Below are 115,343 nucleotides of genomic sequence, written 5' to 3'. Positions count from 1 at the left end.
GTCCTGCAAATACTTCAGATAATCATCACTGCAGAAATAGTTGCCTTCACCGTGAGCTATAGGCATTCTAAGAACTTCACCTTCAAGGCCTTTAGTAAACCTGCATCTGCTCTTTTCAACCTTCAAATACACATCTTTATGTATAAAACGAAGGTTTTTATTCTTCAAAAGAGCACCTTTGAGCAATCCCACTTCAATTAAAATCTGAAAACCGTTGCAGATGCCAATAACCTTACCGCCCTTTTTGGAAAAATCGGCAACTGCCTTCATGACAGGTGAGAACTTTGCTAATGCCCCACTCCTTAAATAATCTCCGTATGAGAAACCACCGGGCAAGATAATAACATCAAACCCTTCAACATCAGCTTGACTATACCAGATAAACTCACTTTCAAATCCTAAACAGTCGCATGCGTATTTACAGTCATAATCGCAGTTTGTCCCAAGAAACTGAACTATGCCAACTCTCATACCTTCTTCACCAGATAGTCTTCTATCACTTCATTTGATAGGATATTCTTTGCAAGCTTCTCAACAAGCTCATCATCTTCTCTGTCAAGCTCTATCTCAAAGTATTTTCCAACCCTTATATCTTTAATAGACTTATTCAGATAATCTTCAGCAACCTGCTTTATCGCCTTTCCCTGCGGGTCAAGTATCGCTTTCTTAGGCATAACAATTACCACATACTTCATTTTTAGACCCTTGATATCTTCATCAAAATCTTCTCATACCCTTCTATCAAATCGCCTAAATCTCTCCTAAATCTATCCTTATCCAAAACTTCGCCTGTCTCTTTGTCCCATAGCCTTGAGCCATCCGGTGTAAACTCATCGCCCAGCACAAGGTTGCCTTCGTTGTCGAAGCCAAACTCAAGTTTAAAGTCAACAAGTATAATACCAGCCTTATCAAACTTCTCCCTCAAACACTCATTAACCTTAAAAGCTATCTCTCTAATCTTTTTTAGAGTCTCTTCATCAGCCCAACCGAAAGCTGTAATGTGGTCTTCGTTAATCCACGGGTCATCTAACTCATCGCTTTTGTAATAATATTCAAGAATTGGTCTTGGCAATTTCTCACCCTGCTTAAGTCCAAGCCTTTTTGCAATGGAGCCCGCAGCAATATTTCTAACCACAACTTCAACAGGTATCATCTTAAGTCTTTTAACAACTATCTCTCTTCCAGAATTCTCTTCAACAAAATGTGTCTTTATTCCACACTCTTCAAGCCACTGAAATACCTTAGTTGTAATAGCCTTATTTAAAGCGCCCTTTTCGTCTATAATTTCGTGTTTTTTACCGTTAAAAGCTGTTGCATCATCTTTGAAATAGATAATAAGCAGATTTGGGTCATTTGTTTCATAAACCTTTTTAGCCTTACCTTCATACAAAAGCTTTGTCTCTTCAACCATATCTTCTCTCCTCTTCCTTTTATTATCTCTGTTTTGAGTTTAACCCTAAACCCAAAACAGAAAGGGGGACAACCCCCCTACTCTTTTTAGAAGCTTGTCAGAACTATCAAAATAGCGATTATGTTTATAATCTTAATCATCGGGTTAATAGCAGGACCAGCCGTATCCTTCAGTGGGTCTCCAACCGTATCACCTGTTACTGCAGCCTTATGAGCTTCGCTACCTTTACCACCGAAATTACCATCTTCTATGTATTTTTTGGCATTATCCCATGCACCACCGCCGCTTGTCATTGCAACTGCAAGGAAGAATCCCGTTATAATCGAACCCATAGAGAGTGCGCCAAGTGCAATCTTACCAAACAGAGCATAAACAATAATCGGGCCTAAAACAGGTATCAGACCCGGTGCTATCATCTTTTTCAAGGACTCCCTTGTAACAATATCAACGCAAGCCGCATAATCTGGCTTTGCCTTTCCTTCCAATATGCCTTTTATCTCTCTAAACTGTCTTCTAACTTCTTCAACCATCATTCCGCCTGCAACACCGACAGCTTCCATACTCATAGCGCCAAAATAGAATGGCAAAAGGCCACCAAGAAGCAGTCCAACGAGAACAAGCGGATTGCTTAAGTCAAAGGAGTGAGAACCTGCACCGATGGAGCGAGTATATTCAGCAAACAGAACTAAAGCAGCCAAAGCAGCAGAACCTATAGCAAATCCCTTTGTAACGGCTTTTGTTGTATTTCCAACAGCATCTAATGGGTCGGTAACAGCCCTTACAGTCTCATCGAGCTCTGCCATTTCTGCAATTCCACCAGCGTTATCTGTAATAGGACCGTATGAGTCGATAGAGATTACCATTCCTGTCAATGATAACATAGCTGCTGCAGCAATTGCTATACCGTAAAGACCGGCAAGTTTGTATGAGAAGAACATGCCCAGAGCAATAACAATTGCTGGCAAAGCAGGAGCTTTGAGCATTACAGCCATACCCTGAATAATGTTTGTTGCATGACCTGTAACAGAAGCTTTAGCTATGGATTTAACAGGTGGATACTCATAAGAAGTGTAAAACTCTGTTATAAACATCAACAGACCCGTTATAGCCATACCTATTAAAGATGAGAAGAATACGCCATTTGCCGTTACTTCGCCCCAGGAATACTTAATCGGTGTGCCAAAGAACTTTTGAGATGCAAAGTATATGATAACAAGAGCAATTATAGCTGTAACAAACATACCTTTATAGAAAGCACCCATAATATTGTTTGACCTGCCAAGCCTTACAAAAAACGCTCCAACAATTGCAGAGACAGAAGCGATAGCGCCAATCAGAAGCGGGAACATTGCAGCTATCCCAATTGAACCAGGTTTGTCAAACAGTGTATGGCCCAAAACCATTGCTGCAACAGTCGTAACAGTGAATGTTTCAAAAACATCAGCAGCCATTCCAGCACAGTCACCAACATTATCACCCACATTGTCAGCTATAACCGCTGGGTTTCTCGGGTCGTCTTCAGGAATTCCAGCTTCAACCTTACCCACAAGGTCAGCACCGACATCTGCGGCTTTAGTGTAAATTCCACCACCAAGACGAGCAAAAACACTGATTAAGCTTGTACCGAATGCAAGACCTATCAAAGCTTTAATCGTATGCTCAACAGGCTGTTTAAAGATGTACACAGAAACATAATAGAAACCAGAAATAGCAAGAAGACCAAAGCCCGTCACAAGGAATCCCGTAACAGAACCACCTTTGAATGCCAAATCTAAAGCTCTTGCAAGACCGTTTTTAGCCATCTGGGCTGTCTTAACATTCGTTCTAACGGCAACAAACATACCGATATAACCTGCAAGACCAGAAAGAATTGCACCCGTCAAATATCCCAAAGCCGTCAAAAGTCCAAAATGCTCACTCTTTGCACCCAAAGCCCACAAAATGGCGAATATAACGATGGCAACTATTGCTATACTCTTATACTCTCTCGCCAAGAAAGCCCCTGCACCTTCTTGAATGGCTTTGGCAATCTCCTTCATTCTTTCGTTGCCATCTTCCTTTGAAAGGACATAATACGCTGCAAATAATGCATAACCAATCGACAAAAACGACGCAATGAATGTAAGATACAAAGCTGTTGTTGCGTTTACCATAGAATACCTCCTACCCCTTTAAGAATTTATTACTCTTTTAAGCTCTTCTGAAAGGTCTGACGAGTTCATCTCCCATACAGAACATATCCACTCAAGGCTCTCCATATCTTCATCAACCACATTTTCTGTCAGAAACTTAGTATTTACTATTATACCAGCAGCAAGCAATAGAGACGATGTCTTTGATGGTTTTATACGATTTTTCTTAAACTCATCAACTATTATTGATGCTGTTGCCCCCCACGGCTCTATTCTGTATCTTGTTCTAAAACCAGTCTGGATATCACCTAATCTATGATGGTCTATAATCTCAAGAATATTGCACTCAAATATTCCATCTGGTGCATCTATACTTGAAGAGTGGTCTATTAAGATTACATTTCTTCTGTCGTATTTTATAATATCTGTTCTTGTTATGATGCCTTTAACCCTTTTCTTTGTATCAACAACGACAACAGCTCTATTATTTGAAGTATAAACTACTTCCTTTATATCTTTAATCAAATCCAAAGGGTTAACCATAGTTTCACTCTTCTCACAAACACTCTCGACAGGAATACCCCATTCTATCAAACCAACCGTCGCAAACGCGTCATATTCTGACGATATAACAGCAACACCGTTTTCTTCTGCTAATTTCTTCAACTCATCACTTATGTCGTATCCGTGAGAGATAACTATACACCTAACACCAACTTCGATTGCAGCTCTTTGTAAATCTTCTCTATTTCCTACAACCATTATAACGCTTTCCGGCTCAATCCTTTCAATTATGTTCATCAAACCTTCTCTATCGACAACACCCATAATAATCGTTGCTATAAATTCATCATCTTCTCTTTCTGTTTCAACTATCGTCTCGCCATCAACAGCCCTTTTTATTATAGAGATACTTGTCTTTATCTTCCTGAATATATCCGGCATAACCGACGAAATACTCTTTTTTGCTATATCTATCATACCAAAATAGCCAACAAACTCACCATTCTCCTTAACGACGGGCACAACCCTTAAGTCGTTTTTCAACATTAGCCTAAATATCTCAGTAACCGGCTCGTCCCTTCTAACCGTTATTGTGTTCTGTGTCATAACATCTTCAACACGAAGACTCAAATCAGCTATATACTTAGGGAAAGGGATGTTGTAATAACCAAAAACTTTCTGCGTTGTCTCGTCTATCCCGCCGCAAACAGTCGCCACATAGTTTGTTTCTGCATCTAAGGTATTCTTAAGCTCTGCATAAGCAACGGCACTGGCAACGCTGTCTAAATCAGGATTTTTCCTTCCAACCACATAAATGTTTTTTATCCCTCTCATTTTTCTCCTCCAAAAGTGAGCAACTTATACAATATTACGCTTACTTTTTCAACACACTTGACAAACAAAACCTTTTCACTAAAATCCTTAAACGGTGCCAGCGTAGCTCAGGTGGTAGAGCAGCTGATTCGTAATCAGCAGGTCGTAGGTTCGAGTCCTATCGCTGGCTCCATTTTATTTTTGTATTATAAACCCTGCCGCAAGCTAAAGCAACCTGTAAAACGAGAAAAAGGAGAGAGAAGATGGCTTTATTGGTTCTTTTAAGACACGGCAAGTCGATGTGGAACAAGCTCAATCTCTTTACAGGCTGGGTGGATGTCCCACTCGCAAAAGAAGGCATCGATGAAGCACTAAAAGCAGGAGAAAAGCTCAAAGACATATGCTTTGACGAAGTCTATACATCTGCACTGATAAGGTCAATCCAGACGGCAATGATAGCACTATCTGTAAACAACTGTGGCAAAGTTCCAATAATTCAGCATTCAGAAGGCAGAATGAAAGAGTGGGCAAATATGCCTGATACTATAAATGTCTTACCCGTCTATGAGACGGAAGCGCTAAACGAAAGATATTATGGCGACCTGCAAGGATTAAACAAACAAGAAACAGCAGAAAAATACGGAGCAGATACAGTCCACAAGTGGAGAAGAAGCTATGACATAAATCCACCGGGTGGTGAGTCTTTGAAAGACAATTATCACAGAACAATACCATTCTTCGAAAGCACAATAATACCAAAACTAAAAGAAGGCAAAAATATCCTAATCAGTGCGCATGGAAACAGCCTAAGGGCAATTGTCAAATACCTTGAAAATATATCAGATGAAGATATACCAAAATTTGAGATACCAACGGGAAAACCACTGTTTTATGAATATAAAGAAACAAAATTCATAAAGAAGTTAGAAGATGAAGAGTAGTAATTTAGAAGAGTTCATAGAAAAGGCTCATCTAAACGGTATAGAAGTTGTGGGCTTTAAAGAGATAGAAAGCATACTAAAAGACAATGGATACAAAGATGAAGATTATTTCAAAAACAACGAAATAGGCGTTATAAAGGCTATTTCTGCAAACTCAAAGGAAGCAAATGCATTAATAGATGTATCAGACAAAGATAAACTAACTGCGGCTTTAGATATAGAAATCCTTTACATCATTATTGAAGAGAAAAACATAAAAGACAGCATGTTCGAAGCATATAAACTTGCAACACCACAGAGCGATTATCTCATCTTTATAGGCGCAGAGAGTAAAACAGCAGACATAGAAAAGCAGCTTGTAAGCGGCGTTCAGGGAGCAAAAAAAATTATCTTCGTTATAAAATGATAGCAGACGGCTTTGCGTTTAGGGTTGAAAATAGGACGATAAAGCCAATAATCAACTTCTCAACGGCAAGATTAGAAAATCTAATAGGCATAGACGCACAGATTAAGCAGCTCAAAATCAACACAGAAGCATTTTTATCCAACAAACCATTCTTAGATGTCCTTCTATGGGGTGAAAGGGGCTGTGGCAAGTCATCAGTCGTAAAGGCACTAATCAACCATTACAGAGAAAAAGGATTAAAGATTATCCAGATACCAACAGACGAAGCAACATTTATCTATGACATATACGAGCTCATCTCGGCATACAAAACATCTAAGTTTATACTGTTCTTTGATGATATCTCTTTCGATGAACAAAACGACGAATATAGAAAATTCAAGTCTTCAATAGAAGGTGGTTTAGAAGAGAAACCAACAAATGCGATGATTATAGCCACATCAAACAAAAGACATCTAATAAAAGATGAAGTTCTAAAGACAGATTCCATATACAGCGCTGATGAGATAAGTGAGCAGATGTCTCTTTATGCCAGGTTTGGACTCACAATCTCATTTAGAATGCCAGACAAAGATACATATTTAAAAATCGTTGAATATTACCTAAAGCAATACAGCTTAAACAAGTTTCCCAACTGGAACAAAGAAGCCCTATCATTTGCCATATCAAAAGGTGCAAGAAGCGGAAGGGTTGCAAAGCAGTTTGTTATATCAAAACTTCTAAGACTTTAAGAGACTAAAAAAATCTGCCGCTATACTGTAAAAATTCCTGAATAATTCAATTGAAAATAGAAAAAAGATAATTGAAGAGATGGTGTTTATGGCAGCCGATACCTTAGGATTGAGCAGATTTTTCCTGAAAAATTCAGTCAAAAATGTAGCCGTTAAAAATGCAAGTAGAATACCTAAAAACAGACTCAATAGATTTAAAGCAAGGGAACCTTTGTCTAAGAATGGCGCAAGAATGGCACTAAAAAAGATAATAGCCTTCGGGTTTGACAGATTCACGGTTAAACCCTTAAAGTAAAATGTTTTCGCCTTAGTCTGTGCAGCCCTAACTTGCTCTTTTCTGTGCCTAAAAATCTCAAAAGCAACATATAGCAGGTAAAAGCCACCAAATAGGGATATAAACATTTGAAACGGTGCACTCTTGCCAACAGACGACAAACCAACAAGAAGTATCAAAATCATCACGATATTGCCCGTAAGTATGCCACTTACAACCTTCAAACCTTCTTTAAATGAGTGGTTCAGGGTTGTCTGTATCGTAAGCAGAATGTCAGGGCCTGGCGTTAGGGCTGCAATAAAACCTATAAGAAACAGCTCTATGTTCATAGTTTCGCCGCTTTAGAAGAGAACAGTAAAGCCTTCTCAACTCCCTTTATATTAACTCTTTTTCGCATAATATTCACATACTCGCCAAAGTCGTAAACATCGCCAACAAACACAAAACCATCAAGCATGCCGTCTTTGAACAGAATTCTTCTCAAACCGTCGCTATAATCTTCTAAAATGCCATCATACTCTTCAAGCTTGGAGACACCTGCCGTAAATATATTCATACCAAAAACAGGCAACACATTTCTTGTTATCTGCGGCTCTTCGGTCATATCAAATCCTAAAACATTCCTTGCCGCTATTTCTGCTTCTTCTATCGCAACAGGCCAGATGGCATGTGAAATCTTCTTGTTAACCACAGCATCATAGCTCTTTGCCACATCTCCAACAGCATAGACATCTCTAAACCCTGTTTTTAAAAACTCATCAACTTCCACGCCATCACTAAAATCTCCACTCAAAAATGAGACATTCGGACTAACGCCACGACCAACAACAACAAAATCACACTCTATCTCTTTTGAGCTTTTCAACTTAACAATAAGTCCATCGTTATAACTATTTATTGTCTCAATACCATCCTGTTTATAAAACTCAACCCTGTGGTTATCCGTTATGATTTTCTCAACAAAATCGGCAGAAGATTTATTGAGTATCTGAGATAAGATTCTGTTTGAACCAACGACAAAACGCACATCAAAGCCAGCCATGGACAAAGCATGTCCCATCTCCATACTAACAAGACCTGCACCAACTATAACCACTCGCCTAAAAGAAGCCTGCCTTATCAAGTCCCGAATCTTATAGATGTCATTTAAATACCTTATGGTTATAATTTTATCGGCATCGTAATCACCTTCAAACGAAGGTTTTTTGGCATCAGCACCCGTTGCGATTATGAGCTTGTCGTAATAATATTTCCAATTACTCTTATCCTTTATGTATTTCTCATCTGCATCAAGCTCAACAATCTCCTTCTCCAAAAACAAGTCGTCTCCTATTGGGTAAAACATATTGGCTTCAACATTGCTTGTAAGTATATAAGGAAGAAGCATTTTTGAGTAAGGTATCACACTCTCTTTTGAAAACACCTTTACATCGGCATCGGGTTGATACTTTTTTATCGTTCTATAAGCAACAAAGGCGGCTATAGAGCCGCCGACTATTGCTATCATAGTAAGTCCTCTATGCCTAATTCTTGGAGTTTCTCTTTTGTTGGGACGCCGTTTTTATCCCAGCCTCTCAGTTCGTAATACTCATCAAGCACACCACTCAAATCTGCCACCATACCCTTTGAAGGTCCACTTTTTATTGGCTCTTTCTCCATTCTCTCTGGTAGTCTATCATCATCCCTTCCAAAACCGGCTTTGATGTTGAATATTCTCTCTATATTCCAAATTCTTTCGCCTTTCTTCAAAAACTCGCTCTCATCACACTCAAATCCCGTGGCAGCAGCAAACAGCTCTGAAATCTCTTTGCCCGCAATCGCAAAAGTAGTAAATAGGCAGATTCCTGTTGAGTCTAACGCAGCTGTCAAATCCTGAAGCGTCTTTGTAAGCTTTGCTTTGCCTTCGTAAGTATTTTTATCCATCTTGCCTAAGACTTCAGCTGCTATTGTATAACCCCTTACATGGCAGGCTCCTCTGTTGCTGGTTGCATACTCAAGGCCTATGCCCTTAATAGCTCGTGGGTCGTATGCTGGGAATTCCTGCTTCTTAACGCTCATGGAGAACTCTGGATGTCCATAATACTCAGCAAGCCTATAAGAGCCTTTTGCAAGAAGCTTACCAAACTCTGTTTCCTGCTTACCCATAAGCTCTATAGCCTTAACGAGTGCGTCAGCATCTCCAAATCTGAGTTCAAATCCTACATCATCCTTTGGTATATACCCAGCTTCGTATAGGTCCATAGCACATGCAACCGTTGCACCAGCAGAGATAGTATCCAATCCATAATCATCACACAGATAACCTGCCATAACAACAGCGTCTAAATCGTCAACGCCGCATGCAGCACCAAGCGCCCAAATAGACTCATACTCAGGTCCAACACCCTTTTTACCCTTATACTTACCTTTTCTTATTTCTGTAACCCTTCCACATGCTATAGGACAGCTATCACAACCTTCAGCCCTTACAAGATTATCCTTTGCAAGTGTCTCTCCGCTAATTTTCTCGGCTCTTTCAAAATAGGCATCGTGGCCATTGTAAGATGGTAAACCACCAACGCCATTTATCACATTAACCAAAACAGCCGTTCCATACTTTGCAGCTCCTTTGCCGGTGAATGCATCCTTTGAAAGCATATCCCTTGCGTTATATACAGCCTTAGCAAATCTCTCTCTATCCGCAACAGCAATGCTTAAGTTTCCTTTCGCCGCTATAGCCTTTAGATTCTTACTTCCAAAAACAGCGCCAACACCCGTTCTTCCTGCCATTCTATGTCCATCAAATGTCGCATTGGCTATTAGAGAGAGCTTTTCTCCTGCTGGACCTATCTGGAATGTCCCAGCTTCTGGATGCGTTAATCTCTTCAAAATCTTATCCGTCTCTTTGGTATTCTTACCAACAAGCATAGATGCATCTCTTATTTCAACCTTGCCCTTATAAATCCATAAATAAACGGGTTTTTCGGCTTTTCCTTCAATTACTAAGAAATCATACCCTGCCCTTTTGAGCTCAGGCCCAAAATGACCGCCAGAGTTAGAACAGGCTATAGCTCCATTCAATGCACCTTTTGTTATAACCATAACCCTTCCGGATGATGGTGCATAGGTTGAACCCAAAGGACCAGTCGCTATGATAATTTTATTTTCTTCACTTAAAGGGTCTATTTTTGGGTCTATCTCATCAAGCAGCATTCTTGTTGCATACCCTCTGCCGCCGATAAAATCTTCAGCCCACTTTTCGTTTATATCTTCAACACTTATCTTGTTCTCGCTCAAATTAACCCTTAATATCCTGCCAACATAACCACCCTTTAACATATCACACCCCCTGCTGGGCTATATCTTTATAATAAATGGCACTCCTATGCTGTTTATCTAAAACAGCATCTTCCACTTCAACAAACTGCAAAGCAGAAGCATGACAAACCTTCACGCATTCTGGGCCTCCGCCACAGTAATCACATTTGATTATTCTTTTTGCTTCAACATCAAGCTTTATATTGCCCCACGGACAGGCAATGGTGCACTGTTTACAGCCTATGCACTTGTTATAATCAAGCTCAACAACGCCCGTCTCTTCGTTTTTACTTAAAGCACCCGTAGGACAAACCTTTACACAGTAAGCATCTTCACACTGGGTGCACATCGCAGGAACAAAGACAAAATCGTCCAAAAACTCGCTAATGTGAATCCTTGAGTTCAAGGGATTAAACAAACCATCATGAGCAAAAGAGCAAGCGTATTCACAAGCCCTACATCCTGTGCACTTTGACACATCTACATATAGGATTTTCATTGAAAGCCTCCTGCCTTCTAAACTAAAAAATGTTAAACATAAAACCTATCTTTAGAATTTTAACTAACTTTTCTCACACTTTCAACCCTATAAATGATTTCATTCAATGTTCTACCATCAAAAGGATATCTGGCAAATGTAACTTCAAAGTCAAGGTAGTCTTCTATTCCTTCAATTCTAAAATTAATTCTACTATCTTCAAAAAGATATGAGAATACTTCCTCCATTAGATAGCTCTTTATCGTCGAAGATTCCTCTTCAAAAGAAGGCATAAGCTCGTTCTTTTTTATCCTTCTTGCCATAAAAAAGACATCTGCATACGCTCTACAGATTAAATCTTGAGAAAACATCTCTTCTGCTTTCTTAAATTTCTTTAAAGCTTCTGCGGTTTTCACTATAACTTCATCACCAATATCTTCACCAAATCTGTAATTTATCCTGCTTATGTTTTTTATATTTACCCTATACACAACGAATGGAGCATCAACATTTATAAAATCTTGAAGCGTCTTCCTAAATGATAACCAAACCTTTAATCCTGTCATAAAATCATAATTAAACAACTCATTTCTTATCCTATCCAACTGCTCAGACATAAACTCAACTTCAACATCGCCAACCTCTTTTATGGCATCGATAAGAACGCCTTTAGCTACAGAAAAAATCTCTTTATCAATCTTCTCATTACTTAGTATCTCCACGGCTTTCTCAACACTAAAAGCTTTTCTGTATGGTCTTGTTGTTGTTAGAGCGTCAAATATATCTGCAATTTCTATTATCCTTGCTTCTTCTGTAATGGCACTACATTTCAAACCATCAGGATAACCACTGCCATCGCACTTTTCGTGGTGCTGCCTTGCCCATAGAGCAAGATGTTTAAATCTCTGCGAACGGGCGAGAATCTCATACGATATTATTGGATGCTGCTGCATTATTCTGTATTCGTTATCTGTCAGTTTGCCGGGCTTAAGCAAAACAGCATCTGGTATCCCAACCTTGCCTATATCGTGCAGAAGACCAGCTCTATAAATCTCATCTTGATGCTTCTCGTCATAACCCAACTTCTTTGCTATCATCTTCGAATAAAAGGCAACACGCTGCGAATGTCCCTTCGTATATACATCTCGAGCTTCCAATATACTAACGAAAGCTTTTAAAAAATCATTTTCATATGTATTTATCCTGTCGAGTGCTTCAGAGAAGTAATTGATAATTATCTCAAACTCTTTAAAAACGGGCTCATCAAATTTTAACGGCTCGCCCTTGCTCAATGACTCATTTAAAAGTTTAAGTATCCCGTATGTTTTTCTTCTTGAAAATTCAACAAAAGCAAAAGATACGGCGATTATAACTATACCAACGCCAAACAAAAATACCGTTAAATCCTCAATATTAGAGCCCATACCAAAAATTATCTTCTCTTTTTGCCTTCCAACGGCTAAAGATACACTTCTAAGCGTTATACCCGAACCAACAATCCAATTCCAACTCTTCACATACCTGAAAAAAACGAGCCTATCCCTATTATTTTTACCATCCATAATGAACATAGAACCTTCGCTAAGAAGTTTTTTAACACTCAAACCATTAAAAAGTCTCTCCAAATCCACACATCTATCACTTGCAGTCAAGGAGCTTGCAATCATCTTAAATCTACATCGGCTATTTTTACCTATGGATATAGCAAACATATATCCTTCGTTGTTCCTCCCAAATCTATAACTCTTAATCAAATCTATAAAATTAAACTGAATAGCCCTTTTTATCTCTCCTGTTTTCAAGACAGTAATAAACAGCCACTTAAAATAGGGAAATTTTCTTACATAAACTTCGCTCTCCTCGCCGTCTATCCATCTTAGCTTAACAAACTTACCGCTCTCATCATAAGAAACATCAGACATCTTTTTAAACAATCCTTTAGGAATCTGTTTACCCGTAATTAAATCTTCACCACTACTATTAAGAATAAAATATGAGATAAAAGGACTCTTGTCTGATATAGACCTTAGCTTTTTCACAATATTTTGTTTAGCTAAATTTCTATTTTTCATCTCAGCAAACTCACTTGCAGCTATTCTATAGAGCAAGTCCTCGCTTTTTATATGTTTCTCAAACTCAGACACAACACTTTTTTGCTGACTAAGTATAGAATTCACAAGACTATCGGTAGTTGACTGAAGAAAATATTTCGTTTCTGTCGTATATATGTTTTTTATCTGATTTATGTTTGAATTAACTATCCTTACAAGGTCAACTTTCCAATAGTCGAAAACAAAGAGTAAAACAGCAAGAACAAGTGTTGCTATAAAAAGACCAATAAAATAGAAAAACGAAGGCCTGCGTTTCATGCTGCAAATTTTAACACTTAATGTGAACTGTATCAATAACCTTGAAAAAACAAACAAAAAACCGTAAAGTCTTAATAACAATGAAAAAAGCAAAACTGATTATTGACACTGTTATTATAGGCTTGATAGGTGCTGCAAGTGCCCAAATATTTGTCTTTTTACTTAAACTTATAAGCGATAATTCCCTAAAAGCCTTGGCAAAATATACTCCGCCCGATGTATTATACATACTAAAAAATTCAGCAATTCCATCATACTCTCATCCGTGGATAGCACTGTTTGTCCTAATTACTGGCGGGCTTATATCAGGCATACTGGTGTATTCAACAGCTCCAGAAGCAGAAGGACACGGCACAGACACAGCCGTAAGGAGCTTTCATAGAACGGGTGGATACATAAGACCGATTGTAACACCAATAAAAATATTAGCATCGGCTATAACCATAGGAACAGGTGGTTCAGCAGGAAGAGAAGGCCCAACAGCTCTGTTCAGCTCAGGTGTCGGCTCAATATATGCAACCATTAAAAAAGCAACAAGTCAAGAGAGAAGGTTGTTCGTTTTAATAGGAATGGCAAGTGGACTCTCTGCTATATTCAGAGCCCCTATCGGAACATCTATATTTGCCATAGAAGTGCTATATAGCGACATGGAATTCGAAGCGGAAGCATTAGTTTATACCCTTCTTGGTTCTTTAATAGCATACATGACAACAGGATTTCTTATGGGATGGCAACCAATATTCACAGTTCCGCAAAACCTTCAAATAGATACCATAAACACATACTTCTACTTAGCCCTGCTTGGACTAATAAGCGGAATAACAGGCGTTATACTGCCTAACGTTTTTTATTATGTAAGGGATGGATTTAGACTCATAAAAATACCACCACATTTTAAGCCTGCTATAGGTGCTGCAATCGTTGGTTTAATAGCCTTCAAGTTTCCACAGGTGCTTGGTGGCGGATACGGCTGGATTCAAGAAGCCATATACGGAAAAATAGCCGTATCAATTGCGCTCTTTTTAATAGTAGCAAAGATGCTTGCGTTTACATTTACCGTATCAAGCGGCGGTTCTGGTGGCGTATTTGCACCAACACTCTTTATTGGTGCAATGCTCGGTTGTGCATTTGCTCATCTTTTACATCAAAATCCATCAATATTTGCCGTAATAGGCATGGCTGCTGTATTTGGTTCTGCCGCACGAGCTCCACTTGCAACAACGATAATGGTAACAGAAATGACTGGTGGATACAATCTCCTTGCTGCTGCTGCCCTAAGTGTTTTGCTTGCCTATCTCGTTCAGGTCGAGATATCAAGAAGAGTTAAAGCTAAGTATTTCAGTCTATATGAAGCCCAAGTCCCAGATAAAAACTACTCACCCGTTCATCAACTTAGCATACTTAAAAACATTATCATGTGTAATTTACCTTCATTCTCCATCTCTCCGAAAGAGATAGAAGACAAAAAGATACTAAATCTATTAGAAACAGGCATGCCAATAAGACTACCAAACGATAAGGTGCTGTTTTTTGGGACACTGCTAAAGAGTCTTGCACCGGAAAGGGAAAATGAGTTCTTAAAATACAAAAATGTAAAAATAATCTATATCTTCAGAGACGGCAAATGGCTCCATCCGGCTGAGATAGACGAGTTAACAAAGGGTGATGAAATCCTTATCTGTGGAAAACCTGGAGATGTGCTTCAAATAAAGGATGTATTTAAGAAAGTACCTGAATCTTTTTCTAAACTAAAAAAACAACAAATTAACCTTCAAAGACATACAAAGAAAAAGGTGCCAGTATAGTGGCACCTTATAGCTCGAAACCCTTTTCTGTATGGATTGCAACATCTAACCCTTTAACCTCGTCTTCTTCGTCAACTCTTATATTCCCCATAACCACAGATATCGCCTTTGCTATAAGGTATGTCATAATGGCGGTATATACTATCACTACAATAATACTCTCAACTTGAACTAGAAACTGATGGAAATTTCCGTAAAATAGTCCTTTAGCTCCATTTATAGAAGGGTCAGCAAATAAACCTGTAGCCAAAGCACCCCATATACCGTTTAAACCGTGCACACCAAAAGCATCAAGCGAATCATCGTAGTCAAAAACAAATTTTAGATACGAAGCACCTAAGAAACCCAAAACGCCAGAAACAGCACCTATAATCAAAGCACCCAAGCTATTAACAAAACCAGCAGCGGGAGTAATAGCGACAAGACCTGCAACAGCACCACTTGCAGCACCAAGCACAGTTGGGTGCTTATGGACAATCCATTCAACACCCATCCAACTTATAGCTCCTATTGCAGCAGCGATATTCGTAACAAAAAACGCACTTGCAGCAGACCCATCAGCAGCCAAAGCACTTCCAGCATTAAATCCAAACCAACCAAACCAGAGCATAGCAGCACCCAAAGCTGTTAAAGTTATAGAAGAAGGCGGCATGGCTGTTCTTCTAAAACCTTTTCTTTTACCAACAAACAGTGCAAGAACAAGACCGCCAACGCCAGCATTTATATGAACGACTGTTCCACCTGCAAAATCCAAGACCCCAAGCTTTGATAAAAATCCACCTCCCCACACCCAATGTGCAATGGGAGAATAAACAAAACTCACCCATAGCACGCTAAAAACAAGCCAAAAAGAGAACTTCAATCTCTCTACCACACTACCACTAATTAATGCCACTGTAATAGCTGCAAATGTCATTTGAAAAGCAGCAAATAGAAAGGCGGGAATAGTCCCTTCAACTGAAGAAGGAGTTATACCATTCATAAGAAAATATTTAAAATCCCCTATAATTCCACCAATATCTGGCCCAAAAGAGAGAGTGTATCCCCACAAAACCCATACAACACTCACTATGCAATAACTCAAAAAAGACATAGCTATCGTGTTTAAAATATTTTTCGACCTTACCATACCACCGTAAAACAGAGCAAGACCAGCAGGAGTCATAAACATAACAAAAGCTGTTGATGTAAGCATCCATGCTGTATCCCCGCTGTTCACCTTACCAACAGAAGCAAAAGACAAAGACCCAAAAGAAAAAAACAGCAAAAAAACCATAAAAACCAATTTCACACCCATCAACTTCTTCATAAAGAACACCCCCATTCTCTTAATCAAGCTAAGCTTTGTTTAGCAAGATATATTCCTTTTTTATTATAACAAGCAATATATTTGTTGCTGACCCCAAATTGCAATTTAAAAATGAATATTTTTGTATTTTAATTTACATTTTTGTCATTATATTATTTCCATTTTATTAAAATTATCATCAGAAAAATATTATATTTGACTGAAAAAGAAATATAAATTATAATCAAAAAAAATTCTTTAAAGAAGGAGTGGAAAGATGAAAAAAGCGCTAAAAATAGGTATAGCCTTAACAGTAAGTGTTGGAATGATGTCAAACTTAGCAATTGCATACGGTGGTCCAAGATACAACAAAGGCAACAGACAGACAATAACAATCAATCAAAAAATCACCGAAGCCGACAGAGTTGGGCTGATACACATGGTTGAAGAAGAAAAACTCGCTCACGATGTTTACACATACCTTTACAAGAAATGGAACATGCCTGTATTTGAAAGGATTGCAAGAAGCGAAAGTAATCACATAAGGGCAATAAGAAGACTCCTGTCTGTTTATGGAATCACCGACCCAACAACAGGCAAAGAGAACGGTAAATTCAAATCTCAAAAGATGCAAAAATTATACGAACAATTAACAAAAGATGGGTCAAAAAGCAGAATAGATGCACTCAAAATTGGAGCGACGATAGAAGATTTAGACATCTACGACTTAGAAAAATACATAAAAAACACAGATAATAGTGCAATAAAGCGAGTGTATTCCAATTTAACGAGAGGCTCAAGAAATCACCTGCGCATATTTATATCGGAACTCAAAAATCTTGGTGCAACATACACACCACAATACATAAGCAAAGAAGAATTCGACAAAATTTTATCTTCACCTATAGAAAAAGGAAACCATCAAACAAGGGGTAAATTAGGCTTTCAATAAATCAAACAAAAACACTTGACTTTTTAAAATAAATGATTATAAATAAAGGCGTCGCTTGACGCGGGGTGGAGCAGTCTGGTAGCTCGTCGGGCTCATAACCCGAAGGTCGGAGGTTCAAATCCTCCCCCCGCTACCAATTATTAGAGAGAAAGTTATCAAGCCAATCTGGGTGGCATGCTCAGATTGGCTTTTTTTGTTATCCCTCATCTTTATAAACCTATATAAACCTAAAATATTTAGTTAAGCTTCACATGCTTTTAAGAAAATCCCTAAACCAACAATTTCCCCTTGACATCACCCCCCGAGTTAGAATGCCAAAAAATAATTAAGGGAGAAGGAGAGAAAGATGAAAAAGGAAAGGAGAAGTTCTTTTTCATTTGCAGGGAAGAAGTTGTTGTTTTCTGTCTCTGTTGTTGCAGTGTTAGGAATTGGTGTATCAAAGGCTAATGCAGGAGACATTTATGCAGTTTTTCCTAATGGAAAAAAGGTAGATGTTTCTAAAATTGTTAAAAATTACACAGCAGAAGTAGATATGCCAACTTTTGTTTACATGTCAAATTATGACGGTAAAGATATTAGGGAGTTTAATGAAAAATTTGGAGATTTAGGAAATCCATTTATTTTTGGTATAGATTCATACTTTGGTGGTGTAACTTACAACCAAAATGCAATTAATAAGATTGTATTCTGTGGTGGTGCAAATTGTTACTTTGTAAAAGATGGAAAAGTTATAAATAAAAATTACCCAAGAATGTTTGAGAATTCTGTTTTAGGTTACATTATAGACAATGGTAATAAAGACATGAACTTAAAACCATTAACAGATGTATTATTTAGATTTGTTCAAAACCACCAATACGGCGGTGGAGGAGTAGGTACTAATAAGTTCCTCTTCTTCCGCAAGTTCCTCCTCTGGTTCTGCTGGCGGAAGTAGTGGTGGTGGAGTATCTGGTGGTGCTATTTGAATAATTTATTTATTAATTATTTTATTCTGTATTATGCCACTTTTCCAATATGGGAGAGAGGGTGATAAACAGTCAATAATTCTTAGTTATTTTCCCTTCTCTTGCAAAAGCATAAATGGTAGAATTGGAAAAATCTTATGAAGGTGGTGATGTATGAACTCTATTATAGAAAAAGCTTTTAATGAAATAAAGAAATTGCCAGAAGAACAGCAAAAGGCATACGCAGAGTGGATATTGGAAGAGATAAAAGCAGAAAAAGAATGGGATAAGCTTTTTGAGAAATCTCAAGATATACTGAGTAAAATGGCAGAAAAAGCATTAAAAGAACATTCTGAAGGAAAAACTTCAGACCTAAATCTCGACAAATTATGATTTCAAAAACCACATCAGAGTTTTGGAAACTTTACGAAAAATTACCAGACGAGTTGAAAAAAGAAGCTAAAAAGGCTTTCACTTTATTTCAAGAAAATCCTTTTTATCCAAGTTTAAGATTCAAAAAGATTTACTCAAAAGAGCCTATATATTCTATCAGAATCACAAAAGATTATAGAGCTGTCGGTGTTAAAAAGAGTGAAGAAATCATCTGGTTTTGGATTGGCAAACACTCAGATTACGAAAAGCTTATAAGCTCATAAGGCAAAGTTCTCTAATATGGATAGTGCATACTTACTTGATTAGCAAACTTCCTATGGATAGGTGATATTAGTTAGATTTCTCAAAATGAGTATAACTCTTTAAGGTTTCCTCGCTTTAACCTTCTAAAAACTTTATGCTTCTGTAGAGAAACTCATTGAAAGGCGTATCTATGCCCTTATCCTTGGCAAGTTTTACGACAACGCCGTTTAGGGATTCTATTTCTGTTTTTCTGCCGTTTTCTATATCTTGAAGCATCGAAGAGCGGTGTTCGGCTGTTATAGGAACAAGTTTTGAATAAAAAATCTTTTTGTAGCTCTCTTTGGTTTCCCAAAATGTCGAATAACCATAAGACTCCATCACATCGTAAATCTCATCTATAACTCTATCCATTATGTTCCTTGAGTGTTCGGATTCCGCAAGTTTGCCATACTCAACACCAAAAATAGCACCAAGAGGATTTAAGGCGCAGTTATAGAGCATCTTAGCCCAGAGATGCTTATCCACTTCGCATGAAACTTTTGCTTCAAACCCACCGTTATTCAACGCTTCAACTAAATCTTCAACATCAAAAGAAAGCATCTTATCAAAGATATTACCTATAACCATCTGATCAGCATGGACGGTTATCTTTACAAGATTGGGTTTTTCCCTTTCAAAACCTGTGATTATCCTTGCCGTGTATATCTTTTCTTTGCCAAAAAACTCTTTGAAAATCTCGCTATTTCCCCATCCGTTTTGAATGACAACAATCTTTGAATTCTCTATCTTATCCCTTGTCCTATCCAAAGACTCTGCTATTTCTCTATTTGCATAGCTTTTTGCCGTAATCAGGATATAGTCACATCCTTCGCAAGAAGCATAATCTTCAGATACGCAGTACTCAGAAGCCAAAAATTCAAAATCACCGAACAGACCATAAACCCTAAAGCCCCTCTTCAAATCCTCGGTCTTTCCTTTTTTCGTAATAAAACAAACACTCCAGCCAGCATTTAAAAGAAAAGCGGCAAGGCCAAGACCAACACTGCCTGCGCCGATTATACACACTCTCATATCTCTATCTCCAGAAGCGGAATATAGTAATTTGCACCAAGGCAGTCAGTATCATCGACAGAACCAGCAGCGGCATCCCTTAAAAACGACACCTTTAAGGTGTTTATATTGTCGCATTCAAAGTATCTAACTTCCCTTTTGTAAATCTTTTCAAAAATCTCCTTGTTTAACTTCCCTTTCGCACTTTTATACAGGCTTTCATCTTTAAACACGATATCTATGGTTATATGCCAAACTCCAGCGTTTTTGCTCCTTAAAATCTTGACAGCTTCTTTTAGCTTCAAAGCTCAAACTCCTTTAGCTTAAATTTCTCCTCTAACCTCTCATCTTCAACAATGTGATACACACTAAACTCATACACTTCACCCACATCAATCTCAGCAGGCGAATAAGGGAATGCAAGGTTGGCTCCTGTTGCTATTCTGCCTTTGTAATCGTAATGCTGCAAAAACGCCTTAACCACCGAGCAGACTCTATGTGCAAACTTCTGAGACTCTGCAACAACATCAACAATCAAACCTATCTCATGCAAGTTTTTATCAAACTCCATACTGCCCAAAACGGCATCTCTTCCATACAGCCTAAAATTCAACCTAAAGCCATCTTTAAACTGCCTATAGGCTTCTTCTTTTGCAACATTGAGAATATCGTCAATCTGGGCTATCATGTCAGGGTTTCTTATGCCTGCAACAGCTATCGTTCTATAACCTGAGAATTTAGCACCTTCAATCTTGAATGTCTTTTTCTCTCTTTCAATCCATTTTGCGCCTTTAACCTTTACCGTTCTTTCGTCATGTTGAAGATAAACAGCATCGTGAAGCAGAAGCGTGCCGTCTGGTTCTTCAATAACATACGGGTCGGTATTCTCATACAAAGCATGAGCCATAGCAGAATCGGGCGTGCATCTTCTTGAAGGGTTAGGCGGTTTTAGATAAAAAAACTCATCATCAACAAAGCCAAGCAGTGCATCAGACGGACTTGCAGGCTTTGCGCACAACGCACCACACTCTATAATCTTTGACATGTGCCATACCAAAGCAGGCTCATAGCCTTTAAGCAACGGATAGGCAGCATATATTGATGCATCTGTAATCCTGCCTGCAATAACAAGGTCTGCACCATTTTTCAAGACTTCGACAACCTTAGATACGCCCATCTGTGCAACGATGTGATTTGACGATAATATATCACTCTCTTTAAGCTCGGGATTGCCTTCATAACTCTTTACTTTGCCCTGTTTTAAAAGCCCAATGAGATACTCTTTTTCAATCTCAGAATATATAACGGCAACTTTAAAATGGATATTGTTATCCCTTGCTATATCTTCAACAATCTCAAGAAACCTATCAACATGAATGTTGCCGCCTGCATAACCAGCTGAGCCAACAATAAATGGAATATTTCTCTTTACAGCTTCAACCAACGGCAACTCAAGGTCGTTTCGCGTTGCATCGTAATTAGCCTTCATATTGCCAGAGCCCAAAAAGTATGGGCCTGAATCAATCGAACCCGCATCAACGCCGATATAGTCAACACCATCTTCCATCGCTCTCAAAAAAGAGTCCTTGTTATAACCATAACCCAGCTGTCCCATCAAGGAGAGTGCCTTTATCATTTACATCCCTTTATGCTCTTCAACGATTTTATTGTTATCGTCAACAATAACCACCCTTGGTTTATAACCTTCAAGTTCCTTCTCATCAATCATGCCAAATGCAGCGATTATCACCTTATCACCCACTGCAACCTTCCTTGCTGCAGCACCATTTAGACAGATTACACCACTGCCTCTTTTTCCTTTGATTGTATAGGTTTGAAAACGCTCGCCATTGTCAATGTTCCAGACATGGACAAGCTCAAACTCCTTCATTCCCGCTGCTTCCATCAACTCTTCATCAATCGTTATGCTGCCAACATAGTGAAGGTCGGCTTCCGTAACCGTTGCCCTGTGAATCTTGCCAATCAAGACTTCCCTTAACATTTTTCTCTATAACCTCCAAACTTTTCAATTATTTTCAAAACCACATATTGTCTATAAGCCTTGTCTGGCCTATTCTAACGGCTAAAGAGACAAGCGTATTGCCCTTTTCGATAGTCTTTAACTCTTCTAAATCGCTCAATCTATTTATGCTAATATAATCAATCTCAGCCAAAGGATATGATTTTATCACTTTTTTCATCTCATCAATTATCTCTTTTGCATCTGTCTCGCCGCTATTTATCAGCTCTTCTGCCTTTTTAAGAGACTTATACAAACATACTGCTTGTTTTCTCTCTTCTTCGTTCAAATATTTGTTTCTTGAACTCATGGCAAGCCCGTCTTCTTCTCTGACAATGGGCATACCGACAACATCTATATCAAGGTTTAAATCCTTAACCATCCTTCTTATGACAAGAAGCTGCTGTGCATCCTTTTTGCCAAAATACGCCCTGTGCGGCTTTGTAATATTGAACAGTTTAAGCACAACCGTTGTTACGCCTTTAAAGTGCGTTGGCCTGCTTTTCCCTTCAAGCACTTTTGTGAGCTTTTCAACTTCAACATAGGTTTGAAATCCATCTGGATACATCTTTTCAACTGCAGGATAGAACAAAAAATCAACACCTTCCTCCTTCAAAAGCTCTTCATCCCTTCTTAAATCTCTTGGATATTTATCTAAATCTTCGTTGGGTGCAAACTGAAGTGGGTTTACAAAAATACTCACAAACACGACATCATTATCTTCTTTAGCTTTTCTTACTAAAGACAAATGTCCCTCGTGCAAATAACCCATAGTGGGTACAAAGCCTATTTTCTTGCCCAACTCTCTGTATTTATTTGCTATCTGCTGCATCTCATCAGCTGAATAGATTATTCTCATTTATGCCTCCCTTAATCGTAAGAGTGCTCATCTGTTGGGAATTTGCCTTCTTTAACTTCACTGATATAATTTTTTATACCTTCAATAGCATCTTTTTTAAGATGAGCATATCTTTTTACAAACTTCGGTTTGAAGTCGTCAAACAGACCAAGCATATCGTGATAAACCAAAACCTGACCATCAGTATGCATACCAGCGCCAATGCCTATGGTTGGAATAGAGATGGATTCGGTTATCTCTTTTGCAAGCTGCTTTGGAACAGACTCAAGCACTAAAGCAAACACACCCACTTCTGCCAAAAACTTCGCATCTTCTTTTATCTTTTTTGCTTCTTCTGGCTCTTTACCACGAGCTTTATAAGAACCAAAGATATTTATAGACTGTGGCGTCAAACCAAGATGACCCATTACAGGAATTCCAGCGGCAATAATGTTGTTTATCGTTGGAACAAACTCACGCCCACCTTCAAGCTTAACGGCATCACAGCCAGTCTCTTTCAATATTCTTCCAGCGTTTCTCACGGCTTCAACATAATCAGCCTGATAACTCATAAACGGCATATCAACAACAATTAGAGCATTCTTTACACCCTGTCTAACCATTTTTGCATGATAAATAACTTCATCAACAGTAACGGGAATTGTTGAGCTTTTGCCCTGCATAACCATAGCCAAAGAATCACCAACAAGTATTATGTCAATTCCAGCTTCATCAGCTATACGAGCAGAAGTGTAATCATAAGCCGTAATCATGCTGATCTTCTCTTTACCCTTCATTGCCTTGATTTTTGGGACAGTAATAGCCATTTCTCAAACCTCCTTAAAATAAAAAAGCCTGAATACACCCACGCTGGGCATATTCAGGCTCGATTTTGGTTTATATAGACGGTTCAAAGCCCTTTCAACGGGTCTTTTACCTATTTTTAAAATCAAACTAACTCCTTTTTGCAGGTCTTTAGAGCCTTAACGCCCTTCAAGCCTGCTTTTGTGCTCTTCTAAAGTAAAACCTTCAAACTTTAGCTTCGCATCAAGCTCCATCAAAGGTTCAATCACAAACAGTCTTTGATGAGCGTGCCTATGCGGAAGCCATAACCTTTTCCTTTTAAGGATTATATTTTTAAAGGCAACTATGTCAACATCGACGGTTCTGGGACCCCACTTAAATTTCTTAACTCTTCTAAGTTTTCTTTCTATGTTTTTACAAAACTTAAGCAATTCAAAAGGTTTTAATTTACAGTCAACCTTTAACGCACAGTTTAAAAATTTTTTCTGTTTCTTATAGCCCCACGCTTCGGTTTCTATGATGCTTGACTTTGAGATCACATTAACTCTCTTTGAAAGATACACAACAGCCCAGTTTATATTCCTTCTCCTATTCCCAACATTACTGCCAAGAGATAAATAAACCCACCTGTTATACAACGGCGCTTTTTATCCTTTCCACAGCTTCTTCAATTCTTGGGTTTGTTATACTAATTCTAAAATAACCTTCACCTGTATCGCCAAAGCCATTGCCCGGTGTTACAACAATACCCTTCTCTTTCAAAAGTTTTTTCGTAAATTCGGCAGATGTATAACCTTCTGGCACTTTAACCCAAAAATAGAATGTTGCTTTGGGCAAATTAAACTCAAACCCTGCTTTCTTCAGAGCTTCGGCCATTTTATCTCTTCTCTCTTGAAACACCTTTATAATTTTTCCGTTTAGCTCTTCTGCGTTGTTTAAAGCGTATGTTCCAGCTTCCTGAACAGCCTGAAAGATGCCAGAATCTATATTTGTCTTAACCTTACCCAAAGCAGCTATAACATCTCTATTGCCGACAGCAAAGCCGATTCTCCATCCTGTCATGTTAAATGTTTTGGATAAAGAGTGAAACTCTATACCCACATCCTTTGCACCTTCAACTTCAAGAAAGCTTATAGGCTTATACCCATCATAGCAGATTTCTGAGTATGCATTATCACTTGCAACGATAAAATCATACTCCTTAGCCAAAGCAACGACCTTCTCGTAAAACTCCTTCTCAGCAATAGCAGATGTTGGATTGTTCGGGTATCCGATAAACATAAGCTTTGCCTTTTCGAGTATATCCTTATCAATCGAGTCCAAATCTGGCAAAAAACCATTCTCTTCTTTTAGCGGCATTTTTACAGCTTCACCACCTGCAAACATAACGGCAACAGGATAAACAGGATAACCAGGGTCTGGAACAAGTGCATAATCGCCTTTGTCTATATAAGCAAGTGGCAGATGGGCTATACCTTCCTTCGAACCGATAAGACTAACAACTTCTGTCTCTGGGTCAAGCTCAACATTAAACCTTCTCTTATACCAATCGGCAACTGCCTTTCTAAAAGAGAGCATTCCAACATAACTCGGATATCTGTGATTCTCTTGATTTTCTAAAGCCTTTTTTGCAACTTCGACAATCTCCTTAGGCGTTGGAATATCCGGGTCTCCAACACCAAGATCAATCACATCAACACCTTCTTTAATCACCTCTTCCTTTAGTCTGTCAATCTCAGCAAACAGATAAGGCGGTAATTTTTTTATCCTTTCTGCCAATTCAATCATCGATAACCTCCCTGATTTTTTCTATATTAAATCCTTCTCTCAAAACTTTAACGCTTTTTTTATTTATCTCAATAACCGTCGAAGGCAGACCAATGACGCTATCGACTATTATACCATCAACCACGCTGGAAAACATTTTAATCATCTTTGGAACAGAATTTATCTCTTTTGACCCAGATATGTTTATACTTGTTGAAGTAATTGGTGATATCTCAACAAACTCATTCAAAATATCCGTATTTGCAACCCTAAAGGCTGTCTTACCATTAGACGAAGCATAAGACGGCATCTCAATCTTTGTTTTTACAACAACGGTTATAGCATTATCAAGAAGAAAATCAACAATGTCTAAATCAGCATCTGCAATGCATTTTTTTATATAATCCTTAGACGCAATCACTATAAACGGCTTTTTGGTTTCTCTTCTTTTTATTCGATATATTTTTAGATTGGCCTTTATATCAAAAAGAAAGGCAGAAAAACCATAAATTGTGAAAGCTGGGCAGATGATAACACCAGAGTTTTTTAATTTTGCCTTAGCTAAATTTATAGCCTTTCTGCCCTTTCCTATAAACATAAGATTATTCCTTAAAAAATGGGGTGAGTAGTGGGACTTGAACCCACGACCCCCAGGGCCACAACCTGGTGCTCTGCCAACTGAGCTATACTCACCACAAGATAACAGATTACGGGAGATACTCCCATAATCAGACGAGCACTTTATAGCATTAGCAATATATTTTGTCAAGTATTCAACCTAAGATAAAATTTGCATTAAATCCTAAATCATCCTATAATAATCTAACTTTGAAAATTCAGGAGAGAAAGATGAAAAAATTAATCATTGGTGTATTTTCGTTTATTATTCTCATATTCATTTTAGCATACGGCGTTCTATTTACACAACCAGGCAATAATTTACTCAAACCTACTGTCGAATCCAAAATAAACAAAGCCCTAAAGACAAATATGAAGCTTGAAGAGTTCAGCATGCGTCCATCGTATGTATTTTTAAAACTCAAAACAGTAAAAGGTTCTATATTTACAGTCAAAGGAAAATTCAGCCTATTTTCAAAAAATTTAAACTTAGAGTATAATCTTGATGTAAACAAAGATGAAGACAAGCTGAAATTTGATAATTTTATCATAAAAGGTCCATTTTGGGCTAAAGGTTTAATAAAAGGCTCAGCTAATTCAACGCTTATCTTAGGCAAAAGCAACTTCGCAGACTCAAACATAGAGTATGAGATAAAGCTAAAGAACAACAAACCATCTTCTGTTTTGATAAACATAGACAAGCTTTGGCTTAAAAAACTCCTTGAAGTGCTAAACAAACCAGCCGTTGCTGATGCTAAAATAAAGGCAAACATAAACTTAAGTAGTTTTGAGAAAAATGCTTTAAAAGGAAACGGAATAATAAACATAACAGACGGAACACTGAATAGAGAAACAATAAAAAAGTTATTCAACATCAACCTTCCAAATACCCAATTCAAAGCAAAAGCCACGGTAAATTTAGACGGTTCTATCGTAAAATTTGATGCAAACTTAGACTCTAACATAGCAAAAAGCAAAATTATAGGAACATTTAACCAAAAATCAGAAAATATCAAAGCAAAATACAAGCTCGATATAAACAGACTCTCTCTTTTAAAACCTATAATAAACATAAATTTAAAAGGCAGATTTTCAACTGATGGCGTTGCAAATGGAACAAAAAACCTACTTACAATAAAAGGAAAGAGCAATATAGCGGATTCAAACACACATTACGAGATAGAATTAACCAATTTCAAAGCAAAAAATATAAACATAACTTCACAAAATGCAAAACTTGACAAGGTTTTAGCACTATTTGATAAACCAAAATACGCATTCGGCACGATAAACACAAGCCTAACAATTACAAATTTAGAAAAGCTCTCAGGTAAGCTCAATCTATCGATAAACAAAGGAACCATAAACGCAACTGTTGTCAATAAGCTTCTAAAAACAAAAGTGCCACAAACATCATTTAAAGCTAATGTCTTATCTATCATAAAAGACGACATAGCAAACTCGAAAATAACAATTAACTCATCGATAGCATCAATTAAAGCAAAGAAGTGTATATTCAATATAAAAGAGTTGTCCTTTGACTCTGACTATTTGCTTAAAATACCTAATCTCGATAAGCTATATTTTTTAGTTGGAAGACATCTTTCTGGCTCAACAATAGCAAACGGCAACATCCACTTCTCAAACGGCAATATCAAAGCTGATGCATCCTCCAAGATGTGGAACGGAGAACTAAAGATAAACCTTGTTAACAACGACATAACAGGCAAAGCAAAGGGTGTCAGCATGGTAAAAATTATGGAGATGATGAGATACAAAAAGATATTCGATTCAAAAGGTGATATAGACTTTAAATACAACCTATTTACGAAAAAAGGAACCGCACATGCAATTTTTAAGGATGGTCATATACTGCCAACCAGATTTACAGCGCTTTTATACGGCATAACCAGATTTGACATAACAAGAGAGCTTTACAAAACAACAACAATAGACACAAAGATAGACAACAAAAAGCTCTACACAAACCTTGACATGGTAAGCAAAAGAACACGCATAAGCTCAAAAAATGCACTCATAGACTTAAACAGGGATTATATCGATGCAAAGGTCAAGGTTGAAATAAAAAAGAAACATGTATATGTAAAACTCAAAGGTAATCTAAAACATCCAAAAATAAAAATAAACGCATCAGACCTAATAAAACAGCAGCTTGAGAAAAAAGCAGGTAAACTGCTTGAGAAGATGTTTAGGTAAAAATAGGCAAAGATAATTATATCCTAAATAATTATATCCTAAATCTAAAAATTAACCGTTTTATCTCAAAAAGGAGACATTCTAAAGAATTTGACTTTTGACTTTTTAAAAAATGAAAAGTAATGTTAAGTAAAAAAGGAGGAAAACATGATGAAAAATAACATTTTCCCACTTGGAAATTATAAAGAGAAAGAGATGGAATTTATAAAACCGCGACAACCCTTCATCAGTTCTTTTTTCGATGCTTTCCAAAGTAAAATTTATTTCATATTTTTATTCATTACTCAAGAAACACTTAAAAGGGAAAGCAATAGAAAACTATTTGCAGTTATGCTTTGTGATATAAAAAGAATATTGGGCTCACATAATACTACTTCACATAATGAAACTTATTACAAAGAAAAGATAAGAGAAATTAGCAATAAAAACATACTGTACAGGCCAAATTTAGATGATGACAATTATAATTATACAAAAATACCTGCTTTAAAATCTGTTCAATTCCATAAAAAACAAGAAGGAGAAATTGTGTGTCTTTTTGAACTTCCTGACAGTATCATAGAACTTTTGCTTATATAAATAAGAAGGAACCTTTTGACTTTCCCTTTTTAATACAATACAGTTGTGAACCGTGAGAGCTTCTTTAAATTAAAGATGGACAACTCCAAAGGTATAAAATACTCAAATACATCTTAGAGCAGTGAAACATAATTAATTAAAGATAATAGCGTATCATGCTTGTAATTCTTTCAACATTCACCATTAAAAAATAGAAAAAAACAACCACGACAAACCACCACTTTAAGTATAATTGCTGTTTTAAGTAAAGCAATTTACAAGAAACCAAACAACCATTCACTATTTTAAAGTATCTATATAGTTCATTAGTCTTTGAAAAAAACAAAAAGCCACTTAAGGCATTTACCCTAAGCGGCTTCCTTACGAGCTTTTTAATGGTGAGCCGCGCAGGGATCGAACCTGCGACCGACGGATTAAGAGTCCGTTGCTCTACCAGCTGAGCTAGCGGCCCACCTGCCACAACGAATATACTAACATTAAATTAATTAGTCAAGAGTTTTTGTCTAACCCTAACTCCTTAGAAAGTTTATAGCCTCATTTATAAAACCTATAATATCTGTTGGCGTTAAACTCTCATAGGTTATACCAGCTTCAACAGCCAAATCGGCTGCAAGTCCATGCAGATAAACACCATTTATTGCCGCCTGAAGCGTATCGTATCCTTCGGCTAAAAATGCACCTATCATGCCACTCAGCACATCTCCACTGCCACCCGTTGCAAGACCCTGATTGCCTGTCGTATTTATGTAAATCTTTCCATCAGGTGTTGCAATAAGTGTGTCTGCCATTTTTAAAACAAGTATAACACCATACTCTTTGGCAAAATCTTTAACTATATTCAACCTGTCGGCTAAAACATCCTTTGTAGGTTTGCCCGTAAGTCGTGAAAACTCCTTCGGGTGCGGCGTTAGGACAGTCGGTGCTTTTCTGTTCTTCAACTCATCAACAAAAAAGCTTAAACAATTTAAACCATCGGCATCTATAATTAGTGGTTTGTTTATCTGAAGAATCGCCCTTGTTAAAGCCTTCGTGCTTTCTGTTATACCAAGACCCATACCGAAACATATAGCTGTCTTATCAGCAACAAACTCAAGCACCTTATCTATGTACTCATCAGAGAAAAACCCATCAACATCCTTTATCGGATAACTCATAGCTTCAAGTATGCTGGACTCAAAAGCTGTATTTATACTTTCTGGGATAACGGCACTTGCAAGTCCAACACCCATCTTAAGGGCGGCCTTTGAAGCCATTATAACAGCACCAGATTTTCCTTTAGAACCACCCACTATTGCAAGATGTCCAAAGTTACCCTTATGGGCCGTTGCATCTCTGTAGGTTAAAATAATCTCCTGCTCATCAATAGCAATAAAATCAGGTTCAAAATCATCTACCACATATCTCGGTGTTGATATGTCAACAACTTCAACATTGCCTGCATACTCTCTTCCTGGATATAAGAAATGGCCAGGTTTCGCCAAAGCGAATGTTGGTGTTAAGTCAGCTTCAACAGCAACACCCATAATCTCGCCAGTATCTGCCCTTATACCTGATGGAATATCAACAGCCACAACAAAGGCAGGTGAAGAGTTTATAAGTTCAATGGCCTTTTTAAATTTTCCACCAACTTCTCTTGAAAGGCCTGTTCCAAATATACCATCTATGATTATATCTGCTTCTCTTACCAGCTCTTCGTTAAAATCATCTTCATTTTCAACAAGCTTATACTCAATGCCCATATTCTTGATTATTTCAAAATTAGTCTTAGGTGAAGGATTGAGCTTATCTTCTTCCACAAGCATATAAACAAACACACTTGCACCGTTGTTGTAAAGGTGTCTTGAGATGGCAAGTGCATCACCACCATTATTACCAGCACCAACAAAGGCAACAGCCAAAGCACCATTAACTTCACCGTAATACTCAAGAATCTTGTAAAATGATTTAATAGATGCATTTTCCATAAGGACAATGTCTGGAATACCTGTTTCTATAGCCTTTCTATCCATCTGTCTCATCTGCTCTGCAACTGAAAGTTTCATTCTTCAACCCTCCTTTGGGAACATTTTTTGCTAACTAATTCTCAGCACAAAAGTGCGAGGTGAATTAATGATAAAAGTAGCTTTAATAAAGAGTATATCACCAAAAGATGTTTCATCAAGCAAAAAAGAGAGTACAAAAGAAAAACCAAAGTTTGAAGAGATATTAAGCAGTATCAAAAACACAAAAGCGCCAAAAGAAGTAAAAGAGAAGAAAAAACCAGAAAATAGCCAATCTAATAAAACAAAAGAACCAAACAAAAAAACAGAACTGAGTGAAGAAAAAAAACAAAAAAAGACAAAAAACAAAAATCCTGCTTCAATATCTGTCTTTAACATACACACAGAACAAAAAATAGAGACGACAAAAGAGAAAGAAAAAAATAATCAAGAAGAAAAACATTCAATCAAAATAGCAAACCTAACAATTAAAGAAAAAGCAGATGAAGATAAAAAACTCAGTCAAGTCAAAATAAACATAAAAGAATACACCCATAGAAAAAAAGAGACAGAATCTAAAGAAACAGACAAGAAACAATCCGCAGGTGTGAAACCAGATGCAACAGAAGAAAAAACAGACAAAAAGGTTAAAAAAATCTCATTTGCAAACATAGAACAGAAAAAGGACGATAAAACCCAAAAAACAGAGATAAATATAAAAACAGAAAAAGAAGAAAAAAGAAAAATAGACAAACAAAAGAGCCAAACCAAAAAAACATACACAAAAGAAAACAAAAATATTGAAGAAGAACACACAAAGAAGATAGAAAAAGTTAAAATCCAAGATATTCAAAACAGTGCAAAAGAAAAGACTAAAGCCACAATACAAAAGACAACTCAAACCAAACAGCAAGCTTTTAGTGAAAAATCCAATGTAAAAGAAATTAAAACAGAAGAAATCAAAGAAAAACCTAAAAATGTAAATGTATCGGTCAAATCAAAAAAAGAAAAAATATTTAAAATAACAGACAAAAACAAAAACACAAAACTCAATACAGAAAAAATAGAGGTAAACTCAGAAGAAAACAAAAATATTAAAGAGAAACACATAAAGAAAATAGAAAAAGTTAAAGCTCAAGATATCCAAAACAGTTCAAAAGAAGAGACTAAAGCCACAATACAAAAGACAACTCAAACCAAACAGCAAGCTTTTGGTGATAAACTTAAGACAAGCTCAACAATTGAAGTAAACGATGTAAAAAAACAGAAAAAAATAGAAGAGAATAAAAATACAAACAATCCAAAAACAAAAACACAGATAAACCCAACAACAACGGAAAATATTAAACAAAAGAAACAAAAATCAAAGACAACCATCTCAGAAGCCCAAAAGAAAGAAAATGAGATAACAACAAAAGAAACAGAAACAAAACAGACTTTAAACGAGAAAACAAAGAACAGGGATTTTAAAATTATACAGCAAAAAGGGACAGAACATAGAAAAGAAAATAAAGACAATAAAGAAGAACAGCATACAGAGACACCAAATAGAAGCCAGCAAGCAGAGCCAAAACAAATCATACACCAAACACCACAAATGCACACAGAGCAAAACAATCAAAGCCAAGCCAAAGTTGAGCAAGCACCCTACCCTATGGATAAAGTCATAGAACAGATAGATAAACTAATTCAACAAAAACCGCCGTTTACAAAAAGCATTACAATAAACCTAAATCCACCGCAATTGGGAGAACTAAAGATAAAGGTTAGTCTTGAGAAAGACAAAAGTATAATGGCAACAATAACCGTTCATGATAAAGATACATTCAAAACTGTCTCTTCTCATATAGATACATTAAAAACATATCTTGTCTCAAATGGTATAAAGGTAAACAGTATAGATGTTCATAACTCGTTTAACGAAAATTTTATGAATCAGTTTAACAATAACTCTGGAGCAAATAGTGGATTTTCAGGGTTTAATCAACAGGAAAATTCGAATAATTACAGTTTCTCAAGTCATTTCAATACAGAAGAGCAGACAAACCAAAAAATCAACATGAGAAGAGCAGAGAAAGGTTTAGACATAATCGTATAAAAAGGAGGAAAAAATGGATGTAGCTCAAATAGCAAATGATATGAACATAGCAGAATCTATGAAATCAGACCAAGTCGCCAACCCAAAAGCAACTCTAAGTAAAGACGATTTTCTAAAGTTGCTGGTGGCACAACTCAAATATCAAGATCCCCTACACCCACTAAACAACGACCAGTTTATCCAGGAAAATACAATGTTTTCTCAGCTTGAGCAGCTGATGAATATGAGCAAGTCGATAAATTCAATGGTTGATAAATTCAAAAGTAATCCAAGACAGTATGCCGCAACATACTTAGGGAAATACATATCAACAGGAGAAAACGATATAAATGTATCAAATAGTAAGATAGACCCTATAGGATTTAACCTCTCAAAAGAGGCAAAGGTTGTAATACATATCTCAAACTCAAAAGGCGAAGATATAGCCGATATAGATTTAGGAAAACTTCAACCCGGTTCTCATACATACACATGGAATGGCAAAGATAATCAAGGAAATAGCGTTCCAAATGGAACATACAGCGTAAGGATTACAGCAGAATATGACGATGGAACACAAATAACCCTTTCAAAAAGCGTGGGCAAAGTGGTATCGGTAAGGTTTGAAGGAGATAAAACTATACTCATAACCGATAGCGGCAGAACAGTAAATCTATCAGATGTAGTAAGTGTGTCAGAGGGAGGCTAAACCATGATAAGGGCACTTTATACATCGAGTAATGCCCTATTTGACCAACAACAGGGAGTTGATAGCATCGCAAACAACATAGCAAATATCAACACTATAGGTTTTAAGAAAACACGGCCAACATTTGCATCTCTACTTTATCAAACACAACAGATAGGATTAGCAGGTCAAGACCCTATGCAGATAGGCCTTGGCTCAAAACTTGCATCAACAGATACCATAATGAGCGAAGGAACGATAATAACAGGAGAAAAAAACACAGATTTGGCAATAGAAGGAAAAGGATTTTTCACGCTACTTGACCCAAAAGGCGGATATCTCTTTACAAGAGCCGGTGATTTTTCGTTTGACGCAGATGGAAACTTAGTCAATCCAGAAGGATATAAAGTGGTTGGATGGCTTGCAGAGCAATCTCAAAGTGGTACAGGATACTACATACCAACAGACCCAACAACAGGTATGCCTACAGGCAACATAGAAGCGATAAACATATCAAATTATCAAAGTGTACCTGCTGTTGCATCAACATATATAAGATTTAAGGCTAACTTAAACTCTTCTGATAGTGTAGAAGAATACACTCCTCTTACCACATACACCAATTCAGAAACGAGAGTAAATTTTAACTCTATTTTTAATGACGATGGTAAACTATTGGATGTAAAAGATGGCGACAACTTTCAAATAAGTTTTGATGGTGGTAACACATGGCATACATACGAATACGACAGTGATGGGCAAGTATCCCAAGGAGCAGAAGGTTTCACAACCGTAGAAGATTTAATATCAGACATGCAAAACGACCTAAATTCCGAAAATATAAACGCCACTGTCAGTTTAGAAAATGGACAAATAGTCATAAAAAACAACGAAAATACTTCTATTAACATAAGGGTAAGACCAACAAGCGAAGACCCTAACTTTTCTACACCCAAAGAAAATCAAAAACTCACTACTATATTCGAAAATCTAAATCAAGTAGTGGATCCTAACAAAACAGCATCTACACAACCTATGGAAGTGGCAACCCATGTTGTACACTCTTTCTTTTACGATTCTACAGGAGATAAACATAAAATAGATATAACTTTCAAAAGAATAAATCAAAACCGGTGGTCTTATGAAATAACATTGCCAGATGGCGGTGGTACTTTAGCCAACAATACAGGAGTAATAAACTTTGATCAAAATGGTGGACTTGACCCAAACACTAAATCACCAATAGTTAACATAAATTTAAATAATGGAGCAGAGCCAAAGCAACTTTTGATAAATTTATGGAATACAGACAACGGAGAATATGATGGTAACCAGTTCACAGGACTCACTCAATTCGCACTGCCGTCAGACACAAGTTTTCAGACTCAAGATGGTTCGCCTTCTGGAATACTACAAAAAATAGATGTAGACAACAATGGAACACTTATTGGAGATTACTCAAACGGAAAATCCTATCCTATAGCCATAGTAGCAATATCAAAGTTTATGAACCCTCAAGGATTAAAAAGGGTAGGAAATACACTATTCAAAATAACTCAAAACGCAGATTCTGCTCAGGTAATTTCTTCAAATTCTTTTATAGGTGTCGCGGGAGAAGATGGAAGAGGAAAAATTTTACCACGCCATTTGGAAGAAAGCAATGTGGATTTAGGAGAAGCATTCGTGAATTTAATAGAATACCAAAGGGGATTTGAAGCAAACTCAAAGGGTGTAACAACAGCAGACCAAATGCTTCAAACAGCCATTCAACTAAAAAGATAATAGGAGGTAGTAACTATGCTTAGGTCCTTATGGAGCGGAGTTTCTGGATTAAAAGCAGAACAGGAAGCAATGGATGTCGTAGGAAACAATGTAGCCAATGTAAACACAATAGGATTCAAAAAAGGAAGAATAACATTTGTTGATGTTTTAAGTCAAACTATGGCAGCAGCTACAGGACCCGAAGGAGACATAGGAGGAAAAAACGCAGCTCAGATAGGACTTGGTGTAACAGTAGGAGCAATAAACAACATATTTTCTCAGGGAAGTTTACAGTCAACGAGTAAAATAACCGACCTTGCAATTCAAGGAGACGGATTCTTTATCGTAAGTGATGATGGTGGAAAAACTTACAGATACACAAGAGCTGGAGATTTCTCTTTTGACGCAAAAGGTAATTTAGTAAATCCTGAAGGGTTTATAGTCCAAGGTTGGATGGCAAATGATGAGACGCATAAAATAAATACCGCAGCTAGCATAGAAAATATCGTTGTTCCTCAGGACAAGACAGTCCCAGCAGGAGAAACAAAAAATATAACAATAAAAGCAAATTTAAATGGTGGTGACAAAATAGAAGAAATGGCACCTGCCCATGGAGATGTAGACTCTGATGGTAAAAAGGTAGAGCCTGATGATATGGCTGTACTATTTGATGTTAACGGAGAAGCACTTAACCTTGGTAAGGAATTAGCAACGTTTGCAGATGCTAATAGTTCATTCTCAATAACAAAAACTAACAATGGTATATATGACGTAAATGGGAACCAGATAAACCTGTCCAGCAACGCTACTTTGTCTATGGTAATAAAATACAACATATCTCCGAGCACAACCTCAACTGCGTATATAACTTTAAGCTATAGTAAATTCAGTACCCTCGGCAATTTAGCATCAAACCTAACAAAACAAGCATCCGCAGCTTTTGGAAGTCAAGTAATAAAATTTTACACAACCAGTGACGGAGAAATAAAAGCATCAATAACTGCGAACGCTACAAGCACTCAAACTATAACAATAGGTGGTATAAACACTACAGGAGACCTAAATAGTTATTTCAAACACGCCTTAATAAACCTAGAAGGAGGAGAAGGACAAACAGCTACCCTGAGTAGAAATGGAACGCAAAGTAGAACAAGCTTGACATTTTTATCAAAACCAGGTGATGTGATAGCATTAAGCTATGACAATGGAGCTAACTATTATTCTTACATATACTCTACAAATCCCCAAAACAGTAGTGAATTCCGCACCCTTCAAGATTTGGTAAATGATATAAACAGCGATATAGGTTGGGGAACAGCCACTATAGACCCACAAACGGGTGAGATAGTAATAAAAAACAACGACCCAAATAACAACCACACTATAGGAAAGGTGTATTCTAACAATATAAAATTTGCCACAATAATGGGAACATTATCAGGACTTGTAAATTCAGGGTCAACTGTTACATCACAGCCATTTGAAGCCGCCGTGCATGTAACATCCATAGATGTATATGACTCTTTAGGAAATAAACATACAGTAACATTTACATTTAGAAAAACTGGCTACGATAAGAGCACAGGATACACTACATGGACCTGGACAGCATCTGTACCACAACCGGGTGTCGTATCTAACGATTCGGGCATAGTAAAGTTCGACCAAACAGGAAAATTAGTATATCTCTCAAGCCCGTTAGCCATAACAGTAGATTGGAAAAACGGAACAGCAAAACAAGTAATAAATCTACACTTCGGAGACATAGGCACATTTGATGGCTTAACCCAATTTTCTTTGCCATCTCAAACAACCGCTCAATCCCAGGATGGATATCCAGGCGGAAGCCTACAAAGAATAATGATAAACCAAGACGGAGTAATAATTGGCATATTCTCAAATGGAAAATCCTACCCATTAGCTCAAGTTGCACTTGCAAAATTTGCAAACAACGAAGGCCTTATGAAAGAAGGAGAATCAATGTATTCGGAAACAGCAAACTCTGGAGCCCCACTCATCGGAACAGCTGGCACAGGTGGAAGAGGAACCTTCGCACCAAGTCATCTTGAAATGAGTAATGTAGATTTAGCTCAATCATTTACCAACATGATTATATACGAGAGAGCCTTCCAGGCAAACTCAAGAAGTATCACAACATCAGACCAGATGATTCAGGAACTTCTAAATCTCAAGCGTTAATTATAAGGGGGCCTTCCCCCTTTTCTTCTAAAATATAAGCAAGTGGTGAATATATCTTTGATGAAATAAATACGGGCTTGCAAAAAGCACCTTTATAAAATCCCCACTTTACACCCAAAGCCTTTGCACCACCAGATATAGACCATGAAAAAATCTTCTCCGGTTCAATAAGTGGAAAAGATTTATGGGTAAACCTTAACTCTTCAAGAAAATTTAGATTATCGTTGCTTGCAAGACTATCCGTTCCAAATGCTATATTTACACCACTTGCACAAATTCCATAAACATCAGGCAACTTCGAAGAGATAAACTCATTACTTTTCAAACACAAACAGACAGTGCCGTTGAGCTCTTTTATCCTTTCTAAATCATAGTTTTTTGCTTCAACGCAGTGAACGAAAATGGTATTTCTCTTTAAACATGAAGTATTTTCAAGAAAATCCCACACATCATCAAAGTAAAATCTATCAGATACAAGACCAACACCTTCAAGAAAATCAAACAGCTCTCCACTATTTCTCAAAAACTGATTCTCAAACTCACTCTCAAGAAAATGAATAGAGAATAAGGCATCATCAAGAGAGCAAACGAATTCTGCAAGACATGGATGCGTTGAATAGACAGCATGAATAACAACAGAGATATGAACGCTTTTTGATAGTAATCTTTTACTTCTTAGTTTTTCAACAACATCACAAGCCCTTTTTCTATTCAAAGAGTAATTCTCGTAAAAAACAACCGACTGCGGCATGTGTATATCAAGATACTCAACACTCAAAAGTGTGTTCGATATATCACCAACAAGACCAACACCGCTTTTTAGAAGTTCATCTATTCCGCTCTTTATCGACTCTCTAATCACATTTTCATCTTCACTTTTTGCTGCCATTATACTCTTTAGCCACTCAACAAACCCTTTGGATTTTTTTGTCTTACCCTTTAGATAACCAAGCTCAAGGTGAACATGAGCATTAACAAAACCAGGAAACAGTACACCGCCAAAAAACTCTTTAACTTCAACTTCAGGATAAGCTTTCCTTATAATTTTAAAGTTATCTATATCAACAACAACTCCACTGTTTACAACAACAGCCTTATCCCTAAGTAACCTTTCACCGTCGAATATGTAATCAGATAACAAAACCTTCATCTCTAACCCTTTTAAGATTAAAGATTAATATCATTCCATTTGCTATAAAAGATGTAAAATTCGATATAGCTATTGCAGACCAGATACCGTCAAGGCCATAAAACTTCTGCAGAATATAGGCAAGCGGCAGCATAAAAAACCATAAGTTTACAAGATTAACCATACTCGGTCTTTTCGTATCATGTAAAGCCATTGAAGACCTTGCGGCAATAGTTGATGCAACAACAAATGGATAACTGATAAAGTAAAAGAACATAACGCTCTCTGCTATTCTTTTGACTTCTGTGTTTTCAACAAACACAGATAAAATCGGCTCTTTAAACAGATATATCAAAACATTCAAGCCACCAACAAGCAAAATTCCAAACAGAATAACAGAGAAAGCACCACTCTTTGCTCTGTCATAATTTTTTGCTCCGTAATTCTGACCAACAATAACAAATGATGTGTTTGCAAGCCCAAAAACCATAAAAAGCAGTATCTGATATATCCTTATAACAACCGAATAACTCGAGATAGCTTCTTGTGAAATAGTGCCAACAAATTTTATCAAAACAAGCATACTTCCTATCCTATACAATAGATGCAAAGATGCAAAGATGCCCTTTTTTAAAACCTTCTTTATAACTTTTGCCTTCATTTTAAGTTTAACATAAAAACTATTCTTAGACAGATAGAAAAACTGAATTGCAATGCCAATAATAACCGAAACAATTGTTGAAAGAGCCGCTCCTTTTATGCCCATCTTAAAATAAAAGATAAACAAAGGGTCTAAAACAATATTCAACAGATTACTCAATATCATAATGCCAAGCACAACAGACGGAAGAGAAATGGACCTTAGGGTTGAATTGTTCAAATTAAAGACAAAATTAAAGATAAAACCAATACTTGCTACTGATAAATACTCCTTAGCATATTGAGCTGTTAAACCTTCAAGACCAACAAATCTTACTATGTCAGAAAGAAAAATATAAAACACGATACTTAAAAAAGCACCAAACAGAATCACAAACAGTATGACATTAGAGAAAAAGAGAGACGCTTTTTTAAACTCCTTTGCCCCCCAGAGTGATGCGACATACATACCCGTTGCTGTCGATATGCCCACGGATACAGAAAACAGAAGCATTATCGTAAGACTTGAGCTAACCAAAGCACCAATAGCCTGATAAGCAATACGGGACACAAAATACATATCGACAAGATTGAATATATTTTGAGCTACCATTTCTAATATCATCGGTATGGACAAAAAGAGAATGCTTTTGAAAATAGGGTCTTTTGTAGGGTCAACCCTTTTAAAAAGCATCTAAATCACTGATTTATAAGCGATAAACGGGTCTTTGATTCGTCAATTACACTCAATATATGAGTTTTTATCCAATGAGAATCCCACCATTCTATAGGATTCACATAATACCCATCAACAAGAACATCGAAATGTAAATGATCTCCGCCTGCAAGACCCGTTGTGTCTGTAATTGCTATAATTTGTCCTTTTCTTACAAATTCACCCTTTTTAGCCAAAAAACTTTGAAGATGACCGTAAAGAGTAAATACACCCATACCATGGTCTATTATCATAGCATTGCCATAAACACCTAAGTATCCTTCAAAAACAACAATACCAGAATTTGCAGCATTAACTTTTGCATTTCTTATACTTGCAAGGTCATATCCCTTGTGATACTTAATATCAACAAGTTTACCTTTGTAATAATACATCCTTTTGTCATTGAAAGTTGCAGTAACTTCTGAATTTCTAAGCTGTTCAAACCTACCTTTCCACAAAATCTTATCAACGGATTGAGAACATATTTCTCTTATTCTTTTTGTATTATTTGCCCTAACAACATCGTTAACATAAAGAAAATCAGATAAAAGGTTCTCCTTTAATGGTAAATTCTCTCTTTGTAAGATGGCAAAAACTTTATCCCTAATAAATGCATCTGTTATGTTTATCCTGCTAACCTTCTGTTTCCAAGAACTATAGTAAACCGGTATGTGAACAATGGTTAAATTGCCAGCCATATCTTCTGCATAGATATCCGTTGAATAGTCTTTAAGTTTTGAAAGTGGATATGTGAAAAAAGCCATATAGACATGCCTGTTTCCAAAGATGTTCTCTGCAGGATAAGCTTTAAACTTTTCCAACTTACCATCATGTCTAACACCCAAAAACACACTTTTTAAATCTTTATCCTTTGCATAAAACACAGCTAAAGCCGTTCCACCTATCGCAATCCTACCAGTTCCACTCAAAAGAATAACCTGTGGTGGTGTTGAATCCACAACAACAGGAAACTTAACAATCTTTTCAAAGCCATTAAGATAGTTGTTTTTGCTGTAATCTTTAACAATAACAACAAATGTCGCCCTTCCTTCAGGCACAACTTTATTTGTCTTAAAATTTAAGTCAAACTCCTTAACAAAATTGTCAGAAAACTCCTTCTTTGCAAGCTCAATAGTCGTATTCATAGCAACAAGCTTAACTTCGATGCTCTTAATTCCAGCGTTTCCATCTGAAACATGAATTTTTATCTCCTTATTCGCAGAGAAATAGCCCTTTGGACTATAAACAATCACGGAAATCCCATTCTTTTTAATTATAGGCGTATATTGATAAAGAGCATATCCCAAAGCAACAAGAAATATAAGAAGAACAAGAACCCTTCCTTTACGCATCTTTCTCCTCCACTATAAGCTCAAGGTTGCTTTTTGAACTTTTAAATCCTTTTATTTTTAAACCGTTTATAACTCTCATAACATCCGTTTTATCAACGATATTTCCCTTCACAAAGGCATAAATCTGTGAATCCTTCCTAAACTGCTCTCCAAAGCCCTTCAAAAACGGAAAACTCTCGCACAGAAACACCACAATAGCTATAAAAAACAAGGCTTTGGCAGAACCAAAGGCAAGGCCAAGCAGTCTATCAAGCCAACCCAACTCTATCTTTTTAAGGATTGAAGAGATAACATAACCAACAAGAAGAAGAACAAGATAAACCACAATAAACATAACAAAAAAACCAAAAGCATAAGCAACGGTAGGCGTAACAGTAAGATGAGTTGCTATGTAATGACCAAAACTCCTTCCAAACATATTAGAAGCAACAACACCCAAAATCAAAGCAGCAAGGCCGAACACTTCTCTAACGATACCTCTTATCATTCCCCTTATTGCCAAAACAAGTATAAAAATGCCAAGCGCTATATCAATTACACTCATTTTTCTCCACCGTTATGGTTTTAAAGTTCGTATAGATAACCATTCCCGTTTTAAAACCCTTAGGTTTCCTTAAATTCTTAACAAAAGTATAATCCACTTCTATCTTCTCTCCACTTGCAGCCTTTGTCCTGCATGCCACCTGCTTGGCTGCTTCGATTTTAACACTATCCGAAACATCTTTCAACTTTGACGGTAACTTTAGCACAAGGTGTGCCGAAGGTCTATTTTTTGCATGAAACCACAAGTCGTTTTTTGATGAGAGCTTCAAGGCAACTATATCGTTCCCCCTTGCATTCTTTCCCACATAGGCATCAAAACCTTCGACCTTTATATGCTCATACGGTTCAAACTTAGCCCTTCTTCTCTTCAGCTGCTCCCTTATTATTTTCTCTCCTATCGCTATATTTCTAACGTCTTCAAGCTCATCATAATTCGAAGCCCTTTCCAAGTCAAATATAAGCTGCTCAACAAACTCTATCTCAATCTGCGTCTCTTCTCTTCTCTTTTTGACTATCTCAACACTGTTTTTTGCCTTTTTATACTTTTTAAAATAGTGTTGAGCATTCTCAAACAAATCCAAATCAGGGTTTAGTGGAATCTTAAAAACAGAAGAGGTGTATATATCTCTAATTTCAACAAAATCTTTATACTTAACATTCAAGTTTGGATTGGCCATCAGATTCTCTGCATATATCCTGTATTTATCAAAATCTTCTGCAGTTTTCAGCTCTCTGTCAATCTTTTTAAGTCTCCTAATCAAAGAATTCAATCGCCTTTTTAAAATGCGCAGCAGATTATTCTTAGCATTCCCAAACTCCTGCTCTTCTGGTTTCAAAACAAATAGACCAAACAGAAAATTATCATCAACCCTTATTCCACCTTCAAAAAAGCAGAACGGATACACATCTTTGCCGTATTTACACAGTTCAAATCTTCCCTTTTTGAAAGCATCCCTTAATCTTATTACAAACTCAACAAACTCTTCTTTGGATTTAACAAGCCTTCTCAATCCAAGACCAAAACCCAAAATATCTTCGCCATGTCGATACCTTTTCAGCAGTATATCTATATCATCCTTAAGTAAATCAGGCATATCAACAGCAGGCATCTCATAGACCTTTTTTGCTTGAATCCTATCTGTCGATTTAAAGGCAAATAGAACAATACCATCATCATTTGTAATCACAGCATTTGTATTTCTATCCATTATCTCAAAAATCAAGTTAAATCTATTCACGATACTGCCACGCACATCTTCAAAAACAAACCGAGCAACACGCTCAGAGAAACTCTGCTCTATTTTCAAAAGCCTACAGCCTACAAGTTTCTTCTTCAGAAACGAAAAAAATGCAACTTCGTCCTTTTTTCTCTTCCCATACCTATTCTTAAACGGATAAATAAAACTGTTATTTGTCGAAAGATTGGCAAATAGAAAATAGTCGCTATCTTTAAAACCTATACTAAAAAGCGAAGATGTGTGAACGGTAATTGAACTTATGCGCTTATTTAAAAAAAGATTTTTGCTTTTCTCTATTGCGTATTTAAAAAGGTAATGATTCATGACAAGAAAAGAAAAGGCAGCTAAGCGCTACCTTTTCTTCATCATTTTAAGGCGTTTAAGAAGCTTCTTGCGTGCAGCTAATAGTTTCTTCTTCCTTCTCTCACTGGGTTTCTCATACCTTTCTCTCTTCTTAATCTCAGAGAGAATCCCAGCCCTTTCACACTGCTTCTTAAATCTTTTGAGAGCTTCTTCAAAACTCTCATTCTCACCGACGATAACGCCTGGCAATAAAATCACCCCGCTTTCAATAATTTTTATTTCAGCTTTTAATTCTATTAAAAAAAATTTACTGGGTCAACATCAAAATGGATGCCATCTTTAAAACCAATAATCTCCCTTAGAATGGATATATCCTTAAGAGCAGAGAAACTCTTTATCAACAGATGATACCTGTATCTGTTTCTCAACTTAAATATAGGACACCTTGTTGGGCCAACAACATTGAGCTTTCCTTCTATCTTTGACTTTACATCGCAGATTAGCTCATAAGCAGCATCCTTTTTTCTCTTCTCTGCAATAATTCTTATAATCCTGCTAAAAGGCGGATAAAGAAACGCTTTTCTTGTTGCAATCTCACTCTTCAAAAAAGATTCAAAATCGTGGTTTCTTATATACTCTTCAAAAGGCGGACTATCCGATACTGTTTGAATTATAACCTGTCCTGCTTCTCTCCTTCCGCTTCTACCAGCCGTTTGAATAATAAGCGATAAAGCTCTTTCTGTTGCCCTAAAATCCGGCATAACAAACAAAGACTCAAGCTCTGCTACAACAACAAGACCTATTTTAGATATATCATGACCTTTTGATAGCATCTGAGTTCCAACGAGTATATCTATCCTGCCTTCCCTTAAAGCTGTTATAATCCTTTCAAATTCACCTTTTTTGGAAGTTGAATCCCTATCGAAACGCTCTATTGTTTTGTCTGGAAAAATGGATTTTAAAGCTTCAACAACCTTCTCAGAACCGACACCACGAATAGATAGGTTGGCTGAGCCGCATTTAGGACAAACAGAAGGAATATCAAACCTTGCTTCACACCAGTGGCATCTTAGAGAATTATCTTCTTTGTGGTATGTCAAAGAGACGCTGCAGTTCGGACACAAAAAAACATAACCACAATCTTCACAAACCATATATTCGGCAAAGCCCCTTCTGTTGACTAAAACGGCAACGGTTTTGTTCTCTTTTAGCGTCTCTTTTATAGCTTCAATTGTGTAATCACTAAACATCTCTTTATCTTCCAACTTAACAAATTCAACCTTCGGCAATTCCAACTCCATCACCCGTTTTGTAAGCCTAAATAACCTAAATTTTCCTTCTTCTGCCTTATAGAAACTCTCAACCGAAGGCGTTGCTGAACTCAACACAACAGGAATATTAAGCTTTTTTGCCCTGTATATGGCAATATCCTTAGCGTTATATGTTGGCTCACTCTCCTGTTTATACGACTCGTCATTCTCTTCATCAACAACAACTATCCCGACATCGGAAAAATTAACAAATACGGCAGACCTTGTGCCTATAAGAATCCTTTTTCTTGAATTATTAAACTCTATCCAGTTTAAAAATCGCTGCCTTGGTGTCAATCTTGAATGAATAACACTTATTAAGCTTTCATCGAATCTCTCTTTAAAAATCTCAATATACTGCGGTGTTAAAGCTATCTCAGGCACAAGAACTATAGCCTTTTTGCCACTTTCTAAAACCTTATCAATAAGCCTTAAATAAACTTCTGTCTTACCAGAACCAGTAACACCAAAAATTAGATTAACACTGAAACTGTTAAGACTTATACTTTCAACAATCTTTTTCTGCTCTTCTGTAAGTTCAAAAGCAGAAGGGTTTATACTAACTTCAACACTCTCTTTTTTAAGCTCAATATCTTCAAATGTCGAAAAAATCCTTTTCGGAAGCGAACTTCTAAGAAGCAAACCTTCATAGCTTAAATAGTAAAATGAGAAAAACTTAAGCGTCTCAATGAATTCTTCGTTCAAAATCGCCCTATCATCGAGCAGACTAAGAATCTCTTTTGTCTCATATTCGGGTTTTTGGCTCTCCTTCCATACGATACCGATACGCTTCTTTGATTTAAAATCAACAACAACCCTTCTGCCGAGCTCTATCTCTTGTTTAGACTCATATACAAATCCACCATTTATAGCCAAAGGAAAAAGGACATAATAGTAAAACATCTACAGCATCTTCAATCTGCAAACCGTGCAAAGTTCACCAAATGTAGGATAACCGCAATTTTTACAGAAATTCACCACTTTTTCTCTCTTCTCTTCCAAAATCGGCAACATATTTTTAAAAAAACTCTGATAAAAGTCTATCTTTGTTCCTGGCGACTCATACTCTATGGCATTAAGATGCCTTTTATACTGGCTAAATGTTGCACCCTTGCTAAACGGACAACTCATCTCAAGATAATCTATCTTTCTAAAAAAAGCATAAACGGCAGTTTCAAACTCTGTCAATCTCCACATTGGCTTTGCCTTCCTCAATAGACCATTCTCACTTGGAAGTAAGGGTTTTTGGTCTTGCAGATACTCAATCTTCCAATGCAGCGTATTTGAAAAGAGCCTGCTTGTCTCATCGTCTAAATTGTGGCCTGTTATCAAAACATCAAACCCACCATCTAAACCAACTTTATTAAAATAATAACGCTTAATCTGACCACATATAGCACAAGGCACCTTTCTTGTCTTTTTGACAACTTCGGGTATCGGTATCCCTTCCTTTTTCAAATCGACAATATTGAGCTTTACACCCTTCGAGCTGGCAAATGCTTTAACCTTTTCTTCAGCTGCATCGCTAAATTTATCAATACCCAAGTTTATAAACAGGCCTTCAACATTATAACCAAGCTCAATTAAAGCATCCCAAAGTGCCATCGAATCCTTGCCACCCGATACAGCAACAAGAAGCCTATCCTTCTTTGAGAACATCTTAAACTGCTTTATGCCCTTTGTAATCTGCCTGTAAAAAAACTCAAGAAAACAGTCTCTGCAGAATGCTGCGTTATGACTCTTCAGTTCGACTTCGGCTTCTTTTTTACACCTTGTGCACTTCATCCCTTAGAATAGACCACCTTAATCGTTATCTTTTTATCTTCCCTTAACACCACATCTCGGGTAAGCAGTTTATCGTTATCTATAACAAGCACTTCCATCGGTAAAAAACCCAACTTCTTCAAAATCTTGCCAACAGAGATAGGTGTATCAAACTTAAATACTTTACCTTCAACGCTCACTTCAACCATAGCAGCAATAATTTTTCAAAAGCTTCCTGTAAAGTCAAATAGTTTTTGCTTGAATGTAAAAAATTAATATAATGTAAAAGATGTGTTCGTTTGTTGAAGTATTACTACTTCTTTCAATCATACTGGTTTTGGTTGAGTTTATACTAACAACCGGCGGTATATCGGCATTTGCCGGCCTTGTCTCTTTCTTCATGGCTTTGGCTTTAATATTTATTATGAAGCTCAACATACCGCCACTATTTTTGAAAATCACAATCCCAACATTCATTGTTCTTTTTATCCTAAGCATAGTCGTCATAATTCTTGCATACAAAGCCCACAAACAAAAACCCATCATATCAGACAAACCAATGGTTGATAAGATAGGCATCTGCACAAAGACAATAAAACCCAACAGATACGGCCAGGTTGAGATAGACGGTGAGATATGGGAAGCAACTTCAGATGAAGAGATAAAAAAGGGCGAAAGAATAAGGGTAATCGAACAGAACTCTTTAAAATTAACAGTAAAGAAAGGAGAATAAAAGATGTTTACATTTGTAATCGTCGCGATAGTGCTCGTCATTTTTTTGACATCAATAAGAATAGTAAAGGAGTATGAGAGAGCCGTAATATTCAGACTCGGCCGCGTCATAGGAGCAAAAGGGCCTGGCATATTCTTCTTATGGCCTATCATCGACACGATGATAAAGGTTAACCTAAGACTTATAACTGTCGAGATACAACCACAGGATGTAATAACAAAGGATAATGTAACGATAAAAATCAGTGCAGTTGTATATTTTAAGGTTATAGACCCGGTAAAAAGCGTCATTCAGGTAAATAACTATTTCTATGCAATCGAACAGCTCGCCCAAACGACACTCAGAAGCGTATGCGGTCAGATGGAACTTGACAGGCTTCTATCCGAAAGGGAGCATGTAAATGCAGAGATACAGTCAATCTTGGATAAACACTCAGACAGCTGGGGCGTCAAAGTCACACTCGTTGAGCTAAAGCAGATAGACTTACCACAGGATATGCAGCGTGCAATGGCAAGACAGGCAGAAGCAGAAAGAGATAGGAGAGCAAAAATAATCAGTGCAGAAGGTGAGTATCAGGCAGCACAAAAACTAAAAGAAGCAGCCCAAATTATCTCAGAATACCCACAAGCCCTGCAGCTTAGATATTTACAAACCCTAAATGAGATATCAGCCAAAAACAACACAACGACAATTCTACCTATACCTTTAGACCTGCTAAGAAGCATATCTCAGAAAGAGTAAATTTTACTTAACTTTTTAAAAAATTTTTATATAATCTGGCTATGGAAAACATAAGGGAAGACCCTTACATAGAGCAGCTGTATCTTACAGCTTCTAAACTCAACAGCAAAATATACTTAGTTGGCGGTGCAATAAGGGACATATTTTTAAACAGACAGGCAAACGATTACGATTTTGTCATTTTTGGGGATTTAAAAAGATTAGCCAAAGAAGTCTCATCTCGATTCTTGTGCAAATACATTCTGTATGAGAAAAAACTCAAAACTTACAGGGTTTTTTGCAGAGCAAAAACGATAGACCTATCCGAACCAAGAGCCCAAACCATAGAAGAAGACCTAAAAAAGAGAGACTTCACAATAAACTCAATGGCTGTCGATTTAGATTCTTTAAAACTGATAGACCCATTAAACGGCCGAAAGGATTTAAAAAAGGGCATAATCCGAATAAATACAGACAGAGCCATAGATGACGACCCTTTAAGGATACTGCGCGGATTTAGACTTGCAGCAACATTCAGATTTGACATAGAAGCAGAGACAATTACTCTCTTTAGAGATAAAGTTAAGCTCCTTAAAAAAATATCTCCAGAAAGAATAACCGAAGAGCTAAAGCTATTCTTCCTTTTGAATGAAACATTTACCTATCTTTTGATTATGGATAGGGTCGGCGTGATAGATACACTGTTTGACGACCTTGTTCTTACAAATGCGTGTATCCAAAGTTCAAGGCATCTATACGATGTAAAAACACACTCATTAAGTGTCTATAACTATATAGAATGGGCTTTAAATAGACTCGAAAGGGTGCTTGGCAAAGCTTTCAAAAAGTATCTTATACATTACACAATGGAAAAAGATATTCTGCTTGTTGCCTTTAAGCTTGCAGCCCTGTTCCACGATGCTGGAAAACCATTCTGTAAAATTGTTGTTGACGGTGATGCAAAATTCCCGATGCACGAGATAGAGAGCGCCAAGCTCTTCGAAAAATACGCAGAGATATACCCATTCGGAAAGAAAATAGCAAAATTGACAAAGTTCTTTATAGAAAAACACATAGAACCGGCAAACCTATACAAAGCATGGAGTTTAAACGAGTTGGAAGAACTAAACAAAGCAGATTTCTTCGTTAATTACGGTGAAAATGGTATAGACTTGCTCATATTCGCACTTGCAGATACACTTGCAAAAGGCAAAATAAGCGCGTCAAAAAGGGAAGTTTATATAATGTTCTTACAAGAGATGGCAAACTATTATTATTCCATAGAGAAAAAACTAAAAGAGAAACCCATCCTATCAGCCGAAGAGATACTAAACCTATACCCAACACTCGATAAGAAAAAACTCAAACCCATCCTAACAAACATCAAAAAACTACAAATAGCAAACGCCCTAAAAAGCAAAGAAGAAGCGATATCCATAGTAAAGAAGATGATTTAGCCTGCCTTTTTAGGAACGGGTTTTGCTAAAACTCATACAGAATGACTATGGAGGGCAAAAGATGAAAAAATGGCTCATTCCTACTTTGGCTTTGGTTTTAACATACGGATGCACGACATCAAGCGTTGAAAGAAGATATGCAATGATGCCAGAGTATGTAAAAGAGCAACCAGCAGTATATCAGCAGCCTGTTCATCATGAAGGCTCTTTGTGGAACAACACTTCAGACAATCTCTTTTCAGACATAAAGGCAAGACATGTTGGAGACATCTTGACTATAGTTGTTAGCGAAGAAGCAGCAAGTGCATATAGCTCTGATGTAAAAACTTCAAGAGAGTCATCAGCTTCAAGCGGTTTAAACAACATTCTTGGATTCCAGACAAAAATTCTGCCAAGACTTCACCTAACAACGGGCGAAGGTGGACTTTGGGATACATCATCTTCAAGCAGCTATGCAGGAAGTGGTGAAAACAAAGTAAACAATAAACTTACAGCAACAATAACAGCAAGGGTTATCAAAGTTCTTCCTAACCACAAACTCTTCATAAGAGGAGAAAAACAAATTTACACAAATGGTGAAGAGAATACGCTTATTATAACAGGTATTGTTGATGAGTATCAGATATCATCAGACAACACAATAGACTCCCAATACATATCTGATGCCAAAATATTCTACAACGGCAAAGGCATAGTAAGTTCAACAAGAAACGAAGGGTGGCTTGCAAAACTGTGGCAGCTTATAAGACCATTCTAAGGGAGAGAGAAAAGATGCTAAAGAAAACAGTTTTAACAATTCTTATGGTTGCGATACTAATGCCATCTGCATTAGCATTTGAAGTAAAGATAAGGGATTTAACCGATGTTGTCGGTGTGAGATACAATCAACTTGTTGGTTATGGACTTGTTGTTGGATTGGCAGGAACAGGAGACAGCTCAAGCGCATCATTTACCATTCAATCAATAGTAAATGCCCTAAAAAGATTCGGCATAACCCTACCGGCAAGTGCAACCCAAAATCTTCAGGTAAAAAACATAGCAGCCGTTATGGTTACAGCAAACCTACCACCATTCGCAAAACAGGGAGATACGATTGATGTTACGGTATCTTCTATAGGTGATGCAAAAAGCCTTCAGGGTGGAACACTTATAATGACACCACTTTTAGGCCCTGATGGCAAAGTATATGCAGTTGCTCAAGGACCCATATCCATAGGTGGATATAATGCAAGTGGTGGTGGAACAAAAGTAAGAAAAAACCACCCAACAGTTGGCAGAATTCCAAATGGAGCAATAGTTGAAAATCAAGTAAATGTTGACATAAACTCAAAGGATAGCTTCGTTCTTGCTTTAAAAAGTCCAAGCTTCATAATGGCAGAAAGAATTGCAAAGACGATAAACAGTTTCTATAGAAAGCAGATTGCATTTCCTATGGATGGTGGAAGCGTAAAAGTCATCGTTCCACCACTATACAAGGGCAATGTGGTTGAGCTAATCTCTCAGATAGACCAGCTCTCTGTAAACAAAGAGTCTGTGCCTGTAGTCGTTCTGGATGAAAAGACTGGAACGGTTGTCGTGGGTGGTGATGTAACAATAGAACCCATCAGCATCTCTCATGGAAATCTAACCGTAACAATAACAAGCACAAAAGAAGTATCCCAGCCAAACCCATTAGCAAAAGGTAAGACAACAACAATAACAAACAAAAAGATAACGGTAAGTGAAGGCAAAGGCAAGTTCATAACATTCCCGAAAGGAGCAACAGTGGCAGAGCTTATTCAGGCTCTAAACAAAGCTGGTGCAACACCAAGAGACATGATGGCAATCTTTCAGGCAATAAAAGCAGCAGGTGCATTAAACGCAAAGCTGGAGATGATGTGATGATAGCACTAAAAACAGATATGTTTATGCCAATAAAGAACAAGATAGAAGATGTCGAAAATCTCTATAGGCTTAAGAAAGCATGCAGGTCGTTCGAAGCTTTATTTATATCTCAATTACTTACCGAAATGGAAAAAACTGTGCCACAAGACCCAATCGTAAAAAACAATGCAGCAAACTCTATGTATAAATTCATGTATATAAATGCCTTAAGTCAAAAGATTTCAGAGACTTCACCGTTTTCAATAGCAACAACACTTTTTGACTCTTTGAAAGAGTATTTGACATATAAAACCCAGATTCCCAAGAAATTCAATAAAGAACCTATAAAATTAGACAACCAGATAAAATTTAAACCAATAAAGAGCGAAAAGTTTAAGCCACTCAAAGAGAAAACAGAAAAAATGGAACTAATAAAAAAGGCCGTAGATGAAGCATCAAAAAGATACCATATACCCAAAAAGTTGATATTCAGCATTATAAAAGCCGAATCATCGTTCAATCCAAAGGCAATATCAAAGGCAGGAGCAGTTGGCTTAATGCAGCTTATGCCACAGACGGCTTTAGAGATGGGTGTGAAAAATATCTGGGATATAAGAGAAAACATACTGGGCGGTGCAAAATACCTATCAAAACTCATAAACGAGTTTAAGGATTATAAAAAAGCTATAGCAGCCTACAATGCAGGACCTGGCAATGTTAAAAAATACAATGGTATTCCCCCGTTTAGGGAGACTCAAAATTATGTTAAAAAAGTTCTTGCTTACCTTAACTCAAAATACTAAAGTTTTAAGCGTTTTAGCCGATTAAGGTAAGTAAGAAGAAGTAGGGAGGTGTCGCAATGAAAATAGATGCATACCTAAGCGGGGTCTTAGACAAATACATCAAACAGTCAAAAACCGAGCAAGCAAAAAAGGTTGACATAAAGACAGAAGAGAGAAACGAACAGCAAGCTCAAACAGGTGAACTCGACAAGGTTGAGATATCTCCACAGGCAAAGCTATTGGCAGAGCTTCAAGATGATTCATCTTCCAAAGCAGAAAAGATAGCAAGAATTAAAGCTCAAATAGAAAACGGCACATACAAGCCAAACATCGATGAGATAGCAAAGTCAATCTTAAAGGAGTGGAAAGGTGAATGATGCTGTTTTATGCCAATTAAAAGAGATACTTTCAAACCTTATTAAAGGCTACGAGAAGATGATAGAGATTGCAGAAAAAGAGAGAAAACACCTTATAGAAGTTGACAGCGACAAAATGGTTGAAGTAATTCAAGAAAAAGAGAAACTCATCAACGAACTTATAAAAAGCGAAGAGAAGTTAAAGCAACTACTCGACATATACAATGTTGACAGCATAAATGAGTTTCTATTTTTTGCTTCAGAAAACAACTTTGTTGACGATTTAAGGGTTTTAAATGGCAAGCTTAAGGAAAAGATAAAAGAGTTTAAGATAAAAGAAGAAGTCAACAGAATGATAGCAACGGAACATCTAAGATTCTTCAGTGGACTTTTAAATGTTTATGCAAACCTTTTAACGGGTGAAAATTACGATAAAAACGCAACAAGAAATATAAAAACAAACATTATGAGCGTAAGGGTTTAAGATGCCTACGATTTTTGATGCTTTAAACATTGGCGTAAGCGGACTATATGTCAGCAAAGCAGCAGTAAATGTAATAGGCAACAATGTCGCAAATGTAAACACACCCGGATACAGCAGAGAGAGGGTCGATATTCTCCCATCTATGCCATTGGTTTCATATGCAGGTGTATTTGGAACTGGTGCTGAAGTTAGTCAAGTCATAAGCCTAAGAAACGATTTAATAGACAAAAGAGTTAGAACAGCCGATCAAGAGATGAACTATTATGACAAACTAAATTCAACTTTGGACGAAGTGCAAAGTATCTTTAACGAAGAAAATGGCGTAGGATTAAAGGGTGCAATGGAACAGTTTTTTAACGCATGGCATGCTTTAAGTCTAAATCCAGATTTAGAAACCGCAAGACAGCAGGTTATAGAGAAAGGTTTAACACTATCAAAGGCATTAAAAGATGCAGATTTCTCTCTAAATCAGATAAGAAACAACTTAGATGACCAGGTTCAATCAACAGTTACAGAGATAAACTCACTATCGAAGAGGATAGCCCAATTAAATTATGAGATTAAAAAGGCAGAGCTTGGAGACAAAGACCACGCAAACACATTAAGAGACGAAAGAAGTGTTTTGTTAGAAAAACTTTCAAATCTTGCAAATGTTACAATTTTGGATAATCCATCTCCTGATGACAACACAAAGCCAGAAATGACCATTTTACTTGGTGGAATGCCAATTGTATCAGGCAAAGACTACAATGAAATCAGTGCAGAAAAGCTAAACGGAGCTCAATACTACAGAGTGTATTTTGTTGACGCTTCTGGCTCAAAAACCGATATAACGAACAGAATAACCAATGGAACATTAGGTGCAACCTTATACTTGAGAGATAAAGTTATTCCAGAGTATCAAGATAAAGTTAACAATATAGCAAAAACACTCATTCAGGAAGTCAACAAAATACACTCACAAGGAGCTGGTCTTACGGCATACTCGCAAGTTGAAGGCATATATACAGCAGACCCATATGCTTCTTTGAATATACCAGAAGCAACAGGACTTGATATGGCGGTAAAAACAGGTTCTTTCAAAATTAAAGTAATAGACTCCCAAGGTAACGATGTAGGAACCTTTACAATACCAGTAAACGCTGATGACCATATAGCACAAAAAGACCCATCCGATACACACTCAATAATAGAAAAATTTAATAAAGTAATGCAAGGATACGCTCAAATGAGTATTTCGCCTGCCGGCAATGTTCAAATAACGGCAGAAAACGGTTACAAATTTGCATTTACATACGATTCATCTAATTTTCTTGCAGCCGTTGGCATAAATACATTTTTTACAGGTCATGGAGCATCCGACATTGGAGTAAATTCCGTATTACAAAATGACCCGAGTAAAATAGCAGCAGGAAAAACACTCGACCCAGGCGACAGCTCAAATGCCGAAGCAATAGCCCAGGTTCAACTTGACAAAGTTATGGTAAACAACACTCAGACAATAGATGAATACTACAATGCATTCTTAGGAACAATAGGTTCAACAAAACAAAGATACGATGAAATATATAAAGCAAAACAAGCTATATATCAGCAACTTAAAACAACCCAGCAATCTCAAGAAGGTGTATCCTTAGACGAAGAAGCAGCCAATTTAATTAAGTTTCAAAGGGCTTATCAGGCAAATGCACGATTCATATCTGTTGTTGACCAGATGACAGAAACATTAATAAACATGGTATAAGGTGAAAGATGAGAATAACAGATAATATTCTGTTTAACAATTTTCTATACAACATCAATAAGATAAATGAGAAAACATACATAAACAACGAGAAGATGGCAAGCGGCAAAAGGCTTCTAAATCTTGATAGCGACCCAATATCCTTATCTAAGGTATTATCATTAAAAGATATAAATCTTAGATTCGAGCAATACACGACCAATATAAATTCTGCCACAGCATACCTAAACGCAGAAGATACAGCCCTTTCAACGGCAGACGACCTTTTGCACAAAGCAGGTTCACTGTTGGTTGACGGTGCAAACAGCATAAACAACGACCTTGCAAGCAGAACAGCTATAGCAGAAAATTTAGACTCAATAAAGGACGAACTTGTAGATGCAGCAAATACTATATTCCAAGGAAAATATCTCTTTTCTGGCACAAAAACAGACACAAAACCAATTCAAAACATACAAAACGAAGCTACCATAGTCAATATAACAAAAGACAACAACATTGAAAACATAAAAGTAGCGGCGGGAGAGAACTTTACCGACATAAATCAACTGGATAGCGGAAACTATCAAGTTTCTATTGAAAATGGAAAGCTAATGGTATGTAAAGGAGATTGCTCAAATCCAGCAAATGTCATACCAATAGATGCAGATTCATCTGATGAATCAGATGTGGGTGGTAATAAAGTATCAAATTTTATCGACTTAAATAACCCCAGAGTAAAAGAGAAAATTCTAAACGGAGAATGGATAGATACAGGTAGAGGTTTAAAAATAAAAATAGAGCTTTCAAATCCAAATACAGCACTAAGTTCCATTAATGCATCACTTACAGTAAACTATAAAGCAGGCGGTATAGATATCTATCAGGGAAATGAAGGCAAAAGAAACATAGAATACTCAGACAAACTAACAAGTCCAATAAACATAACAGCCAAAGATATCTTTAAACCAACAAATCAGACTCTAACGAGCAATAACGAGTTAATAGACGACACGACTGAAGACCCCATTACTGGTAGCTCAAAACTCATAAATATAGACTTACCACCAGATTTAAAAGAAGCTATACAGAAAGCAGCAGATGAAACAGGTTATAAACTAAATGCCAAAGATGTTATAAAAATAACAGGAACAGACCACGATGGTAATTTGGTAAAAGGTTCATACACGGTGTCATCCAATGCTACTATTAACAATCTTCTAAGTTTTATAAAAACGCTTGATTCAACAGAAATTTTGGACACAAACAAAACCTTTAAAACATATACTGATAGCCCTATAACATCATCAACAACAATAGGAGAAATAAACGACCCCAATATACACAACGCCATAGGTTCAACTTTAATAATTAAGGGTTTTAAACACGATGGGACATCTGAAGCAACAAGCATAGCAATTCACTCAACAACAACTATCTCATCTATTGCAAATCTAATTTCATCCACTTTCAATGTAAATACATATACAAATCACGGAAAAATAGAAATAGAAGACAAATTATCAGGAGACAGTAAATTAGAGATATATGCGTACACAAAAAATAGCAACATACCAATTTTTGGAAGTTTCGTAGAAACATCGCACGGAGGAAGCGGAGGATTTAAAGATGTTGAAGCAAAAGTAGAGAATGGAAAAATAGAGCTAATAGACAAAAGACCTTCTAACAGCAAATTCAACATATCCTTCTCAATAGAAGACCCTTCAAAAAACCCAAAACCCAACATTTTCGGGGTATTTAACACAACAACCTTAGGAAAAGGCGTGGATGCGTTTAGAGCGTTAAGAGATGCAAGCTATGATTTAAAAAATCCCTATTCTTTAAGTCAAATATCAAAACCAACCAACTGGAAAGACATATCAACATTTACACCGACATTAAGCGGCAAATATCTTGGAGACAAAGATGATACATGGACGCTCACAGTTGCAAAAGTAGGTAACGACTCCAAATATACTGCTATATCAAAAGAACAAATAGAGAGTATAGCATCAACACTCTCAGACGGAGAATCAAAAACGGTCGGAATATTTCAAATAACAAATAAGGAAGGTAAAACTATAGCTCTTATAGGTTTAAAAGTGAGTAAAAGTTCAACAGGATACTATTCCTATTCTATTCAAACAAAAACCCCTTCTGATCCTGACAAGAAAATAGATTTTTCTGGCATAGAATCTCTTCAACAAATTAATGGAACTGTAATATACTCAACTTCATCTTCCGGATTTTCAACTGCATCGGATGTATCAAAAGCATTAATAAACAATTTAACTAACATAGTTATCCAAACAAAAGACCCTATAACAGACGGTAGTTTTTCAGGCACTGTAAACGGAACACCTGGTGTCAGAATAAACCTTATACCACCATCCAACAATGACATACCTGCAAGACTACAAAAAGGTGACAGTTTTTCATTTAATCTTTCAAACGCTATTCAGCAATCACTGGGCAAAGTAAAGGAAGCCCTTGACCAGGTTTTAGCAAACCGCTCAATCATAGGTGCAAGGACAAACAGATTCCAGCTTGCAAAAGAGAGAATAAGCTATATAAAGCTCTCGAACGACAAGACAATCTCAGAGCTTGAAGATGCAAACATAGCCGATGTATTCTCAGAGTTCAAACGTAATCAGATAGTAATGCAGGCAACATTGGAAGTTGGCGCAAAACTGACAAGTCAAAATCTATTCGACTATTTGAGATAAGTTATCCTTGACTTTATCGGCAAATAATCTTACAAAATAGTTATGATTACCTTTAAAGAATTTCAGGACTTCATAAGCCAAACACTGCTTGGCATATCTGTAAAGAATCTTCTAATAGCCCTTCTTGTTCTGTTCGTACTTCTTTTCACAAAAAAGATATTAACAAAAACCATATTAAAAACAGCCAAAGCATTTACAAAGAAGACAAAAACCAAAATAGACGATGAGATTTTAAACATCATAGAGCCGCCACTAAACTCTTTTCTTACCGTTCTCTGCTTCTATGTATCATTTCTTGTCTTGAGTCTGCCTTACGAATACAACATCATAGCATCAAAAATATTCTTCTCGTTTGCCATATTCTTTGCAAGCTGGGCTTTTTACAGGGCAGAAGTAATCTTTTCGCGCAGCATGGAAGCCTTCTTTAAAAAGAAAAATTCGGAGATAGGTTTAAGTTTTGTTCCATTCTTCAATAAATTCATAAAAACAACCATTGTTGTTGTTGGATTTATTTTAATCGTCCAACTGTGGGGATACAACATAGGAGCAATCATAACAGGATTGGGTATTGGTGGTTTGGCTGTTGCTCTGGCTGCCAAAGATACACTTGCAAACATGTTTGGTGGATTAACGATTATTTTAGACAGGCCATTCAAATTGGGCGATTGGGTAAAGATAGGTGATATTGAAGGCATTGTTGAAGATATAGGATTCAGAAGCACACGCATCAGGACATTTGAAAAATCTTTAATAAGCATGCCAAACTCCGTCATTGCAAATACAGCTATTGAAAACTTCTCAAGAAGAGGCATAAGAAGAATCACATACAAAATCGGCATAACATACGATACACCGCCAGATAAAGTAAAAGAAGCCGTTGATAAAATAAGAGAGATGCTCATAAATCATCCAAACATCTCAAAAGAAGCAACTCTGCTTGTCTATTTTACAGAGTTTGCAGACAGCTCTTTAAACATATTCGTTTACTGCTTCACAAACACGGCTGTCTGGGATAGCTACTTAAAGATTAGAGAAGATGTAAACCTAAGAATAATGAAGATAATGGAAGAGCTGGGTATAGAGTTTGCATTCCCGTCAATGTCCGTCTATATAGAAAAGAATGTTAAGCCAAGCTAAAGAGAACATTATAAATGGCACAAAAAACGGATTTAAAGTCTCAATAAAGCTCATAAAGGTTATTATTCCATTCTACATAATCGTTGACCTTGTTGCACACACTCAAGCAGCAAACACCATAGGCAACTTTTTGGCTCCTTTTATGAAACCGTTTGGATTAACAGGCAAAATGGCCGTTGCTCTAATTAGTGGATACCTTGTAAACATATATGCGGCGATAGCTTCTTTAGTTCCGCTGCATCCCAACTGGCAGCAGGTAACCATAATAGGCTTAATGACAGGGATATCACACAACCTTATAATTGAAGGTGCAATCCTGCACAAAACCGGTACAAACGTAGCCTTCACCATAACATTTAGGGTTATCGTATCACTAATAGCAGGATTGCTTCTAAACCTGTTTTTTAAGGCAGTCTATGGATAGTGCTTTAATTCATGCCGTTTTAGGAAGCCTAAAGCTTTCGGTTAAGCTTATTCTTATAATTGTCCCATTGATGATAGCCTACGAGTTTTTAGAAAACAGCAAAACATTTAAAAAAATTCTTGATACTTTGCACATTTTACTTAAACCACTCGGATTTTCAAAAGATGCAAGCGTCTCAATGCTTGTTGGAATATTCTTAGGTATAACTTATGGTTCAGGTATACTGCTTGCACAAAGCGAAAAAAACAGACTCACAAAGCTTGATATACTGCTTACGGCTGTTTATCTCTCAATGTGTCATGCCGTAATCGAAGATACACTTCTATTCGTTGCAATAGGCGGAAACGGCTTTTACATACTCGGAACACGAATAATCATCGCAACTATAATCACTTATCTATTTTTTATATACTTTAAGAACAAGCTTAGATAAAGCCGAGCTTTTTTCTATTCTCTTCAGAAAGCCTATCAGGACTCCACGGCGGGTCGAAGGTTAGCTCAACTTCAATTTCACCAATACCTTCAATCTCTTTCAGCTTATCCTTAACCATTTTCACCATCTTCAAACCGGCCGGACAGTGCGGAGTTGAGAATGTCATCAATATACTAACATTGTTGTTATCGATTTTTACATCGTATATCAAACCCATCTCAACGATATTTATAATCGGTGCGCAAGGTTCATAAATCTCAGAGAGCTTATCCAAAACCGTCTTCTCATCAATCATCTTTTGCACCACTTCTCAGCCTTTTTCAAAGCAACGCTTAGCGATTTAGATTTTGATGAGAGCATATATTTTGCGACTGAGTTTTTCTCATCATAAGCATAGGCAAGCTCAAAATAGTCCTTAGAACCTTTTTTCTCTTTAAACCTTATCAAACCAGCTATAGCATAAACCTTTGCATACTCTTTAAACGACAAGCTCTTCTTCTCAAGCGAAGATACGATAGACCTTGCTTTATAAATCTTACCAGCTTTCAAATAATAAACTGCAAGACAGATTTGAGAGTTTATATCACCTTTTAATGAGTAAAATCTTATTGCTTCTGATACGCTTTTAAACTCTGATTCTTTTACAACAGGCTTGGGTTTGGGTTTTTCTGTCTGCTTATAGATGGGCTTTGTCTTGTGTGTTCTTAAAGCAGAAGGGGCAGGATACTTAACACCCTGCCCACTACAGCTTGCAAGCGCAAAAACAACAAGCAGGATTAGAAAATTATAAAGCATCCTTGAAAATCTTATACATATTCTCAAGTGCCGTTTTAATCCAGTCGTAAGCATCGTTGATGTATTCTTCAAGCACATCTTTCTGTTTTTTCTCTTTGTCATCATAGAAATTAGAGTAAACTACACCACTTGCCAAAGCCAAAGCAAACGCAGGTAAAACCCTAACCTTTTTGGTAAGCAACTTACTTATAAGACCTGTTGCAACAAGAACCCCAGCACCAAGATAAGTTGGTGTTATCTTAGTTTGTTCTTTCAATATATCAACTGGTGCAACATAAAGACCATACTCTGTTAAAGCTTCAGCTCTATCCAACATATCCTGCCACTTTTCCTTGTTGTTCTCTATAAATTCAGGCTTATTTCTTTCTATGTAACCCTTAAGTTCCATAAAAAACATAGATAAAAGATTTTTTCCGATAGCACTCAGGTCATCTCTAACTTTGTCTAAAATTCCTTCGAAATCCCTTGAGAGTCTGACTTCCGCCTTCTTTTTTGAAATCTCATCCATAAGTTTGTCAAGATAAGCTTTTAAAACCTTTTCCATTACAAAACCTCCTCAATTTTCTTTTCTACAACTCTTCCATTGGGTTCCTCTTCTTCAAAAATCTGGCCTGTAAAACTGTAAAATGTGCAGGCATCATCTTCATAGCAGGTGTAATTCAAGCCAGCCTTATGACACACATTGGCAAGGAATGCTTCCTCATCCCAACCCCACTCAACAGGCACCTGTGGAAGAAGCAAACCAGAGTTTGCACCGCAGACAACATACAGGCCGTCTCTTCCAACCTTAATCTGCTCTGCATAAGGTTTTGTTCTGTCGAGCATCTTCATTGGAGAGAGAACAGTCACTTCAACAACAACCTTATCGAGTTCTGGCATCTCAAGTGGCTGAAATCTCGGGTCGCCAAATGCAGCGGATATGGCAGAAGATATTGTTCCCTTTATAACAGGCTCTATCGGTAAAGGATAGCCTATACACCCCCTTAAATTCTTCTCTGGGTATGTGTTTAATGTTACAAAAACCCCTCTTTTTTGATTTAAGATTTCAGGATACTCATCAGGCAGCGGCATTATATCTTTATGCTCAAAGAAATACGCTATAGCTTCCCTTGCAAGCCTAACTAAAAACTCACCTTCCTTTATTGACAAATCCATCTCTCACTCCTTATGCACAACGCCATAACACCTTGCACAAATCTCTTCATTTGTCGGATTATCTCCAACCGTTTCAGAATACTTCCAGCACCTTAGACACTTCTTGCCCGGTGCTTTTATCACACTAACTTCAATACCCGTTTCTTCATCATAATATTTAACCAAAGAATCGTCAAGTGAGCCAAAATCAAAATATGAAACGATGCAGATATCAGCAAGCTCGTCCTTATCAAACCCTTCAATAACCTTCTGCATCTTATCGCTCTTTATATTAACAACAACACCAGCTTCTAAAGAGTTTCCTATCTGCTTGTTGCTTCGGGCTAACTCAAGTGCTTTATCCGTTGCAGATTTAAGCTTTCTTAAATTATTCCACTTCTCAATGAGAGCATCATCTCTATACTCTTCCTTTAACGGCACAAACTCTTCCATATGGACGCTCTCTTTTGAACCATTCATGTAAGAGTATGCTTCTTCTGCTGTAAAGGAAAGAATGGGAGCCATATAGAAAACAATCACCTTTAAAATCTCATTCATTGCTGTCTGTGCAGAGAGCCTTTTCTTTGAATCCTTCGCTTCGCAGTAAAGCCTATCCTTAAGAATATCCAAATAGAACTGAGAAAGTACAAGTATGCAGAAGTTTGTCATATTTCTGTAAATCACATGAAACTCGTAATCTTCATAAGCTTTCAAAAGCTTCTCCTTCAAAAGCTCAGTCTCTGCAAGCACCCACTTATCTATCTCTTCAAGTTCATCGTATTTTAAAGCCTTAGACTCATCAAAATCGTTCAAATTGCCAAGCAGGAATCTAATCGTGTTTCTTATTTTTCTATAGTTATCAACCAATCTTCTCATTATCTCATCAGAAAGCCTAACATCTTCCTTATAATCAGTCGCAGATGCCCAGAGTCTTAAAAGCTCAGCACCGTATTTTTTAATTATCTTCTCTGGCTGTATGACATTGCCTAAGGATTTAGACATCTTCCTGCCCTTTGAGTCAACAACAAACCCATGCGTTAGCACTTCGTTGTAGGGTGCCCTGTCTCTTGTTCCTATCGATTCAAGCAACGAAGAATGGAACCAACCGCGATGTTGGTCACTTCCTTCAAGATACATATCAGCAGGCCATCTCAAATCGTCTCTTCTCTCTAAAACTGCAGCATGAGAAACACCCGAATCGAACCAGACATCAAGTATGTCGTTCTCCTTCTCAAACTCATCACTTCCGCATTTACACTTATACCCTTCAGGCAAGAAGTATTCAGCGTCTTTTTCAAACCAGATATCAGCACCATGTTTTTCTATCTCATCGGCAACCCTATCTATTAGCTCTTTATCAAACTGAACCCTTCCGCATTTTTTACACTTGAACAGAGCTATAGGAACACCCCATGCCCTTTGGCGCGATATACACCAGTCTGGGCGTGTCTCCATCATTGAGTAAATCCTGTTTCTTCCCCATGATGGAATCCACTTTGTCTCATCTATAGCCTTTAAAGCCTTCTTTCTTAAATTATCCTTATCAACACTGATAAACCACTGCTCGGTGGCTCTAAAGATTATCGGGCTTTTACATCTCCAGCAATGCGGATAAGAGTGAGTAATCTTTTCTTCTTTTACTAACATCTCTTTCTGTTTTAGAAGCTCTATAACCTTAGGGTTGGCTTCAAACACATGCATTCCGCCAAAATACTCAACATTTGGCAAGAACTTGCCATCATCATCAACCGGCGAATATATCGAAAGGTGATACTTCATACCAACAACATAGTCTTCTTCACCATGACCGGGAGCAGTATGAACAAGGCCTGTTCCAGCATCAAGCGTAACATGTTCACCCAGAATTATCCTTGACTCCCTATCGTAAAACGGATGGGCAAGTATATAGCCTTCAAGTTCTTTGCCTTTTACCGTCTTTATGATTTCGTAATTCTCTATCTCAAACTTCTTCATTAACGGCTCGACCAACTCTTTTGCAACAAGATAGACATGTCTTGGTTGAATCTGAACAAACGCATACTCAAACTCTGGATTTACTGCAACGGCTAAGTTTGCAGGCAGAGTCCAGGGAGTTGTTGTCCAGATAATAGCAGACACTCCTTTGCCTAAAAACCTTCTATCTTCGCTTGCTAAATCGTCTATAAAATCAAACCTAACATAGATGGAGTCGCTCTCATCATCCTGATACTCAACTTCAGCCATAGCAAGAGCGGTTTTACAAGAAGAACACCAGTAAACAGGTTTCTTTTGTTTGTAAAGCAAATCCTTCTCAACAAACTTGCCAAGCTCTCTTAATGTATCTGCTTCGTATTTAAAATCCATTGTAAGATAGGGATTCTCCCAATCACCAAATACACCAAGCCTTTTAAACTCTTCTTTTTGTATCTCTATATACTTCTTTGCGTAATCTCTGCATAGTTTTCTAAACTCAGACTTAGGCATTGAGTTCTTTTTACCCTTACCTATCTCTTTTTCGATGTTATGTTCAATAGGTAAACCATGACAATCCCATCCGGGCACATAGGGGCATTTATAACCCATCATTGTTTTCGATTTTATCACTATGTCTTTTAGCACCTTATTCAAAACATGTCCCATGTGAATATGGCCGTTTGCATAAGGCGGACCATCATGAAGAATGAAAACCTCTCTGCCTTCCCTATCCTTTAAAATTTTATGATAAATGTCTTTTTCATCCCACTCTTTGAGCATCTGTGGTTCTTTCTGAACCAGATTGGCCTTCATAGGAAAATCTGTTTTTGGCAGAAGAAGTGTATCTTTGTAATCCATCTTCTATTCCCCCCTGAGTTTGGCAGAAAATTTATCTTTTAATCTTGTATATATTTCGCTCACAATACTTTCAATCTCATCGTCTGTAAATGTCTTCTCATCGTTTCTCAGCACAACCCTAAAGGCAAGACTTACTTTATCTTCATCTTCAAGCTTATCATAGACATCAAACAAGCCAACCTTATAGACAAACTCAGTCTTTAAAATCTCCTTCTCTATATCAGCCCATCTAACATCTTTTGATACAACAACAGCCAAATCTCTATAAACAGTTGGAAGAGTCGGTATGGATGAGTATTTAACCGTTTCGGTTTTAAGCTCTGTAAGATGTGTTAAATCTATCTCTCCAACAACTATTCTTGATTTCTTTTCAAACTTTAAATCATAAAATGGGTAAATATCTGGATGAACTTCACCAACAAAGCCTATTTTATCGCCTTTATAAAAGACATCCGCACTGCGTTTAGGATGCAGAAACTCCCTGTTTGATGGCTCAAAATCAAACTCAGCATTTACAAGAGAAGCTATAAGTTCGACAACACCCTTAGCATCATAGAAGTCAAAAAACCTACCCTTCTCATACCAGCTAAAATTGGAAACACCATACAGCAAAAATCCAACATTAACACTTTCTTTGGCAAAATCATTATCTTTAAAAAATACCCTTCCCACTTCAAAGATAGGTATGCTTCTTACACCTTTATTCACATTAAAGACAAGAGCATCCATCAAAGAGACAACAAGTGTTGTTCTCATCACATCTTGCAAATCTATTAAAGGATTTTTAAGATAAACAAAGCTATTCTCATCTTTATCAAAAAGCTTCAATTTTCTGCTATCAACAAATGAGTAATTCTTTGTCTCAAAAAGGCCAGAATCGGCAAGCAGCCTTGTAATATCCTTTGCCAACTTTTCAGTTTTATCTTCAGATTTTATTTTTGTTTCAACAACAGGAAAAGTCGGCTCTATCGTTTCATAACCCTTGATGCGTGCAATCTCTTCTGCTATATCATGCTCGCCTTCAATATCAAACCTGTATGTTGGCGCTGTTATCTCTATGGTGTTTTTTTCAACCTGCTCAACATCAAAACCAAGGCCAACCAGCACTTCAACCATCTCAGATGATGAGTAATTACTGCCAAGAAGAGCGTTTATATTGTCAAAGTTTGCAATTATCTTTTTGGGCTTAAACTCCTTCTCTTTAACATCAATAATGCCTTTGTATATCTTGCCATCTCCATATTTTTCAATTAAGCTTAAAGCGTATCTGCTTGCCACAAGTGGCAGATTAGGGTCAACTCCCCTTTCAAACCTGTGGGATGATTCTGTATGAAGCTTGAGCCTTCTTGCTGTAAGCCTTACACTAACAGGATTAAAGAATGCACTCTCAAGTGCTATCGTTTTTGTTGAGTTATCAACACTTGAAAATTCACCACCCATAACACCGGCAATAGCAATAGGGCCTTTCTCATCAGTTATCGCAAGCATCGTCTCATCAAGTTTGTACTCTTTGCCGTCAAGTGCAACGATTTTTTCACCATTTCTTGCTTTTCTTACAAGAATGCCGCCGTTGAGCTTGTTTATATCGAATGCGTGCATCGGCTGACCCAAAGCCAAAAGCACATAGTTTGTTATATCGACTATGTTGTTTATAGCTCTAACACCGCATTTCAAAAGCCTGATTCTCATAAAGAACGGCGAGCGTTTAACTAAGACATCTGCAGCAGCAAGTGTATATCGTGGACAATTTTCAAAATCTTCAACTTTGACACTTATCAAATCCTCAACGCTTTTATCTGTCTGATTAAACTCTATCTCTGGCATTTTTACCTTTTTAGAATACAAAGCAGCTACATCCCTTGCTACACCAAGAATGCTCAAAGCATCGGCTCTGTTTGGCGTAAGCTCTATCTCGATTATGGAGTCGTCAAACTCATCAAGTTCAACAAGTGGCGTTCCATTTTTAAACGACTCATCAAGCCTAAACAGCTCAGATGATGCATCTTCAAGCCCAAGCTCTTCGGCACTTAAAAACATACCTTCACTAATAAAATCACCAAACTTTCTCTTTTCTATCTTCCTATCACCAACAACACCACCAGCCAAAACCAATGGAAATTTCTCGCCAACTTCAACCGTGCTGTCGGCTGTTGCAACATTTACAGTTCTATCGCCTATGTCAGCCTTACATAAGAGAAGCTTCCCATCTCTTTTTATATCCACAACTTTAGAAACTAAAGCACCATAAGTATCAATCTTCTCAACTGAATCAACTTCAAGACCAGCCATTGTTATTCTATCGGCTAACTCTTCAGCCGAAACATCTATATCAACAAACTCTTTAAGCCACCTGTAAGATATTCTCATAGCACCCTACCCTTCGCAAAAGAGAATTGTTCAAGAAACCTGATATCGTTTTCAAAAAAGAGCCTTATATTGTCTATGCCGTACTTCAGCATTGCAAAGCGCTCAACACCAAGCCCAAAGGCAAACCCATTAAACCTATCTGTATCGTATCCCACATTCTTCAAAACATTTGGATGCACCATTCCGCATCCCAACACTTCAAGATAGCCAGTATATGAACAGACTCTGCAACCTTTACCGCCACAAATAACGCAGCCTATATCAACTTCCGCTGATGGCTCTGTAAATGGGAAATAACTCGGCCTAAACCTTACGGGCACATCTCCAAAAAACTTTCTTAGAAACTCTATCAAAACGCCTTTCAAATCAGAAAATCTTACATTTCTATCAACGAGCAAGCCTTCAACCTGATGAAACATCGGAGAGTGTGTTAAGTCTGAGTCTCTTCTATAGACCCTGCCCGGTGAGATAAACATAACGGGTGGTTTTTCTCTTTTCATTACGCGAATCTGCGTTGGCGAAGTATGAGTCCTTAAAACTACATTGTCATTTATATAAAATGTATCCTGCATATCTCGTGCAGGATGTTCCTTTGGAATGTTCAAAAGCTCAAAATTGAACAAATCAAGCTCTATTTCAGGGCCAACTTCAACAGAAAAACCCATAGACCTGAATATATCTTCAATCTCCATTATCGTCTTGGTTATTGGATGAATACCGCCACCAAAAGGTGTTCTGCCTGGCAGCGTTATGTCTATTGCTTCTTTCTGCAAAGACTCAAGTTTTGCTTTCCTAAAAAGCTCGTCCTGTTTCTCTTTTACCTTCTCTTCAACGAACTCTTTAAGCTCGTTAATCCTTTTGCCAAACTCTTTCTTCTCATCGTCTGATAGCTCTTTTAACTTTTTAAACAGAGCAGTTATCTTACCCTTCTTACCAACAAATGCGGCTTTAAGTTGCTTTAGCTCTTCCTGATTGCTTATCCTTTTTAGCGCTTCTTCAAACTCTTTTTTTAGCTCTTCCATTGCTCTCTCCCAATATTAAAAAAATGCGGAAGAATGCCCTTTTAGGACATTTTTCCGCATCTATACAGGCCTTTTGGTTTTTTACTCTTAAGCCTTTACAGACTCGACAAGCTTTTTGAAGCTCTCTGGCTCTCTAATTGCAAGCTCACTTAACATCTTCCTGTTTAAATCGATACCTTTTTCCTTCAACAGATGCATAAACTTACTATAACTCAAACCATACTCTCTAACAGCAGCATTTATCCTTGCAATCCACAATCTTCTAAACTCTCTTTTCCTTACCTTTCTATCCCTATATGCATACTGAAGTGCCCTTCTTACACTCTCTTCAGCATTCTTGTATGTCGAGTGTCTTCTCTGATAATAGCCTTTTGCAAGTTTTAAAATCTTCTTATGTCTTCTTCTTCTTGTGTATCCTGTCTTTACTCTCATTTTTCCTCCCTAATTAACCCCACGGCATCAGCTCTTTTAGATTGTGATGAACTGCTCCGCTTTTTACATAATGAGCTCTCTTCAGATTTCTCTTTCTCTTTCTCGGTTTATCAAACAACAAGTGGCTTTTGTTTGCCCTTGCATGCTTAAAATAGCCCTTCTCTGTTTTTTTGTAAAACCTTTTAGCTGCTGCCCTTCTTGTCTTTAGTTTCATTTAATTACTCCTCCTAACTGTGCGGAATAAAAGATACAGACACCCTTCTTCCTTGATAGTCTGGCTTGCCTTCAATCTGACCCAGATCAGCCAAATCAAGCTTCAATCTTTCTATCAGCTCTTCCACGAGCTCTTTTTTGTCTATCTCTCTTCCCCTTAAAAAGATATTGAACTTTACCTTATTCTTATCTTCAAGAAAGCTTCGCGCCATTTTTAATTTTGTCTGATAATCGTTGTCTGCAATCCTCGGCCTTAACTTAAGCTCCTTAACCTTAATCGTTTTTTGAGATTTCTTGCTCTTCTGCTGCTTTTTCTTCTTTTCATAATTATACTTGCCGTAATCCATTATACGGCAAACAACAGGGTCACTGTTAGGACTTACCAACACAAGGTCAAGTCCAACATCTTGAGCCCTTCTTAATGCTTCAGCCAAAGGAACTATTCCCACCTGCTTACCATTCTCATCAACAAGCCTAACCTTATCGGCTTTAATATTCTCGTTTATTGGCGGGATATCCTTTTTTCTAAAATCGCCTCTTATAGCATCACCTCCTGTCTGCTATTTCCTTATTCCATTTCTCTACAAGCGAATCTATATCCATACAGCCCAGATCGCCTTCTTTTCTTCTCCTTACAGAGACCGTGTTGCTTTCAACTTCCTTATCTCCAACAATCAAAGCATAAGGAATCTTCTCCGTTTCTGCAAACCTTATCTTCTTACCAACAGTTTCATTTCTCTCTTCAAGCTCAATCCTAAATCCTTTATCCTTCAGTTCTTCATAAAGCCTATGTGCATAGTCAAGATGCTTCTCTGAAACTGGTATTATCCTGCCCTGCACTGGTGCAATCCAGAGTGGAAAATCACCTTCATAATTCTCAATCAGAATAGCAATAAAGCGCTCAATCGAGCCTAAAATAACCCTATGCACCATAACGGGTTGCTTCTCTTTGCCATCTTCATCTATATATGTCAACTCAAACCTTTCAGGCAATGTAAAATCACACTGAATCGTTGCACACTGCCACTTTCTCCCTATGGCATCTTTCAGCTTAACATCAATCTTAGGCCCATAAAACGCACCATCGCCTTCGTTTATCTCATACTTTCTTCCTGTATTCTCAAGTGCATTTATCAAAGCATTGGTTGCAAGCTCCCACTGCTCATCCGTTCCTATGGAGTTCTCAGGCCTTGTTGAAATCTCAAGCTCATACTCAAAACCAAATATATCCATAACATCTTGAACAAACTCAAGAACGCCTATTATCTCATCGTTCAACTGGTCAGGCCTGCAGAAGATATGGGCATCATCCTGTGTAAACTCCCTAACTCTTAAAAGCCCGTGCAATACACCGCTCTTTTCGTGTCTATGAACAACGCCAAGTTCAAAATAACGCTTTGGCAACTCTCTATAGCTTCTCTTTTTCGACTTGTAAACCTGAATATGCCCCAGACAGTTCATCGGCTTTATGCCAAAGCTCTGCCCGTCTATCTCGGTAAAATACATATTCTCTCTGTAATGGTCAAAATGGCCGCTTCTCTTCCATAGCTCCGTTCTCAATATCTCAGGACCTTTGACAAACTCATAACCTCTCTTTAGATGCTCTTTTCTTTCAAACTCCTCTATTAGATACCTGAGCATAGCACCTTTTGGATGCCATATGATAAGTCCGGGTCCGACTTCATCGTTTATACTGAATAAATCGAGCTGTCTACCCAGCTTTCTGTGGTCTCTTTTTTTGACTTCTTCCAAAAACTTAAGATACTTGTCCAAATCTTCTTTTGTTGCAAAAGCCGCACCATAAATGCGCTGAAGCATTGGGCGAGTCTCATCACCCTTAAAATAAGCACCCGCAACACTCAGAAGCTTAAAGTGTTTAAGATAACCCGTTGAAGGTATGTGTGGGCCTCTACATAAATCAACAAAATCGCCCTGCTGATACAGGCTCACAACATCTTCATCTATATCCTTCAAAATCTCAACTTTATACTCATCGCCCTTCTCTTCAAAGAGCTTAATCGCTTCTTCCTTTGGCATCTCGGTGCGCTCAAACTTGTAATTCGCACCGACTATCTTTTTCATCTCTTTTTCTATCTTCTTCAAATCTTCATCGGTTATAGTCCTGCCCACATCCATATCGTAATAAAAGCCGTTTTCAATTGCAGGACCTATGGCAAACTTGGCATTACCGAAAACATGCTGGACAGCCTGAGCCATTATATGAGCTGCAGAGTGTCTCAAAATCTCAAGGCCCTCTTCGGAATTTACACTTATAAACTCAACTTCTTTATCTTCATCAAGCGTACTATCAAGGTCTATTATCTTGCCGTCTATTTTAGCCGCAATAATATCCTTTAATTTATTCTTTTTAACATACTCCAAAAGATTGGTGCCTTTTTCTATTTTCATTATTTTCTCCAAAAATAAAAAATGGTGGGCGCAAGTGGTTTCGAACCACTGACCTCTTGCGCGTCAAGCAAGCGCTCTCCCCCTGAGCTATGCGCCCACATCATCCAAAAATCTGGCTTTTTGTTATCATTTTAGTCTTTCTTTGTCAAGAGAATATAGAAGCATAAATACCTTTACTTACGCTCAAAAACTTGTAATAATTGTAAAAAATCTCCGAGCCTTTTGGCCTAAGGCAAGAAGCTACGGCTAAAGGCCGATAGGGTATAAGTGGAAACGCTTATGCCTCCCGTGATTGGAAAGGAGTGCTGATTATGTATATCTCGCCTTCTTCTTAAAAATCACTAACATATCCAGACTAAAACCATCAAAGGAGAAAAAGTGATTTCTATCAACATCAAAAAGAGACTTGGGAATTTTAATCTATCGTTAAAGTTTGAGCTAAAAGCTTTCAAAAATATCATCTTTGGAGCATCTGGAAGCGGCAAATCATCGCTGCTTAAAATGATAGCAGGATTTTACGACCCGGATGATGGTCATATCATAATAAACAACAAAACCTTTTTCTCAAAAAAAGATAAGATTTCTCTGTCTATTCAGGCAAGAAGTGTCGGTTATCTGCCGCAAGAATATACACTATTTCCAAACATGAGCATAAGGGAAAACATAGAGTATGGATTAAAAAAACGCAAAATTAAAGACGAAATTGGTATCGAACAGATTGCTAAAAAGTTTGGAATTTTTGACTGTTTAAACAAATATCCTTACCAAATCTCTGGTGGTCAAAAACAGAGAACTGCTTTAGCGCGAGCGTTAATTGCAAAACCAAACCTGCTTCTGCTTGACGAACCATTCAGTGCACTTGATAAACCTACAAGAGAAGAGTTAAGAGAGCTCGTTTCTGAAATAGCCGATAGTTTCTCAATCCCTGTTCTATTCGTAACTCACGATTCCGAAGAAGCATTCGTCTTTGGCGACGAAGTGGTGGTTATAAAAGATGGAAAAGTTATAGAGTATGGAAAAAAGAACAAAATCTTTAATGAGCCTTTATTCATTGATACGGCAGAGCTATTGGACTTTTCAAACATATGGAAAATCAAAAGAATAGACAGCTCAACCGTAAGACTTGAAAACAACCTTAAACTTGTATGCAATCCAATTAAAAAAGCAGAGTTCTGTTGCATAAAACCAGAAAATGTAATGATTTTAAGAAAGGATATAGATACAAGCAACAAAGAAAACAGAATTGATGTCATTATAGAAAAAATCAATTTCAGGGGCCGATACATAAACCTTACCACAAAAACAGAAAACGGCTTTAAAATAAAAATTAACATACCGCCACATGTCTTGGATAAGATGAAATTAAAAAAGGGTGATTCTATAACGGTATCTTTAAAAAAAGATTCCCTAATCTTCTGCAGGAGGTTTAACGATGCTTAAACAAACTCTAAAAATCCTAACTGTTTTACTTTTTACCTTTTTAATAGCTAAAACATCAGCTTTAGCCGAGACACTTTACTGGTTTACAGGTGCTGCAGTTAAAAAACCAACGCTCGAGATAGCAGACATGTTTAACAAAACACGCAAAAACAAGGTTATCGTCATAGCTGGCGGGACAGGACAAGTCCTTCAGCAGATGATACTCTCAAACAAAGGCGATGTCTATGGTTGCATGGACCCTAAATTCTTTCAGATTGCAAAATCAAAAGGGCTCGTGGTTAAATATAAGAAATTTTTAAAGCTCATCCCTGTATTCGGAGTATCAGAAAAAGCCAAAGACAAAATACACACATTTTATGACCTGTTTAAAAACGACATAAAAATAGCAGCAGGAAACCCAAAGACTATGGCATTAGGAAAAACATATCTGTTTATATTGAACAGATTACCAGAGAATTTAAGAGAAAGGATGAAACAGAATGTAAAAATAGAAGCAGTCAATATATCTCAAATCATCAACTACATAAAGATGGGTATCGTCGATGCAGGCATACTGTTTAGGGCAACAGCCAAAGTAAACCATATCAAATATGTAAACATACCTTCAGAATACAACAAGATAAAAACGGCTTATCTTGCAGAGATGGTGTTTGGCAAAAACAAAAAGGCAAAAGATGAGCTATTTAACTTCATCTTGAAACATTTATATGTATTTGAAAAATACGGATACAAGGTAATCTTGCAATGAGATTGACGCAGATATCCTTTGTTTTTACCATAATTCTAACACTGTTTCTTGTAAGCATAATTGCTTATGGTTTTATTAAGGTTAATCCAAAAGATATTGTTGCGCTGTTTGGCGATGGAGAATTTCTAAGTGCAGTATGGTTTGGATTGAAAACTTCTTCAATGGCGACAATGCTCTCTGCTGTTTTCGGCATACCTTCTGGCTTCTTTTTAGCAAGAAGCAACAGCATGTTTTCTCGCATATTGGACTCGTTTTTTGATATACCACTTATAATTCCGCCTTTAATCGTTGGAACCTTACTTCTTACACTCTTCAACGCACCATTCATTAAATCCTTTTACTCTTTTATATTTACAACGGCTGGTGCAACTATAGCTCAATTCTTCGTCGCTTTTCCATTCAGTGTTAAAGCATCAAAAAATGCCTTTGAACTCATACCACCAACATACGAAAGAATTGCTATGACTCTTGGCGCTTCAAACTTCTCTTCCTTTTACGACACAACTTTCAAGCTCGCCTTTAGCAGTATTATGTCTGGGCTAATGTTAACATGGCTTAGAAGCTTAGGTGAATTCGGAGCAACATTAATGGTTGGTGGCGGTATAGCTTACAAGACGGCAAACATACCGATAAACATTTATCTTAAAATGACAGAAGGCAACTTTAACGAAGGACTCGCAGCAAGTATTTTAATCGTGGTAGTATCTTTTGTAGCCGTTATAGTTATAAAATCACTCTTTAGAAGGAGATGGTTTATCGACTAAACCTATATACTTCAAAGCAAGCATCGTTATATCATCGTATTGATTCACACCTTGAGCAAATTCGTTTATTCTGTTTAATATATCTTTTACCATCCCTTGAGTATCTTTGGAGCAATTTTCAGACAAAGCTTTAATCAATCTATCTTTACCAAACTGCTCACTGTTCTTATTTATCGCTTCTGTTACGCCATCTGTATATAAAAAGATTGTGTCGTTCTTGTTAAGCTTAATCGACTGGTTCTCAAAGTGTGCTTCTTTCATCACTCCAACAACAAATCCGTTTTTAACTTTAATAAAACCCGTAGATTCAGAATAGCATACAACAGGTGGCAAATGCCCTGCGTTGGCAAACTCTATTTCGCCATTTTCGGTATTTAAAATACCCATAAAAACAGTCGCAAACATACACCTTTCGTTATCTTGAGCTATGATTCTGTTTACTCGGGTTAAGGTTTCTGCTGGTGAGAGCCCTCTTAACGCATCCGTTTTTATTAGATACCTTATTATTGCCATAAACAAAGAAGCAGGAACGCCTTTACCCGATACATCGCCTATAAGAAAACAGAGTTTATTCTTTTCCACAAAGAAAAAATCATAAAAATCACCACCAACCTTTCTTGCTGGTTTCATCACAGCGTATATGTCGAACTCTTTTATGTCTGGAAGGAATGAGCATGGCAACATGCTTGACTGTATTTTTGAGGCTATGTCGAGCTCGCTTTCTATTCTTTCTTTTGCGGCTGTTGTTTCTTTTAAGTTTTCTATATAGAGCTTTAAGGATTTTTTCATCTGTTCGAAGGATTTTGCAAGCCCGCCGATTTCGTCTTTTAAATGTGTGTATGGAATCTCTATGTCGAGCCTGCCTTTTGATACATCTTTTGTTATTTCACCTAAAGCCACGATGGGTTTTGTTATTGAGCGGGATATTATAAAGATTAACATAACCAGCATTCCAAAGCCAAATACACCAAGAAGCAGAAGGTTTATGTTGAGCTTTTTTATAGGCAAAAGGAGCTCTTGTTTTGGGAACATGACTCCCACTGACCAGCCGTTTGATGAGATTGGAGCAAAAGAGAGCCAACACTCTTTGCCTGTTAAGATGCTTTTTGTAAGAACGAGACCAGTTTTGCCGTGTATCATCATCATTCCGATTTTTCTGATATGGGGATTGTTGTATTCTTCTGCCACTGTGAAGATTGTTTCGTTCATTATGAATCTCTTTTTTGGATAGGTTATGAACCTTCCGTATTTTGAGATTAAAAAAGCATAGCCACTCTCTCCTATTTTTATTGAAGATATCATCTTTTTTAGCCAATCCAACGATACATCAACTGCAACAACACCCATAAAAATCTTTTTCCCATTTTCAACCTTATAAAAGGGAACGGAATATGTTGACATTATACTTTGACTACCCTTGCCATAGTATGGTTCACTCCACACGGCTTTACCGAGCTCTTTGGGTATTTGATACCAATCCCAGTAAAAGTACCTGTAAGAGCTGCTTCCTACATATTTGAACTTTATTTTATTGCCCGACCTGTAGTAGTATGGTGCAAAATAGAGCTTTGCTCTATCGAATTTATACGGCTCAAATGCAACCGTGCATCCGTATATGTCTGGATTGTTTTCAACCGTCTCTTTTATAAGCTTTAATAACTCTTTCTCCGACAAATCAGAGTTTTCAAGAAATATGGCAAGAGAGCTTGGAATCTTTTGAATAGGAAGCAGAATGGCATCTATTTTGTTTACAACGGATTGAGTCAAGTTTTTAGCATTCTCTTCTATTTTTTCCTTTATTATTCTTGTCGAATAGATATAGCTATATGTAAACATTAACGCAAGAATTAGAGATGTTGTAGCTATAATGTAAGATGCAAATTTAAACGCAATGCTTTTATTTCCCATAACAGCCTTTATAAAACGAGTCGAAAGGCGGAATTTTATCTATTAAACCCTGTCTCTTTAAAGTCTTTGCCACAAACTCATACTCTTTTTTATTTAAAATCCCTATCTTACCACCATAAAAGAATGCTTTTTTCACACTTTTTAACATCCACTCTTGATGAGCTCTATTTGTTGGAACATGAGCTTTAAACATATATTTCATTACTATTCTCACTGCTTCTTCTGGATGCTTAAACGCATACAGCCATCCTTCTATACTTGCCTTTACAAAAGCCCTGCACTGCGTAGGGTATCTATCATAAGTCTTTCTCAACACATATATGCCATCTTCAGGAAAATTTAAACCATACTTGTAAAACATAAAAATCGTCAGCTGGTCTGGTTGAACTCCTGAGTTTATAATCTCGTTGTATTCGTTATACCACATGGCAGTTGCAGCATCTACACCGCCCATCAAAAACAGGTTTATAGAGCTCATTTTTGGAACTATCTTACACTTTATCTTGTATTTGTTTAGAAATGCTCTAAAAGGGACCATAAAGGATGAGCCCCATACGCCTATCTTTTTTCCATTTAAATCTCTTATTGATTTAACCTTGTTTTTCCATGCAACCAAAACAAGCGATGAGCGTTGAAAGATTTGAGCTATATTTACAAGGTCAACACCGTTGGCTTTAAGTTTTATTGCTGTCGAAAGCCACATTGTGGCAAAATCAGCTTTACCTTCTTTTAGATACTCTTCAGAAGGTGCATCAGGCCCACCTGATAAAAATTTAACATCTATACCATATTTTTTATAAAAGCCCTTATCGTAAGCAACATAAAATCCTGCAAACTGTGCCTGTGGACGCCACTGTGGAATAAAAGTAAAAACTCTCTCAGAAAAAGCAGTTTGCCAAAACCCGAAAAAAAATAATATAATAATGCCCCACACAATCTTTGATTTCACTTTTAAATTATATCATTTTCGTTTTGATTTTATCAATATCCAAGCAGTAAATTTTCAACGAATGCCTAAAGAAAGAGCAAAATCCCTTTTTATCTATCCTTGAAAATAAAAAATAAAGCTAATTACAAAACTCTATCCTTGTATCCCACAAAAAGAAAAATGGTGCCGAGAGACGGAATCGAACCGCCGACACAGGGATTTTCAGTCCCTTCCGCACTATTTCTGCTCTCTTCCCCACTTTTCCTTGACTTTCATTTTTCCTTGTTATATAAGTAATTATGAAGATTTCAATGTTCCTTGGATTTCCCTTAAAATCTCTAATTTTTCCACATTTATGGACTAATAGTGGACTAATCATGGCACACGGATTTGTTGTTTTATTAATAAAAAGGAGGAGTTATGGCTAAATTTTTTAGCATGAAGAAGTATCCTGGAGTGACATATTACGAAAGCAGTGAGAGAAGATTTAACGGAAAACCAGATAGGTGTTACTACATCAGATATGTTGATCCTTCTGGTAAGCGCATAAGGGAGAAAATAGGATGGGAAAGCGAAGGTATAACTGCCAAATATGCCTTTGAGATAAGAAACGAAAGGCTAAGAAATATAAGACTTGGAGAAGAAGTAATACCTATCCAAAAGAAGAAAAAACAAAAAATTACATTTGATGAGTTTATGAGTGAGAAGTATCTGCCCTACTCTAAAGACAACAAAAACAGCTCAAGCTATCAAAGGGAGTATCAGTTATACAACGCATGGATTAAGCCAATTATAGGAGAAAAAACTCTGAAGGATATATCTCCCTTTGACCTTGAGAAAGTAAAAAAAGAAATGAAAGAAGAAGGTAAAGCTCCAAGAACAATAGAGTATGCTTTAGCTGTTGTCAGACAGGCATTCAATATGGCAATAAACTGGGGAATATATTCAGGGATAAACCCAGCAACTAAGGTTAAAAAACCAAAAGAAGACAATAAAAGAATTAGATTTTTATCACCTGAAGAAGCAGGCAATTTGCTTGAAGAGCTAAAGAAACATAGCAAACAGACCTACGAAATGGCGTATTTGAGCCTATACACTGGCATGAGAGCAGGTGAGATATTCAATCTCAAGTGGGAAGATATAGATTTTGATAATGGGATAATATACATAAAAAACTCTAAAAACAAAACCGACAGGGTTGCATATATGACAGATGGCGTTAAAGAAATGCTGCTTGATAAAAAGAGAGACTTAAAAGAAGAGAGTGGCCTTGTATTTAAAAGCTCCAAGGGTGAAAAGATAACCAAAATATCACACTCATTCTTTAGAGCAGTCAATGCTTTAGGGTTGAATGATAATGTAGTTGATAGAAAAGATAGAGTTGTTTTCCACACCCTTAGGCACACTTTTGCTTCCTGGCTTGCCATAAAAGGAACACCTATCTATACAATTAAAGAGCTTATGGGACACAAAACCTTAGCTATGACAGAGCGCTACTCTCACCTTATACCGGATATAAAAAGGAAAGCCGTAGAAGACCTTGAAAATGTAAGCAGAGATTTAAATTCCAAAACAGAAGACAAAATAAAATCAAATAAAAGTAGCTAAAACATGAAAAATAAGCATTACAGCTACTACTTACAATTATAAGATAGATTTCTTGCGTAAAATGGTATAGCATTTTAAAGCTAAGAATAAAAACTGTATGTTTGAATTTATGTCAAAGGTTTGGAGTTAAAAAGCAATGAAACCTGACCCCAATAAGCCTTTTAATAATTTACCTTTCCTGCCACCTAAGGATTTTTCAGAAACTGATGTAATTTTAAAACAGTTAATAAAAACACATAAAGCTTTGGCTGAGTTAAAAGGTTATTCAGAGCTTTTGCCTAACAAGGATATAATATTAAGCTCAATAACGATAAAGGAAGCCAAAGACAGCTCTGAGATTGAAAATATAATAACAACTCACGATGAACTTTATAAATCCCTTATTTTGAGGAAAAATATCACAAAACCTGAAGTTAAAGAAGTAATCAACTACAGAAAAGCCATTTACAAAGGGTATAACTTGATTAAAAAGCATTGGCTGTTAACCACGAATATCATTATAGAAATTCAGAAAGAGATAGAAGGCAATAGCGCCGGCATTAGAAAACTCCCTGGAACAAAGCTTATCAACGATAAAACAAATGAAGTGTACTATACACCACCAGATAGAGAAGAGATTATTTTGAATCTTTTAAAGAACTTGGAAGAGTTTATAAACTCTGACGAAGATGGATTCGACCCTTTAACCAAACTCGCATTAATACATTATCAGTTTGAGGCAATTCAGCCATTCTATGATGCAAATGGCAGAACAGGCAGGATTATAAATGTTTTATATTTAGTGTTAAAAAACCTTTTAAGCGAACCCTTTTTATACTTGAGTGGGTATTTAACAGAACATAAAAGCGAATATTACAGATTGTTGAGAAATGTTACCTACAAAAACGAATGGGAAGAGTGGGTTGTCTTTATGCTGAAGGCTATAGAAGAGACATCTTTTAGAACGCTGAATTTAAGCAAAAAGATTGTGGAAGCTATGAACGAGACTTCAGAAAAGATAAAATCTCAGATACCCAAGATATATTCAAAAGAACTTGTCGAGATTTTATATTCCAATGTATATACAAAAATCTCTATGCTTGTTGACAATAAGATAGCATCAAGAAATATAGCTGCCAGATACTTAAAAGAACTTGAAAAAATTGGCATAGTTAAAAGTGAGAAGGTTGGCAAAGAAAAGATTTTTATTAACAGTAGACTTTTTGAGATACTTAAGAGTCAATAACATGCACTAAGTCAGTGCATGTTTTAGAAATGTGCACTAAAAACAGAAATATTAGTGCATTGGCTTAAAAATAACCCAGTTATTCAGAAAAAACAAGAAATCCAAATTCGTTTGCCAGAAAGTCAATTCCGCTTGAATAAAAAGGGTTAAATATGGGATATCTGAATTAGTTTGTTCTCACGAAACTAAGCATTTTCTCAAGTTTATTACCTGTTAAAATAAATCATAAAACATACCGTCACAATCGTCATATCGTCACACACTAATATTAACTTGATTCATAGGCTTAATAGCATATATTTGTTGGTATAGATAAGCCAAGAAAGGACTAGCATGGATACTGCAAAAATCTTTACTAACGGCTTTTTTAAGGGTTTACACAGTTTTTTGAGGTGAGCCGTTTCTAAAACTTTTACTTTTTGTCTTCCATTGCGCCTACATTCCATTTATTCTTTCTTGCTCTAACTCATTCTCAAAAGGTCTCAGTTATAAACTTTTCAATTCTCCAAAAAATAAGTCAAATATCTGAAACCTCTAAAATTTTTAATAAATGTTATATATGTTCTTCTATCTTTCAGTATTATATTAAATTTAAATGGTTTTCTACCATATCTTACAATTAATGAATTTATTTTCTTTTTATTTTCTTTCCATAAAATATCTTCATCAGTAATCAAAATAGCATTATTTCTATCATTTTTTAAAAATAAAGTTGTTATATCATACATTTCTTTTGAAAAATCAGTTCCACCACCCCAATTTGTTGCATCAAAGAAATGTATTAATGGATAAGGTTTTTTATTTGCTTTTGTAAATACTTGAGGATTCCATTTAGATTTCATCTTCTTTATAAAAGTCATTATTTGTGGAATTTCAAAAATTTTATTTTCTTGAAAATCAACTTGATAAAAACTAAATTCATTATCAAATTTAATAAGATAAAATTCATCAAAATATTTTTGCATATCTTTGGTAAGTAATTTTTTTATCTCAGCATTGATAATTCCAAAAACATTACTCATTGAATCACTTCTATCAAGAATAAATAGCACACTCCCTTTCCCAACATCTTCTTCTTTAGTACCCGGTCTTATTAATAATGCCACTCCCGTTTGTTTTGTCTGCAATAATCTTGCGGCAGATTTCCTTGAAATTCTTGAATAGGTTTCTTCTTCTTTCTTTTCAGAAGGTTTCATTTTTTTCAAAAGAATTTTCCAATTATATTTTGGTCTTACATTTTCAAAATTAACACCTTCTTCAGAAGATTCCATTTCTTTTTTTATTTTATCTGCAATTCTTTTTAATGCTTCCCTATCTAATTTTTTTTGATTTTTCATTTCTTCTTTTGCTCTTTCAATTTCATCTTTTGACATTTTTTTAGTAATTGCATCTTTTGCACTTTCATCAATATCTATTTGAATTTCTTCTCTTTTTTGGTCTAATTTACCTGAAACATCTGCTTGCGGTGTATTTTGCGCAGATAAGGAGTTATTATTTTCTCCTTGATTTTCTCCGGATGATTTTTTTTCGGTTCCTTGTTGATTTTGTGGTTGATTTCTTACATTTTCATTTGAATCCATATGATTATCTTGTTGATTCATCATTTGATCAATTTGTTCTTGTGTCATATTATCCATTTCTTTTAACACTTCATCATACATCATATGCTTGTTCATAAGTCATATGTTCTAAATTTATTTCATTTGAAAATAAACCAATTGGTAATGCTGGAAGTCCTAATCTGCAGATATTATAATTATTAAAATAATCTGCAACTATATTTTGAATTTGATTTGCAATTTGAAGAGTAAGAGGATTATTTTCACAGTTTGTTTTTGGAATATTTTTAGTTGCTTTATATTTTTCTTTATTTTTACAAATATATTGAATTGCTCTTTTATCTAAATATTCAACATCTGATTGTACTAAATGGAACAATTCATGTATTATTAAAAATGCTACATATACATATTTATCTTGAATTTTCCCACCATTAGATTCAAATATTTTCGATTTTATCTTGATGATTTTATATTTTAACTCTAATTCAGCAATATAAACCAATTTTTTTATAAAATTCACATTAAAGATTAAATCTCCATTTGGTGATGCAGAACCAGTTGTAACTGAATTGAAGGATGAATTTTCATCTAATAAAGGATTAGGAACAAATATTACAACAGGTCTGATAATTTTACCTGAAAATATGTCTCTAATTCTTCTAAACATTTGTATGTAAATTCTAATGTAATTATAAACTTTATCGATTTCATCTAAGGAAATTTCAATTGGTATTTTATCAGGTGGTAATAAATCTATTAATTGAAAAACAGAACTTCTTAATGGAAATGCAATACCAGGATTGCTTTTTGCTTTAGTATAAATTTTATCAAATAATTTTTCAATTTCTTCTTTTGGTTTATTAGTTTCTTTTGCAACTAAATTAATTACTTCATCTAATATTGGTTTATATTGTTTTGAAGATGGATCTTTAAAATTTATATCCGCTGATACTATTTTTGAAGGGATGCTCATTCTTATTTTACCTCCTAAATCAGTTGCTCAATTTCTCAAACCTAAGCTCCATATACTTCAGTAAACAAGAATAGTTTACACTGAGATTTCCAATATAGTCAATATTAATTAAAATATTAAGCCTTAACAAACCATAGCAATGTCAGGAAATGTCAACTTTTTTGTGTATTCTGTATTTCCAATTAACCCATAAATACCTACCAAAAGTTTAAGCATGGTCCGTTGTAAGCTTTTTATTTAAGTCGCCGATTGGTGTATACCCAGAGTATTTTAGGTTAAGCAAAAGAGATAATTTGCCCTTTTCTTAATTAAGCCTTATTAAATCTTCTCTCTCAAAATCACCGTCAACATCAAAAAACCTAATATAAAGTTTTTTATTATCTGTTCCGCAAAATTCAAAATCGTCTATTTTCAAATCTTGTATTTTAGGATATATTAAATATACTTTATGACTGTTGTATCTCATGGCATAGGTAAACATCTGATATAAATCATCTTGAGAGATGTCTTTCTCTTCCTTAATAATTTTCCATTTCGTATCGAGTATGATATTTTCGTCTTCCATGTATATATCAGGTCTGAGATTAAAGAATTTTTCGCCTCCCTGTCTTAGAAGATGATATTCTCTGTGTTGGAGCACTACGTTTTTATAATGCTTCTTGAAATAACTACCTACATAATCTTCAAATAATCTATTCATATCAAAAAGCAAAGCAAAAGCCACACTATCGCCCTTATATGGAGAAAAAGATCTATTTAACAAAAAGATTTTGCAAAAGATTAACACATTTTCATAATATTTTATAGTTCTATCTAAGCTTATTTTTGCAAACGCAGACTTTACATCATATATTTCGTCAACATCATCAAACACAAACAGATACTTTCTTATCAGTTTTTGAAACCTTTTAGTTTTTTTCTGTAGGAAGAGAAGTGTGGTTTTAATGATTTGATTTTCAACCCTATTTTGCATATATTCATTATATTCCACAAAAAATTTCTCTTTGTGAATTAAATTTTTAATAATGTGTTCTGATATCTTTAACTTACCTTTCAAATAAGGCAGATTCTCTTCTTGTAAGACATAATCATTTTTTATGCCTTTTCTTATTAAAATGCCCAGCTCGTCCAAAAACATCTTAATAAAAATTTCAAAAATCGGTAATTTTTCTATTTTTAAGTTGGCCATTTGATAATTTCTAAACGGGCTATCCCTTAAAGTTTTTAACATTCTCAAAAGCACTGCTTTTGATTTATCTTTATCTTCTTCGTCGGAAATTTTGGGCAAAATTTCTAAAACAAATCCCAATTTTGTTTGAATAATTCCTACATAGTTTTGGGACTTCAAGTTGCCGTTTCTTGTAAAACTCAAGACGGTCGGATTTTGCTTGGCGAATTCTTCTAACTCTTTAAACGGATCGCCAATTTCAGAAGGTTTAATCTCTTCGTATTCAATTACCGTTTTCAATTGTTGATTCTTCATTGTTTTCCTGTTTTTCTTCTTCTTTTTTTATTTCATATATCTGTCTATAACTTTCAGGTTTATCAAAGGCACTTTCGTTTATCTCATAAACTTCATTCTCAAAATCAATATCTTCTCCAAAAAGATTTTCAGCCGATAGTTCTTTAATTTTAACAAACCGATAATCTTTATTTTCCTTTCTATTATCTCCCAAAACAAGTCTAATTTTCTTCCAATCATCATAAAAATACTCTGCAAGAAGTGGAATTATTTTATTTCTGAATATATTTTTTAAATCATCAAAACTTTTAATACTCAAAAAATATGCATGTCCTATTGTATGGTCTCTATCATAAAGATACTCAATCCTGTCATTTATTGTTTTAAGCAGCTTTTCTAAATTAATATCACCTTCTATTTTTATATCTCTCAAAAGTTCGGGTTTTGGCATCATTTCGATAAATGTAAATCTCCTTCTTAAAGCCGTATCAAGCAAAGCAATACTTCTATCTGCCGTATTCATCGTTCCTATGATGTAAAGATTCTTCGGCACACCAAAAGGCTCTTTGCTGTAAGGCAAGGTTACGATTGTTTCTTCTTCGTTTCCAATTCTTTTGCTCTCTTCAACAAGCGTAATCAACTCGCCAAAGATTTTTGATATATTTCCGCGGTTTATCTCGTCGATTATTAGGATGAAGTTTTCTAACTCTTCGTTGATTTCTATTTCTGAGCCTTCTTTTAAATAATCAAATAATCCTCGATAATATGGTTCTAACCCTCCTGTTATTCTTGATTTTACATCTTCTGAATCATAAATCTCTTTTAAAGTTTTTATTGACAGAGTATGGCTTTTATCACCACTCTCCTTCTCAAATTTGACGCTTCTATCTGTAACTTCATATATATAAATATTCTTTCTTTTCAAAGGAATTGTTATCTTTTCGCTTTCTTCTAATTTATCAAGAATTTTTCTTTTAAACACATCTTCAAAAGACATTTTCATCTTTTTACTTTGAGACACATCCAAGTTTTTCTTTGCCTTATTGCAAATTTCTTTAAATATTCCGTTTTCTATTTCATAAAAAATGTTTCCTTCTGCATCTGTTCTAGCTTTTAATCCTTCCACAAACTCTTCATAAGAATAATTTTGATGAAAGGTGATAAATTCAATTTGCCCATTGTCTCTATATTCTTTAAACTTTTTCTGTAACTCTTCCCTGCTTGGATTTTGACTCAAAAAATCCCTCAATTTTTCATCTTTCATTGCAATAATCTGCAAGCTTTTTTCAATTACGCTATATGTCTTCCCTGTCCCAGGTGGACCGTATAGGATTTGATTTAAAGGATTTATGTGTTGATTGTATTGATTATCATTAATTTCTACAAGATTTTCTTCGCGGTTACTATAGAATGTTTCTATTGTTTTTTTATAAATTTCCTTTAAATTTTTTATGATGCAATCCAGATTTAATTCATCTATTCTTTCAATAGGAACCTTAAATGAATGCTTATTGGAACCTAATTTGTAATTCTTGCATTCATCAGTTTTTTGTATAATTTTTAATTCTTTCTCTAAAAAATTGTAGATTTTTTTACTATTTTTTTTCTCAAATTCGTCTAACTTATCGTCTATTAAGCCTATACCAATTATCAAACCTTCTTCATTGTTATAAATAGTGACATAAATAACCAAATGTGTATTGTTTTCAAATGGTTTATATCTGTTCCAAATATAATTAGGTATTCTGCCTGAAATTTGCCAGCGCCCTTTACCGACAGATTCACATTCATGACAAACATCATCTGAAAATTCTCCAAATAGCTTCCAAAACTCCTTTAATTTTTCTCTAGTTTCATTATCACCTTTGGGGTATCTCTGCCTGTATTTGCTTTTGTAAAATTCATACAATTCCAAGAATCTTTCTAAATCAATTTTTACATTCATACACATCTCCCACACTTTTTACTTTATCTCCACCACCATCAAAAATGACACACCCAATCCACTCGATATTCCCACGTCTGTTTGAAGCAACGGTAAAAGTTTAATCATATCCCTACCGGCAAATTCGACATAGCTTTCGATTTCTACCAAATCGGCTGAGTTCATCTTTCTAAACATTGTTTGAGTGTCTGCTTGAGATAAAACATATTTGCTCACCTGAGCTGGCCTTTGGGTTATGACGATAAGACCAAGGTTGAATTTTCTCCTGTTTGATTAGCTTTTCGGTTTCTTTATGAATGCTATTGCTATTTATAAACTTCATTTGAGCCTCCATAGAAAATATCCCTCATTATATGTTTTATATTACCTTCACTTTTTATGTCAAATCCGATTTAGATAAGTTTATAATATTCCAAACTTCTAAATATAGGGTTTAAAATTTGTGTCTACTCTAAAAACTTTCTATATTTAACAAAAGGAAGAAATCGATAAACAGGGGATATAAAAAGAATCTCGTTTAGCATTTATCTGTTCATGTTGGGACAACCTCCTTTGCTAACTGAGTTTGTTTCACTATTCCATTGATCACAGGGTTAGACACAAGATTGTTTTAAATTTTTCTTTTTCTGTTAATTCTTTAGGATGATAAATATGTGTATACCTATCTAGAGACAAAATCTGAAAAATGCTTGACAAGAGGGGTAGTACAAATTAAACTTTCAATAAGACATTCAATTAGAAAAACAATCTAAAGAGGAGGAATTGGTTTATGGCAAGATATAAACTTGAGTTTGTAGGCAATGGTGGAGAGCTTTTAGTAGGGACTATTCCAGATAGTTTATACGAGAAGATTAAATCTCATGGTTGTGAAGATTATTTGGCGGATGAAATCCCGTTGGATGAAGATTCGGATGAGTATCCTTATTACGAAAACAACGATTTAGTATCTTGCAATGTTCCTTATGGAGACTACAGTGGATTAGAGGTGAAGATTGTTAGGTTAGATAAAAATAACAGGGAAATTGAGAATATAGCAACCATTCCGTATGATGACTTAAATGTAGTCACCGTTGCATGTGATTCTGCGCTTATATTTGACAAACTTCACAAAAAAGATGAGTCCTCTTACAAGGAAAATATCATAGCTGTATTCTCAGAAGAAAAAGGATTCTGGAGCAGTGAACCCTTTGAGTTGGATGAGAAATTTGATGTAAATAAATTGGTTGTTATGTCTGCGTTTTTTCCAGAGATGATATTCGGAGAAGACGGAATTTCTCTGGTGCTGGGAGCTTTCTACTGTAAAAACGATGAAGCTAAAGAATACTTAGAAGACTTGGAAGAAATGGATATAGATAAAAATCTACTACCTGAACACGAACTGGATAAAAGGAAGGTTTTTGGATTAGCCAGCAATAATCCCAACATGATAGCTGTTAACTTCGGTGATGAGATAGAAACAGAAGGAAAAGATATGTATTGTAATGTGTTAACAGAAAATGGTTGGGAGGAAATATAGAAAAGAGGGGTATCTATGCCAAAGTACACGCTTGAAATTGAAGGTAGAGGGGCTGAGTTCCATATTGGTGCTGTGAGCGAAAAACTCTTTCAGCAGATCAAAGAAAGAGGTGTCGAGGCTTACATAGACGACGAACTGGAGCTAGGAGAGAACGATGTGGGTTGGCATGACTTGGACTTGTTTTCCTGCTACGCACCGTCTTTGTATGACAGTTCTATCACAGTTTATGATGAGAATTACAATGTAGTAGATGAGTTTTCTGGAGAGGATGTCCAATCTTTTACTGTTTCCTCGCTTCGTCCTGCTTGTTCTCCGAAGAGTAGAGTAGACAAGGTCCCTGCTGGCAAAAAACTCATAGCCGTTGTGTCAATCTACGATGGTAGGTGGGGGTCCTTGGAACTGGAGATCAATAAGAAATTCTATAGGGATAATTTCTACTTTGTCAACTGCGATTTGACAAGCATGGAAATACTTGAGAGTGATTTAACTTTCATTATTGGTGCAGTATACTGCAACTCTTGCTCAGATGAGGATTTGGACACGATATATGAACAGATTGAGAGCGATGAAGCCAAAAAAAACCATTGATAAAAGATTGCTGGGTAAACAGCAATAATAAACTTCTCAAAAACTTCATCGTTGTAGAGGAAATAGACAAAAACGAACTCTCTCTGGATCACTATGGTGTGATGGGTTTTGTGTTAAGTGAAGACTTGGTTTGGGAAGAGCTCTGAGGGAATATCTATGCAAGCCGTGTTTGCAGCTAAGCCAGTTGACCTTATCGAAAGGAATTTTTCAGAAACGCTCTACAAACACATAGAAGATTTCCTTGTTAACCAACAAGACTTCTATGTAAGGTTGGTGAATGACACCAACCGCCCTTTCCAAAGGAGTTTTGCTTTCCGCTGAGGATATAGGATGAAGAGAGGAAGATAGAGAAGGAGGGCGGTGTGCAGTGCGTTATTCAGAGCCACCTTATCTGGTAAGGGTGCTCCCTGAGAAGCTGCCAGATGGGTAAATAGCTATTGTTCTGGTTTCTACAGGTAACAGTTGTGTTATCAGAGTAGAAAAAAGGGAAATGCCCCTAACCCCCAGACGTGGATGTGGTTGCTTTAGAGGAAAGGTTGGAAAAGGGGAAGAAAAGATAGAGGAGGTGTAGTATGGCGACCTTTTTACCACACAATCACCAGTGTGCAACTTGTGAGTTTTGGGATGGACAAAGAAAGGTTTCAACCGACAGAAAAGAGGTTATAGTGGAACCTAGTGGTTTTTACGGAAAATGTATGGTAAATCCAAAGATAACTCCCCCTAAAAAACCAGCGGGTGGCTCTTGTAGTAAATGGCAGAAGTGGGGATTCTTAGCCTAATTTTTAACTATTAAAGTTTTTCAGAAAACCCTTAAACCCCTTCATCTCAATCACAAGTAATTTGAAATTGCTGATTGAAATGATAAATTTACATATTCTTTGTGGGGTTTAAGGGTTAAGTTTTTTGGTTTAATACACATTTAGCCTAAAAGTTTTTTTCTTTTTGCGCACATCATGATTTACTCAAACACATTTTTGTTATTGTTGGTTAAATTTATGTGTTGCTCCTGCACTTAAGAGATTTGTTTATCTTGTTTTATGATAGTGAAACATTTATATTTTAGTAAATTTTCTTCTACATGTCTTTATATATCATTGTCATAGACCAACAACATTATGTCCGTTTTGTATCTTGTCAATAGCCATTCCACTAAATTTATATGATCTTACTCTGTAAATTCACGCTGATGGGCCTTTGGGTCTGATTACTGTTAGGAAGGCATGAAGAGCCCAAGTAGAGAGAAGTAAAGAGATTCACCTTTTTTCTTATCGTTATGTTTTTTCATACAATTTTTCCAATGTAAATGTTCAACTTACAAACTCATTATTTGATGTAAATCAGGTCATAGATAAACACTTTAATACCTTAATGACATATTAGCACTCATAGTTTTAGACTATAACTTCAGCTACTTCATCGCCCAAGATAGACATACGCATAACTATAAACCACTTATATTTCTCGAGAGTAAGAAATTAAGCAAACTAATTTGTAAAAACTTACTGAATTTTTCTTCATTCCTTAAAACTCTAAGAATTAACTAACTCTCTGTCTATATCGTTGCAAACTTCAAGTCCGGACGTTTTTTGAAAAAAGTAAACTTGCTGACCCACCAAAATTTCACAGTGGTATTTGTAAGTCGGCATATAATTTAAAAGCTTAGACCTAAGAGATAGATTTCCTCTGTATCAGTCAACAGAAGATTTTGTTCTTGCAAGCTTTCCTTTTCGTAACTAATAGTTACATCACACAGAATAAAACATTTTTTATTTTGTAGTTGATCGCGCTTTTTTATTTATCTTTTATAGTATTCACTCCACTTCCAGAACTTCTATATCCACAATTTCATAAATTTTTCCGTCAACCGTTATAAATTTCATTCCGTATTTTTCCACTATTTCGACATCAAAATAAGAACCTTCGTCATTTATACCACCTGAATCTTCATCAACAATAATGGTTTTCGGTCTGTGTATTTTCGTTTTAGGGTATATCTCAAAAGTATCATCGCTGAAAAATAGATTTACTAAATAGGTTTTCACATCTTCAGAACCTGGCAGTGAATTGTCGTCGTATAAACTGTCCATGCCGTTTATGCTTTTTAGATATTTTCCTGGTGGCAAAATGAGTTTTAGTGAGATATATTTGTCAAGATCCGATGTAAACTCAACCAGAACGCCTTGGTTAAACTCTTTTGAATAGATGAGATAAGTTTCTGAGTTGTTACAATAAAGAACGTCTGAAAGCATTTTGTCTATTGCTCTTTTGAGAATGGTTTTAAGTGTGTCTTCTGGGATTTTAAAGTAGTCTATGGTTTCTATATGTTGTTCGGTGTGGACAATATTTTTTCCTTTGTAAACCAAAAAACTACTACTTCCTAAACAATTGTTACTCATCCGACTCTAATAGCAGATTAATACCCATCAAACAAAAATACCTTAAATATGTACTATTATACATATTTAAAGATTGCAGCACAAGAACAAAGTGAATACAGTTTGGATATACACATGCTTAATTCTCTTAAAAAGAAAAGTAAAAATTTACTAACACTAACTTATCCTTAAAAAATGTGTTTTCATGATCAGTTTTGTAAGATTGAGACACTAAAAAAACTTTTATCTAGACGATTAAGAAAAAGGCGTTAGGAAACCTAACGCCTTTTTCTTAAAAAGTAACCTTTCTTTGTAACATGATCGTAGATATAGGTATGCAAAGGGTTCTCTTCACATTCAGCAACAACCAAATCTCCCATGTTCTTTAATTTGAACTTACTTTCTATCCCAGCAGTTTTACATATAGGGCATTGCTCATTTATTTCTGCCACAACCAAACTATTTTTGTTTGTAATGTATAAAACGATATTCTCTACTGTAGGGCTTATAAATTTTTCCCTTTTTATTAAGGCAAAAATAAAGAAAAATGGTATGAGCAAAAACTTTGTCAGCTTGGATGGCACTCTCTGTTTATTTTTATTTAACTTTTTAAAATCAAACCCATTTTCAAGGTAAAGAACTACTATCAATACAGAGAAGAGTAAAGCACCGATGGCAATTATATTGATTTTGTGGATAGTAGATGGATTAGTTATAAATTGTTGTAAAAATCCAGTCATTATCAGTACAGCCAAACCTACAGGAATTCCCCACATCAGGCCTAATAAGCATTCATACAAGGTCATATATTTTCTATTGAAATCTTTTAATACACGATCTGGAAGAGGGATTTCTTCCAGCTTATGATGTTGAACAAGGTTTTTTATATCAACTTTGGCTTCGCTAACAATTTCAGAAAGACTACCAACTTTATCACTGATTGTATCTTTTATATCGTCTTTAGCTTCAACTACAACAGTAGAAAGCTTGTTGACTTTTTTATTTATCATTTCCGGTGAGCTTTCTGAGAACTTTATGTCTAAGCATAACTCGCTGTTAGAATCTTTAGAGCATTTAGCAAAATCTAATATCTTACGAGAGAATGGATTTATAGCGTAATACTCGTCTATAGATTCTTTAACGCCCACTTTTATCATCTTCTTTATTCTGTCATTTATAGGTTTTTTGTTCTCTTTTTTAATTTCTTCAGATATCTCTTCTTCTTTCGCAGCTATGCTATAAAAATCTTGATAGGAAACCGAACATTTATTTTTGGGATTCTCCATGCATTTTCTGTAGATGCTTCTGTAAACTTTGAGGTAGCTTATTCTTTTTCGTTTTTTGCTTGCTTTGCTGTAATACTTCTCCAGGAATGTTATGATTTTGTCCAGTTCATCCACAATTTCCCCATACTTCCTTTCCAAAACCAAAGCTTCAGCCTCTACAGCCATGCTACCTCCCAAAAAATAATTTTTTTTAGAAGCATCCACCCTTTACTTAACGACGCAAGATGCACCTCACGATGCTTTCCATGGATGTTTCTGGCATTATTTTATCAAAGATATTAATTTTAATTAATGTCAATAATTTTATAAAATCCATCTATTTATATCATTTATGGATAAAAGCATTTCATATTTCATAGAATAAGCAAAACAGTATCAGCTTTTTTGTATGGATATATAACGCTTGGTTATGGTCATCCAAAGATATTCTGGTTGAGTTAATTATTGTTGGTAATAATGATATCTTTAGCGTATCTATAATCTATATTTTTGTAGTCTTCTGTCTCTTTATATGCTTTTTCTTTATGAGAAAGGTCTGACAGTTCAGACGCTTTTTTGCTTCCTATTGTTTTTACTACAGAATCTATAAACTCTTTTTCCTGTTGGCTTAATGATATCTCTCTTTTTGATGCAGGTGTATAAAGTCTACTCTCTGCAATCTCTTCATTTCCTATAGGATGGTAGAACTCTTTAACTACTATAATATTTTCTTTTTCCATTAAGTCTAATAGGTGTTGGAAATCATCAGGGCATGGTCCATAAGGTAATTTTGCATAGGCTGCACCTGTTAAAGATACTCCAAATTTTCTAAAATATAAAAAATCAGCGTAAAATAGAAGTTTGTTAAGTTTGGTTTTATTTACTACATAGTTCATCTGCTCCATTTTGTTTATTATGTAATAGACAATATCTTTAAATCTCTCTACAGAGAATTTTCTGTTTCCACGAAATGTTTCACTCTTTATGTTGTGTCTTTCTTCTATCTCTTTCTCTTTTTCCTTGTTGTTAATTTTATTCAGAAGGATTTCTCTAAGAGCCATTATCTTTTTTTCTTTTAAAAGTTCTTTATTTTTATTGAGTATTTCAAGCATATTCTCAGGCTTTTTTAGCATTTGAAGTAAATAATCATGGGCTGGCTCTTGTAGTCCACCTGTTTCGTATCTGCTCAAGGTTGCTGGACTTAATCCCAGTATTTTTGCCAATTCTCTTTGGCTTAAGCCATACTGTTTTCTTAATTGGGTAATTTCTTCTGGTTGAAGCATACCATGTCTCTTTCTATATTCTCTATAAGCAAGGTCAAGCTCATCAATCGGATTTTCCCTATCTTCTATTTCATCATATCCGCACTCTTTGCACTTGAAAAAGGTGACAGGTATCTCTATGTTTTCTTTTCTAACTTTTACAGTAATTGTTTTCTTTATAGGTTCAACTTCTACTTCTTTCTCGCATACAGGGCAAATTGCCTTTTTCATATTGCACCTCCATGTTATTTGTGAAAGCTTATGCATTTTGCATAATATTTACCGTTTATGCTGTAAAGCTTAACCTTCACATAAATATCTCTTATATCATGTATGTTTATTTTAAATTCCCAAACATCCCCTTTTCTATCTCTGTCTTTCTTTGGACCAGAACGATAATTCTCTGCAGACAAACCACACAGAGCCTTAATTGCTTGGTTTTTAGTCAATTTATACATACTCAGAAACTCCCTGTTTTTACTACGGGGAACAAAGTCTATTCCGTTCTTGCATGCTTCTCTCCATAGCTCAATAAATATTTCTACCATTCCATCATTCATTGCTGTCCTCCTTATTATATATCAATTGATATGAAAAATAAAGAGAATAATTCAAATTTGATACTAAAAACCTTGGTATCAGGTAATAAAAACTCTCTAACATGGTTTTTATAGTATCCTATATTCAACAAGATTGCCAAAAATAGGATAATGGAATAAATACAATAAAACTACACTTTTAACTTTTCATCTCGAAATCCCCAAGCTCACCTCTTCTGATTCTTCTTTGCTTTCTGTTTTTTCTATTGCATCAGCCTTTTCTTCGTTAGATAGGTGCATTTTTTCTTTTTCTTCTATCTCTTCTTTTCTTTCCAAAATCAATCGTGCTCAACTTCTCCTGTTCCATCTGGGATTGTTCTTTTAGAATTTCTTTGTTGTCTGTAAAGATAACAGTCTCTTCTTTAGCCCTTGTGGCTGCCACATAGAAAGACTCCTGATTTGAGATTGTCTCAGAGCTGTGAGAATATATTGTTACATTCGTTGTTTGTCCCTGGCTTTTGTAGGTCGTTATTGCATAGGCGTGGTCGATGTAGTTATAGACATCTTTTGAGTTTTGATTGGTGTTTATGGTTACATTTTCTCTATTTTGCTTTATTATGCCTATTCTGTCCTTTTCAATGCTCTCTATTTTGCCTATCTCTCCATTGGCTATATTTAAGCCCTTATCGTTCTTTAAAAAGATAATCGTATCACCAACAGAGAAGTTTCTATAATTCTGTTTAAATAAAGCTGCATCCTTTAAATCCTGCGGAGTAAATTCGTATATCCTGTTATTATGCTCTATTCTTATAGTATTTTTATCTTTATCGACATCTATAATATTTGCTTCACCAACAAGGCCTGTTCTGCTTTGGCTTGTGAAGATAAGTTTGTCTGTCTTTCGGTAGCTTTCTATGAAGTTCCTCTCGGCAGGATCTAAATTCTTGGGTGAATAGGCTAAAACCTTATAGTCTTTTTTATCTACTAAGCCTTCTTCTTTGAGCTTTTCCCTTATTGTCTCATTGAGTATTTCCCTTTCCTTATTTGTATTTGTTATTAAAAGGACATCTCTGTTGTTTTTGATATTTTCAATATAGCACTCCTTGATTTTCTCGATCTTTTCATTTTTATCCTCTATCTCTTTTATACTACCGTTTCTATCAAGCAAGTCTATAGCTTCTGCAAATCTCTTCTGGTTCATAAGATTAGCTGTTTGTTTTTGTTCTTGAGTCTTGAATCTAACGGTCTGTTGCATATCTACATAGTTCTCAGGTTTTATGTGTTTCTGTATATCTTCAAAGACTTTTCCCTGCTCTATGGGTTTAAACTGCTTTATATCGCCAACAAGAATAGTTTTAGCTGTTTCTTGCTTAATCAAAAAGTGCATATCAGAGCTTGAAATCATACTGGATTCATCCACAATCAGTACGGTTTTTGAGTTGTTGAGATTGATATTGCCGTTTTGGATCTCGTTCTTTAGTTTTGCTATTGTAAATACATTCTCAATGCCTGATTCCTTTAGTAGGTTTGCAGCCTTACCGGTTGGAGCAACGCCAATAACTTTGCATTCTTCCTGAGTATAAGCCCTGTTTATAAGTTTAATTGAAGCTGTTTTTCCACTTCCTGCGTTACCCTGAACGATAAGATACCTTTTATTTTGAGTTAGGGCTTTTTCCATAAACTCCTTTTGTCCATCTGTATATTTAAAGTTTTGATATCTTTCTTGGAGCTCTATTAACTCCTTAGCTTGCTGCTTATCGTATATTCCTGTTGTTTGAACATTATGCTCTATTATGCTTACGGTTTCTTTTTCTATACTCTGTATAGCCCTTGTTGTTAGATATTTATCATCAAGGGCTAAGATATTTCCGTTTTTTATCTCTTTTTCTATAGCTTCGTCTATCTGTTTTAAAGTGATGTTTTCACCAAGCGTCTGTTTTAGAATAAGATTTTCAATCTGTTCTTTTGTAAAAACGGATTGAGCTTTGGTTAAATCTTCCAATGCAGTATCGAGAGATTTATCTATAGTGGCTTCTGATTGTTCTTTTGCTGTTTTTGCTTGCAGGGTCACGCTGTTTTGCCTTGCTAATTCTACTGCCTGTTTTTTGAACTGCTTCAGGTTTATTCCAAAATGCTCTTTTAGCTCCAGATTAACCTTATTCTTCATTTCCTTGTATGAGAAGTTGTGGTCCTTCTCTTGTCTTGTATCCCAGCTTGCCTTCTGCTTTGCGTCTCTTTCATATTCAAACCTATCTTTGTTTTTCTCATACTCTTCTTTTATCTGCTGAGAGCGTTTTGAGAAAAATTCCTTTACATCTTGTCTTGCTGTCTTTATATCAACCATACCGTTTTTTCTGTCTATCTCAAGCTCATAGCCAAGACTCTTTAGCTCTTGGGCTAAAATATGCTCCTGAATCTGACCTATATGCTTGTAGAGTGAGTAAAGCTCTCTGTTATCAAGGCTTCTCCATTTGCCATCTATTCCTAAGGTGGTATTGACAATAAACACATGCTCATGAATCTGTGGGTCATTGGCTCTTGAGTTGTAGTGTGTAAAACGCGCATATAAAAGGTTGCCTGTGTGCTCTTTGTTTATACCGGCATGGCCTGTTCTTGTTAGAGCGTATCTCTCTTGGGCTATAGACAAAGCTTCATCAATGCTTTTATGAAATGCCTTTTCTATTCTTCTGTCTGCTAAAGCTAAAATGGATGCATTCTTGGAGAGTGAGAATGTAAAATCCCATCCGGCTATAGCATTCTCCTTATTGGCATTCTGTCTTAGTTTCTCATCCCTATAGGGATGAAAACCATCCAAGACTCTTTGAAACTGCTCAAGTTTCACTTTATCCCTTAATCCGAGCTCTTCTGCTGCTTTGCCTCCCCATAGGCTGTTTGTCTTGTTTTCTGTTTGATAATAATAGGCAGAAGCCCCAGAGGGGCTTCTTGAGATTGGCTTTGATAACATAGTCTACTCCATAAATTTATCTGCTATATCAAGCGGGTTTTGGTTTAGTTTCTTTGAGTCCTTGTTTTCATCTTTTGGGTTGTCTTTCTCTTTTGATATTTTGTTGTCATCTGAATGAGTTGTAAGTGGCTTCGGATCTCCGTTGTTCTCATTCTTTTTATTATGGTTACGGCTGTCTGCATTTAGGTTGAATGAGGTATTTTTTATGAAGAACTCTATATCATTTTTTGGAATATTTATGTATTTTAGTTTACCTTTATACCATCTTCTTGAGAATTTGGCATAAAACTCAAGATCTTTTAAAGCCATAATCTCTGAAGGCAAAACGGCCACTTCTGTTGTTCTCTCCTTATGAAGGTTTATACCATCAATTTTAGAGATTTTAGGGCTTGAGAAATTATTCTTACTGGGCAGCTCTATCTGGGTTTGGCCTATCAGTTTTGAAATGGTTTCTGCCGTGAATGAATCGTTGGCAGCAAAGGAGATTATTGTGTTGCAGTTGTTAAGTATATCTGCAATTTCAAAAGTCTTATATCTTCTTTTAAGACCTTCAAGGCTTTGGGTGGACAAATAAAACGCTACTCCTTTACTCCTTACATAAGATAGAGCTTCTCCAAGATTTGGTATTGTTGGAAGATTTGCAAGTTCATCTATCCAGATTCTTATCTTTGAGCCGTTTGCGCTGTTTATATCCGGCATAGATGATAAACGAAGCAGAAGCATATTTAAGAATGCGGAGTAGAAGCCTTCTGTTATAGGCGATTTGCTAAAATCGTAGGTTATGTACACATTTCTGTTCTCATGAGAGCTTATCCACTCTTTTATATGAAACTTTGGATTAACATCGGGCTCATAACCTATAGCCCTTGCAAAGGAGAGATGTACCCTGAGTGTGGATAATGTATCTGCAAGCGATACATTGCTGCCAAGATTCAGATCCTTTTTAAAACCAGAAAGCAAAGATGAATCTGTTTTGTAGAATATCTCATTTAGTATGGCTTCTCTAACTTTGCTGTTGTCTAATACGCCTTTTTCCAGTAGCTGTTGAAGGAGCATAAACAGTATCTGTTGCGCATTCTTGATAAAATAATCCGATGTATGGTTTATGCTTCCCTTTGGTTTCTGGATAAGAGATTGGGAGAGAGTTTCAAGATCTGCTATATCTTCAATTTCTTCCAAAAAGTTCCATCTATGGCTCCTTATGTCCAGGGGATTTAGAATAATGTCTACTCCCTTTCTAAAAAACCTGGATAAGAAATCTCCTTTTGCATCAAAAATGACATTTTTGCCTTCAGTGATTTTTTCTTTCATTAGATTCAGTAAGGACTGTGTCTTGCCTGAGCCTGTCGTTCCTATCACAATAGTGTGCTTTACTTCATCTTTCGGTCTTATGAACTTGGAGAGCTCTTTAACTTTGCCCAGATTTTTAATCTTTGTGCCTCTTACTATGCGCTTATCTGATAACTTCTTTGTATATCTGTAGACTAAAAAGAAGGTGATAAGGAAAATGAGTACAGAAATACCAATAGCATAATAAAAGGCATGGGTGTGGAGTATAAGGGAGAAGTATTTTCTGTATATATTTTGAGCAAAGCCGTAATCAAAAGGTAGCTTTTGATTTTTAACAAGTCCTTCAAAGAACCATAGTTTTAGATTGTAAAAGCCGTATTTTATGCTGTATTTGAGAATAAATATTATGTTGGAATCCTTCTGCGCAAAATAGAAAAAGGATACTAAAAAGGCAATGATAGTTAGGCCTATATTGTATATAAGAAAGTATGCAATGTATCTAATCCTGTTGACAAACAGATCAAATCCTTCACCTATACCTAAAACGGATCTGCTCATAACTCCTCCTTGTTATCTTTATTTTCGAGCATAACTGCTTTGATTTTTTCATCCGATACTTCACACTTTTCCGATATCAGAAGCAGCAATGCAAATATGCGCTTCTGGTTGTTTTTTACTGCTGACAAATGATCTAAAATGCTGTTTATCTCTTTTTTGTGATCCAGAAGTTCTTCAATAAACGCACTCCTTGTCTTTTTTGCTCTCATTTTCTCCATAAGGGAGAAATAAGAGCTATCCAGACTAATATGCATATCAATCTTTGACATAGATGCTCTCCTTTCCAAGATTCTTTAAAAATGTTTCATCCATCTTTCCATCCCGGGTTAGGTAAGCCATAAAAAACCTCCTTCAAAGAGCTTTACATTAAACATCAATCCATTTTCCTGACCAGGAAAAACTCCAACCTTGATCAAGCTTCACGCCTAAAGTCTAATGCAAGCAAAAGAGTGAATAAACAGACTCACGTAAAAAACGAGAGTTTTAAAAAACCTTATAGTAATAGGGATTTGTTGATCAAAAGGGTGAGTCACCTTAGGAAAAATAATAAATTATTCTAAAAAAATTGATTTTTTTATGGGTTATTTTATACTTAGGAAAGGGTAAAATGGAGGTTTAAGATGATAGATATAAAGATTGAAGATGAGAATGTTGTCATATCTTTTCCAAAAGAGCTTCTATCCATAGATTACTTCTCTAATATCATTAAAGCTCTTGAGATTGAAAAGACTGTAGCTAAAAGTAAGCTTACAGAAGAAAAGGCTTTTGAAATGGCCGAAGAACTGAAAAGGAAGTGGTGGGAAGAGAACAGGGAGAATTTTGTAGCTAAGCAATGAAAAAGGTTGTTGTTGATACAAATATAATTTTTTCAATCTTATTGAAGGATAAAAATAAAGAAAGGGATTTTCTATTTCTTTCTAGTGGCATTAAATTTTTCACCTGCCGTTTTATGTTTGTTGAACTGTTTAAATATAAAGAAAAGATTGTTAAATATTCGCATTTAAAAGAGAATGAAGTTTTGTCAGTTCTTTATGATGTCTCAAAAATAATAGAGTTTTACAATGAGGACTTGATTTCTTATAGCTCAAAGGTAAAGGCTTTTGATCTGTGTAAAGATATAGATGAGAAAGACACTCCTTTTGTAGCTCTATCACTGGAATTAAATGCCTATCTGTGGACAGGAGATAAAAAGCTAATAAATGGTCTGAAAAATAAAGGTTTTAATAGATTCATATTGATTTAACTTTTTATGAGTAATCCATCTCAATAATTGGTGTTTTGTATCTAGAGGTTAAAACTCCAAATTCATGCCGAAGGTAAAAATAATTGGATAATTTTTTATCTGTCAAAATATCCATGGATAGAGTACAATTAACTGAGTAATGTTAAAAAGCTTCTTGAAAATAAACCTGATCATTATAAAGCATCCTGTTTCACCCTGAATTGGATTTTTCTCTTCCAAGATAAGAGGCTTTTTCTTCCATTCCTGAGCCTTTAATAACTAACAGTTAATATCAGAAAAGAAGAACCTTTTGGCAAATAGATAGTTAAAGAAAAGCGTAATACCAAGAGAATGATAATTTTTGCCTTAACATAGGGAGATCAGTGCATGTTCAAATTTGAGAATTCTGTTAAGGCTAATCTTCTATACCATATTAATTGTATTGCAGTGCAATAAAAAGATGTAAGAATTTGCATTCTAATACAAATCTTCAAACCCACATAATCAAGTAGGTTATTTACATCTTGTATGTTTTGTTTCCTTTTTGACCTTAAGTTTTAATATGAACAGATTGAGGATTACTTGGGTAAATTTTATCATTGATTGACTATACCTTGCAGATACGACTTCAATATCCTAAAATTCGCATCGTTGTAATATTTGCGTTTCTCTGGCTCCAAAATAGAACCAAGTTTTATTTTATAGTCATTCTTTGTTAGATTGTTTATCCCTTTAACAATCTTCTCGGCCGTGTTTTTATCAATGTTGAGTTTTATGCCCTTCTTAAACAAAAATTCAATGTCATACACATCTCTTATTTCTCTCCTATTTAAGAATGCTTCTATCTTTGCTTTCATTATCTCATCAAGTGTTATTGAGTTTAGCATAACCTGTATATTAGAGCTCGGGCTGTATGCTATACTCTTTTCAAACTTAATCTTTTTCGGCTCTTTTCTTATCTCAATCTTTAGTTTCTGAAGGTATGAGTCAGATTTAATCTCAAAAACTATTGTGTAATGCTTATTTTGAGAGTCCAAAATTTTATAATTTTCTTCGAATAGATTTTTTAAGTCAGAAAACAGTTTAGTCTCATCAATCTTATCTACAGTCCAGAAATCAAGATCCATTGAATACCTATCCAATCCATGACATAGCCTGAGCATTGTTCCACCAACAAATATTAACTTATTAAGCAATTTCGCATTATGCATCTTTTGCAATACTTCAAGTTCGAACTGCTCGTGTTTCTCTAAATGTTCCATAATTTCTCCAGTGACTTTATAGTTTTTTTAGGAAAGTTTTCAGCGATAGAAAACACCTTATCTTTGTTTAGTTTTGAATAATCAATAGCACTGTTGTCAAATTTATACTTTCCAAAAGAGAACAGATATACGCTATCAACAAAAGCCTTCTCTTTAGTAGCAATAAAATATCCGTCTTTTCTAATGTAGCTATTGAAGAATCTATCATTAACTTTGTAATACTTGAAAACCGCACCTTTTACTTCGTAGTATCTGCTGCTCTTTGTTGTTATGCTTTCAAAATAGTTGTTATACATCTGCGTTGTAACTCCGTAATAACTCAAGGCTGTCATCAGGGAAATATATGATGGAACTCTTAAGAATGATGAGATTTTAAAGAAATCTTCAATAGTCAAGCTCTTCCATTTAAAACTTGTAATATACATATCTTTTCTGAGTCTAATAAACAATCCATTCTTTACGTATCTACTGCAGAACACTCTTGCTGACTCAATCGTATAGTTAAACAAGTTGGCAACATCTATGGTTGTAAAAAACAGCTTATCGAATAGAACTTCGAGTTTTTCTGTATTCATTTTTTCATCCTAATTACTAAACAAACATCATTAACAATATAATTTATAATATGTTTTTAGTAGAATGTCAAAATATACATTTCCGAAAGTAGAAATTAACACGATGACCCTTGTTTTTTCCTTGCAAAAGATAACAATATTTAATAATATTTCCCTATGAAAAAGAAAGAAGTTTTAAAATCAATCATAGTAGAGTTTCACTCCTGGAATTTGCCATCAGTTATTGAGAGAAACATAAAACTACCTGTGGATTCTAATAAGATTGTATCTGTTATAGGCTCAAGGAGAGCTGGAAAGACTTACCTGCTTTTTAGAACAATAAGTGAGCTGATAAGTGATGGAATAGACAAAAGAAGATGTGTTTACATCAATTTTGAAGATGAGAGAATGGATTTAACAAAGGAAGATTTAAATCTATTGCTTCAGGCATACTCAGAGCTATATCCTGATATAGATTTAAAGGATATATATCTTTTCTTCGATGAGATTCAAAATGTAAACGGTTGGGAGAGATTTGTAAGAAGGGTATACGAAACTATAACAAAGAACATCTTTATAACCGGCTCAAATTCCAAACTGCTTGGTGATGAGATTGCAACATCCCTAAGGGGAAGAACTTTAACATACGAAGTCAGCCCTTTAACATTTGAAGAGTTTTTAAGGTTTAAAGACTTCAAGTTTGATTTTAATGTGGATATATACGATACAAACAAAAAAGCAAAATTAATCAAGCTATTCAACGAGTTTCTTGTATACGGCGGTTTTCCAGAGATTCCGTTAATGAGAAAAGAGCTAAAACTTCTTGCTCTGCAGGAGTATTTTAATGTTATGATATATAGGGATATAGTGGAAAGATATAGCATAAAAGAGCCTTTTGTCTTGAAATACTTCATAAAAAGGGTTGCAGAAAACATAACAAGCAGCTTTTCTACAAATAAGATTTACAATGAGCTTAAGTCTCAAGGCATAAAGGTAAGCAAAAATACTTTGTATAACTATCTGTATTATATGGAGACTTCATTTTTGATAGGACTCGTTAAGAAACATCATCACTCTGTTTTAAAATCTGAGCTTTCAGAGAAGAAAGTTTACTTTGTGGATAATGGCCTTTTGAATGCCATACGCTCATTTGGTGAGACCAGCCGTGGAGCATTGCTTGAAAACTTAATCTGGCATGAGCTTAAAACAAAATATAACAGTATAAAATTCTTTAAAGGCAAAAGAGAGTGTGATTTTGTTGTTGATGAAAGAATGGCCATTCAGGTCTGCTATGAGTTCTCATCAGAAGCAACAAGAAAAAGGGAAATTGAAGGGCTTATAGAGTGTTGTAAATACTTTAATCTTAAAGAAGGGTTTATTGTAACCTTTGATGATGAAGAAGAGATTGTTGAAGAAGGTGTGAGAATCAAGGTTATTCCGGCTTATAGGTTTGTAGTTACTGATATCTGAGCCAACCTACCTTTTTCCAAAATCAGGACTTTCATTTTACAGTCTTATAGTAGAAAAAAATCGATAAAAAATCAGCATTTGAAAAATTTTCACAGCGTGACTCACCCAAGAAGCTAAAAAATTCCCATTCCTATAAGGTTTTATAAAAATCAATATTCTGCGTGAGTCTGTTTCTTTAGGATCTTTCTTGCTCTAAACTTTTAGGGAAAATGAAAGAATGAGAAGGAGGTCTGAAGCATGAGGCAAAACAGAGAGAAAAAGTTTGCGGAAGGAGGAAAGGAGAAAATGAAAAAGTATTTGACTCCCAAAGAAGTTGAAGAAATTTACGGCCTTTCCCAGAAATGGCTTGCCAATATGCGCTGGGAAAAGAAATGGATACCGTATTTGAAGGTAGGTGGAAAGATCCTTTATAGGCCGGAAGACATAGAAAATTTCATAGAGAAACATCAGGTTAAAGTTATATCCGAATAAGGAGGCAGAATGATAGAAGAGTTAAAGCCATATATTATCGATATCGTTAAAGATATATTGCCAAATGGCACAATTAAAACAACATCAGGCAAAAAAGAATACTGGCATAGATGCCCTTTTCATGAGGATAAAAACCCATCTTTTTCCATAAACCTTGAAAATGGGTTATCTTATTGTTTTGGATGTGGGTATTCAGGAGATATAATAGATGTATATGCAAAAGTTAAAGGTTTAAATGCAAAAGAGGCAGTAAAAGAACTCTTTAAATCCTATTTGCCTCAAAATATTGGAACTAAAGAAAATCAATCAACTATAGAAAAAGCTACTTATATGTGGAATAACTCAGTAAAAAATTCCGAAACAATAAAAAAATATTTGAAATCAAGGGGTGTTACTAAAAGCTACGACCTAAGACTTTACAAAGATAATATAATGTTAGCAAGAGTCGTTGATATCCATGACAATCTAAAAACGCTCCATATGACTATTTTAGAAAACACCAACGATGGAAAAGTAGTCAAAAAAGAGAAAAAATTCCTAAAAGGCTTACCTTCAAAGGGTTATAGCGTCCACTTTGGAGAACCTCTGGATAGTTTAGCCTTAGTTGAAGGTATAGAGACAGCATTGAGTATAAAGGAAGCTTTACCTATTCTACCCATTTGGGCAACTCTTTCTGCTTCAAATATGCCTGATGTTGAAATACCTTTAGGTATAAGGAATGTTTATATTTTCTACGATAAAGATAAAAGTGACACGGGATACAAAGCAGCTTTGGAAAATGCAAAGAAACTCTTGAAGGAAAATAAAGGTATACATGTCTATCTAATCCCACCACCTATGGATATACCTGAAAACTCAAAAGGAGTAGATTTTAATGATGTCTTACTCAAGAAAGGTAAGGAAGCTGTAGTTTTATCCTTTAAGGAAGCAAAGGAGTTTGAAGATAAAGATTCAGATAAGATTTCACCCATCGATCTGGCTTTAAGCCTTGTTAAAGAAAAAACAAAATTCTTCCGCTCAAAAGATGGAGAATCCTATGCAAAGGTAAAAATAAAAAAGGATAGAGACAAAGATAAGGATGACCAAAAAAACGAAAGCCATATTGAAATAATGCAGATTAGAAGTAAAGAGTTTAAGAAGTTTATCTCTTCTATCTACTACAGAACAACAAAAAAGGTTTTATATCCTAAGGTGGCAGATAATGTAATATTTACTCTTGACAGCATTATCTCAAATGAGTCAAAAGAGGAGGATGTATTTTACAGAGTGGCTTATTATAACGGCAATATCTATATAGATTTAGCAGACGAGAAATGGCGTGTTATTGAAATCACACCAAACAGCTGGAGAATCTTGGATAAAAGCCCTGTTAATTTTATAAGATATGCAAGCACCCTTTCTTTACCGGAACCAAAAGAAAGTGGAAATGTAAATAGATTGAAAGAGTTTTTAAATATCGATGATGAAGGCTTTAATGTAATTGTTGGTTTTTTGCTAAATGTCCTAAGTCCGAATGAGAACCATATAGGCATGATTTTAACAGGTGAGCAGGGCAGCACAAAATCAACAATGGCTAAAATGATTAAATCCGTAGTTGATCCTGATATAAAACAGAAACTCTCAACACTAAAAAGCGAAGAGGATTTAATTATTGCAGCATCAAGAAGCAAGGTTGTTGTTGTGGATAATATCTCAAAGTGCTCTCAGAATTTTTCAGATAGCTTATGCAGATTATTGGATAGCAGCAGTATATCCAAAAGAAGATTGTTTACAGATTATGAAGAAGCTATTCTAACTGCTGCATCATCCGTGATACTCACAGCTATAAGCAATGTATTTGTTTATCAAGACTTGCTTGATAGGGTTGTAATGATAAACCTAAAACCAGTCGATCCTAAGCAAAGAAAAGAAGAAAAGAAATTATTTGAAGATTTTGAAAAAGAGCACCCATATATTCTGGGAGCATTGTGCGATATGGTATCCGAAGGATTAAGAAATATAAACAGAGTAAACCTAAAAGAGAAACCACGAAGGGCTGATTTTGCCGTATGGCTTGCAGCTTGTGAATATGAGAGCAAAGAAAAAAGGCTTTTAAATTCCTACCTAAAAAACATAGAGAAAATAATAGACGCTTCTTTGGCTGATGATGCCCTTGTCTCAACATTCATGAGTTGGTTTGAAGATAAAGATAGTTGGAAGGGCAGTGCAACAGAGCTTATGAATATCTTAATTAACTTTGCAGATAAGGAAGTAAAAGCAGAGCTTCCCAAAGCGTCCAATAAATTTAGTCAAAGGCTTATGATGGCTGCAAGCTTTTTAAGAAGAAAGAAGATAGATATAAAAAAGAGAACATACCAGAAAGGGAAGTTTGATAACTATCAAAAGACTGACTGAAAAGTGAATAAGATGAAAAACAGCAGTAACTCCATAAATCTCTATATAATAAATCCATTCAGTAAAAATCACTCTCAAGTAAAAATACATCTATCGTCACATAAAGAGATACCAACCGTCACATATCGTCACTTGAATTTCCCCACAGCAAAAGTAAAAATCCAACATTTTGTCTGTTGTGATGATTGTGACAATAAAAAAGGTAAATAGAAAAAAATAAAAAGCAAAAGAAACAGACTGAAAAATAATAAAGCATACCAGGATGAAAAGTCTCATTAAAACAGAAGAGGGTCGGAAGCAAAACAGCCGCTCAGAACATGAAAGTTGTGGACTAATAGTGGACTAATTTGGGTAGAAATTAAAAAAGCCGTTTAAGGCTTGTTGCCCTAAACGGCTTCATAAAAGGCTTTTCATGGTGCCGAGACGTGGAATCGAACCACGGACACAGGGATTTTCAGTCCCTTGCTCTACCAACTGAGCTATCTCGGCACGCACGATTTATATACACAAAGAGTAATCAAAAGTCAACACTTTTTAAACACTCAAAACTTTAAACATTTTCAAATTTTTTTCAAAGTAAGAATCCAAAAAAGAATTCAAATTTCCTGTATCCATCCTCTTTTCAATTGTAATTATATAAAATTCTAAACAAAAATAAACTAAAGAAGAAAAAATAACCTATTACCATGAACTTCCATAAAAATTTCTTACTCTCTTCAACATGGGAGACATAAATGCGATAAGCGATTAAGTTGGCTAAAGAACCTATCAAATTACCATAACCACCTACGCTTACACCCCATAAAAGGGCTTTCCAGTTGTTTGTAAAATCTGCAAAAAACAGAGCAGAAGGCACATTGCTTATCAACTGACTAAATAGAGCAGAAAAAACAAATACACTGTCGCCTTTCGTAAAACTAAATCTCAAGATATGAGCTAAATTATCCGTAAAGCCAAAAAACATAAAGAATATACCAAGCAGAAAATAGTCTATCTTTAAAGCATCTCTATCAAACAAAACTGCATAGAAAACAACAATCAAGCCAGTCCATATAGGAACAAACTTCAATATCACAGCTATCATCAAAACAAGCAGAATAAGATAAAGTTTATAATTAGGCTCAACAGAGAATGATAAATTCAAAGATTTGCCTTCAAACTTAAATAATAGAGCAAAAATTACAAGAAGAACAACAGAGACAAGACAGAAGGGATATATAGCCTTAACAAACTCAAAAAGATTCAAACTGTAAAACCAGTAAATAAACATATTCTGTGGGTTTCCACTCGGCAGGAGAGCACTTGAAGCATTAGCGGCAATAGCTTCCAAAATCACAAGCATATCTTTATTCTCAACATCCATTAAAATCGTTATAGGAACAACAAGCAGAAGTGATATGTCATTGGTTAAAAACATGGCAAGAATAAGCGTAAGAAAAATGAGCTTTAGACCGACAAATCTTCCCAAGCCAATCTTAGCTGCAACAAAATACAAAGCCTTACTATTCTGAAGTCCTTTTAAAACAACAAGAAAGCTAAATATGATAAACAGAACATTAAAATCACTCACACTGTAATGCGGAATGCGTTTTAAATATATGCTCGTTATAATAGCGCCTATTGTGGAAAACAGAAACAGCCACTCTTTAAGGAGTTTTCTTAGCCAGAAATTCACCTTTAACATAATGAAAAATTGTAAAACAATTGACAAAGCAAATCAAATTTTGTAAAAGCTTTTGGCAAAACGAAAGGGAAAAGGGGTGTTTGAGATGTTCGCAGTCATAGAAACGGGCGGCAAACAATACATCGTAAAAGAAGGCGATGTGATAAGAGTTGAAAAGCTTGATGCCGAACCAAAAAGCGAGATAAGTTTTGACAAAGTGTTAATGGTTGGAGATAAGGTTGGAAACCCTTATGTAGAGAACGCAAAGGTTGAAGCAAAGGTAATAAGAACAGCTAAGGCAAAAAAGATTATCGTGTTTAAGTTTAAAAGGAGAAAGGGATACAAAAGGAAGAAGGGTCATAGGCAGTATTTCACCGAAGTAAAAATCACAAAGATAGTATCATAAGGGGGAAATAGATGGCTCACAAAAAAGGTCTTGGCTCAACCAAAAACGGAAGAGATAGTATAGGCAAGCGCTTAGGCGTAAAAAGGGCTGATGGGCAAAGAGTAAAGGCTGGAGAAATTTTGGTAAGACAGCGTGGAACAAAGTGGCATCCGGGCAAAAATACAGGCAAGGGCAAAGACGATACGCTCTTTGCTTTAGTAAGCGGAACGGTAAAGTTTGAAGAAAAACTCGGCAAGAAGTTTGTTAGTGTTTATCCTTAAATGTTCATAGATTATGCTGAAATCTATGTAAAAGCAGGAGACGGCGGCAGAGGAATAGTAAGCTTCAGGCGAGAGAAATATGTCCCAAAGGGCGGTCCCGACGGTGGGGACGGCGGCAGAGGTGGCGATGTAATTTTAGAAGCCTCAAAGGATGAAAACACTTTGAGGCTTTTTCGTTTCCAGAGACACTTCAAAGCAGAAAACGGCAAACCCGGCGGTTCAAACAACAAAACCGGCAGAAGCGGTGAAGATTTAATAATCAAAGTTCCTATAGGTTGCATAGTAAAAGATGAAGAAGGCAACATAATCGCTGACTTAACAGAAGATGGACAGCGTATCGTCGTTGCAAAAGGCGGTAAAGGTGGTAAAGGCAATGCAGCTTTTGCCACACCAACAAACAGAGCACCACGCATAGCCTATCCCGGCAAAAAAGGCGAAGAGAAAAAGATAAAGCTTGAGTTAAAACTGCTTGCAGATGTTGGCCTTGTAGGTTTTCCAAATGCAGGCAAGTCATCACTCATCAGAGCCGTCTCAGATGCAAAACCAGAAGTTGCCAATTATCCTTTCACAACTCTAACACCGCATCTCGGATATGTCTATTTCAACGATAAAGATTTCATAATCGCAGACATACCGGGCATTATAGAAGGAGCAAGCAAAGGCAAAGGTTTGGGTTTAAGATTTTTAAAACACATAGAAAGAACAACAATTTTACTCTTTGTCTTAGATATAACAGACGAGCCAAAAGAGAAGTTTTCAAAACTAATAGAAGAGTTAAAAAATTATAATCCAGAGATGCTAAACAGAAAAAGGGCTGTCGTTTTGAATAAGATAGATTTACTTGAACAGATAGATGAAAATTCGTATAAAGAGATGTTCAAAGGCGAGAATGTTTTTCTTATAAGTGCTTTAAAGAGAGAAAACCTTAAACCACTATTGAAATGGATAAGCGAGAATTTAGAGAGAAGCTAAAACAGGCAAAAAGGGTTGTAATAAAAATAGGAAGCGGTGTAATAGCCGAAGAAGACGGCATAAATATAGAGATACTCGAAAACATCACAAACAGCATAAACGAGCTTATAAATCAGGGTAAGGAGATTATAATCGTATCAAGCGGTGCTGTAGCCTGCGGCATGAACATATTAAACCTAAAGAAACGCCCAGATAACATCGTAAGCCTGCAAGCTTTAGCAGGCATAGGCCAACCAAAACTGATAGACATTTACGAGAAGCTATTTGAGAAATACGGTTTAAAAATAGCACAGCTTCTCATTACAATTGACGACATTCAAAACAGAAGAAGGTTTATAAACGCAAAAAACGCCCTGCTTACGCTCATAAAATGGAAAATTATACCAATAATCAACGAAAATGACACGGTTGTGATAAAGGAGTTGAGATTTGGAGACAACGATAATCTATCGTTTCACATTCTCAATCTTGCAGAAGCAGATGCCCTAATAATCTTAAGCAACATAGACGGTGTCTATTCAAAAAAACCGACAGATAAAGATGCCGTTTTAATAGAGAAGATAACAAAAGAGACAGACATAGAGATAGGAGAAAATAGTAAACTTGGCAGCGGCGGTATAAAAACAAAGATAGAAGCAGGCCTAAACTCAGCAGAAACGGGCAAATTAGCATGCATAATCAACGGTAAGAGAAAAGACAGCTTAAGAAAATTATTTGAAGAAGATGAATTTGAGTTTACATTCTTTGAACCGACAAAAAACCCTTTAAAATCAAGAAAATCTTGGATATTAAACTGTTCACCAAGCGGCGTTGTTGTAATAGACGATGGTGCAAAAGAGAGTATAAGAAAGCACAAAAGCCTTCTGCCAAGTGGTGTCGTTAAGGTGTTTGGCGGCTTCGGTAGGGGTGACATAATAAACATCGAAGATAAGGAAGGCAGACTTATAGCTAAAGGCATAACGAATTACGACTCAAGCGAGATAGAGAAAATCAAAGGCAAGCACTCAAAAGAGATAGTAAACATCTTAGGTTATAAATACTCAGACGACATAATACACACAGACAATATGTCGGTGGTTGAAGATGGCTGATGAGTTTGACGAGTTGATTGAGTTTTACAAAACAAAGTTAAACTCTATTGTCTATACGGGCGAGTGGTTCAAGATAACTCAGGAGTTGATAGATAGATTCGCTGAGATAACTTCCGATAAACAGTGGATACACACAGACCCACACAAAGCGGCAGTTGACTCACCTTACAAAACAACTATAGCCCACGGATTTTTAACCCTATCTCTCATACCATTTTTGACAAAGAGCAACGACCCTGTATTTTTTGAAGAGCATTACCCAAAGATGAAGTATCGCCTAAACTATGGACTTAACAAGGTAAGGTTTCCAAACGCCGTCAAAGTAAACTCTTACATCAGAGCAAAGCTTATACCCTTATCGATAGAAAACTTGGGCGATTCCGTTGAGATAATCTATAAAATAATTGTTGAAATAAAAGGCGAAGATAAACCTGCCGTTGTTGCTGAGCAGGTCTTCAGACTATACAAATGAGGTGCAAAAATGCTCAAAGAGAAAATAGAAAGTCTATGTAAAAAAGCTCATCAATCATTTTTTAGCCTATCAAAAATAGGCGAAGATAGGATAAACGCAACACTTGAAGGGCTAAAGGCTTTAATCGACAAAAACAGAGAAAAGATAAAAGAGTTCAACGAAATAGACATCAAAAAGGCAAAGGAGAACAATCTAAAAAGCGCTCTAATCGATAGACTGCTTCTAAACGACAAACGCATAGACGGAATAATCGAAGCTGTTGAAACTGTAAAAAAACTCAAAAGCCCTGTTGGTGAAGTGATAGACGGCTGGAGATTGGAAAATGGGCTTAAGATAGAAAAGGTAAGAGTCCCAATTGGGACAATAGGCATAATTTACGAGTCAAGACCCAATGTAACCGTAGATGCGGCGATATTGTGCTTAAAATCATTCAACAGCACCGTTTTAAAAGGCGGAAAAGAAGCAATAAACTCAAATAAATTTCTGGTTGAGTTAGTAAAAGAAGCTTTAATAAAAAATAAAATAGACGAAAATGCTGTAAGCTTCATCGATGAGACAGACAGAAACGCAGTCTTGTATATGCTAAAGCTGGATAAATACATAGACACAATCGTGCCAAGAGGCGGCGAAGGCCTAATAAAATTCGTCTCAGAAAACGCAACAATGCCCGTTATAAAGCACGACAAGGGCTTATGCCACACCTATATAGACAAAGATGCAGACATGGAAAAAGCCTTAAATATTTCATACAATGCCAAGGTTCAGCGCCCGGGCGTTTGCAACGCTATGGAAACGCTACTTGTTCATGAAAGCATTGCAGAGCAGTTTTTACCAAAATTCAAACAGATGATGGATGAAGCAAAAGTTGAGTTAAGGGGATGTCCCAAAACGCTTAAAATCCTGCCCGATATAAAAGTAGCAACAGATAAGGATTGGGACGAAGAGTATTTAGATTTAATACTATCAATCAAAGTTGTCGAAAGCTTAGATGAAGCAATAGAACACATAAACAGGCATGGCTCAAAACACTCAGAAGCCATCATCACAGAGAATTTTACAAATGCAGAGAGATTTTTAGATGAAGTGGATGCAAGCTGTGTCTATGTAAACGCATCAACACGCTTCACAGATGGCGGTGTATTCGGGTTTGGTGCAGAGATAGGCATAAGCACAAACAAGCTGCATGCTCGTGGGCCAGCAGGACTAAAGGAGCTTACAACATACAAATACAAAATAATAGGAAACGGACAGATAAGAGAGTGAGAATAGCCATCTTTGGCGGGACATTTAATCCCGTTCACATAGGCCACATAAGAGGGGCAATAAGTGTCTATGAGACATTTAAATTAGACAAGGTAATATTCTTGCCAACAGGCATACCACCACACAAAAAAGACAATGTGGCAAATGCAGAGTATAGATATACAATGCTCAAACTTGCAATCGAAGGACTAAAGTTTTGTGAAATCTCAAGGCTTGAAATAGACTCAAACAGGGTTAATTATACGATCGACACGATTGGTGAGCTAAAAAAAGAACTAAAAGAAGATAACCTGTTCTTTGTGGTTGGAACAGACGCTTTTTACTATCTAAATTTATGGAAGGATTATAAAAGATTGGTTGATGAGATAACATTTATCGTGATAAGAAGGCCAGAGTACGACACAAAAATTATTTTAAACAAATATGCAGAGCTTGTGGATTTTGAAGAGATACACGAAAACGGAAAATACCCAACACAAAAAAGAAAGGTTTATATTTACACACCACCTGCCTTTGATGTATCATCAAGTATGATTAGAAGAAAAATAAGAAACGGTGAATGTATAAAATACCTTGTGCCAGAGAAGGTTGAAAATTTCATAAAAGAGAAGAGGTTATACCAGTGAAAGAGAAACTCATTCAGATTTTAAACGATAAGAAGGTTGAAGAGATTGTTAGCATAGACTTAAGGAATCAGTCTTCCATTTTCGATTTCTTCATTATCGGAACAGTCAGTTCAAACAAACAGGTCTATGCCATTTACGACGAAATTAAAAAGAGCGGCATAGATATTCATCACATTGAAGAGACTCAGGATGGCAGTTGGACTTTAATAGACTGCTATGATGTTGTTATTCATCTGTTTACGGAAGACAAAAGAAAAGAGTATGACCTTGAGTCTTTGTGGGAAAAGGCGATAAAACATAGAGAGAGTAATGAATCTTAACAACCCAATAGAGATAGCAGAAGAGATATATTGGGTTGGTTCAGAATTAAAAAACGACAAATTTCAGTGTCATGTCTATTTTATTAACAACGATGACGAATCTATACTATTAGACCCGGGTTCAAGATTAACCTATCCTATTGTAAAGTCAAAGATAAAGAAAATAACAAACTTAAAAAATATAAAATACCTTATTTGTCATCACCAAGACCCTGACATAGTCGCATGTGTTGACGATTTAATAGAAGACATAAACAGGGATGATTTAACAATAATTACGCACTGGCGAGCATGGGCTCTGCTTAAACATTACGACTGGAAGATAAAACTATACGAAGTAGAAGAGAATGGCTGGAAACTAAAGGCTCTAAACAGAAGGCTTGAATTTATCTTCACTCCTTACCTTCATTTTCCCGGAGCATTCTGCACATACGACACAAAGACAGAGACGCTTTTTTCAAGTGATTTATTCGGTGGCTTTACTGAAGAGTTTGAGCTGTTTGCAAAAAGTGCAGAAGACTATTACGAAAAGCTGAAGGTTTTTCATCAACATTACATGCCCAGCTCAACAATACTCAATCACGGCCTTGATAACATAGAAAAATACCCGCTAAAGCTTATAGCACCACAACACGGCTCTATAATCAAAGAAGAGTTTATAAAACCAATAATTAAGAAAATGAGAAATATGGAATGCGGCATATTCCAAAACTTTAAATACACGCAAAACATAGTAAAACTTTCAAAACTCAATTCAGCATTAGAAGAAGCAATAAAAATCATAGCTTTACAGGAGAGCTTTTTCAATGTCGTGCACAAGATAACAAAGGCACTAAATCAGTTTTACAGAATAGAGTCAATAAAGGTGTTTCTATCCGATGACTATGAACAAAATATTATCGTTTTAGACTCAGAAACAGATAGGGTTGATTTTATTGAAGACAAAGACAAAGTGAGAATGCTTCTAAACTCGTCAAGTTATCTGAAGGAAGGTGCAGTATTCTATGAGCCATCAATTCTACATTCTTTACTCAATATAAAAGACCCAGCTTACATATTTCCTATTCTTGATTCAGACGAAAAATATTTAGGCGTCTGTTTTATGATTTTAAACCCCACACAGATAAAGATATCAGAAGACCTTGAGATTTTATCAAAGTTTGAAACACCCATTGCAATGGCATCTCTAAAAGAGAGACAGCTCTTATGTCTCAAGAAGAAAAACATAGAGCTGTTTAAAGAAACCATTACAGACCCACTAACAGAACTCTTCAACAGGCGATATATAGAGCTGTTCCTATGCAGGGAGTTTAAAAGAGCTCACAGATTCAGACATGGATTATCCCTTTTAATGATAGACATAGATGATTTTAAAAAGGTAAACGACACATACGGACACGACACAGGCGACAGGGTGTTAAAAAAGATTGCAGAAACCATAAAAGACAACATAAGAAGTGTGGATATAGCTGTAAGATTTGGTGGTGAAGAGTTCCTTGTTATACTTCCAAATACAAACAAAAACGAAGCATATCATGTTGCAAAAAGGATAAAAGAGAGTATAGAAAACGGCAAGATTTTATACGATGCCAAAAAAGACTTTTCACTTTGCTGCACTGTAAGTATCGGCGTATCGTCAATTGAAGACAATCCAAAAGATATAGAAGAGCTTATCAGAATAGCAGACAAAAGAATGTATCAAGCAAAAGCTGAAGGCAAAAACAGAGTTATAGGCTAAATATCATCTCTTCTATCATCTCAAATGTCTCCTTAGCCTTCTTTTGAATAAACAGATTGGGTTTGCACACCGCTGTTGATGATGGGTCTGGGTTTATCGTAATTACAAAAGAACCTTTTGCCTGAAATCTATTTGCTATATAATCGTTTGTAGGAACGGCTGAACTTGAGCCAACAAGAAAAATTAAATCAGGCACACCAACATCATTAACAAAATTATGATAATTCCTTATCTGATACTCATTTTCAACATAATACCAATCGCCAAACATCAGAATATTCGGACGCAGAAGCTCGCCACAAACAGGACACTTTGGCAAATTAGTTGCAATCATGGTCTTGTAATCCAAATCGCACAACGGAACATCTCTATTTTCTTTAACACCATACGAACAGGCAGCTCCACGCATACATTGAAGTCTCCACATAGAACCGTGAACTTCATACACGAGCGACTCATCAAGGCCTGATATTATGTGATAACCATCCGTATTGGTTGTGTGAACAAACGACTTTTTAAACACTTCCTTAATCATTCTGTTTATTACATGATAGCCCTTATGCGGCTTATTCTCATGTGCGTTTCTCCTTCTCCACTCATAGAATGCCCAAGCATACTGCGGTCTAACTTCGAAGCTGTGCGGGTTTGCAAGTTCTATAGCTTCAAGTCCGAGCCTTTTAAAAACGGGAAAATTGCTCCAGTAACCTTCCTTATCTCTAAATGTTGGAATACCACTATCTGCACTCATACCAGCACTGGTTAAAAATAGACAGCTCTCCGATTTCTCTATTCTCTCTTTCAAAAGCTTAAAGTCGTTTATTTTCATAGTTTGGCACCTCCACAAAGCAGTATGGGTCTAAAGCCAAATAATCGCCAAAATAGGCATCAGCCCTTGCCCTGCAGCCACCACATACATTTACATACCTGCACTTTGAACACTTTTCATACAAGGAAAAATTCCTTAAATTCTTGAAAATCTCAGAGTTGTACCACACATTTAAAAACCCGTCGGTTAAGATATTACCGGCTGTCCTTAAAAAATAGCTACAAGGCTTTATACTTCCATCATAACCTATAAACGCAATCAGTTGACCTGCAACACAACCCTTTGCTCCACCTGTTGAAAATTTTAGCGTTCTCCTTTTAAAATCAACGCTTGTCTTTTTTGATTCCATATCAACAAGAGCGTAATACTCGGGTGCGCATGTCGGTCTAACAAGCATATCTTTCTCTTTTAGCTCCATATAAAAGTGCCACTTTAAAATCCTTTGATAATTTTCCTTGTCTATTAACTCATCAAAAATCTCTTTCGCCCTGCCTGTTGGCACAATCATAAACATATACCACGCTTTAGCTCCAAGCGATTTTGCAAGTTTATAGGTGTTCTCTATATCGTGCTGGTTTCTCTTTGTGAAAGATGAGTTTATTATAAACTCAACACCTGCTTCTTTTAGGTTTTTAGCAGCCCTAACGACAGAATCAAAAGCACCTTTGACCTGCCTAAAATCATCGTGAACTTCAGCCTTTGAACCATCAAGCGAAAGTGAAACAATGTCGAAATGCTCTTTTATCCTTTTAGCCATTTCATCATCGACGAGTGTGCCGTTTGTTGCAAGTCCCACTCTCATATTTTTGCCTCTTAT

General features: G+C 36.1%; 109 protein-coding genes, 6 tRNA genes and 1 riboswitch (2 of these 116 only partly in view). Of the genes, 51 read left to right on the top strand and 64 right to left on the bottom strand.

Features of this window, described 5'->3' with window-relative positions; translation table 11 throughout:
* From purQ to G415_RS0101805, 5 genes are all read right to left on the bottom strand, one after another.
* On the bottom strand, nt 1-471 hold the 5' portion of the coding sequence (gene purQ / locus G415_RS0101825; protein WP_026939518.1) for a phosphoribosylformylglycinamidine synthase I. It extends 195 nt beyond the left edge of the window; the window shows 471 of its 666 coding nt (coding positions 1-471); it begins with the start codon at nt 469-471; the stop codon falls past the left edge of the window.
* Complete coding sequence (purS, locus tag G415_RS0101820; protein ID WP_033378647.1) at nt 468-695, bottom strand: phosphoribosylformylglycinamidine synthase subunit PurS; 228 nt, start codon at nt 693-695, stop codon at nt 468-470. Before purS ends, purQ begins: the two co-directional genes overlap by 4 nt.
* A 2-nt stretch (nt 696-697) precedes the next feature.
* A complete protein-coding gene (gene purC / locus G415_RS0101815) occupies nt 698-1,411 on the bottom strand; it encodes a phosphoribosylaminoimidazolesuccinocarboxamide synthase (protein ID WP_022669877.1) in 714 nt (237 codons plus the stop codon).
* 86 nt (nt 1,412-1,497) lie between these two features.
* Nucleotides 1,498-3,564, bottom strand: a complete 2,067-nt coding sequence (locus G415_RS0101810) for a sodium-translocating pyrophosphatase (RefSeq protein ID WP_022669876.1) — start codon at nt 3,562-3,564, stop codon at nt 1,498-1,500.
* An 18-nt stretch (nt 3,565-3,582) separates the two neighbouring features.
* Nucleotides 3,583-4,881, bottom strand: a complete 1,299-nt coding sequence (locus tag G415_RS0101805; protein ID WP_022669875.1) for a DRTGG domain-containing protein — start codon at nt 4,879-4,881, stop codon at nt 3,583-3,585.
* Between the two features lie 96 nt (nt 4,882-4,977).
* On the opposite strand from G415_RS0101805, the gene G415_RS0101800 reads away from it, so the two are divergent.
* From G415_RS0101800 to G415_RS0101785, 4 genes are all read left to right on the top strand, one after another.
* Nucleotides 4,978-5,053: transfer RNA gene (locus G415_RS0101800), tRNA-Thr, on the top strand.
* A 70-nt stretch (nt 5,054-5,123) separates the two neighbouring features.
* On the top strand, nt 5,124-5,801 hold the full coding sequence (locus G415_RS0101795; protein WP_022669874.1) for a 2,3-bisphosphoglycerate-dependent phosphoglycerate mutase: 678 nt from the start codon (nt 5,124-5,126) through the stop codon (nt 5,799-5,801).
* The gene (locus G415_RS0101790; RefSeq protein WP_022669873.1) at nt 5,791-6,207 is read left to right on the top strand and encodes a hypothetical protein; all 417 of its coding nucleotides are present in this window, start codon (nt 5,791-5,793) and stop codon (nt 6,205-6,207) included. Before G415_RS0101795 ends, G415_RS0101790 begins: the two co-directional genes overlap by 11 nt.
* Nucleotides 6,204-6,938 carry a DUF815 domain-containing protein gene (locus G415_RS0101785; RefSeq protein WP_022669872.1) on the top strand — a complete coding sequence of 245 codons (735 nt, stop codon included), beginning with the start codon at nt 6,204-6,206 and terminating at the stop codon, nt 6,936-6,938. Before G415_RS0101790 ends, G415_RS0101785 begins: the two co-directional genes overlap by 4 nt.
* Here G415_RS0101785 and G415_RS0101780 read toward each other — a convergent pair.
* The 5 genes from G415_RS0101780 to G415_RS10585 are packed head-to-tail and all read right to left on the bottom strand — an operon-like array spanning nt 6,927 to nt 13,356.
* Nucleotides 6,927-7,541: a LysE family translocator gene (locus G415_RS0101780; RefSeq protein ID WP_022669871.1), complete on the bottom strand. Its 615-nt coding sequence runs from the start codon at nt 7,539-7,541 to the stop codon at nt 6,927-6,929. The two genes, G415_RS0101785 and G415_RS0101780, sit on opposite strands and share 12 nt — an antisense overlap.
* Nucleotides 7,538-8,719 (bottom strand): NAD(P)/FAD-dependent oxidoreductase, encoded by a 1,182-nt coding sequence (locus G415_RS0101775; RefSeq protein ID WP_022669869.1) that lies wholly within the window; start codon nt 8,717-8,719, stop codon nt 7,538-7,540. Before G415_RS0101775 ends, G415_RS0101780 begins: the two co-directional genes overlap by 4 nt.
* A complete protein-coding gene (locus tag G415_RS0101770) occupies nt 8,716-10,530 on the bottom strand; it encodes an aldehyde ferredoxin oxidoreductase family protein (protein ID WP_022669868.1) in 1,815 nt (604 codons plus the stop codon). Before G415_RS0101770 ends, G415_RS0101775 begins: the two co-directional genes overlap by 4 nt.
* A gap of 1 nt (nt 10,531) precedes the next feature.
* Nucleotides 10,532-11,008, bottom strand: a complete 477-nt coding sequence (locus G415_RS0101765) for a 4Fe-4S dicluster domain-containing protein (RefSeq protein ID WP_022669867.1) — start codon at nt 11,006-11,008, stop codon at nt 10,532-10,534.
* Nucleotides 11,009-11,067: 59 nt separating this feature from the next.
* Complete coding sequence (locus tag G415_RS10585) at nt 11,068-13,356, bottom strand: HD domain-containing phosphohydrolase (protein ID WP_022669866.1); 2,289 nt, start codon at nt 13,354-13,356, stop codon at nt 11,068-11,070.
* Nucleotides 13,357-13,436: 80 nt separating this feature from the next.
* Between G415_RS10585 and G415_RS0101755 the strand changes: the two genes are divergently transcribed.
* Complete coding sequence (locus tag G415_RS0101755; protein WP_022669865.1) at nt 13,437-15,161, top strand: chloride channel protein; 1,725 nt, start codon at nt 13,437-13,439, stop codon at nt 15,159-15,161.
* A 7-nt stretch (nt 15,162-15,168) separates the two neighbouring features.
* Here the strand turns inward: G415_RS0101755 and G415_RS0101750 are convergent, their stop codons facing one another.
* Nucleotides 15,169-16,470 carry an ammonium transporter gene (locus tag G415_RS0101750; RefSeq protein ID WP_022669864.1) on the bottom strand — a complete coding sequence of 434 codons (1,302 nt, stop codon included), beginning with the start codon at nt 16,468-16,470 and terminating at the stop codon, nt 15,169-15,171.
* Nucleotides 16,471-16,726: 256 nt separating this feature from the next.
* Between G415_RS0101750 and G415_RS0101745 the strand changes: the two genes are divergently transcribed.
* From G415_RS0101745 to G415_RS0101725, 5 genes are all read left to right on the top strand, one after another.
* Nucleotides 16,727-17,401: a DUF2202 domain-containing protein gene (locus G415_RS0101745; protein ID WP_022669863.1), complete on the top strand. Its 675-nt coding sequence runs from the start codon at nt 16,727-16,729 to the stop codon at nt 17,399-17,401.
* 59 nt (nt 17,402-17,460) lie between these two features.
* Nucleotides 17,461-17,537 (top strand) — tRNA-Met (locus G415_RS0101740).
* A 210-nt stretch (nt 17,538-17,747) separates the two neighbouring features.
* Nucleotides 17,748-18,335, top strand: coding sequence for a hypothetical protein (locus tag G415_RS0101735; RefSeq protein ID WP_022669862.1), 588 nt, complete (start codon nt 17,748-17,750; stop codon nt 18,333-18,335).
* 184 nt (nt 18,336-18,519) lie between these two features.
* Complete coding sequence (locus G415_RS0101730; protein ID WP_022669861.1) at nt 18,520-18,738, top strand: hypothetical protein; 219 nt, start codon at nt 18,520-18,522, stop codon at nt 18,736-18,738.
* Nucleotides 18,735-19,001, top strand: a complete 267-nt coding sequence (locus G415_RS0101725) for a type II toxin-antitoxin system RelE family toxin (RefSeq protein ID WP_022669860.1) — start codon at nt 18,735-18,737, stop codon at nt 18,999-19,001. The genes G415_RS0101730 and G415_RS0101725 overlap by 4 nt, the downstream gene beginning before the upstream one ends.
* Nucleotides 19,002-19,116: 115 nt before the next feature.
* Here G415_RS0101725 and G415_RS0101720 read toward each other — a convergent pair whose 3' ends face one another.
* From G415_RS0101720 to G415_RS0101675, 10 genes are all read right to left on the bottom strand, one after another.
* Nucleotides 19,117-20,052 (bottom strand): ketopantoate reductase family protein, encoded by a 936-nt coding sequence (locus tag G415_RS0101720; protein ID WP_026939512.1) that lies wholly within the window; start codon nt 20,050-20,052, stop codon nt 19,117-19,119.
* Nucleotides 20,049-20,336, bottom strand: a complete 288-nt coding sequence (locus G415_RS0101715; protein WP_022669859.1) for a DUF4387 family protein — start codon at nt 20,334-20,336, stop codon at nt 20,049-20,051. Before G415_RS0101715 ends, G415_RS0101720 begins: the two co-directional genes overlap by 4 nt.
* The gene (locus G415_RS09445; RefSeq protein ID WP_022669858.1) at nt 20,333-21,667 is read right to left on the bottom strand and encodes an acyclic terpene utilization AtuA family protein; all 1,335 of its coding nucleotides are present in this window, start codon (nt 21,665-21,667) and stop codon (nt 20,333-20,335) included. Before G415_RS09445 ends, G415_RS0101715 begins: the two co-directional genes overlap by 4 nt.
* A complete protein-coding gene (gene panD, locus G415_RS0101705) occupies nt 21,668-22,033 on the bottom strand; it encodes an aspartate 1-decarboxylase (protein ID WP_022669857.1) in 366 nt (121 codons plus the stop codon).
* 34 nt (nt 22,034-22,067) lie between these two features.
* The gene (panC, locus tag G415_RS0101700; RefSeq protein ID WP_022669856.1) at nt 22,068-22,910 is read right to left on the bottom strand and encodes a pantoate--beta-alanine ligase; all 843 of its coding nucleotides are present in this window, start codon (nt 22,908-22,910) and stop codon (nt 22,068-22,070) included.
* An 11-nt stretch (nt 22,911-22,921) separates the two neighbouring features.
* Nucleotides 22,922-23,716, bottom strand: coding sequence for a 3-methyl-2-oxobutanoate hydroxymethyltransferase (panB, locus tag G415_RS0101695; RefSeq protein ID WP_022669854.1), 795 nt, complete (start codon nt 23,714-23,716; stop codon nt 22,922-22,924).
* Nucleotides 23,717-23,872: 156 nt separating this feature from the next.
* A complete protein-coding gene (gene folK, locus G415_RS09440) occupies nt 23,873-24,331 on the bottom strand; it encodes a 2-amino-4-hydroxy-6-hydroxymethyldihydropteridine diphosphokinase (RefSeq protein WP_022669853.1) in 459 nt (152 codons plus the stop codon).
* Nucleotides 24,324-25,481, bottom strand: coding sequence for an LL-diaminopimelate aminotransferase (locus G415_RS0101685; protein ID WP_022669852.1), 1,158 nt, complete (start codon nt 25,479-25,481; stop codon nt 24,324-24,326). Before G415_RS0101685 ends, folK begins: the two co-directional genes overlap by 8 nt.
* A complete protein-coding gene (locus G415_RS0101680; RefSeq protein ID WP_022669851.1) occupies nt 25,474-26,058 on the bottom strand; it encodes a Sua5/YciO/YrdC/YwlC family protein in 585 nt (194 codons plus the stop codon). Before G415_RS0101680 ends, G415_RS0101685 begins: the two co-directional genes overlap by 8 nt.
* Before the next feature lie 19 nt (nt 26,059-26,077).
* Nucleotides 26,078-26,153 (bottom strand) — tRNA-His (locus tag G415_RS0101675).
* 156 nt (nt 26,154-26,309) lie between these two features.
* On the opposite strand from G415_RS0101675, the gene G415_RS0101670 reads away from it, so the two are divergent.
* The gene (locus G415_RS0101670; protein ID WP_022669850.1) at nt 26,310-28,295 is read left to right on the top strand and encodes an AsmA family protein; all 1,986 of its coding nucleotides are present in this window, start codon (nt 26,310-26,312) and stop codon (nt 28,293-28,295) included.
* Between the two features lie 150 nt (nt 28,296-28,445).
* The gene (locus G415_RS0101665) at nt 28,446-28,874 is read left to right on the top strand and encodes a hypothetical protein (protein WP_155825417.1); all 429 of its coding nucleotides are present in this window, start codon (nt 28,446-28,448) and stop codon (nt 28,872-28,874) included.
* Nucleotides 28,875-29,249: 375 nt separating this feature from the next.
* On the opposite strand, the gene G415_RS0101660 is transcribed toward G415_RS0101665, so the two are convergent.
* Together G415_RS0101660 and G415_RS0101655 are read right to left on the bottom strand one after the other, a co-directional pair.
* Nucleotides 29,250-29,325, bottom strand: a tRNA-Lys gene (locus G415_RS0101660).
* A gap of 58 nt (nt 29,326-29,383) precedes the next feature.
* Nucleotides 29,384-30,916, bottom strand: coding sequence for a bifunctional ADP-dependent NAD(P)H-hydrate dehydratase/NAD(P)H-hydrate epimerase (locus tag G415_RS0101655; RefSeq protein ID WP_022669848.1), 1,533 nt, complete (start codon nt 30,914-30,916; stop codon nt 29,384-29,386).
* 67 nt (nt 30,917-30,983) lie between these two features.
* Here G415_RS0101655 and G415_RS0101650 point away from each other — a divergent pair, with 67 nt between their 5' ends.
* From G415_RS0101650 to flgE, 4 genes are read left to right on the top strand one after another with little or no spacing between them, the layout of a single operon-like run.
* Complete coding sequence (locus G415_RS0101650; RefSeq protein WP_022669846.1) at nt 30,984-32,951, top strand: flagellar hook-length control protein FliK; 1,968 nt, start codon at nt 30,984-30,986, stop codon at nt 32,949-32,951.
* Nucleotides 32,952-32,964: 13 nt separating this feature from the next.
* Nucleotides 32,965-33,639: a flagellar hook assembly protein FlgD gene (locus G415_RS0101645; protein ID WP_022669845.1), complete on the top strand. Its 675-nt coding sequence runs from the start codon at nt 32,965-32,967 to the stop codon at nt 33,637-33,639.
* 3 nt (nt 33,640-33,642) lie between these two features.
* A complete protein-coding gene (locus G415_RS0101640) occupies nt 33,643-35,400 on the top strand; it encodes a flagellar hook protein FlgE (protein ID WP_022669844.1) in 1,758 nt (585 codons plus the stop codon).
* A gap of 15 nt (nt 35,401-35,415) precedes the next feature.
* Nucleotides 35,416-37,578, top strand: a complete 2,163-nt coding sequence (flgE, locus tag G415_RS0101635) for a flagellar hook protein FlgE (protein ID WP_022669843.1) — start codon at nt 35,416-35,418, stop codon at nt 37,576-37,578.
* On the opposite strand, the gene G415_RS0101630 is transcribed toward flgE, so the two are convergent.
* Genes G415_RS0101630 through G415_RS0101590 form a run of 9 tightly spaced genes read right to left on the bottom strand, consistent with a single transcriptional unit; the run spans nt 37,568 to nt 46,783 of the window.
* Nucleotides 37,568-38,728 (bottom strand): amidohydrolase family protein, encoded by a 1,161-nt coding sequence (locus G415_RS0101630; protein WP_022669842.1) that lies wholly within the window; start codon nt 38,726-38,728, stop codon nt 37,568-37,570. The two genes, flgE and G415_RS0101630, sit on opposite strands and share 11 nt — an antisense overlap.
* Nucleotides 38,709-40,040, bottom strand: a complete 1,332-nt coding sequence (locus tag G415_RS0101625) for an MATE family efflux transporter (protein ID WP_022669841.1) — start codon at nt 40,038-40,040, stop codon at nt 38,709-38,711. Before G415_RS0101625 ends, G415_RS0101630 begins: the two co-directional genes overlap by 20 nt.
* Nucleotides 40,041-40,045: 5 nt before the next feature.
* On the bottom strand, nt 40,046-41,416 hold the full coding sequence (locus tag G415_RS09435) for a M23 family metallopeptidase (protein ID WP_022669840.1): 1,371 nt from the start codon (nt 41,414-41,416) through the stop codon (nt 40,046-40,048).
* Nucleotides 41,409-41,960, bottom strand: coding sequence for a CvpA family protein (locus G415_RS0101615; protein WP_022669839.1), 552 nt, complete (start codon nt 41,958-41,960; stop codon nt 41,409-41,411). Before G415_RS0101615 ends, G415_RS09435 begins: the two co-directional genes overlap by 8 nt.
* Nucleotides 41,947-43,521 carry an Rqc2 family fibronectin-binding protein gene (locus G415_RS0101610; RefSeq protein WP_022669838.1) on the bottom strand — a complete coding sequence of 525 codons (1,575 nt, stop codon included), beginning with the start codon at nt 43,519-43,521 and terminating at the stop codon, nt 41,947-41,949. The genes G415_RS0101615 and G415_RS0101610 overlap by 14 nt, the downstream gene beginning before the upstream one ends.
* A gap of 27 nt (nt 43,522-43,548) precedes the next feature.
* Entirely contained in the window at nt 43,549-43,749 is a 201-nt protein-coding gene (gene rpsU, locus G415_RS0101605; protein WP_022669837.1) for a 30S ribosomal protein S21, read from the bottom strand.
* A gap of 47 nt (nt 43,750-43,796) precedes the next feature.
* Entirely contained in the window at nt 43,797-45,713 is a 1,917-nt protein-coding gene (priA, locus tag G415_RS09430; protein ID WP_022669836.1) for a replication restart helicase PriA, read from the bottom strand.
* On the bottom strand, nt 45,714-46,595 hold the full coding sequence (locus G415_RS0101595; protein ID WP_022669835.1) for a PP-loop family protein: 882 nt from the start codon (nt 46,593-46,595) through the stop codon (nt 45,714-45,716).
* Nucleotides 46,592-46,783, bottom strand: a complete 192-nt coding sequence (locus tag G415_RS0101590) for a hypothetical protein (protein WP_022669833.1) — start codon at nt 46,781-46,783, stop codon at nt 46,592-46,594. The genes G415_RS0101595 and G415_RS0101590 overlap by 4 nt, the downstream gene beginning before the upstream one ends.
* Nucleotides 46,784-46,863: 80 nt before the next feature.
* Between G415_RS0101590 and G415_RS10930 the strand changes: the two genes are divergently transcribed.
* The 13 genes from G415_RS10930 to G415_RS0101525 all read left to right on the top strand — a co-directional run bounded on the left by G415_RS10930 (nt 46,864) and on the right by G415_RS0101525 (nt 59,412).
* Nucleotides 46,864-47,307 (top strand): NfeD family protein, encoded by a 444-nt coding sequence (locus tag G415_RS10930; protein ID WP_081639309.1) that lies wholly within the window; start codon nt 46,864-46,866, stop codon nt 47,305-47,307.
* Between the two features lie 3 nt (nt 47,308-47,310).
* The gene (locus tag G415_RS0101580) at nt 47,311-48,048 is read left to right on the top strand and encodes a slipin family protein (RefSeq protein ID WP_022669830.1); all 738 of its coding nucleotides are present in this window, start codon (nt 47,311-47,313) and stop codon (nt 48,046-48,048) included.
* Between the two features lie 41 nt (nt 48,049-48,089).
* Nucleotides 48,090-49,484, top strand: a complete 1,395-nt coding sequence (locus G415_RS0101575; RefSeq protein WP_022669829.1) for a tRNA nucleotidyltransferase/poly(A) polymerase-related protein — start codon at nt 48,090-48,092, stop codon at nt 49,482-49,484.
* Nucleotides 49,485-49,545: 61 nt separating this feature from the next.
* Entirely contained in the window at nt 49,546-50,241 is a 696-nt protein-coding gene (locus tag G415_RS10580; protein WP_022669828.1) for a flagellar basal body L-ring protein FlgH, read from the top strand.
* A gap of 14 nt (nt 50,242-50,255) precedes the next feature.
* Nucleotides 50,256-51,365, top strand: a complete 1,110-nt coding sequence (locus G415_RS0101565; protein WP_026939510.1) for a flagellar basal body P-ring protein FlgI — start codon at nt 50,256-50,258, stop codon at nt 51,363-51,365.
* Nucleotides 51,365-52,150 (top strand): transglycosylase SLT domain-containing protein, encoded by a 786-nt coding sequence (locus G415_RS09415; protein ID WP_022669826.1) that lies wholly within the window; start codon nt 51,365-51,367, stop codon nt 52,148-52,150. Before G415_RS0101565 ends, G415_RS09415 begins: the two co-directional genes overlap by 1 nt.
* A 56-nt stretch (nt 52,151-52,206) precedes the next feature.
* A complete protein-coding gene (gene flgM / locus G415_RS09410; RefSeq protein WP_022669825.1) occupies nt 52,207-52,506 on the top strand; it encodes a flagellar biosynthesis anti-sigma factor FlgM in 300 nt (99 codons plus the stop codon).
* A complete protein-coding gene (gene flgN / locus G415_RS0101550) occupies nt 52,499-52,969 on the top strand; it encodes a flagellar export chaperone FlgN (RefSeq protein ID WP_022669824.1) in 471 nt (156 codons plus the stop codon). Before flgM ends, flgN begins: the two co-directional genes overlap by 8 nt.
* 1 nt (nt 52,970) lies before the next feature.
* Nucleotides 52,971-54,713, top strand: coding sequence for a flagellar hook-associated protein FlgK (flgK, locus tag G415_RS0101545; protein ID WP_022669823.1), 1,743 nt, complete (start codon nt 52,971-52,973; stop codon nt 54,711-54,713).
* 8 nt (nt 54,714-54,721) lie between these two features.
* On the top strand, nt 54,722-57,418 hold the full coding sequence (gene flgL, locus G415_RS0101540) for a flagellar hook-associated protein FlgL (RefSeq protein WP_022669822.1): 2,697 nt from the start codon (nt 54,722-54,724) through the stop codon (nt 57,416-57,418).
* A gap of 42 nt (nt 57,419-57,460) precedes the next feature.
* Nucleotides 57,461-58,555 (top strand): mechanosensitive ion channel family protein, encoded by a 1,095-nt coding sequence (locus G415_RS0101535; RefSeq protein WP_022669821.1) that lies wholly within the window; start codon nt 57,461-57,463, stop codon nt 58,553-58,555.
* Nucleotides 58,539-58,979: a nucleoside recognition domain-containing protein gene (locus tag G415_RS0101530; RefSeq protein WP_022669820.1), complete on the top strand. Its 441-nt coding sequence runs from the start codon at nt 58,539-58,541 to the stop codon at nt 58,977-58,979. Before G415_RS0101535 ends, G415_RS0101530 begins: the two co-directional genes overlap by 17 nt.
* Complete coding sequence (locus tag G415_RS0101525; RefSeq protein WP_022669819.1) at nt 58,972-59,412, top strand: nucleoside recognition domain-containing protein; 441 nt, start codon at nt 58,972-58,974, stop codon at nt 59,410-59,412. Before G415_RS0101530 ends, G415_RS0101525 begins: the two co-directional genes overlap by 8 nt.
* Here the strand turns inward: G415_RS0101525 and G415_RS0101520 are convergent.
* The 12 genes from G415_RS0101520 to G415_RS0101465 form a co-directional block, all read right to left on the bottom strand.
* Nucleotides 59,405-59,707 (bottom strand): metal-sulfur cluster assembly factor, encoded by a 303-nt coding sequence (locus G415_RS0101520; protein ID WP_022669817.1) that lies wholly within the window; start codon nt 59,705-59,707, stop codon nt 59,405-59,407. The two genes, G415_RS0101525 and G415_RS0101520, sit on opposite strands and share 8 nt — an antisense overlap.
* Complete coding sequence (locus G415_RS0101515; protein ID WP_022669816.1) at nt 59,704-60,207, bottom strand: hypothetical protein; 504 nt, start codon at nt 60,205-60,207, stop codon at nt 59,704-59,706. Before G415_RS0101515 ends, G415_RS0101520 begins: the two co-directional genes overlap by 4 nt.
* On the bottom strand, nt 60,197-60,751 hold the full coding sequence (locus tag G415_RS0101510; RefSeq protein ID WP_022669815.1) for a hypothetical protein: 555 nt from the start codon (nt 60,749-60,751) through the stop codon (nt 60,197-60,199). Before G415_RS0101510 ends, G415_RS0101515 begins: the two co-directional genes overlap by 11 nt.
* Entirely contained in the window at nt 60,751-61,362 is a 612-nt protein-coding gene (locus G415_RS0101505; protein WP_022669814.1) for a TIGR00296 family protein, read from the bottom strand. The genes G415_RS0101510 and G415_RS0101505 overlap by 1 nt, the downstream gene beginning before the upstream one ends.
* A 3-nt stretch (nt 61,363-61,365) precedes the next feature.
* Nucleotides 61,366-64,152, bottom strand: a complete 2,787-nt coding sequence (gene ileS / locus G415_RS0101500; RefSeq protein ID WP_022669813.1) for an isoleucine--tRNA ligase — start codon at nt 64,150-64,152, stop codon at nt 61,366-61,368.
* A 3-nt stretch (nt 64,153-64,155) separates the two neighbouring features.
* Nucleotides 64,156-66,519 (bottom strand): phenylalanine--tRNA ligase subunit beta, encoded by a 2,364-nt coding sequence (gene pheT / locus G415_RS0101495; protein ID WP_022669812.1) that lies wholly within the window; start codon nt 66,517-66,519, stop codon nt 64,156-64,158.
* Nucleotides 66,516-67,541, bottom strand: a complete 1,026-nt coding sequence (gene pheS, locus G415_RS0101490; protein WP_022669811.1) for a phenylalanine--tRNA ligase subunit alpha — start codon at nt 67,539-67,541, stop codon at nt 66,516-66,518. Before pheS ends, pheT begins: the two co-directional genes overlap by 4 nt.
* Nucleotides 67,542-67,628: 87 nt before the next feature.
* Nucleotides 67,629-67,973, bottom strand: coding sequence for a 50S ribosomal protein L20 (rplT, locus tag G415_RS0101485; RefSeq protein WP_022669810.1), 345 nt, complete (start codon nt 67,971-67,973; stop codon nt 67,629-67,631).
* 13 nt (nt 67,974-67,986) lie between these two features.
* Nucleotides 67,987-68,187: a 50S ribosomal protein L35 gene (gene rpmI, locus G415_RS0101480; protein ID WP_022669809.1), complete on the bottom strand. Its 201-nt coding sequence runs from the start codon at nt 68,185-68,187 to the stop codon at nt 67,987-67,989.
* A 13-nt stretch (nt 68,188-68,200) separates the two neighbouring features.
* On the bottom strand, nt 68,201-68,692 hold the full coding sequence (gene infC / locus G415_RS0101475; protein WP_033378644.1) for a translation initiation factor IF-3: 492 nt from the start codon (nt 68,690-68,692) through the stop codon (nt 68,201-68,203).
* Nucleotides 68,693-68,732: 40 nt separating this feature from the next.
* Nucleotides 68,733-70,595 (bottom strand): threonine--tRNA ligase, encoded by a 1,863-nt coding sequence (gene thrS / locus G415_RS0101470; protein ID WP_022669807.1) that lies wholly within the window; start codon nt 70,593-70,595, stop codon nt 68,733-68,735.
* A 22-nt stretch (nt 70,596-70,617) separates the two neighbouring features.
* Nucleotides 70,618-70,692, bottom strand: a tRNA-Val gene (locus G415_RS0101465).
* A gap of 102 nt (nt 70,693-70,794) precedes the next feature.
* Nucleotides 70,795-70,914: riboswitch (molybdenum cofactor riboswitch) on the top strand.
* Nucleotides 70,915-70,973: 59 nt separating this feature from the next.
* Between G415_RS0101465 and G415_RS09405 the strand changes: the two genes are divergently transcribed.
* From G415_RS09405 to G415_RS0101450, 3 genes are read left to right on the top strand one after another with little or no spacing between them, the layout of a single operon-like run.
* Complete coding sequence (locus G415_RS09405; RefSeq protein ID WP_022669806.1) at nt 70,974-72,035, top strand: ABC transporter ATP-binding protein; 1,062 nt, start codon at nt 70,974-70,976, stop codon at nt 72,033-72,035.
* Complete coding sequence (locus G415_RS0101455) at nt 72,028-72,783, top strand: substrate-binding domain-containing protein (RefSeq protein WP_022669805.1); 756 nt, start codon at nt 72,028-72,030, stop codon at nt 72,781-72,783. Before G415_RS09405 ends, G415_RS0101455 begins: the two co-directional genes overlap by 8 nt.
* Nucleotides 72,780-73,547 (top strand): molybdate ABC transporter permease subunit, encoded by a 768-nt coding sequence (locus G415_RS0101450; RefSeq protein ID WP_022669804.1) that lies wholly within the window; start codon nt 72,780-72,782, stop codon nt 73,545-73,547. Before G415_RS0101455 ends, G415_RS0101450 begins: the two co-directional genes overlap by 4 nt.
* Here G415_RS0101450 and G415_RS0101445 read toward each other — a convergent pair.
* Nucleotides 73,515-75,455, bottom strand: coding sequence for a SpoIIE family protein phosphatase (locus G415_RS0101445; protein ID WP_022669803.1), 1,941 nt, complete (start codon nt 75,453-75,455; stop codon nt 73,515-73,517). The two genes, G415_RS0101450 and G415_RS0101445, sit on opposite strands and share 33 nt — an antisense overlap.
* On the bottom strand, nt 75,445-76,404 hold the full coding sequence (locus G415_RS09400) for an ABC transporter substrate-binding protein (protein WP_022669802.1): 960 nt from the start codon (nt 76,402-76,404) through the stop codon (nt 75,445-75,447). Before G415_RS09400 ends, G415_RS0101445 begins: the two co-directional genes overlap by 11 nt.
* 399 nt (nt 76,405-76,803) lie before the next feature.
* Between G415_RS09400 and G415_RS0101430 the strand changes: the two genes are divergently transcribed.
* The gene (locus G415_RS0101430) at nt 76,804-77,991 is read left to right on the top strand and encodes a tyrosine-type recombinase/integrase (RefSeq protein WP_022669801.1); all 1,188 of its coding nucleotides are present in this window, start codon (nt 76,804-76,806) and stop codon (nt 77,989-77,991) included.
* 136 nt (nt 77,992-78,127) lie between these two features.
* Complete coding sequence (locus G415_RS0101425) at nt 78,128-79,216, top strand: Fic family protein (RefSeq protein WP_022669800.1); 1,089 nt, start codon at nt 78,128-78,130, stop codon at nt 79,214-79,216.
* A gap of 497 nt (nt 79,217-79,713) precedes the next feature.
* On the opposite strand, the gene G415_RS0101420 is transcribed toward G415_RS0101425, so the two are convergent.
* The 5 genes from G415_RS0101420 to G415_RS11025 form a co-directional block, all read right to left on the bottom strand.
* Entirely contained in the window at nt 79,714-80,880 is a 1,167-nt protein-coding gene (locus G415_RS0101420; RefSeq protein WP_022669799.1) for a hypothetical protein, read from the bottom strand.
* The gene (locus G415_RS0101415) at nt 80,870-81,751 is read right to left on the bottom strand and encodes a hypothetical protein (protein WP_022669798.1); all 882 of its coding nucleotides are present in this window, start codon (nt 81,749-81,751) and stop codon (nt 80,870-80,872) included. The genes G415_RS0101420 and G415_RS0101415 overlap by 11 nt, the downstream gene beginning before the upstream one ends.
* 304 nt (nt 81,752-82,055) lie before the next feature.
* Nucleotides 82,056-83,234: an McrC family protein gene (locus tag G415_RS09395; RefSeq protein ID WP_022669797.1), complete on the bottom strand. Its 1,179-nt coding sequence runs from the start codon at nt 83,232-83,234 to the stop codon at nt 82,056-82,058.
* On the bottom strand, nt 83,203-85,158 hold the full coding sequence (locus G415_RS0101405) for an McrB family protein (RefSeq protein WP_022669796.1): 1,956 nt from the start codon (nt 85,156-85,158) through the stop codon (nt 83,203-83,205). The genes G415_RS09395 and G415_RS0101405 overlap by 32 nt, the downstream gene beginning before the upstream one ends.
* An 18-nt stretch (nt 85,159-85,176) precedes the next feature.
* Nucleotides 85,177-85,374: an ATP-binding protein gene (locus G415_RS11025; RefSeq protein ID WP_155825415.1), complete on the bottom strand. Its 198-nt coding sequence runs from the start codon at nt 85,372-85,374 to the stop codon at nt 85,177-85,179.
* A 553-nt stretch (nt 85,375-85,927) separates the two neighbouring features.
* On the opposite strand from G415_RS11025, the gene G415_RS0101390 reads away from it, so the two are divergent.
* The 3 genes from G415_RS0101390 to G415_RS0101370 all read left to right on the top strand — a co-directional run bounded on the left by G415_RS0101390 (nt 85,928) and on the right by G415_RS0101370 (nt 88,041).
* Nucleotides 85,928-86,674 (top strand): hypothetical protein, encoded by a 747-nt coding sequence (locus G415_RS0101390; protein ID WP_022669793.1) that lies wholly within the window; start codon nt 85,928-85,930, stop codon nt 86,672-86,674.
* A gap of 15 nt (nt 86,675-86,689) precedes the next feature.
* A complete protein-coding gene (locus G415_RS0101385) occupies nt 86,690-87,262 on the top strand; it encodes a hypothetical protein (protein ID WP_022669791.1) in 573 nt (190 codons plus the stop codon).
* Nucleotides 87,263-87,834: 572 nt separating this feature from the next.
* Entirely contained in the window at nt 87,835-88,041 is a 207-nt protein-coding gene (locus G415_RS0101370; protein WP_022669788.1) for a hypothetical protein, read from the top strand.
* 1,032 nt (nt 88,042-89,073) lie between these two features.
* On the opposite strand, the gene G415_RS0101365 is transcribed toward G415_RS0101370, so the two are convergent.
* The 7 genes from G415_RS0101365 to G415_RS0101330 form a co-directional block, all read right to left on the bottom strand.
* A complete protein-coding gene (locus tag G415_RS0101365; protein WP_155825413.1) occupies nt 89,074-89,658 on the bottom strand; it encodes a hypothetical protein in 585 nt (194 codons plus the stop codon).
* Nucleotides 89,659-89,915: 257 nt separating this feature from the next.
* Nucleotides 89,916-91,088 carry a Bax inhibitor 1 family protein gene (locus G415_RS0101360; protein WP_022669786.1) on the bottom strand — a complete coding sequence of 391 codons (1,173 nt, stop codon included), beginning with the start codon at nt 91,086-91,088 and terminating at the stop codon, nt 89,916-89,918.
* A 272-nt stretch (nt 91,089-91,360) separates the two neighbouring features.
* Nucleotides 91,361-92,395, bottom strand: coding sequence for a type II TA system antitoxin MqsA family protein (locus G415_RS10575; RefSeq protein WP_022669785.1), 1,035 nt, complete (start codon nt 92,393-92,395; stop codon nt 91,361-91,363).
* 14 nt (nt 92,396-92,409) lie between these two features.
* Nucleotides 92,410-92,724 carry a hypothetical protein gene (locus G415_RS09385; protein ID WP_022669784.1) on the bottom strand — a complete coding sequence of 105 codons (315 nt, stop codon included), beginning with the start codon at nt 92,722-92,724 and terminating at the stop codon, nt 92,410-92,412.
* Between the two features lie 265 nt (nt 92,725-92,989).
* Nucleotides 92,990-95,668, bottom strand: coding sequence for a MobF family relaxase (gene mobF / locus G415_RS0101340; RefSeq protein ID WP_022669782.1), 2,679 nt, complete (start codon nt 95,666-95,668; stop codon nt 92,990-92,992).
* A 3-nt stretch (nt 95,669-95,671) separates the two neighbouring features.
* The gene (locus G415_RS0101335) at nt 95,672-97,516 is read right to left on the bottom strand and encodes a type IV secretion system DNA-binding domain-containing protein (RefSeq protein ID WP_022669781.1); all 1,845 of its coding nucleotides are present in this window, start codon (nt 97,514-97,516) and stop codon (nt 95,672-95,674) included.
* Nucleotides 97,513-97,785: a hypothetical protein gene (locus G415_RS0101330; RefSeq protein WP_022669780.1), complete on the bottom strand. Its 273-nt coding sequence runs from the start codon at nt 97,783-97,785 to the stop codon at nt 97,513-97,515. The genes G415_RS0101335 and G415_RS0101330 overlap by 4 nt, the downstream gene beginning before the upstream one ends.
* A gap of 351 nt (nt 97,786-98,136) precedes the next feature.
* Between G415_RS0101330 and G415_RS0101320 the strand changes: the two genes are divergently transcribed.
* Nucleotides 98,137-98,352 carry a hypothetical protein gene (locus G415_RS0101320; RefSeq protein ID WP_022669779.1) on the top strand — a complete coding sequence of 72 codons (216 nt, stop codon included), beginning with the start codon at nt 98,137-98,139 and terminating at the stop codon, nt 98,350-98,352.
* On the top strand, nt 98,349-98,759 hold the full coding sequence (locus G415_RS0101315; RefSeq protein WP_022669778.1) for a putative toxin-antitoxin system toxin component, PIN family: 411 nt from the start codon (nt 98,349-98,351) through the stop codon (nt 98,757-98,759). Before G415_RS0101320 ends, G415_RS0101315 begins: the two co-directional genes overlap by 4 nt.
* A 575-nt stretch (nt 98,760-99,334) precedes the next feature.
* Here G415_RS0101315 and G415_RS0101310 read toward each other — a convergent pair.
* Complete coding sequence (locus G415_RS0101310; RefSeq protein ID WP_022669777.1) at nt 99,335-100,000, bottom strand: nucleotidyl transferase AbiEii/AbiGii toxin family protein; 666 nt, start codon at nt 99,998-100,000, stop codon at nt 99,335-99,337.
* On the bottom strand, nt 99,988-100,575 hold the full coding sequence (locus tag G415_RS0101305) for a type IV toxin-antitoxin system AbiEi family antitoxin domain-containing protein (protein WP_022669776.1): 588 nt from the start codon (nt 100,573-100,575) through the stop codon (nt 99,988-99,990). Before G415_RS0101305 ends, G415_RS0101310 begins: the two co-directional genes overlap by 13 nt.
* A gap of 156 nt (nt 100,576-100,731) precedes the next feature.
* On the opposite strand from G415_RS0101305, the gene G415_RS0101300 reads away from it, so the two are divergent.
* The 3 genes from G415_RS0101300 (at nt 100,732) to G415_RS0101290 (ending at nt 104,889) form a co-directional block, all read left to right on the top strand.
* Nucleotides 100,732-102,024 carry an ATP-binding protein gene (locus G415_RS0101300; RefSeq protein ID WP_022669775.1) on the top strand — a complete coding sequence of 431 codons (1,293 nt, stop codon included), beginning with the start codon at nt 100,732-100,734 and terminating at the stop codon, nt 102,022-102,024.
* Nucleotides 102,025-102,261: 237 nt separating this feature from the next.
* On the top strand, nt 102,262-102,495 hold the full coding sequence (locus tag G415_RS09380; protein ID WP_022669774.1) for a helix-turn-helix domain-containing protein: 234 nt from the start codon (nt 102,262-102,264) through the stop codon (nt 102,493-102,495).
* Nucleotides 102,496-102,504: 9 nt separating this feature from the next.
* The gene (locus G415_RS0101290) at nt 102,505-104,889 is read left to right on the top strand and encodes a toprim domain-containing protein (RefSeq protein ID WP_022669773.1); all 2,385 of its coding nucleotides are present in this window, start codon (nt 102,505-102,507) and stop codon (nt 104,887-104,889) included.
* Nucleotides 104,890-105,302: 413 nt separating this feature from the next.
* On the opposite strand, the gene G415_RS0101285 is transcribed toward G415_RS0101290, so the two are convergent.
* Together G415_RS0101285 and G415_RS09375 are read right to left on the bottom strand one after the other, a co-directional pair.
* Nucleotides 105,303-105,378, bottom strand: a tRNA-Phe gene (locus tag G415_RS0101285).
* Nucleotides 105,379-105,511: 133 nt separating this feature from the next.
* Nucleotides 105,512-106,564 (bottom strand): SLC13 family permease, encoded by a 1,053-nt coding sequence (locus tag G415_RS09375; protein WP_155825411.1) that lies wholly within the window; start codon nt 106,562-106,564, stop codon nt 105,512-105,514.
* Between the two features lie 94 nt (nt 106,565-106,658).
* Here G415_RS09375 and rplU point away from each other — a divergent pair, with 94 nt between their 5' ends.
* From rplU to G415_RS0101235, 9 genes are read left to right on the top strand one after another with little or no spacing between them, the layout of a single operon-like run.
* Nucleotides 106,659-106,958 carry a 50S ribosomal protein L21 gene (gene rplU, locus G415_RS0101275; RefSeq protein WP_022669771.1) on the top strand — a complete coding sequence of 100 codons (300 nt, stop codon included), beginning with the start codon at nt 106,659-106,661 and terminating at the stop codon, nt 106,956-106,958.
* A gap of 11 nt (nt 106,959-106,969) precedes the next feature.
* Nucleotides 106,970-107,218 (top strand): 50S ribosomal protein L27, encoded by a 249-nt coding sequence (gene rpmA, locus G415_RS0101270; RefSeq protein ID WP_022669770.1) that lies wholly within the window; start codon nt 106,970-106,972, stop codon nt 107,216-107,218.
* A complete protein-coding gene (gene obgE / locus G415_RS0101265; protein WP_022669769.1) occupies nt 107,219-108,190 on the top strand; it encodes a GTPase ObgE in 972 nt (323 codons plus the stop codon).
* Nucleotides 108,160-109,281, top strand: a complete 1,122-nt coding sequence (gene proB, locus G415_RS0101260; protein WP_022669768.1) for a glutamate 5-kinase — start codon at nt 108,160-108,162, stop codon at nt 109,279-109,281. Before obgE ends, proB begins: the two co-directional genes overlap by 31 nt.
* The gene (locus tag G415_RS0101255; protein ID WP_022669767.1) at nt 109,274-109,753 is read left to right on the top strand and encodes a MaoC family dehydratase; all 480 of its coding nucleotides are present in this window, start codon (nt 109,274-109,276) and stop codon (nt 109,751-109,753) included. The genes proB and G415_RS0101255 overlap by 8 nt, the downstream gene beginning before the upstream one ends.
* A gap of 9 nt (nt 109,754-109,762) precedes the next feature.
* On the top strand, nt 109,763-111,016 hold the full coding sequence (locus G415_RS0101250; protein WP_022669766.1) for a glutamate-5-semialdehyde dehydrogenase: 1,254 nt from the start codon (nt 109,763-109,765) through the stop codon (nt 111,014-111,016).
* Nucleotides 111,013-111,642 carry a nicotinate-nucleotide adenylyltransferase gene (gene nadD / locus G415_RS0101245; protein ID WP_022669765.1) on the top strand — a complete coding sequence of 210 codons (630 nt, stop codon included), beginning with the start codon at nt 111,013-111,015 and terminating at the stop codon, nt 111,640-111,642. The genes G415_RS0101250 and nadD overlap by 4 nt, the downstream gene beginning before the upstream one ends.
* Nucleotides 111,639-111,962 (top strand): ribosome silencing factor, encoded by a 324-nt coding sequence (rsfS, locus tag G415_RS0101240; RefSeq protein WP_022669764.1) that lies wholly within the window; start codon nt 111,639-111,641, stop codon nt 111,960-111,962. Before nadD ends, rsfS begins: the two co-directional genes overlap by 4 nt.
* Nucleotides 111,952-113,700 (top strand): oxygen-binding di-iron domain-containing protein, encoded by a 1,749-nt coding sequence (locus G415_RS0101235; protein ID WP_022669763.1) that lies wholly within the window; start codon nt 111,952-111,954, stop codon nt 113,698-113,700. Before rsfS ends, G415_RS0101235 begins: the two co-directional genes overlap by 11 nt.
* Here G415_RS0101235 and G415_RS0101230 read toward each other — a convergent pair.
* Together G415_RS0101230 and G415_RS0101225 are read right to left on the bottom strand one after the other, a co-directional pair.
* Entirely contained in the window at nt 113,690-114,526 is an 837-nt protein-coding gene (locus G415_RS0101230; protein ID WP_022669762.1) for an SIR2 family NAD-dependent protein deacylase, read from the bottom strand. The two genes, G415_RS0101235 and G415_RS0101230, sit on opposite strands and share 11 nt — an antisense overlap.
* Nucleotides 114,507-115,343: the 3' portion of a radical SAM/SPASM domain-containing protein gene (locus tag G415_RS0101225; RefSeq protein WP_022669761.1), read on the bottom strand. The gene runs 222 nt beyond the window's last position; 837 of the gene's 1,059 nt are visible here — the last part of the coding sequence; its start codon lies off the right edge, out of view — the gene reads right to left on this strand; it ends in the stop codon at nt 114,507-114,509. Before G415_RS0101225 ends, G415_RS0101230 begins: the two co-directional genes overlap by 20 nt.

It is taken from the genome of Hippea alviniae EP5-r, assembly GCF_000420385.1.
Lineage (GTDB): Bacteria > Campylobacterota_A > Desulfurellia > Desulfurellales > Hippeaceae > Hippea > Hippea alviniae.
This window is presented reverse-complemented; position numbering and strand designations above follow the sequence as displayed.

What these genes read in the sequence shown, in the direction of transcription:
- purS (WP_033378647.1), bottom strand. Translation starts at nt 695, where the DNA reads ATGAAGTATGTGGTAATTGTTATGCCTAAGAAAGCGATACTTGACCCG.
- purC (WP_022669877.1), bottom strand. Translation starts at nt 1,411, where the DNA reads ATGGTTGAAGAGACAAAGCTTTTGTATGAAGGTAAGGCTAAAAAGGTT.
- G415_RS0101810 (WP_022669876.1), bottom strand. Translation starts at nt 3,564, where the DNA reads ATGGTAAACGCAACAACAGCTTTGTATCTTACATTCATTGCGTCGTTT.
- G415_RS0101805 (WP_022669875.1), bottom strand. Translation starts at nt 4,881, where the DNA reads ATGAGAGGGATAAAAAACATTTATGTGGTTGGAAGGAAAAATCCTGAT.
- G415_RS0101795 (WP_022669874.1), top strand. Translation starts at nt 5,124, where the DNA reads ATGGCTTTATTGGTTCTTTTAAGACACGGCAAGTCGATGTGGAACAAG.
- G415_RS0101790 (WP_022669873.1), top strand. Translation starts at nt 5,791, where the DNA reads ATGAAGAGTAGTAATTTAGAAGAGTTCATAGAAAAGGCTCATCTAAAC.
- G415_RS0101785 (WP_022669872.1), top strand. Translation starts at nt 6,204, where the DNA reads ATGATAGCAGACGGCTTTGCGTTTAGGGTTGAAAATAGGACGATAAAG.
- G415_RS0101780 (WP_022669871.1), bottom strand. Translation starts at nt 7,541, where the DNA reads ATGAACATAGAGCTGTTTCTTATAGGTTTTATTGCAGCCCTAACGCCA.
- G415_RS0101775 (WP_022669869.1), bottom strand. Translation starts at nt 8,719, where the DNA reads ATGATAGCAATAGTCGGCGGCTCTATAGCCGCCTTTGTTGCTTATAGA.
- G415_RS0101770 (WP_022669868.1), bottom strand. Translation starts at nt 10,530, where the DNA reads ATGTTAAAGGGTGGTTATGTTGGCAGGATATTAAGGGTTAATTTGAGC.
- G415_RS0101765 (WP_022669867.1), bottom strand. Translation starts at nt 11,008, where the DNA reads ATGAAAATCCTATATGTAGATGTGTCAAAGTGCACAGGATGTAGGGCT.
- G415_RS10585 (WP_022669866.1), bottom strand. Translation starts at nt 13,356, where the DNA reads ATGAAACGCAGGCCTTCGTTTTTCTATTTTATTGGTCTTTTTATAGCA.
- G415_RS0101755 (WP_022669865.1), top strand. Translation starts at nt 13,437, where the DNA reads ATGAAAAAAGCAAAACTGATTATTGACACTGTTATTATAGGCTTGATA.
- G415_RS0101750 (WP_022669864.1), bottom strand. Translation starts at nt 16,470, where the DNA reads ATGAAGAAGTTGATGGGTGTGAAATTGGTTTTTATGGTTTTTTTGCTG.
- G415_RS0101745 (WP_022669863.1), top strand. Translation starts at nt 16,727, where the DNA reads ATGAAAAAAGCGCTAAAAATAGGTATAGCCTTAACAGTAAGTGTTGGA.
- G415_RS0101735 (WP_022669862.1), top strand. Translation starts at nt 17,748, where the DNA reads ATGAAAAAGGAAAGGAGAAGTTCTTTTTCATTTGCAGGGAAGAAGTTG.
- G415_RS0101730 (WP_022669861.1), top strand. Translation starts at nt 18,520, where the DNA reads ATGAACTCTATTATAGAAAAAGCTTTTAATGAAATAAAGAAATTGCCA.
- G415_RS0101725 (WP_022669860.1), top strand. Translation starts at nt 18,735, where the DNA reads ATGATTTCAAAAACCACATCAGAGTTTTGGAAACTTTACGAAAAATTA.
- G415_RS0101720 (WP_026939512.1), bottom strand. Translation starts at nt 20,052, where the DNA reads ATGAGAGTGTGTATAATCGGCGCAGGCAGTGTTGGTCTTGGCCTTGCC.
- G415_RS09445 (WP_022669858.1), bottom strand. Translation starts at nt 21,667, where the DNA reads ATGATAAAGGCACTCTCCTTGATGGGACAGCTGGGTTATGGTTATAAC.
- panD (WP_022669857.1), bottom strand. Translation starts at nt 22,033, where the DNA reads ATGTTAAGGGAAGTCTTGATTGGCAAGATTCACAGGGCAACGGTTACG.
- panC (WP_022669856.1), bottom strand. Translation starts at nt 22,910, where the DNA reads ATGAGAATAATCTATTCAGCTGATGAGATGCAGCAGATAGCAAATAAA.
- panB (WP_022669854.1), bottom strand. Translation starts at nt 23,716, where the DNA reads ATGGCTATTACTGTCCCAAAAATCAAGGCAATGAAGGGTAAAGAGAAG.
- G415_RS0101685 (WP_022669852.1), bottom strand. Translation starts at nt 25,481, where the DNA reads ATGATTGAATTGGCAGAAAGGATAAAAAAATTACCGCCTTATCTGTTT.
- G415_RS0101680 (WP_022669851.1), bottom strand. Translation starts at nt 26,058, where the DNA reads ATGTTTATAGGAAAGGGCAGAAAGGCTATAAATTTAGCTAAGGCAAAA.
- G415_RS0101670 (WP_022669850.1), top strand. Translation starts at nt 26,310, where the DNA reads ATGAAAAAATTAATCATTGGTGTATTTTCGTTTATTATTCTCATATTC.
- G415_RS0101665 (WP_155825417.1), top strand. Translation starts at nt 28,446, where the DNA reads ATGAAAAATAACATTTTCCCACTTGGAAATTATAAAGAGAAAGAGATG.
- G415_RS0101655 (WP_022669848.1), bottom strand. Translation starts at nt 30,916, where the DNA reads ATGAAACTTTCAGTTGCAGAGCAGATGAGACAGATGGATAGAAAGGCT.
- G415_RS0101650 (WP_022669846.1), top strand. Translation starts at nt 30,984, where the DNA reads ATGATAAAAGTAGCTTTAATAAAGAGTATATCACCAAAAGATGTTTCA.
- G415_RS0101645 (WP_022669845.1), top strand. Translation starts at nt 32,965, where the DNA reads ATGGATGTAGCTCAAATAGCAAATGATATGAACATAGCAGAATCTATG.
- G415_RS0101640 (WP_022669844.1), top strand. Translation starts at nt 33,643, where the DNA reads ATGATAAGGGCACTTTATACATCGAGTAATGCCCTATTTGACCAACAA.
- flgE (WP_022669843.1), top strand. Translation starts at nt 35,416, where the DNA reads ATGCTTAGGTCCTTATGGAGCGGAGTTTCTGGATTAAAAGCAGAACAG.
- G415_RS0101630 (WP_022669842.1), bottom strand. Translation starts at nt 38,728, where the DNA reads ATGAAGGTTTTGTTATCTGATTACATATTCGACGGTGAAAGGTTACTT.
- G415_RS0101625 (WP_022669841.1), bottom strand. Translation starts at nt 40,040, where the DNA reads ATGCTTTTTAAAAGGGTTGACCCTACAAAAGACCCTATTTTCAAAAGC.
- G415_RS09435 (WP_022669840.1), bottom strand. Translation starts at nt 41,416, where the DNA reads ATGCGTAAAGGAAGGGTTCTTGTTCTTCTTATATTTCTTGTTGCTTTG.
- G415_RS0101615 (WP_022669839.1), bottom strand. Translation starts at nt 41,960, where the DNA reads ATGAGTGTAATTGATATAGCGCTTGGCATTTTTATACTTGTTTTGGCA.
- G415_RS0101610 (WP_022669838.1), bottom strand. Translation starts at nt 43,521, where the DNA reads ATGAATCATTACCTTTTTAAATACGCAATAGAGAAAAGCAAAAATCTT.
- priA (WP_022669836.1), bottom strand. Translation starts at nt 45,713, where the DNA reads ATGTTTTACTATTATGTCCTTTTTCCTTTGGCTATAAATGGTGGATTT.
- G415_RS0101595 (WP_022669835.1), bottom strand. Translation starts at nt 46,595, where the DNA reads ATGAAGTGCACAAGGTGTAAAAAAGAAGCCGAAGTCGAACTGAAGAGT.
- G415_RS0101590 (WP_022669833.1), bottom strand. Translation starts at nt 46,783, where the DNA reads ATGGTTGAAGTGAGCGTTGAAGGTAAAGTATTTAAGTTTGATACACCT.
- G415_RS10930 (WP_081639309.1), top strand. Translation starts at nt 46,864, where the DNA reads ATGTGTTCGTTTGTTGAAGTATTACTACTTCTTTCAATCATACTGGTT.
- G415_RS0101580 (WP_022669830.1), top strand. Translation starts at nt 47,311, where the DNA reads ATGTTTACATTTGTAATCGTCGCGATAGTGCTCGTCATTTTTTTGACA.
- G415_RS0101575 (WP_022669829.1), top strand. Translation starts at nt 48,090, where the DNA reads ATGGAAAACATAAGGGAAGACCCTTACATAGAGCAGCTGTATCTTACA.
- G415_RS10580 (WP_022669828.1), top strand. Translation starts at nt 49,546, where the DNA reads ATGAAAAAATGGCTCATTCCTACTTTGGCTTTGGTTTTAACATACGGA.
- G415_RS0101565 (WP_026939510.1), top strand. Translation starts at nt 50,256, where the DNA reads ATGCTAAAGAAAACAGTTTTAACAATTCTTATGGTTGCGATACTAATG.
- G415_RS09415 (WP_022669826.1), top strand. Translation starts at nt 51,365, where the DNA reads ATGATAGCACTAAAAACAGATATGTTTATGCCAATAAAGAACAAGATA.
- flgM (WP_022669825.1), top strand. Translation starts at nt 52,207, where the DNA reads ATGAAAATAGATGCATACCTAAGCGGGGTCTTAGACAAATACATCAAA.
- flgK (WP_022669823.1), top strand. Translation starts at nt 52,971, where the DNA reads ATGCCTACGATTTTTGATGCTTTAAACATTGGCGTAAGCGGACTATAT.
- flgL (WP_022669822.1), top strand. Translation starts at nt 54,722, where the DNA reads ATGAGAATAACAGATAATATTCTGTTTAACAATTTTCTATACAACATC.
- G415_RS0101535 (WP_022669821.1), top strand. Translation starts at nt 57,461, where the DNA reads ATGATTACCTTTAAAGAATTTCAGGACTTCATAAGCCAAACACTGCTT.
- G415_RS0101530 (WP_022669820.1), top strand. Translation starts at nt 58,539, where the DNA reads ATGTTAAGCCAAGCTAAAGAGAACATTATAAATGGCACAAAAAACGGA.
- G415_RS0101525 (WP_022669819.1), top strand. Translation starts at nt 58,972, where the DNA reads ATGGATAGTGCTTTAATTCATGCCGTTTTAGGAAGCCTAAAGCTTTCG.
- G415_RS0101520 (WP_022669817.1), bottom strand. Translation starts at nt 59,707, where the DNA reads ATGATTGATGAGAAGACGGTTTTGGATAAGCTCTCTGAGATTTATGAA.
- G415_RS0101515 (WP_022669816.1), bottom strand. Translation starts at nt 60,207, where the DNA reads ATGCTTTATAATTTTCTAATCCTGCTTGTTGTTTTTGCGCTTGCAAGC.
- G415_RS0101510 (WP_022669815.1), bottom strand. Translation starts at nt 60,751, where the DNA reads ATGGAAAAGGTTTTAAAAGCTTATCTTGACAAACTTATGGATGAGATT.
- G415_RS0101505 (WP_022669814.1), bottom strand. Translation starts at nt 61,362, where the DNA reads ATGGATTTGTCAATAAAGGAAGGTGAGTTTTTAGTTAGGCTTGCAAGG.
- ileS (WP_022669813.1), bottom strand. Translation starts at nt 64,152, where the DNA reads ATGGATTACAAAGATACACTTCTTCTGCCAAAAACAGATTTTCCTATG.
- pheT (WP_022669812.1), bottom strand. Translation starts at nt 66,519, where the DNA reads ATGAGAATATCTTACAGGTGGCTTAAAGAGTTTGTTGATATAGATGTT.
- pheS (WP_022669811.1), bottom strand. Translation starts at nt 67,541, where the DNA reads ATGGAAGAGCTAAAAAAAGAGTTTGAAGAAGCGCTAAAAAGGATAAGC.
- rplT (WP_022669810.1), bottom strand. Translation starts at nt 67,973, where the DNA reads ATGAGAGTAAAGACAGGATACACAAGAAGAAGAAGACATAAGAAGATT.
- rpmI (WP_022669809.1), bottom strand. Translation starts at nt 68,187, where the DNA reads ATGAAACTAAAGACAAGAAGGGCAGCAGCTAAAAGGTTTTACAAAAAA.
- thrS (WP_022669807.1), bottom strand. Translation starts at nt 70,595, where the DNA reads ATGAAAATAGAAAAAGGCACCAATCTTTTGGAGTATGTTAAAAAGAAT.
- G415_RS0101455 (WP_022669805.1), top strand. Translation starts at nt 72,028, where the DNA reads ATGCTTAAACAAACTCTAAAAATCCTAACTGTTTTACTTTTTACCTTT.
- G415_RS0101450 (WP_022669804.1), top strand. Translation starts at nt 72,780, where the DNA reads ATGAGATTGACGCAGATATCCTTTGTTTTTACCATAATTCTAACACTG.
- G415_RS0101445 (WP_022669803.1), bottom strand. Translation starts at nt 75,455, where the DNA reads ATGGGAAATAAAAGCATTGCGTTTAAATTTGCATCTTACATTATAGCT.
- G415_RS0101430 (WP_022669801.1), top strand. Translation starts at nt 76,804, where the DNA reads ATGGCTAAATTTTTTAGCATGAAGAAGTATCCTGGAGTGACATATTAC.
- G415_RS0101425 (WP_022669800.1), top strand. Translation starts at nt 78,128, where the DNA reads ATGAAACCTGACCCCAATAAGCCTTTTAATAATTTACCTTTCCTGCCA.
- G415_RS0101420 (WP_022669799.1), bottom strand. Translation starts at nt 80,880, where the DNA reads ATGATGTATGATGAAGTGTTAAAAGAAATGGATAATATGACACAAGAA.
- G415_RS0101415 (WP_022669798.1), bottom strand. Translation starts at nt 81,751, where the DNA reads ATGAGCATCCCTTCAAAAATAGTATCAGCGGATATAAATTTTAAAGAT.
- G415_RS09395 (WP_022669797.1), bottom strand. Translation starts at nt 83,234, where the DNA reads ATGAAGAATCAACAATTGAAAACGGTAATTGAATACGAAGAGATTAAA.
- G415_RS0101405 (WP_022669796.1), bottom strand. Translation starts at nt 85,158, where the DNA reads ATGAATGTAAAAATTGATTTAGAAAGATTCTTGGAATTGTATGAATTT.
- G415_RS0101390 (WP_022669793.1), top strand. Translation starts at nt 85,928, where the DNA reads ATGGCAAGATATAAACTTGAGTTTGTAGGCAATGGTGGAGAGCTTTTA.
- G415_RS0101385 (WP_022669791.1), top strand. Translation starts at nt 86,690, where the DNA reads ATGCCAAAGTACACGCTTGAAATTGAAGGTAGAGGGGCTGAGTTCCAT.
- G415_RS0101370 (WP_022669788.1), top strand. Translation starts at nt 87,835, where the DNA reads ATGGCGACCTTTTTACCACACAATCACCAGTGTGCAACTTGTGAGTTT.
- G415_RS0101365 (WP_155825413.1), bottom strand. Translation starts at nt 89,658, where the DNA reads ATGAGTAACAATTGTTTAGGAAGTAGTAGTTTTTTGGTTTACAAAGGA.
- G415_RS0101360 (WP_022669786.1), bottom strand. Translation starts at nt 91,088, where the DNA reads ATGGCTGTAGAGGCTGAAGCTTTGGTTTTGGAAAGGAAGTATGGGGAA.
- G415_RS10575 (WP_022669785.1), bottom strand. Translation starts at nt 92,395, where the DNA reads ATGAAAAAGGCAATTTGCCCTGTATGCGAGAAAGAAGTAGAAGTTGAA.
- G415_RS09385 (WP_022669784.1), bottom strand. Translation starts at nt 92,724, where the DNA reads ATGAATGATGGAATGGTAGAAATATTTATTGAGCTATGGAGAGAAGCA.
- mobF (WP_022669782.1), bottom strand. Translation starts at nt 95,668, where the DNA reads ATGTTATCAAAGCCAATCTCAAGAAGCCCCTCTGGGGCTTCTGCCTAT.
- G415_RS0101335 (WP_022669781.1), bottom strand. Translation starts at nt 97,516, where the DNA reads ATGAGCAGATCCGTTTTAGGTATAGGTGAAGGATTTGATCTGTTTGTC.
- G415_RS0101330 (WP_022669780.1), bottom strand. Translation starts at nt 97,785, where the DNA reads ATGTCAAAGATTGATATGCATATTAGTCTGGATAGCTCTTATTTCTCC.
- G415_RS0101320 (WP_022669779.1), top strand. Translation starts at nt 98,137, where the DNA reads ATGATAGATATAAAGATTGAAGATGAGAATGTTGTCATATCTTTTCCA.
- G415_RS0101315 (WP_022669778.1), top strand. Translation starts at nt 98,349, where the DNA reads ATGAAAAAGGTTGTTGTTGATACAAATATAATTTTTTCAATCTTATTG.
- G415_RS0101310 (WP_022669777.1), bottom strand. Translation starts at nt 100,000, where the DNA reads ATGGAACATTTAGAGAAACACGAGCAGTTCGAACTTGAAGTATTGCAA.
- G415_RS0101305 (WP_022669776.1), bottom strand. Translation starts at nt 100,575, where the DNA reads ATGAATACAGAAAAACTCGAAGTTCTATTCGATAAGCTGTTTTTTACA.
- G415_RS0101300 (WP_022669775.1), top strand. Translation starts at nt 100,732, where the DNA reads ATGAAAAAGAAAGAAGTTTTAAAATCAATCATAGTAGAGTTTCACTCC.
- G415_RS09380 (WP_022669774.1), top strand. Translation starts at nt 102,262, where the DNA reads ATGAGGCAAAACAGAGAGAAAAAGTTTGCGGAAGGAGGAAAGGAGAAA.
- G415_RS0101290 (WP_022669773.1), top strand. Translation starts at nt 102,505, where the DNA reads ATGATAGAAGAGTTAAAGCCATATATTATCGATATCGTTAAAGATATA.
- rplU (WP_022669771.1), top strand. Translation starts at nt 106,659, where the DNA reads ATGTTCGCAGTCATAGAAACGGGCGGCAAACAATACATCGTAAAAGAA.
- rpmA (WP_022669770.1), top strand. Translation starts at nt 106,970, where the DNA reads ATGGCTCACAAAAAAGGTCTTGGCTCAACCAAAAACGGAAGAGATAGT.
- obgE (WP_022669769.1), top strand. Translation starts at nt 107,219, where the DNA reads ATGTTCATAGATTATGCTGAAATCTATGTAAAAGCAGGAGACGGCGGC.
- proB (WP_022669768.1), top strand. Translation starts at nt 108,160, where the DNA reads ATGGATAAGCGAGAATTTAGAGAGAAGCTAAAACAGGCAAAAAGGGTT.
- G415_RS0101255 (WP_022669767.1), top strand. Translation starts at nt 109,274, where the DNA reads ATGGCTGATGAGTTTGACGAGTTGATTGAGTTTTACAAAACAAAGTTA.
- G415_RS0101250 (WP_022669766.1), top strand. Translation starts at nt 109,763, where the DNA reads ATGCTCAAAGAGAAAATAGAAAGTCTATGTAAAAAAGCTCATCAATCA.
- G415_RS0101235 (WP_022669763.1), top strand. Translation starts at nt 111,952, where the DNA reads ATGAATCTTAACAACCCAATAGAGATAGCAGAAGAGATATATTGGGTT.
- G415_RS0101230 (WP_022669762.1), bottom strand. Translation starts at nt 114,526, where the DNA reads ATGAAAATAAACGACTTTAAGCTTTTGAAAGAGAGAATAGAGAAATCG.